This window comes from Pseudomonas sp. ADAK7 (genome assembly GCF_012935675.1).
Classification (GTDB): Bacteria; Pseudomonadota; Gammaproteobacteria; order Pseudomonadales; family Pseudomonadaceae; genus Aquipseudomonas.
Genome location: NZ_CP052861.1, coordinates 6,176,616 through 6,291,098, shown reverse-complemented (window position 1 = coordinate 6,291,098; position 114,483 = coordinate 6,176,616). Strand labels below are relative to the sequence as shown.

The following is a 114,483-nucleotide window of genomic DNA, read 5'->3' as shown; positions in this document are numbered from 1 at the left end:
CGATCAACTCGGCGGCCGTGCGCAGCACTTCTTCACGACCGTGGGCCGTCAGCGCCCGTTCGGAGTCTGGACGCGTGCCGTGTGGCTCGGCTTCACCATGACGTAATACCCAGAGTTTCATAGCTTAGGCTCCTCATCTCGGGCCGGATGCGGCGCAGGCGCTACAACGTGTGGCGCTTCACCTTCCGGTGTACGCGGCGTCGGCCAATCGGCGAACGGCCAAGGCTTCTGGTCGCTGTGGAACGTGCCGAAACGACCGATCTGCGCCAGGAACTGGCTCAGGCTGTCGCCGAAGTTCATCAGGCTGGCGCTCGGGGCGCCATAGATCAAACGATAGATCAACTGCACCAGCACCACCGCGCCGAGGATGAATTGCGCCACTTGCCAGACCAGCAAGAAAACGATCATCCACAATACTCGCAGCAGAATGGATTCGTACTTGGCTTCTGTTTTCGGATCGTTCATGTCCCGCTCCCTGCCCGTAGATAAAGCAATCAGTTGAAACCGCTGGTGGAGATAAAGTCGACGTCGGTCTTCGGCTCGGCCCGCATTAACAGTTCGATCACCTGCTCAAGCGTGCGCCCTTCAAACAAAATCGCATGCAGCCCGGCGACCAGCGGCATGTACACCCCCGCTTCCTGGGACTTGGCCTTAAGCACTTTGAGCGTGTTCACGCCTTCAGCGACTTCGCCCAGGCGCGTCACCGCGTCTTCCAGGCTCAGGCCCTGGCCGAGGGCGAACCCGACCTGGTAGTTGCGGCTTTTCGGCGACGAGCAGGTGACGATCAAGTCGCCGACGCCCGCCAGGCCGAGGAAGGTCATCGGGTTGGCGCCCTGATTCACCGCGAAGCGGGTCATTTCCGCCAGCGCCCGGGTAATCAGCATGCTCTTGGTGTTTTCGCCCATGCCCAGCGCCACGGCCATGCCGGCGATGATGGCGTAGACGTTTTTCAACGCACCGCCCAACTCCACGCCGAAACGGTCGGCACTGGCGTAGACGCGGAAGGTGCGCCCGTGCAGCGCTTCCTGCACCCGCGCGCACAGTTCTTCGTCTTCGCTGGCGACCACCGTGGCCGTCAGGGCGTGTTCGGCGATTTCACGGGCCAGGTTCGGCCCGGACAACACACCGATGCGCGCTTGCGGCGCGATCTCTTCGAGAATCTCGCTCATCAGCTTGAACGTGTGGGCTTCGATGCCTTTGGTCAGGCTGACCAGCAGTTTGCCGCTCAGGCGTTCGGCGTAAGGCACCAGTACCGCGCGCAACGCACTGGACGGCAGTGCGACGAAGCACAAGTCGCAGGCGTCGAGGGTGGCTGGCAGGTCCGTGACCGCCGTAACGCCCGGCAGGATCTTGATGCCTTTGAGGTAACGCGGGTTCTCGCGATTGACGCGAATGGCCTCGGCCTGTTCGGGGTCGCGCATCCACTGCAGGACCTGATGGCCATTCTCGGCCAGCAGATTTGCCACGGCGGTACCAAAACTTCCGCCTCCCAGGACCGCGATTGGGCGCTGTTCAGTCATATGCAATCCGTTAATCCATACCAGTGGCGATGCCGGCATTATACGGAGCGGCCCAGTGGCGGCCAGCCCCCGCGTCAATTACCGACACTTGTAGGAAGAAGACCAACAAAACCGAGGAAAATGCCGACAACGTGAATGGAAAAGTCCTTGTGCTCGGTTAACATGCGCGCCACTTAATCGCTCACAAGGCTGTGTCGTGTCTTTTGGCCCCTCCTCACCTCGCTCGTCGCTGGTCCTGGCGCTGCTTTTCAGCCCGGTTTTGCTGGCCGACGATCTGTTCCTCGACAGCGATCCGCTGCCGCAAGTGCTGACGGCGACGCGACTCAAGCAATCGCCGGCCGCCGTGCCGGGGAGCATGACGGTGATCGACAGCGAATTGATCAACGCCAGCGGCGCGCGGGACATCAGCGAATTGCTGCGCCTGGTGCCGGGGATGATGGTCGGCAACATCAATGGCAATCAGGCGGCAGTGAACTATCACGGCACCAATGCCAGCGAAGCGCGGCGCATGCAGGTGTTGATCGACGGTCGCTCGGTGTACCGCGCCGGCCTCGCCACGGTGGACTGGAGCGATATTCCGGTGGCGATGGAAGACATCGAGCGCATCGAAGTCTTTCGCGGCCCCAACACCGTCAGTTATGGCGCCAACGCGCTGATGGCGGTGGTCAACATCATCACCCGCAACCCGGCGGACAGCCACGGCACGCGGCTGAAAGTCACCCGTGGCCAGCGCGGCATCAATGATTTCTACGCCAGCCAGGGCACCGGCTGGGACGGCGGCGACTTGCGCCTGTCGCTCTCCGGCCAGCAGGACGATGGCTTCGACTCGGACCGCACCGGCGCCGATTACCGTGACAGTCGGCGCCTGAACCGCTTCAACCTCGCAGTCAGCCAGACGCTCAACGAGAACCAAAGCATCGACTGGCAATTGAACGCCAAGGACGGGGCCAACCAGCGGCCGTATACCTACCGCCCGGTGTTTTCGGGGATTACCGCCGCCGGGAACAATTCCGACGTGATCGCCAAGGATTACGCCGGCTCCCTGCGCTGGAACCTGGACATCAATCCCGATCACAGCCTGTATATCCAGGGCTCGGCGCAACACTGGGATCGCCAGCAGACTTGGCGCGCCTGTGATGCCGAAGTGTCGTTCAGCCCTGAGCTGGCCGACCTGTGGCAACTCAACCCGAATTATGCCGAACGCCTGGCGCGCAACATGGAGCGCTACACCGGCCCCGGCGCCCCGGCAGGTACTGCGGCAGAACAAGCGCTGGGCAATCAGGTGCTGGCGCAATGGAAAAACGGCGCGAAGCAAACCCTGTGCGGCGACATCGACCAGAGCGCCCGGGAATCGCGCTACGACCTCGAACTGCAAGACACCTTGAGCCTGTCCGATAGTCTGCGACTGGTCAGCGGCATGAACTATCGTTACGACCGGGCAGACTCCGAGACCTATTTCAATGGCACGCTCGACGACACCACTTGGCGTACGTTCGGCCAACTCGAGTGGCGCGCCAGCGAACACTGGTTGCTCCAGGGCGGTGCCATGTTCGAAGACACGCAGTTGACCGGCAGTTCGCTGACCCCGCGAGTGGCGGTCAATTACCTGATCAACCCGCGCCACGGCTTGCGCGCGGTGTATTCCGAGGCGATCCGCTCGCCGGACATGTTCGAGAACAATGTGAACTGGAGCTATCAGGTGACCAACCTGCGGCCCAGCGCTTATGGCCAGTCCAGCGCTCGCTACTTCGTCAAGACTCGCGGGCCGGGCGACCTCGACAAAGAACGCATGCGCTCCCGGGAACTGGGCTACAACGGCTTCTTCGCCGAGCTCGGGCTGGCGGTGGATGTGAAGCTGTTCTACGACGAAATCACCGGCATGATCAGCGAGCCACTGCGCAATAACCAGTACATCGCCAGCAACGCCAACGGCTCACGCTTCACCGGCACCGAAACCCAGCTCGACTGGCACGTCAGCCGCGCCGATCGCCTGCGCCTGACCTACGCCTACGTCGATGCCAAGGCCAGCAACCCGCTGGACCAGCAGCAGACCGCGCGCAACAGCGGTTCCGCCGGCTGGTTGCGCAACTGGGGCCGAGGCTGGAACAGCGCGCTCTTCTACTATGGGGACGACGCCCTCAACGGCTACCGCTTCGAACGGCTCGACACGCGCATCGCCAAACACATAGGCCTGGGCAAGGCCAGCCTGGAGCTGGCCGGCGTGCTGCAACAACGCCTCGATAACCAGCCCACCACCTTCATCGACAACAATTACGACGAGCGCCGGGTGTTCTACTTCAGCGCGGAGCTGGCGTTTTAGATGCAGCCTCAGTCACGGAAGACGCCAAGCCTTGGCCACTTGTTGGCCGTGGTGTGGCTGGTGCTCGGCGGGCTGTTTTGCAGTCTGCCGGCCCATGCCCTGGAGATTCTGCTGACCGGCGCCGAAGACAGCCCCGGCGTGCAATCTTTCACCCAAGCCCTGAACGAGTTGCGCCCCACCGACAGCGTGCGTTTCCAGCCGCTGGCCAGCCTGCCGGCACCGAGTAAATTGCCCAGTGGCACGCGCTTGATCCTGCTTGACCTGCCGAGTCTCGACTGGCGCCTGCAAGACAGCCAGGGCCCGGCGACGCTGGTGCTGCGCATCAGCCGCCTGCAAGCGCGGCAACGTCTGAGTAATGTGTTGCCCACCCACCTGAGCCTGTTGTGGAGCGATCCGCCCCTGGAGCGGCAATTGCGCCTGACTCGATTGATCCTGCCCCAGGTGCGCCGGGTCGGCGTGCTGTATGACCGGCACAGCGAATTCCTCTTGAAAGAACTGCGTCAGGCCGCCCTGCCCTTGGGCCTGGAGATCGTCGCCGAACCTTGGGACAACACCAACGACAGTCGCCCGTTGCTGACGCTGCTGAAAAACAGCGACGTGCTGCTGGGCCTTGATGACCCCGACCTGTTCAACCCGAAGACCGCGAAAAACCTGCTGCTCAGCAGCTATGCACGACAGATGGCGCTGATTGGCCCCCATGCCGGTTTCGTCAAGGCGGGAAGCCTGGCCAGTACCTACAGCGACCAAAGCGACTGGCTGGCGATTCTCGACGAATTGCTCGACCGGCCACCAGCCACTTGGCCGCGCACGCTCTACCCCAGGCACTTCAAAGTCTTAAGCAATCCACAAGTGGCTCGTTCATTAGGTATTGAACAGATGAATGAAGCATCTGTCGCAACACAGTTGGCTGAAGGAGAACGCCGCCCATGACCTTCCGACGCCGTTGGGACATCAACACCCGGACCCAGATCATCAGCCTCGGCCCTGCCCTGCTGCTGACCTTGCTGCTGATCAGTTTCTTCACCTTCGTACGGATCCAGGACCTGCGCCAGGAGCTCAACCACACCGGTCAACTGATCGCCAACCAACTGGCACCGGCTACCGAGTACGGGGTGATCTCCGGCAACAACGACGTGTTGGAAAGCCTGCTCAAGGCCACGCTCGCCACGCCCAATGTGCGTTTCCTCGAAGTGCAGGACAGCGCCAACCGGATTCTGGTGTACGTCGAACAGCCGTCGGAATCCCACAACCGCTCGCAGCAGGTCGAAGTGTTCCAGGCGCCGGTGCGGCTGCAACGGATTGCGCTGAACAATGACTTCTTCCAGAACACCCGGACCTCGGTCAGTGCGCCGAGCGAGGATTACCTGGGGCGGGTGATCGTCGGCCTGTCCAACGACGCTTTCAGCCAGCGCCAACAAGAGATTCTGTTCAAGGCCGGGATCCTCGCGCTGTTCGCCTTGCTGTTCACCTTCCTGCTGGCCCGACGCCTGGCGGGCAGTCTGTCGCAACCAATCCGCGACATCGGCAACGCGGTCAAGGCAATCCAGAAAGGCGACTACACCACGCCGCTGCCAATCGTCGATGACACTGAGCTGGGGGCTTTATCGCAACACATCAATAACCTTGCCGAGGGTCTCGAAAAAGCCAGCCGCGAACAGCAGCAAGCGATGTCGCAGTTGATCCAGACCCGCGAGGAAGCGGAAAAGGCCAACAACGCCAAATCCGACTTCCTGGCGATGATGAGCCACGAACTGCGCACGCCGATGAATGGCGTGCTGGGCATGCTGCAACTGCTGGAAACTACCGACATGACCGAGGAGCAGGTCGAATACGCGGCGCTGGCCTCGGAGTCCACCGAACACCTGCTCAAGGTGATCAACGACATTCTCGACTTCTCGCGCATCGAGCGTTCGGAACTGGAGCTGGAGCACATTCCGTTTAACCTCGCGGACCTGATCGGCAGTTGCGCCCAGTCCTTCCAGCACAGCGCGGTGCAACGCAAGCTCGACCTTGAGCTACTGATCCCCGACGACATGCGCGCCTTGCAGGTCCAGGGCGATCCGACGCGGATCCGGCAGATCCTGGTCAATCTGATCGGCAACGCGCTGAAGTTCACCGAACAGGGCCGCGTGACCATCGAGCCGCAATGGCAATCCCTGGATCACGAACTGCTGTGGTTCACCTGCACCGTGCGCGACAGCGGCATCGGCATTTCGGCCGAAAGCCTGGAATTGATGTTCAACGCGTTCCAGCAAGCCGACAGTTCCATTTCAAGACGTTACGGCGGCACCGGCCTCGGTTTGCCGATTGCCCGCACCCTGGCCGAGCGCATGGGCGGTACGTTGCGCGCCCAGAGCGAAGAAGGTCGCGGTTCGGTGTTCACCCTGGAAATCCCCCTCGCCCTTTATAAGCAGGCGATGCCAGAACTGCCGGCGCCACGGGTGGCGACCGGCAATGGCAACGGTGAAGGACGCAATGTGTTGCTGGTGGAGGACAACCCGGTCAACCAGACGGTCATCGAAGCCATGTTGCGCAGCCTGGGCTTTACGGTCAGCGTCGCCACCGATGGCGCGCAGGCGGTGCGCAGTGCCGAGAGTCTGATTTTCGAGGCGATTCTGATGGACTGCCGGTTACCAATCATCGACGGCTATGAAGCGACCCGCCAGATTCGCCAATTGCCCGGCTGCCTGGACTTGCCGATCATCGCCCTGACGGCCAACGCCTTGCAGGGTGATCGCGAAGCGTGTCTGTCGGCGGGCATGAACGATTACCTGGCCAAGCCCTTCAAACGGACTGATCTGCAGCAAATTCTGCAGCGTTGGGTGCAGTAGTGCTGTCCTTTCGGCTATCTGCGACTGGCGTGAAAGGCGAAAGTGCGGCAGTCTTAGGCACCCGAACAGGCCCGAAAAGGGGCTTGAATAATAATTTCAGTGCACAAGTGTACATTCATGTCCTTGGTGCTGTGACTTTCACCACAACGCAATAGTCTATGAGTAGGCTGTCGACTCGAGGCATGAACGCTTCGATCGGCCGGGAAGATTTGCCCCACCCTGCCGCACGGGACTATTGAGGAGCTCGCATGACCAAACAAAACGCCTTTACTCGGGAAGACCTGCTGCGCTGCAGTCGCGGTGAGCTGTTCGGCCCAGGTAACGCGCAACTGCCCGCCCCGAACATGCTGATGGTGGATCGCATCACCCATATCAGCGAAGAAGGTGGCAAGTACGGCAAAGGTGAATTGGTCGCCGAGCTGGATATCACTCCAGACCTGTGGTTCTTCGCCTGTCACTTCGAAGGTGATCCGGTGATGCCGGGCTGCCTGGGCCTCGACGCCATGTGGCAACTGGTCGGCTTCTTCCTCGGCTGGCAAGGCCTGCCGGGCCGTGGCCGCGCACTGGGTTCGGGCGAAGTGAAGTTCTTTGGTCAGGTCCTGCCGACTGCCAAGAAAGTTACGTATAACATTCAGATCAAGCGCGTCCTCAAAGGCAAGCTGAACCTCGCTATCGCCGATGGTTCGGTCAGTGTCGACGGCCGCGAAATCTACACCGCCGAAGGCCTCCGGGTCGGCGTGTTCACCTCCACTGAAAACTTCTAAGGGTTATCCGCATGCGCCGCGTCGTTATCACTGGTCTGGGCATCGTTTCGTGCCTGGGCAATGACAAAGAGACCGTCTCCGCTAACCTGCGTGCAAGTCGCCCGGGCATCCGGTTCAACCCGGAATATGCCGAAATGGGTCTGCGTAGCCAGGTTTCCGGCTCCATTGACCTGCCACTCGAAGAGCTGATCGATCGCAAGATCTATCGCTTCGTCGGCCACGCGGCGGCTTACGCCTACCTGGCCATGAAAGACGCCATCACCGACTCCGGTCTGACCGATGAGCAAGTCTCCAACCCGCGTACCGGCCTGATCGCCGGTTCCGGTGGCGCCTCCACGCTGAACCAGATGGAAGCGCTGGACATCCTGCGCGAGAAAGGCGTGAAGCGCGTTGGCCCGTACCGTGTAACGCGGACCATGAGCAGCACCGTTTCCGCTTGCCTGGCCACGCCGTTCAAGATCAAGGGCCTGAACTACTCCATCGCTTCTGCCTGCGCCACCAGTGCTCACTGCATCGGTACCGCCATGGAACAGATCCAGATGGGCAAGCAGGACATCGTGTTTGCCGGCGGCGGCGAAGAAGAACATTGGAGCCAGTCGTTCCTGTTCGACGCCATGGGCGCACTGTCCAGCCAGTACAACGAAACCCCGGAAAAAGCTTCCCGTGCCTACGACGCCAAGCGTGACGGTTTCGTCATTGCTGGCGGTGGCGGCATGGTCGTGGTCGAAGAGCTGGAACACGCTCTGGCCCGCGGCGCGAAGATCTACGCGGAAATCGTTGGCTACGGCGCGACCTCCGACGGCTACGACATGGTCGCTCCAAGCGGCGAAGGCGCCATCCGCTGCATGCAGATGGCCATGTCCACCGTCGACACCCCGATCGACTACCTGAACACCCACGGCACCTCGACTCCGGTCGGCGACGTCGCGGAAATGAAAGGTGTGCGTGAAGTGTTCGGCGCCAACGCTCCGGCCATCAGCTCCACCAAGAGCCTGTCGGGTCACTCCCTGGGCGCCGCGGGCGTTCACGAAGCGATCTACTGCATGCTGATGATGGAAGGCAACTTCATGGCGGGTTCCGCCAACATCGACGAACTGGACCCGGAAGTGGCCGACATGCCGATCCTGACCAAGACCCGCGAAGACGCCACCATCAACACCGTGATGAGCAACAGCTTCGGCTTCGGTGGCACCAACGCCACGCTGGTACTGAAGCGCTGGGCCGGCAAGTAATACCCCGCCGACTCGCAGCACACAAAAACGCCCCGACTGGTTCGGGGCGTTTTTTTTGTGCCTGAGAAAACACCTTCGCTGCAATGCTTTTGTAGCAGCTGCCGAAGCACGAGGCTGCGTTCGGCTGCGGAGCAGTCGTGAATCAACCGACGCGTTTCTTCAGGAAGACCGCGCGCTCAGGTTTTACGACTGCTTCGCAGCCGAACGCAGCCTCGTACCTCGGCAGCTGCTACACGCTGAACGCAGGCTTCGCCAGCGGCTACACATTGTGTGCAGGCATCGCATTGGCGGCGGATTTGTTCGTCGCGAACATGAAACTTTTGTCATCTAACTCAGCCACCTGCGACCGAATGTCGCGTATTTAGCGGGCTCCAGCACTTTTGCAGTTTTCGCAATTATTCGTTGCCGAACGAAAGCATTTACTTAGGAAGCTAACAAAATATATAACGGAGTCCTGCACACGCCTTGCTGCAGATAACAGAGATTGGAGCTAGCAGATGACTGTAAAAGTAACTGAACGCGACGATTCACATAAATCCCACGAAGGCATCGCCGCCGGTATCCGCATTTGGGACGTACATCAACAAGACATGCTGGTAGGGATGTTTCACTCTGAGACCGACGCCCACAGTTACAAGGCCGAACTGGAAACCCAGGAACAGAAACGCGAAGCGTCGGCCAGCTGAGCCTGCGTGATCCGTGAAGCGCCTGCCCGGCCCCTTGCCGGGGCAGGCGACTTCTCATCAGTTCAGGTCCACTACCGCCATATGCAGCGTGTCCTCGATGAGGATCGCAGGCAGTAAATGACTGATCTTGCCCGCTTCAACCTTGGCAAATTCACAACTCCCCGCGCCCATCCCGTCATTCCTGACCGCAAACCGGACACTCTGCGGGTAACGCTCGCCCTCTTCGAATTCCATCCCGCAGGCAATCAGAAAATCGACGCTTGAGTCGATGTCCTCCAACTCGTCATCCCGTTGACCTGGCTCCAGGAAGGCATAGTCCAGGCATAGATTGATGCTGAAAGGACACTCGGGAATTAACGTATTGGAGAATACCGGACCGTAACCACCGGGAGAGTAATGTTCGGCCACTGTCGAGCTGACGTCCTTGACCTTGATCCTTACTTGCTCTGAAAGCTGGAAGAACCAATACCCCTTTTCACTATCGACATAGCTACCAAGATCAATACCGGACACATAACGTTTTGGCCACATCGACAGTGCCGGCAGCCCATCACTTTGCAACTTAAAGTTACTGGACGCCATCAAGTAGTTGATCACATCGAAATAAGCTTCTTGTTCTTCACCCACTTTAATCAAACTGGCACAAGTGCCCGCAAGCAATACAACTTTCCCGTATGGCTCCACCGGTAGCCACTTCATCAGTTTTTCCATGCACTCAGGCATTCTGTCCATGTACGCGGTACTGAGTTCCAACAGCTCCTCTTCGCTCTGTACGCTGCTCCACGGTACATTCCAGAAGAACTCGGGCAAGGTGAAGAACAGGCATTGGCTGTCCGGGCGCAGATCCAGCACCGCTTTGGCGGCGACTTCCAGTCGGTCACTGACGAACTGGGTCCTGCGGTCGAGTTCCTGGCTCACATAGGCCGTCATGGACTGGCCGGGCTTGCGCGGCCAGGAAAACTCGGAATGAAAGGTCGGCTGTTGTAAAGAAGCGATAGTGACAAACATCGAAAACCTCAAGTGCATTTAATAATATGAATCCTTCTCCCCGCTGAACAATTGAATACTTGATGAAATAACAAATACTGCTTGAACGCTATTTAACACCCACGAAAAGAAGAACCCGAAAGAGCGTATCCACACACTCTTTCGGGTTCAAGTTCATTCAAAAGCTTAAGTACTAACGCATGTGTAGTTACACCTGGCTACACCTGCGCACTTACCACATCAGATCATCAGGAATCTGGTAGGCCGCGTACGGATCGTCCTCGGCAACGACTTCTTCGGTCTTGATGTTCATCTGCACGATCCGCTGTGGGTCGCGCTCCTGGATCTTCAGGGCCGCCTCGCGCGGGATCACTTCGTAGCCGCCGGCGTGGTGCACGATCGCCAGGGAGCCATTGCTGAGCTTGTTGCGCATCAAGGTGTTGACGCAAATGCGCTTGACCTTCTTGTCGTCAACGAAGTTGTAGTAGTCCTCGGTGGTCAGCTTCGGCAGGCGCGACACTTCGATCAATTGCTTGACCTGGGCAGCACGGGCCTTGGCCTCGACCTTCTCCTGCTGCTGGCGATTGAGTTCCTGGTCGCGCTTGACCTTCTCGGCCAGCGCTTCCTGAGCCAGTCGCTGCTGGGTATCGTCCTGTTCGATCTGGCCTTTATGGACCAGGCGTTGCTGCTTCTGCTTCTCTTTGCCGACCTGTTTGGCCTGCTTTTGGTTGACCAGCCCTGCTTTGAGCAACTGGTCGCGAAGGGAAATGCTCATGGTGCTTATTTCTCACTTAGGCAACTGCTCAACCGCAGCTGGGCAAATTCTTTTCCTGGCGTTTGGCTTCGCCCCACAGGGCGTCCAACTCTTCGAGGGTGCAATCTTCCATGGGACGATGGGTGTCGCGCAATGCCTGTTCGATAAATCGGAAGCGTCTTTCGAACTTGCTGTTGGCGCCCCGCAGTGCGGTTTCCGGATCGACCTTCAGGTGCCGCGCCAGATTGACCACGGAAAACAGCAGGTCACCGACTTCATCGGCAATCGCTGCCGAGTCGTTGTCGGCCATGGCTTCGAGCACTTCATCAAGTTCTTCGCGAACCTTGTCCAGCACCGGCAACGCATCCGGCCAGTCGAAACCGACCTGCCCGGCACGCTTCTGCAACTTGGCCGAACGGGACAGCGCCGGCAGTGCCGCGGGCACATCATCGAGCAAGGACAGCTGTTCAGGCGCGGCAGCTTTCTCGGCCCGTTCTTCGGCCTTGATCTCTTCCCAGCGCTGTTTGACCTGTTCTTCATTCAGACGCGGAACGTCCAGCGGCGCATACAAATCGCCGGTGGGGAACACGTGGGGATGACGACGGATCAGCTTGCGGGTGATGCTGTCGACAACCCCGGCGAATTCGAAGCGCCCTTCTTCCCGCGCCAGTTGGCTGTAATAAACCACCTGGAACAGCAAATCCCCCAACTCACCCTGCAAGTGATCGAAATCACCGCGCTCGATAGCGTCGGCCACCTCGTAGGCTTCTTCCAGGGTGTGCGGGACGATCGTGGCGTAGGTTTGCTTGATGTCCCACGGGCAGCCGAACTGCGGGTCGCGCAGGCGGTTCATCAGGTGCAGCAAGTCTTCAAGTGAATACATCTTTTTTTAATCTCTACATCGTCAACGCGGTGTGTCGGCCAAACCGTAACTCTGTAGGAGCAAAGCTTGCTCGCGATGGCGGTGTATCAGGTAAATCGCCATCGCGAGCAAGCTTTGCTCCTACAGGGGTTGCGATCACGGCGCACGGTTACGCCGGGTTTCGATGATGTTCGGCAACTGGGAAATCCGCCCCAATAACCGACCCAGTGCATCCAGCCCCGGAATCTCGATGGTCAGGGACATCAACGCGGTGTTGTCCTCTTTGTTCGAGCGGGTGTTGACCGCCAGCACGTTGATCCGCTCGTTGAGCAGCACTTGCGAAACGTCACGCAGCAGACCTGAACGGTCGTAGGCACGGATGATGATGTCCACCGGGTAGGTGAGCACCGGCACCGGGCCCCAGCTCACCTGGATGATCCGCTCCGGCTCGCGCCCACCCAGTTGCAGCACCGAGGCGCAGTCCTGGCGGTGAATGCTCACACCGCGGCCCTGGGTGATGTAACCGACGATCGCATCCCCCGGCAGCGGCTGGCAGCAACCCGCCATCTGGGTCATCAGGTTGCCGACGCCCTGGATCTGGATATCGCCGCGTTTGCCTGGCTTGTAACCGGTGGCTTTGCGCGGAATCAGTTCCAGCTGCTCGTTGCCGCGCTCCGGCTCGACCAATTGCTGCGCCAGATTCACCAGCTGCGCCAGGCGCAAATCGCCGGCACCGAGGGCGGCAAACATGTCCTCGGCGGTCTTCATGTTGGCCTTTTCAGCCAACTTGTCGAAATCCACCGCTGGCAGGCCGAGGCGCGTGAGTTCGCGTTCGAGCAAGGTTTTACCGGCCGCGACGTTCTGGTCGCGCGCCTGCAATTTGAACCAGTGAACAATCTTCGCCCGCGCTCGCGAGGTGGTGACGTAACCCAGGTTCGAGTTCAGCCAGTCGCGACTCGGGGTGCCGTGCTTGCTGGTGATGATCTCGACTTGCTCACCGGTTTGCAGGCTGTAGTTGAGCGGTACGATGCGCCCGTTGATCTTGGCGCCACGGCAGTTGTGACCGATTTCGGTGTGCACGCGGTAGGCGAAGTCCAGCGGTGTCGAGCCTTTCGGCAAGTCGATGGCGTGACCGTCCGGGGTGAAGATGTAGACCCGGTCCGGCTCGATATCGACCCGCAACTGTTCCGCCAGGCCACCGATGTCGCCGAGCTCTTCGTGCCACTCAAGGACCTGACGCAGCCAGGAGATTTTCTCTTCGTAGTGGTTGGAACCGGATTTGACGTCGGTGCCCTTGTACTTCCAGTGCGCGCACACGCCCAACTCGGCTTCTTCATGCATGGCGTGGGTGCGAATCTGCACCTCCAGCACCTTGCCTTCGGGGCCGATCACCGCGGTGTGCAGCGAGCGGTAGCCGTTCTCTTTCGGGTTGGCGATGTAGTCGTCGAATTCTTTCGGGATGTGCCGCCACAAAGTGTGGACGATGCCGAGAGCGGTGTAGCAGTCGCGCATTTCCGGCACCAGCACGCGAACGGCGCGCACGTCGTAGATCTGGCTGAACTCCAGACCCTTGCGCTGCATTTTGCGCCAGATCGAATAGATGTGTTTGGCCCGGCCGCTGATGTCGGCATCGACGCCTGTGGCGGTCAATTCGTTTTTCAGCTGGTTCATCACGTCGGCGATGAAACGCTCGCGATCCAGGCGCCGCTCATGCAGCAACTTGGCGATCTGCTTGTACTGGTCGGGCTCAAGGTAACGGAAGGACAAATCCTCCAGTTCCCACTTGATATGACCGATACCGAGACGGTGGGCGAGCGGCGCGTAGATGTCGAAGACTTCACGGGCGACGCGGTTGCGTTTTTCGTCGTCGGCGGTTTTCACCGCACGAATCGCGCAAGTGCGTTCGGCCAGTTTGATCAGCGCGACGCGAACGTCATCGACCATCGCCACGAGCATCTTGCGCAGGTTTTCCACCTGGCCCTGCGTGCCCAGCACCAGGGATTGACGGGGGCTCAGGCTGGCGCTGATCGCCGCCATGCGCAACACGCCGTCGATGAGTTTGGCGACCACCGGACCGAAGCGCTGGCTGACCGCTGGCAATTCGATCTGGCCTTCGCGCACGCCGCGATACAGGATCGCCGCCACCAGCGAATCCTGATCGAGTTTGAGGTCGGCGAGAATCTCGGCGATCTCAAGGCCCGTGCGGAAACTCGAGGTCCCTTCGGACCAGAGGTTTTTCGCCGCATTGGCTTGCTGTTCAGACGCACGAGCGAACTCGCACGCTTCCTTCAAGGCTTCGCGATCCAGTGCCTGATCGACAGTGACCGCGTGATCGAGCCAAGCCTCGAGATTGATACTGCCGTCGGTGTTGATCGGCTGGTGTGCTCTCACCTGTACCATCTTGCTTTACCTTCCCTACGACGCAGATTCAATGCGTCAAATCGCTGACCTTCATTGCCCGTGAGCCCGCGCCGGGCGAGTGCGCGGCGGCTGCACGGGCGGCCAGTCGGACCAGACGAGCCATCCTAGCTCGCTTCAAATAACGCCATGGCCTCGACATGTGCCGTCTGAGGAAACATATCGAGAATCCCGGCACGTTTTAACCGGTAGCCCTGCTTGATCAATTCGACCGTATCGCGCGCCAGAGTTGCAGGGTTGCACGACACATACACCAACCGTTCGGCGCCCAGGGACTTGAGCTTGCGCACCACCTCGAAAGCACCGTCACGCGGTGGGTCCAAGAGTACCGCACAAAAGCCTTCGCGCGCCCATTCGGCATCAGCCAAAGGCTGGGATAAATCAGCCTGAAAAAACTTGGCATTATGCAGATTGTTGCTAGCGGCATTCGCAGCGGCGCGCTCGACCATCGCCTGCACGCCTTCGACCGCCACCACTTCGCGCACGGTCCTGGCCAGCGGCAAGGCAAAGTTGCCCAGGCCGCAGAACAGATCGAGGACGCGTTGATCAGCTTCAGGTTTCAGCCAATCCAAGGCCTGGGCCACCATCGCTTCGTTGACCCCGGCGTTGACCTGGATGAAATCCCCCGGCCGATACGCCAGGTTCAAATCCCATTGCTCCAGGCGATAACCCAGCGCCTGATCGACATCCACCGGTTGCGGTTCACCGTCGCCATGCAGCCACAACTGGGCTTCATGGAATGCGCAGAAATCCTTGAGGATCGTCAGGTCGGCCTCGGACAACGGCGCCATGTGCCGCAGCAAGACCGCCAGCGACGAACCACTGAACAATTCCACATGGCCCAGCGCCTGAGGTTTGCTCAAGCGACGGAGCATCTCCGGCAGGCGGGTCATGATCGGTTGCAAGGGCTGTACCAGCACCGTGCATTCGCTGATCGCGATGATGTCCTGGCTGCCCGCAGCGCGGAAACCGACTTCGAGTTTTTTCGCCTTCATGTCCCAGCGCACCGCCACGCGGGCGCGACGGCGGTAACCGAATTCCGGACCGCTCAATGGCGCTGCCCACTCTTCGGGTTCGACACCGGCGACCTTGGACAGTTGCTCGGCGAGCATGCGCTGTTTCAGGGCGAGTTGTTCACTGTGGGGCAGGTGCTGCACGCTGCAACCGCCACAGCGACCGGCATGCGGGCACGGTGCCGGGCGACGCAGTTCGCTGGCCTGGAATACGCGTTCGGTACGGGCCTCGACCACTTTGCCGTGGGCATTGAGCACCCGCGCCTCGACCTCTTCACCGGCCAATGCGCCGATGACGAACCAGGTGCGACCTTCGAAAAACGCGATACCGCGACCGTCATTGGCCAGGCGCTCGATGCTCAAGCGCTGCTTTTTGCCGGTCGGAATTTGTGGGGCCTTGCTGCCGCCCGTGGGTTGGAAGCGCAGGCCTCTCTCTTGCTTGGCCATCAGTTGGGCGCGTCGAAAATGCCGGTCGACAAGTAACGGTCGCCACGGTCGCAGATGATCGCGACGATCACCGCGTTTTCAACTTCTTTGGACAGGCGCAGCATCGCTGCCACCGCGCCGCCCGAGGACACGCCACAGAAGATGCCTTCTTCGCGGGCCAGGCGACGGGTCACGTCTTCGGCTTCGCTTTGCGCCATGTCGACGATGCGGTCGACACGATCGGCTTGATAGATCTTCGGCAGGTATTCCTGCGGCCAGCGACGGATGCCCGGAATCGCTGAGCCTTCCATCGGTTGCAGGCCGATGATCTGTACGTTGTCGTTCTGCTCTTTCAAGTAGCGCGACACGCCCATGATGGTGCCGGTGGTGCCCATCGAACTGACGAAGTGAGTGATGGTGCCCTCGGTCTGGCGCCAGATTTCCGGGCCGGTGGTGGTGTAGTGCGCCTCGGGGTTGTCCCCGTTGGCGAACTGATCCAGCACCTTGCCACGGCCTTCGGCTTCCATTCGCTGGGCGAGGTCGCGAGCGCCTTCCATGCCTTCTTCCTGGGTCACCAGGATCAGCTCGGCGCCATAGGCCGTCATCGCAGCCTTGCGTTCGGCGCTGGAATTGTCCGGCATGATCAGGATCATCTTGTAACCCTTGATCGCGGCGGCCATGGCCAGCGCAATCCCGGTGTTACCCGAGGTTGCTTCGATCAGCGTATCGCCGGCGTGGATCTGCCCGCGCAACTCGGCGCGGGTAATCATCGACAGCGCCGGACGGTCCTTGACCGAACCCGCCGGGTTATTCCCTTCGAGCTTGAGCAAAAGGGTATTGCTGGTGGCGCCAGGCAGGCGCTGCAAACGAACCAGCGGAGTGTTGCCGACGCAATCGGCGATGGTTGGGTACTGCAAGGTCATGGCGTAATTCGCAATCCAGACTGCGGGGGCGCCTATCATACCGGCAAACGTTCGCAGGCCATATCACGCAAAGTGTGGTGCTTATGGCTTATGGGAATAAGGGGCGAATGCAGGACTCGTCTTCATTGCCCAGTCCGCTTTGGCAATCAGCGTAAATGGGTGATTTGTGTCAGCACTGCTGACACATTTGCCGGTTGGGAAACATTGCACTCAAACAGCACAGCTTTAGCTTCCATTGCGCCAGGACAAATGTCTCATCAGTGGTGAGACTTTCTCTCAGCTTAGGAGACTGTGGTGGCTGGTAAGGCCTCTTCACGAACAGCCTCGCTCCCATAGGGGTCGGGGATGACTACACAATTTGTGTGCGACACCGCTCCACTGCGGGAGGGGGCTTGCTCGCGAAGGTGTCATCACTGGCGACACCGCTATCCGCCACCAACCGCATATTCAACCGCAACCCCACCTCAGTGTTCTCAGCCCACAGCGTCCCACCCTGGCGCTGCACCGCATTCCTGGCAATGCTCAACCCCAATCCAAACCCGCCATCCCCCGGCCGCGAACCATCGAGGCGGATAAAGGGCGAAAAGATCCGCTCCAGATCGTCTTCAGCCACCCCGCCGCCCTGATCCTCCAGCCACAGATGCCAGAAGCCGCCATCCCGCCGTCCACCCAGACTGACAATGCCTCCGGTTGGCGAATGCCGAATGGCGTTGCGCACAATGTTTTCCAGGGCCTGGGCCAAGGTATTCAGATGCCCACGGACCCAGCACGACGAATCCACCGCGCAGTGCAGCCGGCTCGCCGGCCAGCCACTTTCATAGCAGGCGTTTTCCGTGAGCATGTCCCATAGCGCCTGGATCTGGATCGATTCGTCGGGCAACCGGGTGCGCTCGGTGTCGAGCCAGGCCAGTTGCAGGGTGTCGTCCACCAGTCGCTGCATGCCATCGACTTCGCGGCCAATGCGTTCGCGCAATTGCAACAGGCCCTGCTCGCTTTCGCTGGCCACGCGTAAGCGGCTCAAGGGTGTGCGCAGTTCGTGGGACAGGTCGCGCAGCAATTGTTGTTGCAGGGCGACGGTGCTTTGCAGGCGCTCGGACATGTGGTCGAAGGCGCGGCCCAGTTCACCCAGCTCATCCGAACGATTGGTGGTGTGACTCGACAGGCGCACTCCCAATTGATCGGCACGCCAGGCGTTGGCCTGTTCGCGCAGGCTGTTGAGCGGAACCACCAGCAATCGATACAAACCAACGCACAGCAGCAAGGTGAACAGTCCGGGAATGACCCCATTGGTAATGACCCGCCAGAACACCCGGTACTGCCCGGGCATGAAACGCGATGGCAATTCGATCACCAAATTGCCAGTGCGGGGGTCGCCGGGAAAAGGCACGCGCAACCACGGCAGGTTTTTCTTGTGAATCGGCCAATCCAGGCCACGCAGGAAGGTCAGGCGCTCGATTTCCTTGTCCGTCAGCGGTCGGCTGCTCAACGACTGCAAATCACCCCCCACGACGCCAACCCAACCGGTTTCACGCTGTTGCATGCCTTGCAGCCAGGCATCGATGCCCGCACGCCGCCCCTCCTGCCACGCTTGCTCGGCCTCAGCGGCGTAGCGCGTCAGGGTGCTGCGGGCGGTATCCGACAGGAACTGGTTGCGCTGCTCCATGTAGCGCCCCCAGGACCAGCTCAACCAGATCATCAGCAAACAGAACGCCACCAACAAACACGCCAGTTTCCAGAACAGCGAGTGCCGGCCCGGCAGGTCAGACCATTTCATCGATGGCACTCAATACGTAACCCTTGCCCCACACCGTGCGCACTTCCCGCTCGGTGTAGCCGATGGCCTTGAGCTTGCGACGGATCTGGCTGATGTGCATGTCGAGGCTGCGGTCGTGGGCCGCGTAGCCCCGTTGCAGCACGTGCTGATAAAGGAAGGCTTTGCTCAGCACTTCATCATTATTGCGATGCAGGGTTTCCAGCAGCCGATATTCGCTGCGGGTCAGGCCGGCGGCGTGTTCGCGATAGAAGACTTCGCACTGGTCTTCGTCGAACAGCAGGTTGTGAACGGGACTGATCACCGCGAAAGGCTCAGGCCGACGGTCAAGCGCCACCCGCCGCAGGATGGCTTCGATGCGCACCCGCAACTCGGCCATGCTGAAGGGTTTGGGCAGGTAGTCGTCGGCGCCCAGGCGAAAACCGCTGATGCGATCGGCCTCGGCGCCCAGTGCCGACATCAGTACCACCGGAGTGGAATGGCTCTGGCGCAATTGGGTCAGCACGTTCAGCCCGTCCAGCCCCGGCAGCAAAATGTCCATCAGCACCACATCGAACGGTTGCCCGCGGGCGATGGCCAGGCCTTCCTGGCCGTTCTGGCACCAGGTCACCTGAAAACCGCAACGCCCCAGGTGCTCGTGGACATACGCACCGAGCACGAGGTCGTCTTCTATAGACAGGATACGAGGATGGCCAGCAGTGATGGGAGTCATGAGTATCTGCAAATAATTCTCAGTTGGGGATTATTCAAGATTGCCTTGCCAGGGGCAACCGAAGGTTTGCCCGGTAAGCAAAAGCGCCGACCCAGCCGACGAATGACGACATCAATTTACGAAGATTGCCCGCCAGCAAATCGCTACACTGCGCAGGTGGTGCGTGCTGGATGCACGCGCGGGTCCAATAAACAGCGGGATGCAGGAGAAATGCGTGCTTAAGAAACTGGGAATTAAAGGCCGCGTGCTGTTGCTGACCTTGCTGCCGACCAGCCTGATGGCGTTGGTGCTGGGCGGCTATTTCACCTGGATGCAGCAATCGGACCTGCAAGCCCAACTCCTGCAGCGCGGCGAGATGATCGCTGAACAACTCGCGCCGCTGGTGGCCCCGGCCATGGGCCACAAGAACACCGACCTGCTGGAACGGATCGCCACCCAATCCCTGGAACAAACGGACGTGCGCGCGGTGACCTTCCTCGCCCCCGACCGCACACCCCTGGCCCACGCCGGCCCGACCATGCTCAACGCGGCACCGATCGGCAACAGCTCGCAGATGCTGCGCCGCAGCGGCAATGACGCGACTCGCTACTTGCTGCCAGTGTTCGGCAAGCACCGCAACCTGGCCGGCGACCTGATTCCCGACGAAGCCGACCGCCTGCTCGGTTGGGTCGAACTCGAACTGTCCCACAACGGCATGCTGCTGCGCGGTTACCGCAGCCTGTTCGCCAGTTTGCTGCTAATCGGCGCCGGTCTGGCCGGCGCGGCGCTGCTGGCCCTGCGCATGGGCCGCACCATCAACCGGCCGATCAGCCAGATCAAACTGGCGGTGGCGCAACTCAAGGACGGTCATCTGGAAACCCGCCTGCCGCCCCTCGGCAGCCAGGAACTGGATGAGCTGGCGTCGGGCATCAACCGCATGGCTGGCACCCTGCAAAACGCCCAGGAAGAATTGCAGCACAGCGTCGACCAGGCCACCGAAGACGTGCGCCAGAACCTGGAAACCATCGAGATCCAGAACATCGAGCTGGACCTGGCGCGCAAGGAAGCCCTGGAAGCGAGCCGGATCAAATCCGAATTCCTGGCCAACATGAGCCATGAAATCCGCACGCCGCTCAACGGCATTCTCGGCTTCACCCATTTGCTGCAAAAAAGCGAGTTGACCCCGCGCCAGCTCGATTACCTGGGCACCATCGAAAAATCCGCCGACAGCCTGCTGGGGATCATCAACGAGATCCTCGACTTCTCGAAAATCGAGGCCGGCAAACTGGTGCTCGACAATATTCCGTTCAACCTGCGCGACCTGTTGCAGGACACCTTGACCATCCTCGCCCCGGCCGCCCACGCCAAACAGCTGGAACTGGTGAGCCTGGTGTATCGCGACACGCCGCTGTCACTGGTCGGCGATCCGCTGCGCCTCAAGCAGATCCTCACCAACCTGGTCAGCAACGCGATCAAGTTCACCCGCGAAGGCACCATCGTCGCCCGGGCCATGCTTGAAGAAGAACACGAAGACAGCGTGCAACTGCGCATCAGCATTCAGGACACCGGCATCGGCCTGTCGAACCAGGACGTGCGCGCGCTGTTCCAGGCCTTCAGCCAGGCGGATAACTCGCTGTCGCGCCAACCCGGCGGAACGGGTCTGGGGCTGGTGATTTCCAAGCGCCTGATCGAGCAGATGGGCGGCGAGATCGGCGTCGACAGCACGCCGGGGGAAGGCTCGGAATTCTGGATCAGCCTGAGCCTGCCAAAAACCCGCGACGACGCCGAGGATCTGCCCGGCCCGCCGTTGCTTGGCCGCCGGGTGGCGGTGCTGGAAAACCACGAACTGGCCCGTCAGGCGTTGCAGCATCAACTGGAAGATTGTGGTCTCGAAGTCACGCCGTTCAACACCCTCGAAAGTTTGACCAATGGCGTCACCGGCGCCCATCAGACCGAACAGGCGATTGAACTGGCCGTGCTCGGCATCACCAGCAACGACATGCCGCCGGAGCGCCTCAACCAACACATCTGGGACCTTGAACACCTGGGCTGCAAAGTCCTGGTGTTGTGCCCAACCACCGAGCAGACACTGTTCCATCTCTCGGTGCCCAATCCCCACAGTCAGCTCCAGTCCAAACCGGCGTGCACGCGCAAGTTGCGCCGGGCCCTGTCCGATCTGGTCAACCCGCGCCAGCAGCGCAGCGAGCCCGGCGAACCGGTGTCGAGCCGTGCACCAAAAGTCCTTTGCGTCGACGACAACCCGGCGAACCTGCTGCTGGTACAAACGCTGCTTGAGGACATGGGCGCCAAGGTGCTCGCTGTGGAAAGCGGTTACGCCGCGGTCAAAGCGGTGCAGAACGAAACCTTCGACCTGGTGTTGATGGACGTGCAGATGCCCGGCATGGACGGGCGCCAGAGCACCGAAGCGATTCGCCAATGGGAAAGCGAACGGCATTGCACGCCGCTGCCGATCGTGGCCCTCACCGCCCACGCCATGGCCAACGAAAAACGCGCCTTGCTGCAAAGCGGCATGGACGATTACCTGACCAAGCCCATCAGCGAACGGCAACTGGCCCAGGTGGTGTTGAAGTGGACCGGCCTGGCGCTGCGCAATCAGGTGCCGGAACGCTCCAGCGACAGCCATGGCGGCGGTGAATTGCTGGTGCTCGATCACGAAGAAGGCCTGCGCCTGGCGGCGGGCAAGGCTGATTTGGCGGCAGACATGCTGGCGATGCTGCTGGCTTCGCTGGAAGCTGACCGCGAGGCGATTCGCGTTGCCCGCGAAGCCAACGACCAGAATGCCTTGATCGAACGGGTCCATCGCCTGCACGGCGCCACGCGTTACTGCGGCGTGCCGCAACTGCGCGCTGCCTGCCAGCGCAGTGAAACCCTGCTCAAACAGCAAGACCCGAAAGCGGCGGCGGCACTCGAAGAACTGGAACGCTCGATCAATCGCCTCGCGGCGCAGGCGCGCATCAGCGCCTGATCCAGAGCAATAACACCCGTCGCCCCGAGCGCTACGATATTTGTAGCCGCTGGCGAAGCCTGCGTCCGGCGGCGAAGCCGTCGTCAAACCGGCATACGCGGTTTGCCTGACACACCGAGGTGGCTGATTTTGCGACGACTTCGTCGCCGAACGCAGGCTTCGCCAGCTGCTACAAGGGATCTCAAGGAGGACGAAATGCGCACGATTCTGTTCAGCAGCCAGACCTACGACCGCGACAGTTTTCTCGCGGCGGACTTGCCCGCCGGCATCGAGTTGCAGTTTCAATCGGCGCGCCTGAGCCTCGACACCGTGGCACTCGCCGAGCAGCATGAAGTGGTGTGCGCCTTTATCAATGATGACCTCAGCGCCCCGGTGCTCGAACAGTTGGCCGCCGGCGGCACACGGTTGATCGCCCTGCGTTCGGCCGGTTACAACCATGTCGACCTGGTCGCGGCGAAACGCCTGAACCTGGCCATCGTGCGCGTACCGGCCTATTCGCCCCACGCGGTGGCCGAACACGCGGTGGCGCTGATCCTGGCCCTTAACCGGCGCCTGCATCGCGCCTACAACCGCACCCGCGAGGGCGACTTCAGCCTGCACGGGCTGACCGGTTTCGACCTGGTGGGCAAGACCGTCGGCGTGGTCGGCACCGGGCAGATTGGCGCGACCTTCGCCAACATCATGAACGGTTTTGGCTGTCAGTTACTCGCCTACGATCCCTTCCCCAATCCTCAGGTCGAAGCCCTCGGCGCGCGTTACCTGAGTTTGCCGCAGCTGTTGGCCGAGTCGCAGATCATCAGCCTGCACTGCCCGCTCAATGAACAGAGCAAACATTTGATCAACCGCGAGTCACTGGCGCATATGCAACCGGGGGCGATGTTGATCAATACCGGGCGCGGCGGACTGGTCGACACACCGGCGCTGATCGACGCCTTGAAGGACGGCCAGTTGGGCTATCTGGGGCTGGATGTGTATGAAGAAGAGGCGCAGTTGTTCTTCGAGGACCGCTCGGACCTGCCGTTGCAAGACGATGTGCTGGCGCGGTTGCTGACTTTCCCGAACGTCATCATCACCGCGCACCAGGCGTTCCTGACCCGCGAAGCCCTGGGCGCGATTGCCGCGACCACCTTGCACAACATCGCAACCTGGGCGGCCGGCGCGCCGCAGAATCAGGTCGAAGGCTGATTGAGCTCAGGGCTTGGGGCCGATCGAAGACGCCAGGATCATCAACCCCAGCCAACCGAAGCCGATCAGGCGCTGTTGCAGGGAATGCCCGGGACGCAGCAAAAACCAGACAAAAAATGGTGGCAGTAAAAATGCCATGATTTTCAGCCAACCTTCCACCGGACGTGGCCACGTGGCGGCTGCCGGCGTATTCGGTGTTAGAACGCCCCGGCGGCGGTGCCGCGAAACCGGCGCGGGTGGAATCTCCGGCGTTGGCTCGACCTTCGGTTCCGGTTCGGCAGGGGCAAACGACACCTCGGGCACGTGCGCATCCCGCGGCAACTGCCCGAAGGAGATCGGCGTAGCCCTGGAGGTGTTCGCTGGTTCCGCCACCAAAGGTGCGCCGCAATGAATGCAGGTGTGTGCCGCAGAGCTGATGCTCTTTTTGCATTCAAAACATTCGGTCCAGGCCATTTCCATTCCTTAGGCGTGCAAAAGCGGCAGTGTGCCATGAGTGCAGGGGGAATTTGAACCTGATCGAAGGTCACATGCCCGCGCCATGCTGCGTTGATGCCCGTGCTAGCATACCGCGCATATTTGGAGGACCCATGGTCGAACACGATTTCCGCTATACCCTGATGAACCCGCAGCACACCCTGACCGAATGCCGCGCCCTGGTGCCGGGGCGTTATCAAGTCACCGGTAATGGCGGCTCGATTCGCAATAATGACGTGCTGGTCGTCACCCTCAAAGGGGCCAAGGACTTGTCCATGCGCCTGACCGTCGAAACCGTTCGCCACCTGATCAACCCGCCCGGCCAATGGGTCGCGGTGGCCAGTGGTCCGGTGTTCGGTGAGTTGGCGATCCACACCTGGAAGGTCAACTGCGACAGCTGCGCCAAAGAACTGAGCTTCGAGTTCGCGGTCGACGCCAAGCTGGGCAACAAGGCTGAAAAGCCTGCCGCCACTGCGCGGATTGCCGAGTTGGGCTGGACCACCGTTGGCGAGAAACACCTGTGCCCGACATGCCAGGAGCCTGCGTGATGAAACACCTTGCCCTGGCGGCCATGGTGGGCGCCAGTCTGATGGGCTGCGCCGCCGAACCGGTACAACTGCAACAGAACCGCAGCTACATTCTGGAATGGATCGGCGAACGTCCGCTGATGGATTACAGTCATTTGACCATTACCCTGGGTGACGACGGTCGCGCCTACGGCAATGGCGGCTGCAACCATTGGTTCGCGCCCTACACCCTGGAAGGTGACAAGCTGAGCTTCGGCAAAGTCGGCAGCACCCGCAAGCTGTGCGCTCCGGCGTTGATGGAGCAGGAAAAGCGTTTCCTGCAGGCTCTGGAAAATGTGCAGCGCTGGGACATCTCGCCGATCGACCAGATGCGCTTCTGGCCGGCCGAAGGCAAACCACTGCGTTGGTGGCTTGAAGAGGGTTGATTGACCCGCCGCAGCCCTTGTAGCAGCTGCCGAGGTACGAGGCTGCGTTCGGCTGCGAAGCAGTCGTAAACCCTGAGCATGCGGTCTTTCTGTAAGACCGCATACGCTGATTTCACGACTGCTTCGCAGCCGAACGCAGCCTCGTACCTCGGCAGCTGCTACAGATCGTGTCACGGCCCATCTGCTTAGTTAGTCGCCTTCAATTCTTCCAGCTTCGCCATCACCCCCGCCGCCGTCTGTTCACCCATCAACTGTTCCCGCACCTTGCCCTTGTCATCGATGATGTACGTCACCGGCAGCGCTTCGCTGCGTGGCAAATCGAAAAGCTCCGCCGGGTCCTGGGCCAGCACAGTGAACTTGATCCCCAGTTTTTCACTGGCGCTTTTCAGCTCTTCGCCCTGCACGTTGTCGAAGTTGACCCCGAACACACCGATCTTCTTGCCCTTGAGTTCTTCGGCCAAGGCATTCAACTGCGCAATCTCGGTCCGGCACGGGCCGCACCACTCAGCCCAGTAATTGAGCACCAGCCATTGTTTATCGAGGCGCCCCGCCGCGACTTTGTGACCGTCCTGGTCAAGGCCATAGTCGTTACCGCAGCCCCCCAGCATCAGCGCCCCGATGATCGCCAATGCTGCTGCCAATCGCCTATTCATGTCGTGATCCTTGTTCAAAATTGAATGCGCCTGCGACCCATCGCCTCCCGAGGTTCTGGATTGCGCGCTGCACAGTTAGAATAGCCGTCACCTTACGCAAGATGCGACCCGCACATGACCGATCTGACGCTTTATCACAACCCGCGCTGCTCGAAATCCCGCGGTGCGCTCGAACTCCTTGAAGCCCGTGGCCTGACCCCGACTGTCGTGCGCTACCTCGAAACCCCGCTGGACGCCGCTCAACTTCAGGGCCTGCTGAAAAAGCTCGGCATCAATGCCCGGCAACTGCTGCGCACCGGTGAAGACGAATACAAAACCCTCAACCTGGCCGACGCGACGCTGAGCGAGGCACAATTGATCGCGGCCATCGCCGCGCACCCGAAACTCATGGAGCGGCCGATCCTGGAAGTCGGCGACAAAGCCGTCATCGGCCGTCCGCCGGAGAATGTGCTGGAGCTGTTGCCGTGAGCGCGCCGTACATTCTGGTCCTGTATTACAGCCGCAGCGGCTCGACCAATGAAATGGCCCGGCAGATTGCCCGTGGCGTCGAGCAGTCGGGGATGGAAGCGCGCCTGCGTACCGTGCCGCCGATCTCCACCGAGTGTGAAGCGGTATCACCGGACATTCCCGACGAAGGTGCGCTGTACGCCAGCCTCGACGACCTGAAGAACTGCGCGGGCCTGGCCCTCGGCAGCCCGACCCGCTTCGGCAACATGGCGGCGCCGCTCAAATACTTCCTCGACGGCACCAGCAACCTGTGGCTGACCGGCGCCCTCGTCGGCAAACCGGCCGGGGTGTTCACCTCCACCGCGAGCTTGCACGGCGGCCAGGAAACCACCCTGCTATCGATGATGTTGCCGTTACTGCACCATGGCATGCTGATCACCGGCCTGCCCTATAGCGAGTCGGCGTTGCTGGAAACCCGTGGCGGCGGCACGCCGTACGGCGCCAGCCATCACGCCGGTGCCGACGGCAAACAGGGTTTGAATGAACATGAAGTCGCGCTGTGCCGGGCCTTGGGCCTGCGCTTGGGCAAGACCGCGCAGAAACTGGAGGGCTGACATGGCGAAGAAGCCGAAGATACTGCCCTCGATCGCATGGCTCGAACCGCGTGTGCGGGCGATGCGCGCGGTCAGCCTGCTGTGCTTTTTCGCTCTGGTGGGTTTGCTGTGCGCTTACTACCTATTGGTCGCCGATCTGCATGGCGCGCGGCCATGGGTGATTTTGCTGATCGAACTGGTGCCGCTGCTGTTGCTGGCGCCGGGAATGATTGTCGGCAGCGCCCGCGGGCATTCGTGGATGTGCTTTGTGGTGAACCTGTATTTCATCAAGGGCGCACTGGCCGCGTATGACCCGAACCGGCAGCTGTTCGGGTTGCTGGAGATGGGCGCGAGCCTCGCGGTGTTTTGCTCGGCGCTGTTGTATGTGCGGTGGCGGTTTCAGTTGAATCGCAAGTTGGCGGGGGAAGGCGAGATTTCGGTCGCCTGACTGCCTACAGTGATCGTTCCCACGCAGAGCGTGGGAACGATCATCCGCGTCAATGATTCACGGTGTACGCGAGCATCATCGAAATCTGGCTCATCGCCCGCCCGCCACTCTGTTCATGCCACTGGTTGAACACGTCCTGCACCAACGCCAGGTCCCGTTGGCTGGTCGGCACCTTGTCGACGATCTTCTGCGCATTCAATCCCGCGACCACGTCGTAGCTCGGCACAAACGTGTCCTTGCCGACCATGCGCAAGAAGCGCGGCGCCGACAGCCCGCCCAATTGATGACCGCGCTTTTTCAGGAAGGTCCACAAGCCGACGATATCCGTCACCGGCCACTCGGCGATCAGTTCGCCGAAGCTGCCCTTTTCATGGGCCACGTCGAGGATGAATTGCGCATTGCGCGGCACGCTCTTGAGCTTGCCCAAGTGGCGGATGATCCGCGCGTCCTGCATCAGGCGCTCCAGGTGTTCGGCGCTCATCAGCACGACTTTTTCCGGGTCGAACTTGAAGAACACTTCTTCGAAGGACGGCCACTTGGCGTCCACCAGGCTGTGCTTGAGCCCGGCGCGGAAGACCCGCAGCGCCATGGTCGAGAGGTAACGGTCATCGCTGATCTTGCGCAATTGCGCCGGGGTCTTGGGAACCGGCAGATGGGCTTCCAGTTCAGCCGCCGAACCGAAGCGGTTCAGACAGTACTCGTGCAGCCACTTGTAATCGCGCATGCCCTCTCCTGAGCAATGAAATAAAAACGGCGCCCGCGAGCGCCGTTTGTCTGAGTGGTTCGAACCGTCAGAGGTTCACGACATTGACGAACCGCGAAGCGGCGGTCTCGTCGATGCGCAGGTTGGCGAAGTCGAACAGGTTGCGGTCCGCCAGTTGCGACGGCTGCACATTTTGCAAACTGCGGAAAATGCTTTCGGTGCGCCCCGGGGTCTTGCGTTCCCACTCTTGCAGCATGTCCTTGACCACCTGGCGTTGCAGGTTTTCCTGGGAGCCGCAGAGGTTGCACGGAATGATCGGGAATTGCTTGAAATCCGCGTAGGCCTGGATGTCTTTTTCGTTGCAGTAGGCCAGCGGGCGGATTACCACGTTGCGCCCGTCGTCGGCGCGCAGCTTGGGCGGCATGGCTTTGAGCGTGCCGTTGAAGAACATGTTGAGGAAGAACGTTTCGACGATGTCGTCACGGTGGTGACCGAGGGCCATCTTGGTGGCGCCGATTTCGTCGGCGAAGGTGTACAGCGTGCCACGACGCAGGCGCGAGCACAGCGAGCAGGTGGTCTTGCCCTCCGGGATCAGCTCCTTGACCACCGAGTAGGTGTCTTTTTCGACGATGTGGTACTCGACGCCCAGCGCTTTCAAATACGCCGGCAGTACGTGCTCGGGGAAACCGGGCTGCTTCTGGTCCATGTTCACGGCCACGATCTCGAACCGGATCGGGGCGACCTTCTGAAAGTGCATCAGCACGTCGAGCATCGTGTAGCTGTCCTTGCCACCGGACAGGCAGACCATGACCTTATCGCCGTCTTCAATCATGCTGAAATCGGCAACCGCCTCACCGGCCTGGCGGCGAAGGCGCTTTTGCAGTTTGTTCTGGTTGACCGTGAGAGTGCCCATGACGCGAAATCCGTGAGGTGTGACGAAAGGCCGGCATTTTACGCAAAAATCCATCGTCGGCGAAGAGCCCGGCGCTGCTCAGAATCTCTGCGCCTACGCGCTCTTTGTAGCAGCTGGCGAAGCCTGCGTTCGGCAGCGCAGCAGACGCCAGTCCAGCTTATGCGATTTGCCTGATGCACCAAGGTTGCTGATTTTACGACTGCTGCGCAGCCGAACGCAGGCTTCGCCAGCTGCTACACAGATTGCGTCATGTCTGCACGGCCCATTTCAACAGACCCTACGGCGATTAAGCCCCGTGTTTACAGCGCGATTTGCTCTAAAGCCCTGCAACCTGCGCCGGTAACTCCTTTCTATACTGCGACATAAGGTCGCATACATATTCAGACCTTTACTTACTTGGCCACTTTGGCCCGTAGGCGCTCCGCTGGGGGGCGATGGCAATAACAAGAGGAGTGACTGGCATGATCCATCACGTAGTGGGGCTCTTCACCCACCCCGACCAGGAATGGAAAGAAATTCGTGGCGACCAAGAGGAAAGCATCAGCCACATGTACCTCACTCACACGCTGATTCTGGCGGCGATCCCCGCCGTGTCGGCCTTTATCGGCACCACCCAGGTTGGCTGGGTCATTGGCAGCCGGGCGCCGGTCATGCTCACGACAGAGAGTGCGCTATGGATGACGATCATGTCGTACGTGGCGATGCTCGGTGGTGTGGCGGTCATGGGCGCGTTCGTGCACTGGATGGCCCGTACCTATGACGCCAATCCGAGCCTGGCCCGTTGCGTCGCATTTGCCACCTACACCGCGACACCGCTGTTCGTCGGCGGGTTGGCGGCGCTGTATCCACACATGTGGCTGGGGATGGTCGTTGGTACGGCCGCCATCTGTTACACGGTGTACCTGCTGTATGTGGGGTTGCCGACCTTCATGAACATTCCATCGGACGAGGGATTCCTGTTTTCAAGCTCGGTGTTGGCTGTAGGCCTGGTGGTGCTGGTGGCCATCATGGCGTTTACCGTTATTGTCTGGGGACTCGGCGTGGGGCCGGTCTATACGAACTAGCTTTTCCCTATAACAAGATCTGCCAATACAGGCCGCCGCAAGGCGGCCTTCTAATTGGAAAAGGGGATGACCATTCGGCGCCTCACTGATTCGCAAGTCCTGAGGGTTGCGGCATACTCGACGTCTCTGGAGATCCATCAAGCATGCCCGAGCAACTCAATACCCGCGTCGAAGACTGTTACCAACAAGCCGAAACCTTTTTCAAACGAACCTTCAAACGCCCCGTGGTGAGCCTCAAGCTGCGCGGTCAGAAAGCCGGTGTCGCGCATCTGCACGAGAACCTGCTGCGCTTCAATCCGCAGCTGTACCGGGAAAACACCGAAGACTTCCTCAAGCAGACCGTGGCCCACGAAGTCGCGCACCTGATCGCCCATCAACTGTTCGGCGACCGCATCCAGCCCCATGGCGAAGAGTGGCAACTGATCATGCGCGGCGTGTACGAACTGCCGCCCAATCGCTGCCACACCTACGACGTCAAACGCCGCAGCGTGACCCGCTACATCTACAAATGCCCGTGCCCCGACAGCGATTTCCCGTTTTCGGCGCAACGCCATGGTTTGGTGCGGCAGGGTCGGCGGTATTTGTGCCGCAGATGCCGGAGCACGTTGGTGTTTAGTGGGGAAATGCGGGTCGAATAGCCGCTCGATGATCGTTCCCACGCTCCGCGTGGGAATGCCGCCATGGACGCTCTGCGTCCACTGTGACGCGGAGCGTCACGGGATGCATTCCCACGCGGAGCGTGGGAACGATCAAATGACGACTTTCGCCGCTCGCAGTTCCTCGATCCGCTGTGTACTAAACCCCAACTCCCCCAATACCTGGTCCGTATGCGCCCCGACCGCCGCCCCAATATGCCGCGGCTCTGGCAGCCCCTCGGAAAACTTCAACGGACAGGCCATCTGTTGCTGGCACAATCCATCCCCCCGAGGCACCTCAGTCACCACACCGCGCGCCTGCAACTGCGGATGCCGCACCGCCTCGGCCACACTCAACACCGGTTCGACACACGCATCGACCCCAGCAAACAACGCGCACAACTCGGCGAAGTCATGCTTCTCGAATTCCATCTTCAACTCGTTCTTCAGCGCCTGTTGCTGCGCGGGCTTGGGCGACAAACCCTGAGCTGCCAGTTCCGGGCGCCCCAGCGCCGCACACAGTTGCTGCATGAATGGCGGTTCCAGGCTGCCCACCGATAACCAACGGCCGTCGCGGGAACGGTAATAGTCGTAGAAGCTGCCGCCATTGAGCATCTGCTCTTCGCGCCCCGGCTCCACGCCGCAGGCCAGATACCCGGCGCCGGCCATGGCGTTCAGGCTGAACGCGCAGTCGGTCATGCTCACATCCAGATGCTGCCCCTGCCCCGTCGTCTGCCGGGCGATCACCGCCGCCAGCAAGCCGATCACTCCATGCAGCGAGCCACCGGCAATGTCCGCGGCCTGAATCCCCAAGGGTAGCGGGCCGCTGTCAGCGCGACCGGTGTAGCTCGACAGGCCCGCCAGCGCCAGGTAGTTGATGTCGTGCCCGGCGCGGTCCTTGTAGGGGCCGGTCTGGCCGTAGCCGGTGATCGAGACGTAGATCAGCTTCGGGTTGATCGCCTTCAAGGCTTCATAACCCAGGCCCAACCGTTCCATCACGCCAGGGCGAAACTGCTCCAGCACAATGTCGTGGTCCTGCAACAGTTGCTTGATCACCTCCAGCGCCTCGGGCTGCTTGAGGTCCAGGGCCAGGCTGCGCTTGTTGCGGTTCAGATAAGCATGGCTGGCCGAGACACCCTGGTCGTGGGGCGGCAGCACTCGCAGCAAGTCCATGCGGGTCGGCGATTCGATGCGCAGCACCTCGGCGCCCATGTCCGCCAGCAACAACGAGGCGAACGGCCCCGGCAGCAATGTCGAGAAATCCAGAACCTTCAATGATGCCAATGGACCGAGCATGGGTGATCTCCGTAAACGATGCTTCAGACTAGGCAGCCGAGGGCATTGCTGCAATCACCTGATGGGTCAGCAAAAATGACCGTTTCGCTCAAACCGCAGGCATGAAAAAACCCGCCGAAGCGGGTTTTTCATTTCAGGCAGTCTTACTTGACGTTGCTTGGGGTTGGGCCTTCAGCCACACCCAGGTCGTCTTCTACGCGTTCGTCGGAGATACCGCGACCGCCAGAAGCCAGCTCGGCTTGCATCACGTCGGTGTCCAGTTCCTTGACCCACTTGGCGACCACCAGGGTAGCAACCGCGTTACCCACCAGGTTGGTCAGCGCACGGGCTTCGGACATGAAGCGGTCGATGCCGAGGATCAGCGCCAGACCGGCCACCGGCAAGTGGCCGACAGCGGACAGAGTGGCGGCCAGGACGATGAAGCCCGAACCGGTCACGCCGGCAGCGCCTTTGGAGGACAGCAGCAACACCACCAGCAGGGTGATCTGGTGGGTAATGTCCATGTGGGTGTCGGTCGCCTGAGCGATGAACACGGCCGCCATGGTCAGGTAGATCGCCGTACCGTCGAGGTTGAACGAGTAACCGGTCGGGATTACCAGACCGACGACCGATTTCTGTGCGCCCAGACGCTCCATTTTGATCAGCATGCGTGGCAGTACCGATTCCGAAGAAGAGGTACCCAGCACGATCAGCAGTTCTTCACGGATGTAGCGAATCACTTTCAGCACGCTGAAGCCGTGAGCGCGAGCGATACCGCCCAGCACCACCAGCACGAACAGCAGGCAAGTGATGTAGAAGCAGGCCATCAACTGACCCAGTTGCACCAGCGAGCCGACACCGTAGGCGCCGATGGTGAACGCCATGGCACCGAAGGCACCGATTGGCGCGAGCTTCATGATCATGTTGATGATGTTGAACATCACGTGGGCGAAGCGATCGATGAAGTCGAGGATCGGCTTGCCGTAGGCACCCAGGCGATGCAGGGCGAAACCGAAGATCACCGAAAACATCAGCACTTGCAGGATATCGCCGGTGGCGAAGGCGCCGAAGATGGTGTTCGGGATCACGTTCAGCAGGAAGCCAACGACGCTTTGATCAGCACCCGCGGCGACGTATTGAGCGACTTTGGAGGCATCCAGCGTGGTCACGTCGATGTGCATGCCGGCACCCGGCTGGACGATGTTGACCACCACCAGGCCGACCAGCAGAGCGATGGTCGAAACGATTTCGAAGTACAGCAGCGCGTAACCGCCGGTCTTGCCCACCGATTTCATGCTCTGCATGCCCGCGATACCGCTGACGACGGTGCAGAAGATGATCGGGGCGATGATCATTTTGATCAGTTTGATGAACCCGTCACCCAGCGGCTTGAGGGCCACACCGGTCTGCGGGTAGAAGTGACCGATCAGAATGCCGATGATGATGGCAACGATCACCTGGAAATACAGGGATTTATACAGTGGCTGACGAGTCGTCATTGCAAAGTTCCTCAAGAGTGTCCCATGACAACATCCATCTGTTGCCCAAGACACTTCAATTGCGAACCCTCCTGCACTGGAGGGATTTGTTTTGTCGAGCTGCGCAACGGCAGGCATCTGCCGGTAGTATCGCAAAGCCCGTGCCACCTTCGTCGAATTCCTTGCAAGCCTTTTGACATCAAGGGCTGCAGGGTTTTCTTTGTCACCGCTCGGTTACAGCAATGTGGCGGATTTCCGCCGTTCCTATAAAGCTCGTCCTACAATTTGGCGGATATCCGCCTTGTTCCTCGGCAAGCCCTGCCGCTACCATCGGTCGCTTAATGGATGGACCTGCCTTTCTATGCGTGAACGCACCATCGCCAGTCATTTCGCCCGTGCCGCCCTCGGGGGTGCGCGTCGGCGTGGCTATGATTATTCCGGCCTGTTGTTACAACTGGGGATCAGCCCCGAGTTGCTCGACGAGCCGCGGGCACGCATCGCGCCGGAGCAATTCACCCGGCTGATCCAGGGCCTGTGGCTGGCGCTGGACGACGAATACCTGGGATTCGGGCCGGCGTCGAGCAAACCCGGCAGTTTCGCCATGATGTGCCATGCCCTGATCCACTGCCGCAACCTCGATAAAGCACTGCAGCGCGGCTTATTGTTTTATAGCCTATTCCCCGAGGCTCCGCGCCTGACCCTGAGCGGCGAAGGCGAAATGATCCGCCTGAGCCTCGACGATGCACAGTTATGGGACCCGGACCACTTTCTCAGTGAGAGCCTGCTGGTGATCTGGCATCGCTTGGGCAGTTGGCTGATTGGCCAGCGCATTCGCCTGGAGCAGGCGACGTTCAGTTACCCGAAACCCGAGCACGGGGCGGAATACGATCTGCTGTTTCCCTGCCCGCAGGTGTTTTCGACGCAACAGAGCAGCCTGCTGTTTCACAGTCGCTATCTGAACATGCCGTTGTTGCAGGACGAGCGGACCCTCAAGCATTTTCTCGAACGCTCCCCCGCCGACCTGTTGTCGCGCCCGGACGACGGCGACAGTCTGAGCAGCCAGTTGCGCCGTTTGCTCAGCCGCGACAGTTCACGCTGGCCGGATCTGGAAGCCGTCGCCGCGCACCTGCACATCAGTCCGCAGACCTTGCGCCGGCATTTGCGTGAAGAAGGCAGCAGTTTTCAGGAGTTGAAGGATCAGTTGCGCCGGGACATTGCGATTTATCACCTGGGGCGGGCGGATCTGTCGTTGCAACAGATTGCCGAGCAGTTGGGGTTTTCCGAGCCTTCGGCGTTTCATCGGGCGTTCAAGAAGTGGACCGGATTGACGCCTGGGGCTTATCGCGCGCAGGAAAACTGAAGCCCCCCGATCGTTCCCACGCTCTGCGTGGGAATGCCTCAACGGACGCTCCGCGTTCGGCTTTGGAGGGGACGCGGAGCGTCCCGGGCTGCATTCCCACGGGTCGCGTGGGAACGATCATTAAACCACCGAAAAATGAATCCGGAACGCCGCCCCGCCCAACGCCGAATCGCCCAAGGTCAACTGGGCGCTGTAGCTCTCGATAATGTCCTTGACCACCGCCAACCCGATCCCCTGCCCCGGATGCTGGCGATCCAGTCGTTCACCCCTTTGCAGAATCCGCGCGCGCTGATCCGGCGGCACGCCCGGCCCGTCGTCTTCCACGCACAACTCAATCCCGCTCAAGGTTTCGCGCACGCTGATGCGCACTTCGCTCAAACACAGGCGATAGGCGTTTTCCAGCAGGTTGCCCATCATCTCCAGCAAAGCGCCCTGCTCGATCGGCACATAACACTGTTCCGGCAAATCGAAGGCGACCCGCACGCGCTTGTCGCGGTAGACCTTGTCCAGCGTGTCGCACAGGCTTTGCAGCACTGGGCGCAGGCGCACCTGATGGCGCACCAGGCCGCTTTTGCGCAGGCTGGCGCGCTGCAATTGATAGCTGATCTGCTGGCTCATGCGTTCGATCTGCGATTGCAGGACCCAGGCCTGATCGCGATCCGCCGGGCGCTGGGCCATGTCCTCGCTGACGCTTTGCAACACGGTCAACGGAGTTTTCAGGCTATGGGCCAGGTCGTCGAGGGAATCGCGATAACGGCTGCGTTGTTCACGCTCGCTTTGCAGCAAGCGGTTGAGGGAGCCGGTCAGGCGCAGCAGTTCGCGGGGGTGTTCTTCGCTGAGGCTGCCCCGGGCGCCGCTTTCGATTTCGTCCAGTTCCTGGCTCAAGCGGCGCAACGCCTGCAAGCCCCAGGTCAGACCGATCCACAGCAACGCCAACAACACCAATAACGCCGCGCCGAAACCGAGGTAGAGGTTTTCCCGCAGGCCTTCGACGGTGACTTCGTACTCGCGCACCGGTTGTAGGGCGACGATGCTGAACGCCGCGCTTTTGCCCCCCAGCAACTTGACCTCGACGTCATAGACGAAGAATTCCTGGCCGTTGGCTTCGCGAATCCGCGCAAACTCGTTACCGCGCCCGTCATAGCGCGGTTTGTAGTTGATGTTCTCTTCCTGGGTGGCTTTTGAACGCCAGACCAGATGCCCTTCGCGGTCGTAGATGTAGCCGAGCAAACGGCTGTCGGTGAGGTTGAAACGCTCATCGGGCAACTGCAACGGCATCTGCAAACGGTTGTTTTCCACCCGTGCGGCGGAAATCAACGTGGTGACGTCCGAGGCCAGGCGTTGCTCGATGGAATCCTGCAACGCCAGGCTGAACGCGCCCTGCATCGCCGGCAGCAACGCCAGCATAAACAGCACCGCCAACAGCGTGGCGGCGAGCATCAGGCGGACACGAAGGGAACGAATCAAGTGCAGCGCTCATTGAACAGGTAGCCGAGACCACGCACGGTATCGATCGGCTTGAACCCGGCCGGGCCTTCGAGTTTGCGCCGTAGACGGCCGACCAGCACTTCGATCACGTTCGGATCGCGCTCGTCGTCGTCCGGGTAGAGCTGTTCCATCAAGCGGTCCTTGGCCACCACTTGCTGGTGATGACGCATCAGGTACTCGAGAATCCGATACTCGTAGGCGGTCAGCGCCAACGGCTGTTCGTCGAGGGACGCCTGCTTGCGATTGAGGTCGAGCAGCAGCGGCCCGGCGACAATCGTCGACTGGGTAAAGCCGCTGGAGCGACGCAGCAAGGCATTGAGCCGGGCGTCCAGCTCTTCGAACTGGAACGGCTTGACCACGTAGTCGTCGGCGCCGGCGGCCAGGCCTTCGACCTTGTCCTGCCAGTTGCCGCGCGCGGTGAGGATCAGGATCGGAAAGGTCTTGCCCCGGGAGCGCAGCTGACGAATCAGGTCCAGTCCGCCCATGCCCGGCAGGCCGAGGTCGATCACCGCCAGGTCATGGTTGAACTGCTCGGTCTGGTACAGCGCCTCTTCGGCGTTGGCCACGGACTCGACCACGTGGCCGCTATCCGTCAGGCGGGTTTGCAGGTGATGGCGCAACAGCGCTTCATCTTCGACGACCAGCAATTTCATAACGCTCTCCCGGGCAAAACGACATCTCCAGAGGTACGTGCGCGCACCTCGATGGCTAACATGGCGACGCCGGATCACCCTTTTGGGGTGACCCGGCGCAGGTCTGTCGCGAACTGCTTTTAGAAAGCGTAGTTCGCAGACAGATAGGTCTGGGCGCTGCTGTTCAAGGCCAGCGAACCCTGTTTGCTGCCACCGCGCTCGCTCATTTCAGTGCTGGCATTGCTGCGCAGGTAACGGTAACCCAGCTCGACCGAGGTGTTCTGGGAAACTTGCTGCAGCACGCCAACCTGGCCGCCGAGGGCGTAACCGATGTCGCTGTCGCGGCTGAAGCCCGGAGACTCCTGAGTCATTTTGGTAATACCGGCCGTGGCACCGCCAAACAGTTTAGTGCTGCCGCCTACCGGGTAGAACAGATCGTAGCTGCCCAGCAGGTTTTCCTGCCGCAGTTTAATGCCATTGTGCGAGCCCGACACGTTGTCGTACGTGGCGTAGTACCGGCCCTGGCTGTTTTGCTGGCCCAGACGCACACCCCAGGTGGTGTCCTTGCCGATCACGCCGTCGGCGTTCGGGCTGTTGAGGTTGTCGTTCAGCGCGTGGGATTTATTGACCTTGTCGCTGGTCTGGCCGAGGGTCAGGCCGGCGAAGTTACCGTCGGTGGCGTTGGCTGCCGCACTGGCGCCAAAAACAGTGAAAGCCAGCAGCAGTTTTTTCAATCCAGTCATAGGAAGTTTCCTTATGCGTTATCGCTTTTTGGGTACGGGGCAAGGTTACTCACCCGGCCCTGAACTCCCCCTGAACGCACTCTGAACCTGAGCTGAATCAAATCGACTAGGCTGTTTTGATCACTGTCTTAATAGGAGATCCGACCATGCGCATGTTTCTTGCCCTCGTCTTGCTGGCCTTGAGCGGGTTGACCCAGGCTGCGATCAAGACCGAAGAAATCCCCTACCAAAGCACCGACGGCACAAAAATGATCGGCTATTACGCCTACGACGACGCCATTAAAGGCCCGCGTCCGGGCGTGGTGGTGGTGCATGAATTCTGGGGACTGAACGATTACGCCAAGCGTCGCGCCCGGGATTTGGCGGGTCTGGGTTACAGCGCGCTGGCCATCGACATGTACGGCGGCGGCAAGAACACCGAGCATCCGAAGGACGCCATGGCGTTCATGCAAGAGGCGCTGAAGGACAGCGCAGTGGCCAGCGCCCGCTTCCAGGCCGGGCTCGACCTGCTGAAAAAACAGCCGCAGACCGACCCGAACAAACTCGCCGCCATCGGTTATTGCTTCGGCGGTGGCGTGGTGTTGAATGCGGCGCTTCAGGGTTTGCCGTTGAAGGGCGTGGTGAGTTTCCACGGGGCGCTGGCGACCAATACCCCGGCGACACCGGGCAGCGTCAAGGCGAAAATCCTCGTCGAGCATGGCGCCAAGGACAGCATGATCACCGCGGATAACGTGGCGGCGTTCAAGTCCGAGATGGACAAGGCTGGGGCTGACTACAAGTTCGTCAGCCTGGCGGACGCCAAGCATGGGTTCACCAATCCGGATGCGGATCGGTTGGGTCATGGCGATCATGGCGGGCCGGATATTGGCTACAACAAGGCGGCGGATGACAGTTCCTGGGCGGATATGAAGGCCTTCTTCAAGAAAATCTTTGGCTAACCCTGATCGTTCCCACGGTCCCCGTGGGAATGCAGCCCGGGACGCTCCGCGTCCCTTCGCGGATGTAACGCGGAGCGTCACTGGATGCATTCCCACGCAGAACGTGGGAACGATCGGCGTAGGGCTACCCACCGTCAACCCAACCCGGCAAAATGCCCGACATGAATCCCGCCCCCGCCCTACCCGCCTGCTGCACCCCACTCGACGCCCATTGGCCGCTGCCGTTGATGCTGCCCAATACGGTGTTGCTGAGCACGCACTTCGACACCTCGCAATTGGTCTTCGATGATTTCCAGCGCAGCGCCATCGCGCCGCCGGCGAGTATTCAGCGTTCGGTGGCCAAGCGTCAGGCGGAGTTTCTCGCCGGACGGGTCTGCGCCCGGGCGGCGTTGCAGCAACTGGAAGGGCTGAGCTTTATCCCGGCGATAGGCGAAGACCGCGCGCCGGTGTGGCCAGCGCACATCACCGGCTCGATCACCCACAGCACCGGCCGGGCCGCAGCGATTGTCGCGAACAAGGCGCACTGGCGCGGCTTGGGCATGGACCTGGAAAACCTGCTCAACCACGAAAGGGCCGAACGCCTGGCCGGGGAAATCCTCACGCCGCCGGAATTGCAGCGCATGGCTGCCGGCGGGCGCGAGCATTTGGCCCTGCTGGTCACCCTGACGTTTTCGGTGAAGGAAAGCCTGTTCAAGGCGCTGTACCCGATCGTGCAGCAGCGCTTTTATTTCGAACATGCGGAAGTGCTGGAATGGACGATGGACGGTCAGGTGCGGCTGCGGTTGCTCACTGATTTGTCCAGTGAGTGGCGTAACGGGACGGAGCTGGAGGCGCAGTTTGGGATGCAGGATGGGCAGTTGTTGAGTCTGGTCAGTCTCAAAGCCTGAAGTTCGCCGCCTGTAGCAGCTGGCGAAGCCTGCGTTCGGCTGCGAAGCAGTCGCCAAACAAGACACCGCCGTATTCCAGGTAAACCGCGTGCGCAGGATTTACGACTGCTTCGCAGCCGAACGCAGGCTTCGCCAGCTGCTACAGGTACTTGCTAAGCCTCACCGCTTCTCCTGATTGCGCGGCCAACTCAAACTGAAACACGCCCCACCCAGGCTTTTGCTCTTGCTGATCAGCGCCCGCCCGCCATGCCAATGCACGATGCGCCGCACAATCGACAACCCCAACCCATGCCCACCGGACGCACGGGTCCGGCTGTCATCAAGGCGCAAAAACGGCGTGAAGATTTTCTCCCAGGCCACTTCCGGCACGCCCGGCCCGTCATCCTCGACGTCCACCCGACAGCGCAACTGCCCGACCTGATAACTGACGGTCACCCGTGACTGCGCGTGGCGCATGGCGTTGCTGACCAGGTTCTGCAAGGCGCGATGCAGGTAGCGCGGCTCGGCTTCGACCCAGGCATCGTCGCAATCGGCGGCGGACAGGCACAACCCGCGCTGCACCGTGACTTCCGCGCGCAGCGGCGCCAACTCTTCGATCACTTGATTGACCAGCGCATCCAGATCGACCCGCTGGAAATTCAGCGCCGGCGAGCCCTGCTCCAACCGCGCGTAAGTGAGCATCTCGTCCACCAGTTTGTCGAGGTCCTCGATGTCGTGGTCCATGCCTTCGCGGTATTTCTCCAGGGCCTGGGGCGTGGTGGCCGAGCCGATCATTTCCAGGCCAAACCGCAGACGTGCCACCGGGGTGCGCAGTTCGTGGGACACCGCGCGCACCAGTTCACGTTGAATCGCCAACAACTGCTGCAAGTGCTCGGCCATGCCATTGAACGCCGAGGCCAGGCGCCCGACCGAGTCCGCACCGCGCGCCGGTACGCGGGTTTCCAGGCTGCCCTTGGCGATGCGCGTGGCGGCGGCTTCGAGACCGCGCAAACGACGCTCCAGTTGCCGCACCAACAGGTAAACGATCAAACCGATCAGCGTCAGGCTAAACGCGGCAATCAGCACCAGCCACTCCGGCGGATACGGGTTCATCTGAAACAGCGGGCCAATCTCCAGCACCCACGGCGTGCCGACCATGCCGGCAAACACCCGGATCGAATCACCGCCCTTGCCCAGCGCCATCACCGTGTCGCCTTCGGACACCCGGCGACTCTGGTCCTCGTCCATGTCCGCCTGCTCGACCTTGACCAACCGCAGGTCGAAACCAAAGCCTTTGTCTTCCTTCAATTGCGCCAGGCGTGCGGGTTGCTCGGCGACCGGGTAGCGCACCAGTTCATCTGCCAACAGATAAATAGTCGCCCGGGCCAGTTGTTCGCTGATCTGCTGCACTTCGCCGGTCAGCACCAGTTGTTCCTTGTCGCTGACCAAGCGATACACCTTCGCCGCGTGCGGCCCGGTCTGCTCGACCAAGGCCTGGCCGCGCAGCACGCGGGTGCGCTGGGTCAGGTCGAGGTCGGTCTGGGAAAAGGTTTGCAGCGCCAGCGGGATGCCCAGCAAGCGCTCCCACACCAGCAATGCACGGTGACGTTCGGTCTCGTTCATCGGTTGCAGGTTGTCGGCCATCAGCGAGAACGTGCCGTGGGCCAGGCGTTCGCGGTATTGCTCGCTGCGCACCTGGTTCAACAGATGCAGCGCCAGCACCCCGAGCACGGCCACGAGGATCAGCGCCGCGCACATGCCGCCGTAAATGCGCAGGAAAATCGAATTCACAGCGGCAGGTCTACGCAGGCTTCCGGCACGAACAGGTAGCCTTTGCTGCGCACGGTCTTGATCAGGCGTGGATGCTCCGGGTCATCGCCGATTTTCGGGCGGATGCGCGAGATGCGCACGTCGATGGAACGGTCCTGGCCGTCGTAGCCAATGCCACGCAGGGCGGTGAAGATTTCTTCCCGGGAGAGGATGCGCCCGGCGTTGGCCACCAGCAGCCACAGCAGGTCGAACTCGGCGCTGGTCAACTCGATGCCGTTGTCGTTGAGCCAGGCTTCGCGCAGCGCGTTGTCCACCACCAGCGGGCCGAATTGCAGGCGCCGGAGTTTTTCCGGGGCCACTTCCGGCGCTTCGCTGCGGCGCAACAAGGCCTGGATGCGCGCCAGCAGCAAGCGCGGGCGCACCGGTTTGCACACGTAGTCGTCGGCGCCCAGGTCGAGGCCAAGAATCTGATCGGTGTCGTCGGTGCGGGCGGTGAGCATCAGGATCGGGCCGTCGTACTTGTCGCGGACCTTGCGGCAGATGCTCAGGCCGTCTTCGCCGGGCAGCATCAGGTCGAGGATTACCAGGTCAGGCTTTTCCTTAATAATGCGCGCGGCGGCCAGGGCGCCGTTGCCTTCGATCGATACGCGCAGGCCATTGGCTTCCAGATAGTCGCGGGTCAGTTCGGCCAGACGCTGGTCGTCCTCGACAATCAATACCTGCCAGGCTTCTTGCTGCTCCACGGGTGACCTCTGCTTGCCAACAACACTAATAAGGAAGGATCCGCCCGTCTTTTTGTAATGATTGGGGAGGATAAGAATGCGTGTCTACTGGCCGATTGTATAAACGCCGCCCGCCGAGAAAACAAGTCGGCAAATGCGTTCGGACAACCGGGGATTGTGTGATAGGGTTCGCGCCCTTAAAAATCCAAATGGCTGTTTTCAATCATTGAAAACCGTTGAAAAACGGCTCGATCCAGCAGCGTCGCGGCTTACACGCTCATTCCAGGTTTCACCCACAATTTACGCACAGGTTTATCCACAGGTAGTACGTTGCAACACTCCCCAAAACGCACTATCTTGTACCCCGGCGCCAAAAAAACCCTACATGTAGGGTTTTCGGTTAAAAGGCCAACCACATTTCAGACCCGGAACTCAAGCGCTTTATTGCCTGTTTACGGTTGAACCAAGCAAGATTTTCAAAGCCCAAACCGCACAAGTGGATGGCACCGTTTTTTCAGGTCAGAGCGGCCAGAACGGTACGGGTGTTGCAGTCATAACTGGCACCCAGGAAGGAATCCGGTTTCGAGCCCAGGCTCGCCGCCAAAGACTTCGGCAAGGAAGCTGCGACATTAGCCTTTTTCCTACTGCCCAGAAGTCGTTATGCCCGATACCCGTCGGTTGTAGTGCTTCAGGACAGAACGGTGGGCACCGTGATGGTGCCCAAACAAACATAGAGAATGTGGAGACAACCCCCCATGCAAACCGACACAACTCGCGAGAACCCGCAGGGCACCTTGCCGCAGGCTGCTGATTCGTCTTCGGATCTGTCCGCCACCGCGCCTGGCCAACTGCGCGTGATCAAGCGTAACGGCACTGTCGTTCCTTACACCGATGACAAAATCACCGTCGCCATCACCAAAGCGTTTCTCGCAGTTGAGGGCGGCACCGCTGCCGCCTCGTCGCGAATCCATGACACCGTGGCCCGCCTGACCGAACAAGTCACCGCGACCTTCAAGCGTCGCATGCCTTCGGGCGGCACCATCCACATCGAAGAAATCCAGGACCAGGTCGAACTGGCCCTGATGCGTGCCGGCGAGCAGAAAGTCGCTCGCGACTACGTGATCTACCGTGACGGTCGTTCGAAAGAACGCGCGGCCCACGCACCGGTAGAAGAAACCGTCAACGCTCACCCGTCGATCCGCATCACCCGCGCCGATGGCACCTTTGCGCCTCTGGACATGGGTCGCCTGAACACCATCGTCACCGAAGCGTGCGAAGGCCTGGAAGAAGTCGACGGCGACCTGATCCAGCGCGAAACCCTGAAGAACCTGTACGACGGCGTGGCCCTGACCGACGTCAACACCGCCCTGGTGATGACCGCCCGTACCCTGGTCGAGCGTGAGCCGAACTACTCGTTCGTCACCGCCCGCCTGCTGATGGACACCCTGCGTGCCGAAGGCCTGAGCTTCCTGGAAGTCGCTGAAAGCGCGACCCACCACGAAATGGTCGACCTGTACGCCAAGGCCCTGCCTTCGTACATCGCCAAGGGTATCGAATTCGAATTGCTGAACCCGATCCTGGCCACTTTCGACCTGGAAAAACTCGGCAAGGCCATCAACCACGAGCGCGACCAGCAGTTCACGTACCTGGGCCTGCAAACCCTGTACGACCGTTACTTCATCCACAAGGACGGTATCCGCTTCGAACTGCCGCAGATTTTCTTCATGCGCGTGGCCATGGGCCTGGCGATCGAAGAGAAGAACAAGGAAGACCGTGCGATCGAGTTCTACAACCTGTTGTCGTCCTTCGACTACATGTCCTCGACCCCTACCCTGTTCAACGCCGGTACCCTGCGTCCACAGCTGTCGAGCTGCTACCTGACCACCGTGCCGGATGACCTGTCGGGCATCTACCACGCGATCCACGACAACGCCATGTTGTCGAAATTTGCTGGCGGCCTGGGCAACGACTGGACGCCGGTTCGTGCCCTGGGTTCGTACATCAAGGGCACCAACGGCAAATCCCAGGGCGTTGTTCCGTTCCTGAAAGTGGTGAACGACACTGCCGTCGCCGTTAACCAGGGTGGCAAGCGCAAAGGCGCTGTGTGTGCCTACCTGGAAACCTGGCACATGGACATCGAAGAGTTCATCGAGCTGCGCAAGAACACCGGTGATGATCGTCGTCGTACCCACGACATGAACACTGCCAACTGGATCCCTGACCTGTTCATGAAGCGCGTCTTCGATGACGGCCCGTGGACCCTGTTCTCGCCTTCCGAAGTTCCGGATCTGCACGACCTGACCGGCAAGGCCTTCGAAGAGCGTTACGAGTACTACGAAGCCCTGTCCCAGTACCCGGGCAAGATCAAGCTGTTCAAGACCATCCAGGCCAAAGACCTGTGGCGCAAAATGCTGTCCATGCTGTTTGAAACCGGCCACCCATGGCTGACCTTCAAAGACCCGTGCAACCTGCGCAGCCCGCAGCAGCACGTGGGCGTGGTCCACAGCTCGAACCTGTGCACCGAGATCACCTTGAACACCAACAAGGACGAGATTGCCGTTTGCAACCTGGGCTCGATCAACCTGCCGAACCACATCACCAACGGCAAGCTGGACACCGCCAAGCTGGAACGCACCGTGAACACCGCCGTTCGCATGCTCGATAACGTTATCGACATCAACTACTACTCGGTGCCACAAGCGAAGAACTCCAACTTCAAGCACCGTCCGGTCGGCCTGGGCATCATGGGCTTCCAGGATGCGCTGTACCTGCAGCACATTCCTTACGGCTCCGATGCAGCCGTCGAGTTCGCCGACAAATCCATGGAAGCGGTCAGCTACTACGCGATCCAGGCTTCCTGCGACCTGGCCGACGAGCGCGGCGCCTACGAGACGTTCCAGGGTTCGCTGTGGTCCAAAGGCATCCTGCCGCTGGATTCGCAACAGATCCTGATCGAGCAACGTGGCCAGAAGTACATCGACGTTGACCTGAACGAATCCCTGGACTGGGCACCGGTTCGTGCCCGTGTGCAAAAAGGCATTCGTAACTCCAACATCATGGCCATCGCACCGACCGCGACCATCGCCAACATCACTGGCGTCTCGCAGTCGATCGAACCGACCTACCAGAACCTCTACGTGAAATCGAACCTGTCGGGCGAATTCACCGTGATCAACCCGTACCTGGTTCGCGACCTGAAGGCTCGCGGTCTGTGGGACTCGGTCATGATCAACGACCTGAAGTACTACGACGGTTCGGTGCAGCAGATCGAACGCATCCCGCAAGAACTCAAAGAGCTCTACGCGACTGCCTTCGAAGTGGACACCAAGTGGATCGTTGACGCCGCCAGCCGTCGTCAGAAGTGGATCGACCAGGCGCAGTCGCTGAACCTGTACATCGCCGGCGCTTCGGGCAAGAAGCTGGACGTGACCTACCGCATGGCCTGGTACCGTGGCCTGAAAACCACTTACTACCTCCGTGCCCTGGCTGCGACCAGCACCGAGAAGTCGACCATCAACACCGGCAAGCTGAACGCTGTTTCCAGCGGCGGCAACCACGGTGACGATTCGGTCCTGGCCGCTCCGGCCGGTCCAGCTCCAGTGCCGAAGGCTTGCGCCATCGACGAGCCGGATTGCGAAGCTTGCCAATAAGCTGAGCCGGTAGGCGCCGCAAGGCGCTGACCTGAAACCCCCGATCAGTCCTCTGGATTGTCGGGGGTTTTCTTTTGGCCGTAGGAATGTGGTGGTCTCGCTGATGCCTTCGCGGGCAAGCCTCGCTCCTACAGGTTCTACGTCGTCACGTGATCGACACAAAACCTGTAGGAGCGAGGCTTGCCCGCGAAGAGGCCATCACTGCCAACACAAATCACAGCCCGGCCACAAACCCCGGGCATAAAAAAACCCCTCTTGCGAGGGGTTCTTTATGCCGCGCTATCCAGCATCAGGTCATCTGAATGATGGTCTGCATGATAGTGCTCTGGGTGGAGATGGTCTTGGCGTTCGCCTGGTAGTTGCTCTGGCCTTTGATCAAGTCGACCAGTTCATTGGTCAGGTTGACGTTGGACTCTTCCAGGGAGTTGGAGTGGATCTCGCCCAAGGTACCGGTGTTCGGCGCATCGTAGCCCGGGATACCCGACGAATAGGTTTCTTTCCAACTGGTGCCGCCTACCGGCTGCAAGCCTTGTTCGTTGGTGAAGCTGGCGAGCGAGATCTGGCCGATGGGCTTGGTCTGGCTGTTGCTGAAGTTGGCCAGCATGACACCGCTGGCGTCGATGGTCAGGTTGGTGATCTGGCCAGTGGCGTAGCCGTTCTGCGACGGAATCGAACGCGCGGTGTCAGCGTTGTACTGCGTGGTTTTGTCCATGGAGACCGTAACGATGCCGGCGGCCGCGCCGTTGGCTTTCCACGTGCCATTGGTCACGGTACCCGGAACCCAGCCTGTGACTTTCAGGTCAGGGCTGGTTGTCACGGATGGCGGAACGGTCGCTGGAATTACCGGTGTGGTCACCGAAGTCAGGTTGCCGGAGCTGTCGAAGTTCATGGTCGAAGCGACAGGAGGAGTAGCAGCATTGGTAGGGTCGCTGCCATCCGGGTTGCGACCTTCGATCAGGGTGTAGGTCTTCCAGGTGTTGTCACCCGTCTTGACCATGTACTGATCCATGATGTGCTGGTTACCCTGGGCATCGTAAATCGGCGTACTGAACTGCTTGGAGAAGGACCCGTCCTTGGACGGGTCAAACGGATTGGTCGTCTGGTTGACGATGGGATCTGAAGAGTTCAGGTTGATCGTCGACGAAACTGTGCTGGTGGTTTTCGGCGCCAGGTTCGAAGTATCGATGCGCAGGTCAGTCAAAACGCCATTGAGGACCTTGCCATTGGCATCCACGCCATAACCCTGCAGACGCGCAGAACCATCGCTATTGGTGACGTAACCGTCCTTGTCGACCTTGAACGTACCGGCACGGGTATAGGACATCGAACCATTATCGCTCAGCACGAAGAAGCCGGAACCGTTGATGCCCATGTCCAGCACGTTGCCGGTGTTATTGACGTCGCCCTGGGTGAACTGCTGTGAAACGTTGGCCAGGCGCACACCATTACCGATGGTTTTGCTGCCGGAACCCAGCTTGGTAGCCGAGTAAACGTCTTCGAATTCTGCACGGGACGATTTGAAACCGGTGGTCGCGACGTTGGCGATGTTGTTGCCGGTCACGTCCAGTTGTTTGTTGGCTGCATAGAGACCGCTAAGGCCGATATTGAAAGACATATTCCACTCCTTTGTGCCGGTTAGTCGGCTCTATATACCAATGGTTTGAACTTTGGACAGGGCGACCGAGCCCAGGCCTGCGAGGTTGAGCATCAGCTCGCCGCCCGTCTGGCTGAGGGTCACGCTGTTGACCGTGGCCGGCAGGTACACCGCCAGATCCGTCGCCTTGCCGTCGACCGGCGCGCTGGCCTTGACGGTGTAAGTGCCGACAGGAACGACAGCGCCGCTCGAATCCTTGCCATCCCACGTGAAGCTGGCGCTGCCTGCCGCCCGGGAGCCCAGGTCAATGGTCCTGATTGCTTTGCCGTCTTTGTCAGTAATGGTCACGGTGCCGCTGGCGATCGACGAAGTCAGGTTCACCGAACCGGTCACCGGTTTGGTCGGATCATCGACCTTCACAGAGTTGGTCTGCACGATCACGGAACGCCCGACCAGGGACGAAGCCTGCAAGGCTTGCGACGAGCTGTAGTTGCCGGCAATCGAGCTGACCGTGTCGTTAAGCGTGGTGATGCCTTCCAGGCTGCTGAACTGCGCCAACTGCGCCACGAACGCGCTGTTGTCCTGCGGATCAAGCGGGTTCTGGTTTTTGAGCTGGGTCACCAGCAACTGCAGGAATGCATCCTTGCCCAGCTTCTGGCTGCCGGTCGCGCTGTTGGTCGCAGAGGCAATGCCGTCACCGGAGGAACTGCTGGACTTCACCGACGAGTTCGCCAGGATGTCTTTCATGCTGATGGTGCTGGTGGTATCGGAAACACTCATCTGAATCGCCCCTTATCACTGACCGAGGGTCAGGACCTTTTGCATCATGGTTTTGGCGGTGTTCATCATTTCGGCGTTGGTCTGGAACGAACGGCTCGCGGAAATCATGTCGGCCATTTCTTCAACCACGTTGACGTTCGGGTAGTAGACGTAGCCCTTGGCATCGGCGGCCGGATGGCTCGGCTCGTAGCGCGCTTCCAGGTTGCTCTGGTCCTCGACCACGCCCAGCACTTGCACGCCTTGACCGGCGGCGTCCTGGTTCTGGAACAGCGAATCGCTGCCGCCGGCCTGGCCGTCCTGGAACATGGTGGCGAATACCGGGTGACGGGCGCGATAGGTCTGGTCGATGCTCGACGAGACGGTTTCGGCGTTGGCGATGTTCGAGGCAACGGTGTTCAGGCGAGTGGTCTGGGCACTCATGCCGCTACCGGCGATGTTGAAAACACTGGCGAGGGACATGATTTACTCTCCGCGCAGGGCTGAAACCAGCCCTTTGAATTTGCTGTTGAGCAGGGTGAAGCTGGCCTGGAAGCCGACGGCGTTTTCCGCATAGTTCGACTGTTCCAGTTGCGCGTCCACGGTGTTCTGGTCGATCGACGGCTGCATCGGCGTGCGATACAGCAGCGACTCGTCGCCATTGCCCAGGCCTTCGGCTTCGATATGACGGCTGTTGGTCATGTTCAAGGCGAAAGAACCGCTCTTGGTTTTCTCGTTCTGCGCGGCAAGCACTTTGGAGAAGTCCAGATCCCGAGCCTTGTAGTTCGGGGTGTCGGCGTTGGCGATGTTGTTGGCCAGGACTTCGGCACGCTGGGCGCGGAAGCCCAGGGCTTGTTCGTGGATACCGAGCGCTTTATCGAAGCTGATGCTCATGTCGGGAAACCTTCGGGTGACCTGATTTTTCGTAACATGAACATAGCAAGTGGCGTGCCAATTCAAAAAACCCCATAAACCGGGGCTTTGCGGGCATCGGCAAGGCGGCAATGCCAGAAAAGCGGCAACGGGTTTCCGCCGCCTGCCGCTTTTCTGCCGCTTGTCCCCGGGAGGTACGCCTCAGGTACTGGCCGCAAAATCGGCAGGCCTTCCATAAATATGTACCGCTTCTGGCCACGGCCCCCCCGATAGCCTGTGTGGGTAACGCCATTTCCACCCACACAGGTACTGAACATGCATATCCACACCGATGTGTTTACTTCGCTACACACGTTGATCACGTCAATCCACTCGCTGGTGTCGCCGCTGACCGATCCGCAACGGGCTGCCAAAACACGGGGACTGGAGCGGTACCGTCTGCGCGAATACCTGGACGCTGAAAGCGACCTGACGGTCGCGGCCACGGCCGGTGATGCCGAATCACAATATGCCCTGGGCGAAATTTTTCGACGCCGCGAGGGCAACACCAGCGGCACGGCTAAAAAGTGGTACGAACTGGCCGGCGCGCAGGATCACGTCTATTCGTTGATGCGCCTGGGCGATGCCGGCTCTCTGGAGAAAGCCTCGAAACTGGCCCGCGAGCGCGCCGAGATTGGCGACAGCGACGCCATGCTGCAAATGTATGAACTGACCGAGGATATCGTCTGGCTGAAAAAGGCTAACGTGGCAGGCAATGGGGAGGCGATCTACATCCAGACCCTGCTCTACGAAAACGACGAGTCCCTCAGGCCCGCCGATTCGAAGTGGGACAGCCTGCGTGACATCATGCTGAGAAAGTCCGCCCGGGCCGGCTTCCCTCCGGCGATGACCTGGTTGAGCAATCTCAAGCCCATGTACCGGAACATCCCGTATCAGCAGTATTGGTTGTTGAAACGGCTGGAACACAACGATCTCAACGCCGTGCTCACCTATAGCTACGCGCTGATGCACTACTTCGATACCGAAGAGGGTCTCGACCGTTTCAACTTCCGTTTTGACTTCACCAAGGGCTTGGGCCTGCTATGGCTGGTGGTCAACAACACTCGGGAATATTTCAGGCATCGTGAAGCCGCCAACCTGCTGGCCACGCTGACCAGCCGATCCACACCCGAACAAATCGAAGCCGGCAAGGCGTTTGCCAGGGAATGGAAAGACGCCCATCCGCCGCTGTCGGCCTACGCACTGACCTACAGCGACCTGAAATAATCCCGGCTGCCGCCATGAGCGTGGCTTGTGCCCCAAAACAAAAAAATGCCAGTCAGCGCGGCTGACTGGCATTACGTTGAGAGCGAGGGTTTTCTTTACACCGCCGGCCAATCACTTGGCCTGGTAGATGATCCCCGGGCTGCACTGGACCATCTGGTAGTGATCCGGCAAACCGTTCAGCGCCTCGGAAGCACCAAGGAACAAATAACCGCCCGGCTTCAACGTGCTGTGAATGCGCAACAGGATGTCCTTCTTCACCTCGGCGGAGAAGTAGATCAGCACGTTGCGGCAGAACACGATGTCGAACTTGCCCAACGCTGCGTAGCTGTCCAGCAGGTTGAACGAGCGAAACTCCACCCGGCTCTTGATCGGCGCCTTGATCGCCCAACGGCCCGGCCCTTTCGGGTCGAAGAAACGCTGAAGGCGCTCGGGCGACAGACCGCGACCGATCGCCAGGCTGTCGTACTCGCCGGTCTTGCAGTTGGTCAGCATGGTGCCGGACAAGTCGGTGGCAACGATCTGCACCCCCATCTTCAGCTGGCCCATGTTGGTCCGCTCGAACTCGTCGATCGACATCGACAGCGAATACGGTTCCTGGCCCGACGAGCAGGCCGCCGACCAGATGCGCAGGCGTTGACCGGGCGCCGCCTTGATGGCTTCGGGCAGCACCTTGTTCTTCAAGACTTCAAACGGATAGGTGTCACGAAACCACAGGGTTTCGTTAGTCGTCATGGCATCCACCACCATCTCGCGCAAACCACTGCGCGGCTGGGTCTGGATGCGCTGGACCAGCTCACCCAGGGACTTGATGCCCTGCTGTTCCATCAGTTTGTTGAGACGGCTCGAAACCAGGTACTGCTTGTTTTCACCGAGCAAAATGCCACAGGCTTTCTCCAGGAAGACCCGGAACTGTTCGAAATCCAAATTACCTGTAGACAAAGATACCGCCTCTTAAATCGTGTTGACCGCCAGGGGCAAAAGGCCCCTAGCTGATATCTGCTGCTTTGATCCGGTCGACTACCCGGGATGCCAGGTCATCAGGACGGAATTTGGCAAGGAAGTCATCGGCACCGACTTTCTTGACCATCGCCTGATTGAATACACCCGACAACGAAGTATGCAGGATGATATGAAGCTTTTGCATGCGCGGGTCGCTGCGGATCTCGGCCGTCAGGGTGTACCCGTCCATCTCCGGCATCTCGATGTCGGAAATCATCATCAGGAACTCTTCTTCCGGCTTCTTGCCTTCGTCGACCAGCTTGCGCAGGTAATCCAGCGCCTGCCGACCGTCGTTCAACGCCACCACTTCGACGCCGACCGTTTGCAGGCAACGCGAGACCTGCTTGCGCGCCACCGACGAGTCATCGACCGTCAACACCCGCAAGGACAACGCCTTGTGCTGGGTTTCGACATCGACCACACCGACCGAAATCGCTTCCGGCGTCGGCGCCACTTCCGCGAGGATCTTCTCGACGTCGATGATTTCGACTAACTGATTGTCGACCCGAGTCACAGCCGTGAGGTAATGATCGCGTCCAGTGCCCTTCGGTGGCGGATGAATCTCCTCCCAGTTCATGTTGACGATGCGCTCTACCGACCGAACCAGGAAACCCTGGGTCTTGGTGTTGTACTCCGTGATGATCACGAAGGGATTGCTTTGATCGAGCAACCGACCGGAACCGGTGGCCATTGCCAGGTCCAGAATCGGAATGGTCGCCCCACGAATATTTGCCACACCGCACACGACGGGACTGGACTTGGGCATCAAGGTCAGCTTGGGGCATTGCAGCACCTCACGAACCTTGAATACGTTGATGCCGTAAAGCTGCTGACCGTCGAGACGAAACAACAACAGCTCCAGGCGATTCTGCCCTACCAGTTGCGTGCGCTGGTTTACCGAATCCATTACACCAGCCATGCCCAGACTCCTACACCAACAACGCTAAGTTGTGTTGCGACGCACATTCATCACTAAACGGCACGGCGCTTGCTTTTTAACCCGTATGAACGAACAAACGACATTTTTCCGACGCCTGACATCAACCTACCGCAAATGGCTGTGCGTGGTGTCGGCTGTTTGCTTACTACCCGTTGGCAGCCCTGCCGTTGCTGACGCGGTTACCTTGCCTGATATGCTTATCGGCGTGACTCAGGGCTTTCTTGAATTCACCGTAGAAGACTATCTCGCTACCAGTCAAACGGAAGGCCGCTACGAAATCGAGGTCAAGCAGCTCGATCCACGCCTGCGCATGCCCATGTGCGACAAGGAATTGACAGCCACACTGGAGAGCCCGGCGACCCCGATTGGCCGGGTCACGGTCAAGGTTCGCTGTGAGGGCAACTCCCCGTGGACAGTGTTCGTACCCGCTCAAGTGCGCCTGTTTCGAGACGTTGTCACCACCACCCGGCCCCTCAAGCGTGCCGGAATTATCGAACCCGGTGACGTCGCTCTGCGCGAGCGGGATATCAGCCTGATCAACCAGGGCTATTTCACCTCGGTCGACCAGGCCATCGGGCAGAAACTTACCCGACCAACGGTCGGTGATCAGGTGATTACCCTGGTCCATCTGGAACAGGCGGAAGTGGTGCGCAAAGGCGACCAGGTGGTGATTACCGCCCGCAGTGGTACGCTCAGTGTGCGGATGCCCGGCGAAGCACTCTCCAATGGCGGCCTGGCGGAACAGATACGCGTGAAAAACCTCAATTCCATGCGGGTCATCAAGGCGCAAGTCACCGCGCCGGGCCAAGTGGAAGTGTCCATGTAGAGGTCAGGCTATGGCGCTCTGGCAGGCTGTTACCTAAACTGTGCCCATGCAGCGCTGGCGCATGCAGCTCATTGCATAAATGAGCCTAAAGTTTTCGCAGGTAATGCCGAAAACATGGCAAGCGTCCAAATACCCAGAGGTTTTTTATCATGGTCATCGATTTCAGCCGTTTAAACAGCTCCTCGTCACTTACGGGCAGTACACGTACCAGCGTTGCCAAGGAAACCGCCGACGCCGGCAAATCCGCACCGCTGAATACCCCGGCCGAACAGGCCAGTACCGTCAAAAGCGGGGAGTCGGTACATCTCAGCAATGAGGCTCAACAGTTGCAGAAGGTCACTGACAAGCTGCGCGATCAGCCTGCCGTCGACAACGCCCGTGTGGCCGAGTTGAAAGCAGCGATTGCCGATGGCAGCTATAAAGTCGACAGCAGCCGTGTAGCCAGCAAACTGCTCAACTTCGAAGCCCAGCGCTAGGCCCACCGCCTGCGCCAGGCTTTTGGACGCTTAAAACCCAAGGCCAGCCATGCACGACACTAATCTACTGCAACTGATCACCGACGACTTTGCTCCAGCGCAACGCTTGCTGGAGTTACTGCAAACCGAGTCCCTCGCCTTGCACGGTCGCGACATGCCTCTGCTCGAAGAGATTCTGGCGCAGAAACAGGCATTGATCATTTTGCTCGAACAGCATGGCCGCAAGCGCAGCGAAATCCTCGCCAGCCTCAACCTGCCCATCGATCGCAGTGGCCTGGAGCAACTCGCCAGCCATTCAAGCATCGGCGATCAGTTGCTGGCGCAGGGCGATGTGCTGACCGATCTCCTGGCTCAATGCCAGGTGGCCAACGTAAAGAATGGCCAGTCGATCCTGATGCAACAGGCCGCCACGGCCAATCAGCTGAAAATCCTCACCGGTGGCGAACCTCCAGCGCTTTATGACGCCCGCGGCTCAACCGCCAAGATGGCAAAGCCACGCCCGCTCAGTCAGGCGTGAGCCCGTCAATTGAGCACACCCTATCAAGACGCGAAACATGCTGGCAGAATGCCTGCCAGTAGTCATATTTTGTCTGGAGATTGATGAACCGTGTTCAATGCCTCAAGCGCGGAAGACGCTCCGCAACCACCCAAGGTGCTCACCACACCCCTGGAAATCTCCGGCAACCTGCGCCAGCTGCAAGACAGCCATGATCCGCTGATCATCACGTTCCATGAGCGCAGTCAGCGCTTCCAGAGCTATCTGGTGGACATCGACCGTGACAGCAACATGATGGCGCTGGACGAAATGATCCCCCGCGATGGTGAACGCTTCCTGCTGGCCGGTGAACCCTTCCGGGTCGAGGGCTTCCACGATGGCGTGCGCATTGCCTGGGACAGCAATGGTCCGCTGACCATTGACGAGTCCGGTGGTGGTCGTTGCTACCGTGGCGCGTTGCCGTCCGAAGTGGTTTACCACCAGCGTCGCAATGCCTTTCGCGCGGCATTGAAGCTGGCGCAACTGGTCAATGTCGAACTGGGCGGCGAAAAGCTCAAGTCGCCGATCAACGGCAAGTTGCTGGACATCTCCGCCACCGGCTGCAAACTGCGCTTCGAGGGCGACATCACCTCCAGCCTGCAATTGGGCCAGGTCTACGACCGTTTCGTCGCCGCCCTGCCCTTCGGCAGCATGACCGCCCCGGTTGAATTGCGTTATCTGCACTTCGAAGAACGAATCTCCATCACCTTCGCCGGCGTCCGCTTTCACAACATGAGCGGCCTGGTGCAACGGCAGGTCGAGCGCTTCGTCTATCAGCTGCAACGCGAAGCCCGGCGCTTCGACAAAGACGACATGTGATCACGCCTCGTCAATAAAAAACGGGCAGTCCCTTGCGGTGACTGCCCGTTTTTTTATGCCTCGATTTTAAGGCCTGGCCTCGGTGAAGCTTTGTTCGCGACCGGTGTCCGGATCTTCTGGATCTTCTGGATCAGTCGGGTCTTCGGGAGTTGGATCTGGTTCCGGTTCCGGTTCCGGCTCTGGTTCCGGCTCGATCGGATTCTGCATCTGATCCTGTACCACCTGCTCATCCACCCGTGGGTCGAGGGCCGCCACCAGTGGGGAACTCGACATACTGTCGGGCATGGCCACGTGATGCAGCGGTGCATCGTCGACCACATGCAGATTGGTCACCGCTTTTGGGCGGATCCGCCACACCAGCACCAATGCGAAGAAACTGAAGAAGGCATACAACATGTGGCTGCCAAACAGCTTCATCAGCACCCCGGCCACCAACGGCCCGATGCTGGCGCCAACGCCGTAGGTCACCAACAGCATCGCCGTCAGCGACACCCGGCGATCACCCTCGACGTGGTCATTGGAAAACGCCACCGCCAACGGGTACAGGCAGAACTGCACCAGCGAACAGAGGAACCCGGCAATGAACAGCACCTCCAGCGGCACCTGCTGCATGATCGCCAGCGGCAACGCAGCCAGGGCCAGGCAAAAAGCAAACGTGCGGATCAGCAGCGCCCGGTCGTAGCGATCGGACAACCAGCCCAACGGCCACTGCACCACCAGCCCGGCAAAAATGCAGCTACCCATGAACAGACCGACCTGCTCGGTGGACAACCCCTGCTGCGAGGCATACAGCGGTGCCAGGCCGTAGAACGAACCGACGATCAACCCTGCGCCCAACACCGTGCTCAACGACTGCGGCACGCGCTGGATGAAGAACCGTGGCTCCATGGGTGCCGGATGCAACGGCGCCGGGTGAATGCGCCGCGTCAGGGCCACCGGCACCAGGCACAACGCGAAACACAGGGCGACCAGCATCAGCAGTTCCAGACCGAGGGCCGGGTGCAGGACCAGAATCAATTGACCCAACACCAGGCCCAGGTACGAGGCAATCATGTAGCCACTGAACACCAGGCCACGCTGCTTGGCCTCCGCCTGCTCATTGAGCCAGCTTTCGATCACCATGTACTGGCACATCATGCCCAGGCCGACAATGACCCGCAGAAACAACCAGGCGGGCAGCCAGTCAATCAAGCCGTGGCCCAACACGGCCGCGCCGACAATCCCGGCGCACGCCGCGTAGGCACGAATGTGCCCGACCCGGGCAATCAATCGGTGACCGATCTTGCCGCCCAGCACCAGGCCGAAATAGTTGGCCGCCATCAACGCACCGACCCACAGCCCATCCACATGGTCAGCAGCCAGGCGCAGGGCCAGATAAGTACTTAAAAGGCCTGAGCCGATCAACATCATCAGCGAGGCAAAATACAGCGCTCGAAAGGATTTCCAGATTTGGCGCATCGGCGTTCCGAGCGGCTCCTTGCAGTGGAATCGGGCTATCGAAAACGATAGCCCGAAGACGACGGATCGTCAGGCCTGGGCTGCTAAAACACGCCGTTCCCAGGGAGTAATTTCATCAAAGAAGCTGGTCAACTCCATGGACTTCGAAGCGATGTAGCCTTCGATGAACTCCTTGCCAAACAGTTCCTTCGCCAATTGACTACGTTTCAGACGTTCAAGGGCCGCATGCAAGGTACATGGCAACGAAAGATTGTCCGGCACCACGAATTCACCCTGGATCGCCTCGCTCGGCTCCAGTTCGTTTTCGATACCGTACAACCCGGCAGCCAGGCTCGCGGCGATCGCCAGGTACGGATTGGCATCGGCGCCAGGCAAGCGATTCTCCACCCGACGGGCCACCGGCGAACTGGCCGGAATACGCAAACCCGCGGCCCGATTGTCGTGGGACCAGCAGGCATTATTCGGTGACGCAAACGGGTGGCATAAACGCTGGTACGAATTGACGTTCGGCGCAAACAAGGCCGTGAAGTCTGCCATGCCGGCCTGCTGACCGCCGATGAAATGACGGAAGGTCGCCGTCGGGTCCCCGGCCTTGTCGCTGAACACGTTACGCCCGCTGCCGATCTCGACGATGCTCTGGTGAATGTGCATCGAACTGCCCGGCGTGTGGGCCAGCGGCTTGGCCATGCACACCACCGTCAGGCCATGCTTGAGCGCGACTTCCTTGAGCAGGTGCTTGAACAGGAAAGTCTGGTCGGCCAGCAGCAGCGGATCGCCATGCAACAGATTGATCTCGAACTGACTGACGCCCATCTCGTGCATGAAGGTGTCGCGAGGCAAGCCCAGGGCCGCCATGCACTCGTAGACTTCACTGAAGAATGGGCGCAAGCCGTTATTGGAACTGACACTGAACGCCGAATGACCGTCCTCGCGCCGCCCGTCCAGGCCCAAGGGCGGCTGGAACGGTTGCGTCGGGTCGGGATTGGGCGCGAAGACGAAGAACTCAAGCTCGGTTGCCACCACTGGCGCCAGGCCTCGCGCGGCATAACGGGCGATAACGGCTTTGAGCTGACCACGAGTCGATAGTGAGGAACTCTCCCCGGTCAGCTCGTCCGCATCGCAAATGGCGAAGGCCCGGGGTTGCTTGCTCCAGGGCAAGCGGTGGATCTGCGCCGGATCCGGCACCAGCGCCAGGTCGCCATCATCGCTGCCGTAAAAGCGCGCTGGCGGATATCCGCCCATGATGCATTGCAGCAGCACACCCCGCGCCATCTGCAACCGTCGCCCTTCGAGGAAACCCTCGGCGGTCATTACTTTGCCCCGTGGTACGCCGTTCAAATCCGGCGTGACACATTCAATCTCATCAATGCCCGTCAATCGCTGAGCGAGTGAACGCTGGCCATCGGTTGTCATGACGCAATCCTTGTTGTTGTGCGAGCCGCGAACGGCGACCCGTACAAAATAGGCTCCGCCCGTTCGGAATATCAAGCATCGGCGAACAAAAAGCGGGACAACGTCGTAAACCGGTAAAGGCGACCTCAGGGCAGGTAGAGGCTGAAGACGCCGCCACCCAGCGGGCCGCCATTGCTGATTCGTGTGAAGCCACCGACGCCATTGCGTTGATGCAATGCCGCGATCCGCCCGGCGAAGTACAGGCCCAGGCCCGTGCTGCCGGTGCTGTGATTGATACCCTGCACGTAATCAGCCTGGCGCTCGATCATCTCGGGCGGATAACCCTCGCCATCATCGTTGATGGTGATCACCAACTGACCGGCCTCGTCGCTGACCGTGACCAGCAAAGCATCCTTGGCATAGCGAATCGCATTGTTGATGCTGTTGGCCAGCACCGAAGCGATCAGTTCCCGGTCGAAGAAACCCAACGGGCTCAGCGGATCGACTTCGTACGTCGCCATGATGCCGCGACTGGCGAACACCTCTTGATGCGCCGCCAATTGCGCTTCAATAAAGTCGTCCAGTTCGTGATAAGCCGGCTGCAACGGCATCTGGTTGACGCCGAGCTTATACAGCCCCAGCAACTGCACCAGCATGCCGTTGAGGTGGGCAAATTCGAAGTCGATAACACCTTGCTCCCTGGAGTGCTGCTGATCAGGCAACCGCGCCAGCCATTGGCTGTGGGCCTGCATCAACATGGTCAGGGAGTTCTTCATGTCGTGCACGGTAGAGGCAATCACCGTGGAGAAATCGAGTGCCTGTTCGCTGTCGCTCATTCGCCAAACGCCTTGCTTCGCAGCTTCTGATAACGGGAAAAACGCGGGTCGGTATCGGGCATCAGGCCCACCATTTTCAGGCAGGCTCGACACTCTTCAAGTTCCACCGAAGGCGCGCTGGCGTCGGTGCCATGCAGCAGTGACTGCGCCATGTTCAGCGCAATACTGATGTTCTTCGGTTGCAGCGCCAGGGCTTTGCGGAACACGTCCCGCGCTTCCACCAGGTTGCCGGTCTTGTAGACCCGCACGCCTTGACGGTTGAGGTCGGCGGCGGCGTTACCGGCATTGAGGATGGTCGGGTCGTCGGTCAACTTGGCGATGCCTTGCATCACCGTCGGGTCGTCGCCGTAGATCTCGGCACAGTTTTTCAGCATCGAGGCACCGGCACTGGCCTGTCCGAGCATTTGCAGTTGCTTGGCCACCAGCAGCGCCGCTTCGGCACTCATGAATTGCTCCATGCCATCGAGGCGCATCATCGCTTGTTCGGTGAGCTTCTCGGCGGTCTCGGCATCGTTGAGCAGCAGGCTGGTGGCTTTCATCAGCCGCGCACGAATCTGCAGGCCGGGGTCGGAGGGATTCTCCTTGGCCACCGCGCTGAGGGTCGTGTTGATTTCCAGGCGGGTGCGGGTGTCCAGCCCCTTTTCACTGCCTTTGCTGATCAAGGCGTGAGCCAGGCCCAGATTGCTTTCCGCGTCCTTGAAACGGGACTGAGCGCCTTGGGCCACTGCCTGACGATAGGCTTTGGAAGCGGTTTCAAAATCTTCGTTGGTCATTGCCAACTTACCCAGCAATGCTTGCCGGCGCACCGCCAATGGCGACAGGCGAATGGCTTCCTCCAACACACGCTGGGCGCCCTTGGTATCGCCTTCGGCGACCAGCACATCAGCCATGCCATCGTAGAGCGCCGGCATCATCGGGAACACCTTCAGCGCTTTTTCGTAGACGCCTTTGGCTTGGCCGACCTGACCGCGCTTGAACAGCAATTTGCCCAACCCGGCAAACGCCCAGGGCAAAGGCCGATCAGCAATGATGCTGTCGTAGAGTCGCTCCAACGCCTCATTCTGATTCAGGTCGCGCAGGGCATCGGCGCGAAAACGCAGGCACAACGGCGAGTAGCGGATGTCCTGCTTGCACAAGGCGATACAGGCGTTGAGCACCTCCACCGGTTTACCACGGTCAAGCGCCTGCAGGATCGGCTTGAGCAAGGTTTTGCGCTGCACCAGCCGTTCCAGCCGCTGGGCCAGGCCGGAACGATTGAACGGCTTGGTCAGGTAAGCGTCGGGCTCGTGCTCCAGGGCACTGAGCACCATGGCCTGACTGGTCTCGGCGGTGACCATGACAAACACGCTTTCATGGCTGATCAGCTTCTCGATCATCAGGTCTTCGAGCACCTGCTGACCGTTCTTCTTGCCATCGCCAAGATGAAAATCCTGCAGGATGAAATCGTAGGACTTCTGCGCACACATGCGCAGCGCCTGTTCACCGGTATCAGCGGTGTCGACATCCTTGACGCCCAGCTCCCGCAGCATGGACCTGACGGAACTGCGGAAATCCGAGAAATCATCGACGATCAGAAAACTCTTTTGGTGATACGACAGCATCGAAGATTTCCAGGCAATTTAAGAAGAACAACCCAAAGACAGATACACGGCCTCGCTGCCCCTTTCGGCGCGCAGATAATAACTGCAGGCCAAAGGCTATCAAGCGATTTATCCAGTTGTCGCAAGCAAAGAGAACAGCGACCGTTCGGGTTATCGGCCAGTAGTGGCGTTCCCTTGAAGCGGCGGGCGTATAAACATGCATTTGGATGCGCGGATGCGGGCCTTGATGCACACTTGGGGAGCGACGTACTTACTCTATGAACTCAAGGTCTGATTACTGTGTACACCAAAGGACGCTGCATTTTGTCTGCTTGTGCTTTGCTAGCTACCCCGCATGCACTGGCGACTGGAATGGACTGTACAAAAGCGGCAAGCACCGTTGAGAAAACCATCTGTGCGAATCCGGCGTTGTATGAACTGGATACTCAGATGGGTTCGGTTTATCGAGGTGTGATTGATGCCAACCCGCAAGTGAAATCCAACCTGAAGACTGCCCAACGGCTTTGGCTGAAAACCCGGGATCAGTGTGCTGAAAACGTGGATTGCCTTGACCAGCGTTATCGGGAGCGTCTGCAGACGCTGCAAGAGCAACGGAATGAAGCTGCCGCCAATCAGCCAGCGGGAAGCGTCAAGTTGATGTTGGATGACGTGAGGCAAGCGATTCTAACGGCCAGTAAAACCGATGCCGAATTTCCGCTGGAGCGGGCACTTCACACACTGGCGATCAAGACGGGTACCACGTCTTTTTCAAACGAGGCGGATAACGGTAATGCCTTTGAAGAGGCGCACTTTCCGAAGAAGATGCCCGAGGGCGTTACCCAGGATGAATGGCAGGCCCTCACAAACTCTAAAGTCGCGGGCGCGGGTGAGAACGGCAATACCTCATATATGTTGATTGACCTGGATGGAGATGGTCTACGGGATCTCGTCGTCGACACTTACGCAGGTGGTACCGGGCTATTTTCCTTTATAGAAACGTTTCGTCGGACTGGCGACGTATTTGTCAGACGGGTAAGTACGGGGGATGCTGAAAGTTCTCTGTTTTCCCTCAATGATCGCGGTGCCAACCAGTCAGTCAACTGGATAAATATTCGTGGCCAGGTTTATGCCGCTTACCGAAACAGCTACTACGGCATCGATCAGGTTTACTTTCTTGATCCGTTTAAGGTTCCCGGCTCAGTTCCGATTGTGGCCGTCAATTATCGCTATCAACTGTGGGTGCCGAAGATTCAAAAAGATGAGGCCAGTGGCTCCAGCATCAGACTGGACGGTGCGCTGCATAAAGCACTGACTCAGGCATTGGGCAAAGTCAGCAAAATTGAGGCGAAAGATGTTGGGGATCAAAGCAGCCCTCTGTGCCCAATCCCGTCGACAGGGGAAGGTGATGGCGCTTACTACAGCTATGGCACGGGGCATTACACCTTTGAAATCGTCGGTGACATGTCTGTCGTGATTGGTGAGCAGTGCTATATCGGCAGGTTGATGGACTGGTTTGGTGGTTACAGCGAGAAAAATGGGCTGTATGCGGAACTCCACCTGCGAAAACCAGACTTCGAGGGCGATGAGCGCAGTTATCAAGTGAATGGACGACGTCGCATGACCGATGTAACGACTTCGGTTGGTCAGTTCGAAGGGGAAAATGGCGGCTGATAGGCAGCTTGGGTTACAGGCGTAAAAAAGCCCCACCCGTTAATTCTGGTGGGGCTTTTTAATTTGTGTCTTTTTCGGTCACTTTCTCGCGGGCAAAACAAAACCCCTACCTGCATACGCAGATAGGGGTTTCGGAATTTAATCTTGACGATGACCTACTCTCACATGGGGAAACCCCACACTACCATCGGCGATGCATCGTTTCACTGCTGAGTTCGGGATGGGATCAGGTGGTTCCAATGCTCTATGGTCGTCAAGAAATTCGGTAGCCAGGTCGTTTGCCTTTTCAGGTTCACGCTCCAGCGAATGGGTATGCGATAGATTTGTGTGTTTTTTTGCTGCGAACTTTCGGTTCATTGCGTCTTCACACACCGCAATCTGGTCTCTCTCGAGTTCACAAATTGCTTGGGTGTTATATGGTCAAGCCTCACGGGCAATTAGTATTGGTTAGCTCAACGCCTCACAGCGCTTACACACCCAACCTATCAACGTCGTAGTCTTCGACGGCCCTTCAGGGGACTCAAGGTCCCAGTGAGATCTCATCTTGAGGCTAGTTTCCCGCTTAGATGCTTTCAGCGGTTATCTATTCCGAACATAGCTACCCGGCAATGCCACTGGCGTGACAACCGGAACACCAGAGGTTCGTCCACTCCGGTCCTCTCGTACTAGGAGCAGCCCCTCTCAAATCTCAAACGTCCACGGCAGATAGGGACCGAACTGTCTCACGACGTTCTAAACCCAGCTCGCGTACCACTTTAAATGGCGAACAGCCATACCCTTGGGACCGGCTTCAGCCCCAGGATGTGATGAGCCGACATCGAGGTGCCAAACACCGCCGTCGATATGAACTCTTGGGCGGTATCAGCCTGTTATCCCCGGAGTACCTTTTATCCGTTGAGCGATGGCCCTTCCATACAGAACCACCGGATCACTAAGACCTACTTTCGTACCTGCTCGACGTGTCTGTCTCGCAGTCAAGCGCGCTTTTGCCTTTATACTCTACGACCGATTTCCGACCGGTCTGAGCGCACCTTCGTACTCCTCCGTTACTCTTTAGGAGGAGACCGCCCCAGTCAAACTACCCACCATACACTGTCCTCGATCCGGATAACGGACCTGAGTTAGAACCTCAAAGTTGCCAGGGTGGTATTTCAAGGTTGGCTCCACGCGAACTGGCGTCCACGCTTCAAAGCCTCCCACCTATCCTACACAAGCAAATTCAAAGTCCAGTGCAAAGCTATAGTAAAGGTTCACGGGGTCTTTCCGTCTAGCCGCGGATACACTGCATCTTCACAGCGATTTCAATTTCACTGAGTCTCGGGTGGAGACAGCGCCGCCATCGTTACGCCATTCGTGCAGGTCGGAACTTACCCGACAAGGAATTTCGCTACCTTAGGACCGTTATAGTTACGGCCGCCGTTTACCGGGGCTTCGATCAAGAGCTTCGCGTTAGCTAACCCCATCAATTAACCTTCCGGCACCGGGCAGGCGTCACACCCTATACGTCCACTTTCGTGTTTGCAGAGTGCTGTGTTTTTAATAAACAGTCGCAGCGGCCTGGTATCTTCGACCGGCATGGGCTTACGCAGTAAATGCTTCACCCTCACCGGCGCACCTTCTCCCGAAGTTACGGTGCCATTTTGCCTAGTTCCTTCACCCGAGTTCTCTCAAGCGCCTTGGTATTCTCTACCCAACCACCTGTGTCGGTTTGGGGTACGGTTCCTGGTTACCTGAAGCTTAGAAGCTTTTCTTGGAAGCATGGCATCAACCACTTCGTGTTCTAAAAGAACACTCGTCATCAGCTCTCGGCCTTAGAATCCCGGATTTACCTAAGATTCCAGCCTACCACCTTAAACTTGGACAACCAACGCCAAGCTGGCCTAGCCTTCTCCGTCCCTCCATCGCAATAACCAGAAGTACAGGAATATTAACCTGTTTTCCATCGACTACGCTTTTCAGCCTCGCCTTAGGGACCGACTAACCCTGCGTCGATTAACGTTGCGCAGGAAACCTTGGTCTTTCGGCGTGGGTGTTTTTCACACCCATTGTCGTTACTCATGTCAGCATTCGCACTTCTGATACCTCCAGCAAGCTTCTCAACTCACCTTCACAGGCTTACAGAACGCTCCTCTACCGCATCACCTAAGTGATACCCGTAGCTTCGGTGTATGGTTTGAGCCCCGTTACATCTTCCGCGCAGGCCGACTCGACTAGTGAGCTATTACGCTTTCTTTAAAGGGTGGCTGCTTCTAAGCCAACCTCCTAGCTGTCTAAGCCTTCCCACATCGTTTCCCACTTAACCATAACTTTGGGACCTTAGCTGACGGTCTGGGTTGTTTCCCTTTTCACGACGGACGTTAGCACCCGCCGTGTGTCTCCCATGCTCGGCACTTGTAGGTATTCGGAGTTTGCATCGGTTTGGTAAGTCGGGATGACCCCCTAGCCGAAACAGTGCTCTACCCCCTACAGTGATACATGAGGCGCTACCTAAATAGCTTTCGAGGAGAACCAGCTATCTCCGAGCTTGATTAGCCTTTCACTCCGATCCACAGGTCATCCGCTAACTTTTCAACGGTAGTCGGTTCGGTCCTCCAGTTAGTGTTACCCAACCTTCAACCTGCCCATGGATAGATCGCCCGGTTTCGGGTCTATTCCCAGCGACTAGACGCCCTATTAAGACTCGCTTTCGCTACGCCTCCCTATTCGGTTAAGCTCGCCACTGAAAATAAGTCGCTGACCCATTATACAAAAGGTACGCAGTCACCCAACAAAGTGGGCTCCCACTGCTTGTACGCATACGGTTTCAGGATCTATTTCACTCCCCTCTCCGGGGTTCTTTTCGCCTTTCCCTCACGGTACTAGTTCACTATCGGTCAGTCAGTAGTATTTAGCCTTGGAGGATGGTCCCCCCATATTCAGACAAAGTTTCTCGTGCTCCGTCCTACTCGATTTCATGACTAAGAGATTTTCGCGTACAGGGCTATCACCCACTATGGCCGCACTTTCCAGAGCGTTCCGCTAATCTCAAAGCCACTTAAGGGCTAGTCCCCGTTCGCTCGCCACTACTAAGGGAATCTCGGTTGATTTCTTTTCCTCAGGGTACTTAGATGTTTCAGTTCCCCTGGTTCGCTTCTTAAGCCTATGTATTCAGCTTAAGATACCTAACTTATGTTAGGTGGGTTCCCCCATTCAGACATCTCCGGATCAAAGTCTGTTTGCCGACTCCCCGAAGCTTTTCGCAGGCTACCACGTCTTTCATCGCCTCTGACTGCCAAGGCATCCACCGTATGCGCTTCTTCACTTGACCATATAACCCCAAGCAATCTGGTTATACTGTGAAGACGACATTCGCCGAAAATTCGCAATTACTCACAAATTTTACCTTAGCCTGATCCGTTACCAGTGAAAGTAACGTTCAGTCTATCTTTCTATCACATACCCAAATTTTTAAAGAACGATCTAATCAAAGACTAGAAATCAACATTCATCACCGTCTTGGTGGAATGCTCATTTCTAAGCTTTCAACAAACAGAAGCAGTAGTGGTGGAGCCAAACGGGATCGAACCGTTGACCTCCTGCGTGCAAGGCAGGCGCTCTCCCAGCTGAGCTATGGCCCCGTATTTCTACAGGCGTTTCCCACACAAGCAAAATTGGTGGGTCTGGGCAGATTCGAACTGCCGACCTCACCCTTATCAGGGGTGCGCTCTAACCAACTGAGCTACAGACCCAATTTCGGGCTGCTTCTTTATCGTCTTCTTCAATGAATCAAGCAATTCGTGTGGGAACTTATGGAGCAGCTGATGTCGTCGATTAAGGAGGTGATCCAGCCGCAGGTTCCCCTACGGCTACCTTGTTACGACTTCACCCCAGTCATGAATCACACCGTGGTAACCGTCCTCCCGAAGGTTAGACTAGCTACTTCTGGTGCAACCCACTCCCATGGTGTGACGGGCGGTGTGTACAAGGCCCGGGAACGTATTCACCGCGACATTCTGATTCGCGATTACTAGCGATTCCGACTTCACGCAGTCGAGTTGCAGACTGCGATCCGGACTACGATCGGTTTTCTGGGATTAGCTCCACCTCGCGGCTTGGCAACCCTCTGTACCGACCATTGTAGCACGTGTGTAGCCCAGGCCGTAAGGGCCATGATGACTTGACGTCATCCCCACCTTCCTCCGGTTTGTCACCGGCAGTCTCCTTAGAGTGCCCACCATAACGTGCTGGTAACTAAGGACAAGGGTTGCGCTCGTTACGGGACTTAACCCAACATCTCACGACACGAGCTGACGACAGCCATGCAGCACCTGTCTCAATGTTCCCGAAGGCACCAATCCATCTCTGGAAAGTTCATTGGATGTCAAGGCCTGGTAAGGTTCTTCGCGTTGCTTCGAATTAAACCACATGCTCCACCGCTTGTGCGGGCCCCCGTCAATTCATTTGAGTTTTAACCTTGCGGCCGTACTCCCCAGGCGGTCAACTTAATGCGTTAGCTGCGCCACTAAGAGCTCAAGGCTCCCAACGGCTAGTTGACATCGTTTACGGCGTGGACTACCAGGGTATCTAATCCTGTTTGCTCCCCACGCTTTCGCACCTCAGTGTCAGTATCAGTCCAGGTGGTCGCCTTCGCCACTGGTGTTCCTTCCTATATCTACGCATTTCACCGCTACACAGGAAATTCCACCACCCTCTACCATACTCTAGCTCGACAGTTTTGAATGCAGTTCCCAGGTTGAGCCCGGGGATTTCACATCCAACTTAACGAACCACCTACGCGCGCTTTACGCCCAGTAATTCCGATTAACGCTTGCACCCTCTGTATTACCGCGGCTGCTGGCACAGAGTTAGCCGGTGCTTATTCTGTCGGTAACGTCAAAACACTTACGTATTAGGTAAATGCCCTTCCTCCCAACTTAAAGTGCTTTACAATCCGAAGACCTTCTTCACACACGCGGCATGGCTGGATCAGGCTTTCGCCCATTGTCCAATATTCCCCACTGCTGCCTCCCGTAGGAGTCTGGACCGTGTCTCAGTTCCAGTGTGACTGATCATCCTCTCAGACCAGTTACGGATCGTCGCCTTGGTGAGCCATTACCTCACCAACTAGCTAATCCGACCTAGGCTCATCTGATAGCGCAAGGCCCGAAGGTCCCCTGCTTTCTCCCGTAGGACGTATGCGGTATTAGCGTCCGTTTCCGAGCGTTATCCCCCACTACCAGGCAGATTCCTAGGCATTACTCACCCGTCCGCCGCTCGCCACCAGGTACAAGTACCCGTGCTGCCGCTCGACTTGCATGTGTTAGGCCTGCCGCCAGCGTTCAATCTGAGCCATGATCAAACTCTTCAGTTCAAACATCTTTGGGTTTTTAAGAAACCCTAAACTTGGCTCAGCAATCGTTGGTTACATCTTTGATTTCTCGCGGAGTAACTTGTGATGCTGATAATCTTGTTGACTATCAGTCTGACTCCACAAGCACCCACACGAATTGCTTGATTCAGTTGTTAAAGAGCGGCGGGTTAAGATCTTTCGTCTCAACCGAGGCGCGCATTCTACAGCAGCGCCAGTTACTGTCAAGCGGTTATTTTCAGAAGTTTTCAAAGTTTCCTTTGCAACTTCAACCACTTGCGCTTCCGATCTCTCGTTAGCGGGAGGCGAATTCTACAGCGTTACTCGCTGCTGTCAACACCTCTTTTGTTCCGCTTTCGACCGAGAAGATCGAACCGTCAATCGAGCCAAACAACACCGCTCAACCAACTCCTTCTGGGCTTCGATGACCTGAAGCAACTCGCTGTCGAAAACTGCGTAACTCTTTGTTTACCAAAGAGTTTTCCGTTTCGACTGCGCCGGAAGTGGGGCGAATTATAGACTTCCAGAATCTGCCGTCAAGCGATGATTTGGTTTTTCTATCAATAACTTGCAGAAAGCAGGCAAACACTCCGGAGAGCAGAAAGCTTCCTCTATATAGAAGAGAACCTCAAAGCCCCCAACCTCCCGGAAAGCACCCACGAAAAATGCATCCAGACCCAACGCCCGCTTAAGGAAGCGATTGAGAACCAGAAAGAGAATTCAGGGATGAAGAGGCTAAGCTGAAAGGAAAAGTGGTGTCCCAGGGCAGGTTCGAACTGCCAACCTTCCCCTTAGGAGGGGGATGCTCTATCCAATTGAGCTACTGAGACACAAGTCGCCCGCGAGAACCGCAGTACGATGGACGGCGAGCATGTTAACGGGCAGGCCCGCTTTTGTCATGTCGTCCTTCGGCTTTTTAAGTGTAGGCAATCGCCTCACACCCCCAAAGGCATTGCCTGCCGTGCAAATTGCATCACCCCAAAAAGCCATCATTGCAAATTGCACTGACACCTTTTTGCCATTAAACCCCAATCCATTGTTTTTAAAGGATTTAATAGCCGTTAGACTCTTGGCATGCGGACTGCTTTAACTATTCTCCAAGAACAATGGAGGATAACCCCATGCACGGCGCCTTATTACTCTCGAATGCGATCGCCCTGACCGTGCTGCTTGGCTTTCAATTAATCCCCGAGGGTAACGCAGAAGTGGTTGCCCAGCGCATGCCCCACTACCTCCAACTGCAGAAAGCACCTCAATTGGCGGTCATGAGTGACCAGCACATGTTTGTAAATCAGGAAGTGAGTCAAGAGAGCTCTCCGCTACAGACACCATCTTCCGAACGATTGATATTTTGACTTTCCCTACCAGGAGCACCGCATGTCCAAATCAGCCACTGGATTTTTTATCCTGGCCTTGTTGAGTGGCATCCTTCATCTATCCCTGGATCAGGACACAATGCTCACCGTGCCGTTAATTGCCTGCGGCGTCTTTGGGGCATTGTTCGTACTGGCATTGATCGCCGGACGTCGAATCAAATTTGACCCGGTTTTACGCTAAGCCCCAGCAGACGCAGAAGATTGGAAACTGTGCCAGCCAAGTCGCCGGAATTATCGAGTCGCTGGATTGAAGTATCACCGATCGAATCGCCAACTGCGAATAGCCTGTTGCGTCGAAGCCTGGCGTCAATGTCCTCCAGGCTCTCACGCCCCCGCCGCAACAACCGCTCGCGTAACACTCCCTCCTTGACCGTGAGCAGCACTGGCAGAATCGCCGGATAGCGCTCCAGCGCGACCGGTAAATACTCCCGAGAACCATTGACCAGAACGTCGCGCCCATTTTGGAGCCACTGATCGATTTCAACGGGAATACCGTAATCCAAGCCATTGGCGCGCCAAAAGAGCGCGAAGCCACCCTTCTCCTTGCGCCGCTCGAACTCCTCAGGCGTAACCCCTACGGCGTCCTCACCTACAGATTCGGCTGAACGTGTGATGACCCGCCGCACCACTTCGCAACCCAGCGCCTGCAAAGGCTCTCGCGCCGCATCGATGAGACTGTCTTTACCAGCCCCCGACGGCCCCATCAGATAAATCAATCTGCCATCCATCCTGAAATCATCCCGCACGACAGGTTCGCCTCTAGTAAATCGGCCATTTGCCACTATCCTCTATAAGGCAAGGAACGATGATCGAATCCGCACAGCATGCACCTTCAGGCGTCTCAGGACATCACCTGCCGGGCAACAGGACGCGGTCAGAGATATGGGCCAGGGTAAACTTTTCAAACCAGTCCGCATTTCTGATAATTGGTGCTGGCATAACGCCTTTATCCAGTTCAATATTTGTCACAGAATTGACGCCAATGAACTGGCTACTTTGAGGCATGATGCGAGCCTCTATCAATTCAGGTTGAACATTTGGCCAGAGTGCTTGTCCTATCAGACATCCTGCGGCCAATCCCGAGAACCGCTCCCCTGAACTAACCGGTTAAATATATGCGCCCATTGAAACAGGCAATTTATTCCAGCCGTACGGCTGACAAGTTTGTCGTACGTCTGCCAGACGGAATGCGTGAACGCATTGCCGAGGTGGCTCGCAATCATCATCGCAGCATGAACTCCGAAATCATTGCGCGCCTTGAGCAGAGTCTTATTCAGGAAGGTGCACTGGGCGAAGAGCTGAGCATGCGCCTGGACAGCCCGGAGCTGTCGTTGCACGAACGCGAACTGCTGCAGCGCTTCCGCCAACTCTCCCACCGTCAGCAAAACGCTCTTGTTTCGCTGATCGCCCATGACGCTGAAATGGCCGCAGACGCGTCCTGATCCACCCCAAAAAATTCAAGCCAGCATAATCGCTGGCTTTTTTTTGCCTTGAATTTGAGGCACAAAAAAGCCCGCCAATATGGCGGGCTTTCAAGATTCAAGTCAAAGCAGGAAGATGGTCGCCAACCCAAGGAAGATGAAGAACCCACCGCTGTCGGTCATGGCAGTGATCATTACACTGGCACCCATTGCCGGGTCGCGCCCCAGGCGTGCCAGAGTCATGGGAATCAATACCCCCATCAGCGCCGCCAGTAACAAGTTAAGCGTCATCGCTGCAGTCATTACGACACCAAGGGACCAACTTCCATAGAGCAAATAGGCGACGACACCAATTACCCCGCCCCAGACCAGGCCATTGATCAAGCCGACCGCGAGCTCCTTGCGCATCAAGCGCGAGGTATTGCCGGTACTGACCTGGTCCAGCGCCATGGCCCGAACGATCATGGTAATCGTCTGGTTACCTGAGTTGCCACCAATCCCCGCCACGATAGGCATCAATGCTGCGAGCGCCACCAGCTTCTCGATGGAGCCTTCGAACAGGCCAATTACCCGGGAGGCTACAAACGCAGTCACCAGGTTCACCGCCAGCCAGGACCAGCGGTTACGCAGGGATTTCCAGACTGACGCGAAAATGTCTTCTTCTTCGCGCAGACCCGCCATGTTGAGAACTTCGTTTTCGCTCTCTTCACGAATCAGGTCGACCATTTCATCGATGGTCAAACGACCGATCAGCTTGCCGTTTTTGTCGACCACCGGCGCAGAGATCAAGTCGTAACGCTCGAACGCCTGAGCGGCATCGTAGGCGTCTTCGTCCGGGTGAAAACTCACCGGATCGCTGGCCATGACTTCGGAAACCTGTTTATCCGGATCGTTGACCAGCAACCGCTTGATGGGCAGCACACCCTTGAGTACGCCGTCGTAGTCGACCACGAACAACTTGTCGGTGTGCCCCGGCAACTCCTTGAGACGACGCAGGTAACGCAGAACCACTTCGAGACTGACATCCTCACGGATCGTCACCATCTCGAAGTCCATCAGTGCGCCGACCTGCTCCTCGTCATAGGACAACGCGGAGCGAACGCGCTCACGCTGTTGACCATCAAGGGTTTCCATCAGCTCATGGACGACGTCTCGCGGCAGCTCGGAAGCCAGGTCAGCAAGTTCGTCGGCATCCATGTCCTTGGCCGCAGCCAGGAGCTCGTGATCGTCCATGTCGGCGATCAGCGTTTCACGAACCGAATCGGATACTTCGAGAAGGATGTCGCCGTCACGATCAGCCTTGACCAATTGCCAGAGCGTCAGACGATCGTCCAGCGGCAAGGCTTCAAGGATGTAGGCAACGTCGGCGGAGTGCAGATCATCGAGCTTGCGTTGCAGCTCGACGAGATTTTGCCGGTGAACCAGGTTCTCGACCCGGTCGTGATGCGGACCTTCCTGGCGATGAGTCAGGTCTTCGACCACTCGCTGACGCTGCAACAGCTCAACGACTTGAGCGAGGCGGTCCTGCAAGCTTTCCTGCGTTTTCTTTACTTCAACTTCAGACATAGGCGAACTCCACTCCCAGCAGCGGGGCACGCCGGAAGGATCAATCAGTCAATTCATGATTGGAAAAACGGGGTACTGAACAACTACTGGGTAAGTCCATGGAGGTTTTCCATAAGCCCCGGCGGGGCTGACGGGCGCAATGATACACCGCCTGACGGTTTAAAACGTTAAAAAATCGCGGCTGAAACAAGCGCTTGCAAGACAAACCTGAGCCCTGTCTTCAGACATCAATTGCGACGACTTATCCTGAAAAGAAAACACAACGCACTCGAAAAAAGTAACAGCTACCCTTCAGATTGAACGTCATGGAGGACGCCGAATGCCATCGAACACACATCTGCTCTTGCTGACCACCCTGCTCTGCCTGCCAATCATGCTGCTTGCTGCGACCGTTCACCGATGCGAGGCACCTGACGGAGGCATTACCTTTACTACGATGAGCTGCAAGGCCAATGAGAGCCTTTCACTCCAGACCGCTCACCCCTTCATGCCAGGCACCACCTACGCGATCATGCCCGAAGCCACCACTCAGCAAACCCCAGGCGCGAATGCAAATAGAAGAGAGCCAACCGTCGTCGGTCAATCAGAGGACAAATGTGGCAACCTGATCAACGCCAAGCAGCGTCGCGAAGCGATCATCAATCAACGGGTGATTGCCGGCATGACTCAGCAGGACGTCGAAAGCGCCCTCGGCAAACCGGACAAGATCAGTATTCGTAATTCGGCCACGAGCTACCGTTATGACCTCAAGCGAGGTCGCAGCGCACATGTCGAGTTCGATGAGAAAGGATGTGTCAAAGGAAAAGCCAAACCCCAGACGGCAAAAAGCCCGCGTTAAACGCGGGCTTTTTGGTGTTTGGTGCACTCGACAGGATTCGAACCTGTGACCGCTCGGTTCGTAGCCGAGTACTCTATCCAGCTGAGCTACGAGTGCATTTTGTGTTTTTAAACCAGACCACAACTGGCTGAAGCAAAGTCGCTCGCATTACTGCAAACAACTCTTAAATGGTGCACTCGACAGGATTCGAACCTGTGACCGCTCGGTTCGTAGCCGAGTACTCTATCCAGCTGAGCTACGAGTGCATTTGTTGCCGCGCATTATAGGCCGTCTAATCTCTATGTCAAACACTTTTTCTAGTAATTTCAACAACTTACCGAAGAAGCCAGATTACAACGTACTACGCAAATAATGGCGGAGAACGGGGGATTCGAACCCCCGACACCCTTTTGAGGTGTACTCCCTTAGCAGGGGAGCGCCTTCGGCCACTCGGCCAGCTCTCCGCAACACGGGGCGTATCTTAACCAACCTTTTCCCCGTTTGCAAACATAAAAAACGATAAAAATTAATGGCTTGGTTCGTCGTCCTTCTCTTTCTTGATCCGCAGGTAGATTTCCTCGCGGTGAACAGCAACCTCTTTCGGTGCGTTAACACCAATACGCACTTGATTTCCTTTAACGCCGAGCACGGTCACAGTGATTTCGCCATCACCAATAATCAGGCTTTCTGCGCACCGACGAGTCAGAATCAGCATACCTTTCTCCTCACGCATTTCAGTTCAGGGACAACAGTCTGCAAAAAAAAGGCACTCGACCTACAACCGGAACGATCGCAGCCCTACATGCCTGAGTATTGACCAGCGCGAGCAAAAGAACAGAGTCCTGGGTCGCGCCATTCAAAAAAGACGAAGGGCGCGGTCAGACCGCGCCCTTCGGTAAACGCATCACTCGCCCTGACGGGCCGGCGCGTCCAGTTCGAAAGCCGTGTGCAGAGCGCGCACAGCCAGTTCCAGGTACTTCTCTTCGATCACCACGGAGACTTTGATTTCCGAGGTCGAGATCATCTGGATATTGATACTTTCCTTGGCCAGGGATTCGAACATACGGCTGGCCACACCTGCGTGTGAACGCATGCCGACGCCGACAATCGAGACCTTGGCGATCTTGATGTCACCCACGACTTCACGGGCACCGATCTCGCGAGCGGTGTTTTCCAGCACGGTTTGCGCGGCCTGGAAGTCATTGCGGTGCACGGTGAAGGTGAAGTCGGTGGTGTTATCGTGCGCAACGTTCTGCACGATCATGTCGACTTCGATGTTCGCGCCACTGATCGGCCCAAGAATCTTGAACGCCACACCCGGGGTGTCTGGCACGCCACGGATGGTCAGCTTGGCTTCATCGCGATTGAAAGCGATGCCGGAAATGATCGGCTGTTCCATGGTTTCCTCTTCATCAATAGTAATGAGGGTGCCCGGACCCTCCTTGAAGCTGTGCAGTACGCGCAGCGGAACGTTGTACTTGCCGGCGAATTCCACCGCACGGATCTGCAACACCTTGGAACCGAGGCTGGCCATTTCCAGCATCTCTTCGAAGGTAATCTTGTCCAGGCGCTGTGCCACGGACACGACGCGCGGGTCGGTGGTGTAGACGCCGTCCACATCGGTGTAGATCTGGCATTCATCAGCCTTCAGGGCTGCTGCCAGCGCCACGCCGGTGGTGTCGGAACCGCCACGACCCAAGGTGGTGATGTTGCCGTGTTCGTCGACGCCCTGGAAACCGGCGACAACCACCACGCGACCTGCCTTCAAGTCACCACGAATCTTCTGATCGTCAATCTGCAAGATACGCGCTTTATTGTGCGCGCTGTCCGTCAGAATCCGTACCTGATTGCCGGTGTAGGACACCGCTGGCACGCCGCGCTTGATCAGCGCCATGGCCAGCAGGGCAATCGTCACCTGCTCACCGGTGGAAACGATCACATCCAGCTCACGGGGAACTGGCTGATTGTCGCCACTGATTTGCTTGGCCAGATCGATCAGACGGTTGGTCTCGCCGCTCATTGCAGACAGCACAACCACCAGGTCATCGCCGGCATCGCGGAATTTCTTAACCTTGTCGGCAACCTGCTCGATTCTCTCGACGGTGCCGACCGAGGTGCCTCCAAATTTCTGTACGATCAAAGCCATTTCAAAGCCGCCTCTGCCCATGAAGGGCGCCCAATAATCACTCAAACAGTTGCCGGACCCGCCACTAGACCGCGCGTCCGGCCAACCGCCTTATAAACCCTGCTCTACAAATGGAACGGTCAGGGCCAATGCCACGTCCAGCGCGCCGGCGTCTACACCACCGCCCTGCGCCATGTCCGGACGACCACCGCCCTTCCCGCCCACTGCCGCAGCAGCTTGCTTCATCAAATCACCGGCTTTGAGTTGGCCAGTCAGGTCCTTGGTTACGCCTGCAACCAGAACGACCTTTTCCTCATGGACACTGCCGAGCAGGATCACTGCGCGGCCGAGTTTGTTTTTCAATTGATCGACCAGCGCCAGCAGCGCCTTGCCGTCCTGACCGTCCAGACGCACGGCCAGCACTTTCACGCCTTTGACATCCAGTGCGCTAGCCGACAGATCGTCGCCCGCCGCGCTGGCAGCCTTGGCTTGCAACTGCTCGAGTTGCTTCTCCAGCAGACGGTTGCGCTCCAGCACAGCCGACAGCTTGTCGATCAGGTTGTCGCGGCTACCCTTGACCAGGTTGGCCGCTTCCTTGAGTTGTTCTTCGGCAGCGTTCAAGTAAGCCAGCGCTTGCGCACCAGTGACCGCTTCGATACGACGCACGCCGGAAGCCACACCGCCTTCGCTGATGATTTTCAGCAAGCCGATGTCGCCGGTACGGTTGGCGTGGATGCCACCGCACAGCTCGACGGAAAAATCACCGCCCATGCTCAGCACACGCACGTTGTCGCCGTACTTCTCGCCAAACAGCGCCATGGCGCCTTTTTGCTTGGCGGTTTCAATATCGGTTTCTTCGGTTTCAACCGCGGAGTTCTTGCGAATCTCGGCGTTGACGATGTCTTCCAAGGCTTTCAACTGCTCAGGCTTGATGGCTTCGAAGTGGCTGAAGTCAAAGCGCAGGCGCTGACTGTCGACCAACGAACCTTTCTGTTGAACGTGTTCGCCCAACACCTGACGCAATGCCGCGTGCAGCAAGTGCGTCGCCGAGTGGTTCAGCGACGTGGCGTGGCGTACTTCGGCATCGACATGCGTCTCTACCGGCGCGCCGATGGTCAGGCTGCCCAACACCGCCACGCCGTGGTGCAGGAATGCACCGCCAGTCTTGGTGGTGTCGCGCACGTCGAAACGGCTGCTGCCGACTTGCAGATAACCGCAATCGCCAATCTGGCCGCCGGATTCAGCGTAGAACGGCGTCTGGTTGAGAACGATCACGCCCTCTTCACCTTCACTCAAGACGTCGACCGACTGACCTTCTTTATAGATAGCGACAATTTTCGCCGAACCGCTGGTGGCCTTGTAGCCGGTGAATTCGGTCGCCACGTCAACCTTGACCAACGTGTTGTAGTCGAGGCCGAAGGAGCTGGCCGAACGCGCACGCACGCGCTGGGCTTCCATTTCACGCTCGAAACCAACTTCGTCGACGGTCAGGTTGCGTTCGCGGGCGATGTCAGCGGTCAGGTCCATCGGGAAACCGTAGGTGTCATACAGCTTGAACACCACGTCGCCCGGCACCACGGTGCCTTTGAGTTCCAGCAGATCCTGCTCGAGAATCTTCAGGCCGTGCTCCAGGGTCTTGGAGAACTGCTCTTCTTCAGCCTTGAGCACGCGCTCGATGTTGGCTTGTTGCTGCTTGAGTTCCGGGAAGGCTTCGCCCATCTCGGCCACCAGCGCAGCCACGATCTTGTAGAAGAAACTGCCGGTCGCGCCCAGCTTGTTACCGTGACGGCAGGCACGACGAATGATCCGGCGCAGCACGTAACCGCGGCCTTCGTTGGATGGCAGCACGCCGTCGGCAATCAGGAAACCGCAGGAACGGATGTGGTCGGAAACCACTTTCAGCGACGACTGATCGTCATTGCTGCAGCCAATGGCCTGGGCCGAAGCGCTCAACAGGTTCTTGAACAGGTCGATTTCGTAGTTGGAATGAACGTGCTGCATCACCGCACTGATCCGCTCCAGGCCCATGCCGGTGTCTACCGACGGCGCTGGCAACGGATGCAACACGCCATCGGCGGTGCGGTTGAACTGCATGAACACGTTGTTCCAGATCTCGATGTAACGGTCACCGTCTTCTTCCGGCGAGCCCGGTGGGCCGCCCCAGATATGGTCGCCGTGATCGTAGAAAATCTCGGTGCACGGACCGCATGGGCCGGTATCGCCCATGGTCCAGAAATTGTCGGACGCGTACGGCGCGCCTTTGTTGTCGCCGATGCGGATCATGCGCTCGACGGGCACGCCGATCTGCTTGGTCCAGATGTCATAGGCCTCGTCATCCGAGGCGTAGACCGTTACCCAGAGTTTTTCCTTGGGCAGCTTCAGGACGTCGGTCAGGAAGGTCCAGGCGTAGGTGATCGCGTCCTGCTTGAAATAGTCACCGAAGCTGAAGTTACCCAGCATTTCGAAAAATGTGTGGTGACGAGCGGTGTAACCGACGTTTTCGAGGTCACTGTTCTTGCCACCGGCGCGCACGCACTTCTGGCTGCTGGTCGCACGGGTGTACGCACGTTTTTCCTGGCCCAGGAAGCAGTCCTTGAACTGGTTCATCCCCGCGTTAGTGAACAGCAGGGTTGGGTCGTTGCCCGGAATCAAAGAGCTGGAGGCTACACGGGTGTGGCCTTGCTCTTCGAAGAAGCGAAGGAAGGCTTCACGGATTTCTGCGCTTTTCATTAGGTTCTTCCACGGAGGCTGCGGCCAAAGGCCTGTGCAAAACGTCATCAGACGAAGCGACGGCAAAGGGCCGCATTATATCGGCCCTGCGCGCGGGGTACAGCGTGTTTATACGATAGAAACGGTCAATTGGACGGCTAACGCGGTCAGTTGCGCGAAAACTCGACGAATGTAGCGATCACCTGCTCGATTTGCGCGCGGCTGACGTCCATGTGCGTGACCATCCGTAGACGCCCAGCGGCGCTCAACTTGATGCCGCGCTCGCCAGCAAACACCTTGATCGCCTCGGCCTGGTCGCCCATGGCGACGTACACCATGTTGGTCTGCACCGGCTCGACTTCATAACCGGCTTTACGCAGGCCTTCAGCGAGAAATTGCGCATTGGCGTGGTCGTCGGCCAGGCGCTGAACGTTATTGTCCAAAGCGTACAAGCCTGCGGCGGCCAGGAGCCCGGACTGGCGCATACCGCCGCCGACCATTTTCCGCAGGCGCCGCGCCTTGGCGATGAATTCGACCGAACCGCACAACACCGACCCAACGGGCGCGCCCAGCCCCTTGGACAGGCAGACCGAAACCGAATCGAAATGCTGGGTGATTTCCCGGGCATCGACACCCAGCTTGACCGCGGCGTTGTAGAGGCGCGCGCCGTCCAGGTGCAAGGCCAGACCCTGTTCACGGGTGAAGGTCCGCGCCCGAGCCAGATACTCCAGCGGCAGGACCTTGCCCTGCATGGTGTTTTCCAGGGCCAGCAAACGGGTGCGGGCGAAATGGAAGTCGTCCGGCTTGATCGCCGCGGCCACCTGGGCCAGGTCCAGGGAACCGTCAGCCTGCACTTCCAGCGGCTGCGGCTGGATCGAACCGAGCACGGCCGCCCCGCCACCTTCGTACTTATAGGTGTGGGCTTGCTGGCCGACGATGTATTCCTCGCCACGCTCACAGTGCGCCATCAACCCCAGCAGGTTACTCATGGTGCCCGTCGGGACAAACAGCGCCGCGGCGAAACCCAACCGTTTTGCCAGTTCAGCTTCCAGACGATTGACCGTCGGATCTTCGCCATACACGTCGTCACCGGTGGCCGCTGCAGCCATGGCGTCGAGCATTCCCTGGGACGGTTGGGTGACGGTGTCGCTGCGAAGATCGATAACGCTCATGAATCTGGCCTCGGTAAGCAGGGGAAAATCCCTTTCTAGGTTGAGTTACTGCGGTCATGACGACGAATAATCAACCCTTGGGCGGAGAAAAGGCGTTTTGTAGCTTCGGAAAACTCGATATCAATCATCAGAAAGCAGCAATGCGCACGCAGGAAATATGTGTTAAAAACGCTTCGCCGCCAAACAATTCTGGCGGCAAAACGTTCTCAGGGCGGGGTGCAACTCCCCACCGGCGGTAATTGCGCGCAATGCGCATAGCCCGCGAGCGCTTGGCGACAGCACGGCTTCGGCGGTGACTGGCGGCAAGGTCAGCAGACCCGGTGTGATCCCGGGGCCGACGGTCATAGTCCGGATGAAGAGAGAACGGGATTGGCGCCAAAGGGCCGTTTGCACGCATTTTTTGCGAGCCTGCGTACCCTTAAATCCCATTCGATTCATAAGCCCTGTTTTTCACACAAACAGGAACCAGAACATGCAACCCACCGCAATCGACAGCAAAAGCAAAAACCATCAGGGCGAGCGCGTTGCGTTCATCCAGGCCTGCTGGCACAAGGAAATCGTCGACCAGAGCCGTAAAGGCTTCCTCGCCGAAATGATTGCCCAGGGCTATCAGGAGTCGGACATCGATTTCTTCGAAGTCGGCGGCGCCTTTGAAATCCCGTTGCACGCCAAGCTGCTAGCCAAGTCCGGTCGTTATGCCGGCATCGTTGCCGCGGGCCTGGTAGTGGATGGCGGCATCTACCGTCACGAATTCGTCGCCCAATCAGTGATCAGCGGCCTGATGCAGGTGCAGCTGGAAACCGAAGTGCCGGTGTTCTCGGTGGTCCTCACCCCGCATCACTTCCATGCTGGCGAAGAACATCAGAAGTTCTTCTTCGAGCATTTTGTGCATAAGGGCCAGGAAGCGGCGAAGACGTGTGCGGATACGCTGCACAAGACGCGGGCGTTGCGTCGTAGTGAGCCACGCGCAGTAGCGGTCTAGTCAATGATCGTCCCCACGCTCTGCGTGGGGATGCATCCCGTGACGCTCTGCGTCACATCCAGAGCCGAACGCGGAGCGTCCGTGGCGGCATTCCCACGCGGGGCGTGGGAACGATCAGTCAGGCGAGGTTTTCGTCGCTGGTCGGCACAATCAGGATGCCGGCGCGCAGGCCGTTCTTGACCTTGGGGTTGGGGAAGATGATCCGGGCGCCCTTCTCTTCGATGATCCAGCGGGTCTGGGCGATGTCTTCGGCCAGTACGTAACCCACTTCCAATTCCGAAAAGTTCTCAATGTCCGCTGGCAGGTTCAAGCGGAAGCTGTCGCTGTGCTTGATGATTTCCCGCGCCACGCTGAACAGCTGCAAACCGTCCAGCGACGCTTCGGCCACGGGCGGCTCGCTGCCTTCGATGATCTGTTTGAGACGGGTTTCCAGCAGATCGACATTGACCCCGTCGTTCTGCCCGAACGGCCGGGCCTTGCCCAATTCGAGGGTGAAAGCCTCGGCACCGAGTTTGTCGTAGGTGTAGGAACTGAACACGATGGATGGCTTGTTCTGCAACAGCACCGCTTCCATGCCAGCGGCGCGCAGGCGCGCCAGTTCCAGGCGCGAGTGCTGGCGGCCTTCTTTCCACGGGTAGAGCGCGAACTGCTCGATCTTCGAACCACGAATCGCGGTGTGCAGGTCGTAGTGCAGACGGGCGCGGTCAGACAGGCTGAAGAAACTTGCCGCCAGTCGCTCGAGCTCACAGGCACGCAGAGCTTCGGAACCGCTGCTTTGTTCGTGACGGCCATTGAACAGCCGATTGACGTCTTGCTCGATGTAACGCTCGCCGCGACGGATCGCCTCGGGGTTACCGAACAGGAACAGAATACGTGCGCGCGGCTTGAGGTCGCCGCGGGCGATGTCATGCAACAGGCGATCGAGCAATTCGATCGGCGCTGTTTCGTTGCCATGGATACCGGCCGATAGCAGTAGGTCCAGGCCATTGTCGCGCGCTTCGGGTGGCCGGACTTCCAGCGCACCTTCGCTCAACCAGCGCATGCGCACGCCTTCGACAGTCAGTTGAGTCTTCTCCGCCGGTTCGCGGCCGGCGAGGGTCAGTTCAAGCAGTTTGCCGAGGGCGAGCATAGAGCGATTTCCTTAGTGGTCGTGTGCGCAATCCGGGCCGTGCACGTGGTCTTCGTCACCGACTTCGGCCGGTTCCATTTCCAGTTGCAGACTTACCAGATTAGTCGCCAATGGGCGCAGCAGCAGGTTTGCGTATTCGGCGTCGCCTTCTTCGACGTCCACGCCGATCAGCAATTGGCCACGGCCGTCTTGCTGGATCCACAGCTCTTTGCCTTGCCACAGGACCGCGACGCGGGTGCAGGAAGTTTCCAGTTGCGTGCCGTCGGTGTCTTCAAGGATCAGCTGCAGGGTATCGCTCATGTTTTTTACACTCTCGTTTGGAGATAAAAGCGGCGCCAGGTGCGCCAGCCTTTAATTGATCTGGAATGGATAAACCGCGCCCAGTTTAAGGATTTGCGTCAGTTCATCCAGTGCCGTCCGGCATTCAAGCAGCAATTGCGGGTCCGCCAGATCGTTTTCGGTCATGCGGTCGCGGTAGTGCTTGTCGACCCATTCGGTCAGCGTGCCGTACAACGGTGCCGTCATGATAACCCCTGGATTGACCGCCGCCAGTTCGGTTTCGTTGAGGGCCACGCGAAGTCTCAGGCAAGCCGGGCCACCGCCGTTCTGCATGCTCTGTTTGAGGTCGAAGACTTTTACTTCGCGGATCAGCCCGCCAGAGCTGGTCAAACCTTGCAAGTACTGCCAGACGCGCTCGTTGCCACGGCATTCTTCCGGCACGATCAAGAGCATCGAGCCGTCAGGACGCGACAGCAGCTGGCTATTGAACAGGTAGGACCGAACCGCGTCTTCCACGGTGACCGCCGAACGCGGAACACACACAGACTGAAATTTCCCACCGACTTTGGCGAGTTTTCCGGAAAGCTCGGCCAGCATCTGTTCAGTGTCGAGGAACGCGTCCTCGTGATAGAACAAAACCTCGCCATTGCCCACGGCGATCACGTCGTTATGGAACACGCCCTGATCGATCACCGACGGATTCTGCTGCGCATAGACCACGCCGTCATCGCTCAAACCGTGCAAACGCGCAACGGCCTGGGACGCTTCGAGGGTCTGGCGCGCCGGGTATTTCTGCGGTGCCGGGTAACGGTTATCGAAGGCGCTGCGACCGAACACGAAGAACTCGACGCCGGCTTCGCCATAGTCACGGCAGAAACGGGTGTGGTTGGCCGCGCCTTCGTCACCGAACTGCGCCACGGCTGGCAAGGCGGCGTGGTGAGCGAAGTGCTTCTGATCAGCAAACATCGCGCCCAGCACGCGGCTGGTGGTCGGGTGTTCGATGCTGCGGTGGTATTTGCAGTTCAGGTTGGCGGCGGTGAAATGCACGCGGCCATCGGCAGTGTCGGCGCTTGGGCTAACGGTGGCGGCGTTGGCCACCCACATGCTCGAGGCCGAGCAACTGGCGACCAACAGCGGCATCGCTTCTTTGGCTGCCTGCTCAATCACCTGGGCGTCGGTGCCGCTAAAACCCAAGCGGCGCAGTGCGGCGACGTCCGGACGTTCTTGCGGTGCCAGCACGCCTTGCTGAAAGCCCATTTCCATCAGCGCTTTCATTTTCGCCAGGCCCTGCAACGCCGCTTCCTTCGGGTTCGAAGACTGCTGGCTGTTGCTCTGGGACGCGACGTTGCCGTAAGACAGGCCGCCGTAGTTATGGGTCGGCCCCACTAGACCGTCAAAATTGACTTCATAGGATTTCATCAGCGAGGCTCCACGAGAATCTGTTTTTATAGGCATCTGGTAACAATTCAGTAAGACCGCGTCGCGGCGTTCGCGGGCAAGCCTCGCTCCTACGGGATTTGTGGTGTGTGCCGATTATGCGGACGCCACAAAACCTGTAGGAGCGAGGCTTGCCCGCGAATGGCCGTTACGCCATCCGCACGCCGGGCGTCAGCGCAGCAGGCATCACCAGGCTCGGCGTTTCCAGCGAAGCCACCGGGTACGCGCAGTAATCGGCCGCGTAGTAGGCGCTGGCGCGATGGTTGCCCGAGGCGCCGACGCCGCCGAATGGCGCGCTGCTGGCAGCACCGGTCAGCTGCTTGTTCCAGTTGACGATCCCGGCGCGGCTTTCCAGCCAGAACTGCTGATAACGCGCTTCGGAATCCGACAGCAATCCGGCGGCCAAGCCGTAGTCGGTGTCGTTGGCTTCAGCAATCGCCGCTTCAAAATCAGCGTAGCGGATCACTTGCAGCAACGGGCCGAACAGCTCTTCGTCAGGACGATCGGCAACGGCGCTAACGTCCAGAATGCCTGGGGTCAGCAACGCCGCCTGAGCCTGAGGCTGAGTCATTTCCAGCAGCGAAACGGCGCCGTTGGCCAGCAGATGTTCCTGGGCTTCCATCAGCGCTTTCGCCGCGCCAAGGGAAATCACCGAGCCCATGAACGGCGCCGGCGTTTGATCGAACGCGCCGACTTCAATGGTCGAACTGACCGCCACCAGCCGCGCCAGCAACGCATCGCCCCAGGCACCTTGCGGCACCAGCAAGCGACGGGCACAGGTGCAACGCTGACCGGCGGAAATGAACGCCGACTGGATGATCGTGTAGACGGCGGCTTCAACGTCAGCCACTTCGTCGACGACCAATGGGTTATTACCGCCCATTTCCAGCGCAAGGATCTTGTCCGGGCGACCGGCAAATTGTTGGTGCAGATGATTGCCGGTACGGCTGGAACCGGTGAAGAACAACCCGTCGATCCCCGGATTGGCCGCCAGGGCGATCCCGGTTTCGCGAGCGCCTTGCAGCAGGTTCAACACACCCGCCGGCAAACCGGCTTCGATCCAGCACTTGACCGTCAACTCGGCGACTTTCGGCGTCAGCTCGCTCGGCTTGAACAGTACGCTGTTACCCGCCAGCAGCGCCGGCACGATGTGACCGTTGGGCAAGTGCCCCGGGAAGTTGTAAGGGCCGAATACCGCGACCACGCCGTGCGGCTTGTGACGCAACACGGCGGTGGCGTCGCCCAACGGGCCGCTCTTCTCGCCGGTACGCTCACGGTAGCTCTGCACCGAGATGGCAATCTTGTTGATCATGCTGGTGACTTCAGTCGCCGACTCCCACAGGGGTTTGCCGGTTTCTTCACCGATGCAGCGCGCCAGTTCGTCAGCGTGATTTTTCAGCGCGGCGGCAAAGGCTTCGAGCACAGTAATGCGCTCGTCCAGCGTGCGGTGGGCCCAGCCCGGGAACGCCTGACGCGCGGCTTGCACGGCGGATTCGACCTGGGCGGTGGTGGCGCCTTCGCCAGTCCACAAGACTTGTTGGGTTACCGGGTTCAGCGATTGAAACGCTTCCCCCTGGCCAGCCAGCCATTCACCTGCGATGTATAGCGAATTCATTATTTCGACTCCCGAGCAGCGGACAACGGCACGGCGCGCACTTGATCGCCAGCGTTGAGTTGAAGACGTTTGGCGGTCAGCGGATCGACCACCAGCGTACCGGCGGCGAAGCGTGCGGGTGCGGCAGTGATCCGGCAGTCTTCGCGCTTGCGGTTGTGAATCAGGAATGGCGTGGCGTCATCACCTGGCGTACCGATGGCCAGCACCAGTGCCTGGCTGTCGCGGACTGCGCGGATCTTGCCTGTTTCGCATTCCACGGCCGGGCCAGCGTCGAAGATATCGACATAACCCTGATAGCTGAAGCCTTCGCTCTTGAGCATCGACAAGGCCGGTTCGGTGTCCGGGTGAACCTGGCCGATCACGTTGCGCGCGTCTGGCGACAGGAAGCAGGTGTACAGCGGAAACTTCGGCATCAGTTCGGCGATGAACGCCTTGTTGCCCACGCCCGTCAGGTAATCCGCCTGGCTGAATTCCATCTTGAAGAAGTGCCGGCCCAGGCTTTCCCAGAACGGCGAACGCCCGGCCTCATCGGACACACCGCGCATTTCGGCGATGATCTTGTTGCCGAACAGCTGCGGGAATTCAGCGATGAACAGCATCCGCGCCTTGGCCAACATGCGGCCGTTGAGGCCGCTGCGGTAATCGGCGTGGAGGAACAGCGAGCACAACTCGGAATTGCCGGTCAGGTCGTTGGCCAGGAACAGCGTCGGGATTTCGCGGTAGATGTTCAGCTCTTGCGAAGCGCTGACGGTCAGGCCGACCCGGAAGTTGTACCAAGGCTCACGCATGCCGACCGCGCCGGCGATGGCGGAAATGCCCACCACACGACCGTTGTCGTCTTCGAGCACGAACAGGTAATCCGCATCGCCCCGCCCGGCTTCGCCACGGAAGGTTTTCTCGGCCCAGCCGACCCGATGGGCCAAGCGCTCTTCGTTGGCCGGCAAGGTAGTCAGGCCGGTGCCGGTGCTGCGGGCCAGGTCGATCAGAGCGGGTAAATCGCTGCTGCGTACGGGACGAACGATCATGCTATCTCCTCAAACGGGCCGCTTGCGCCACCCGCGAAACTCTCAGCTTTTATAAGCAGGCTTAAACCGCGACCAGGCGCACGCTGGCACCTTCACCGACGCCCAGGGCTTCGGCCGCTTCCAGATCCAGGGTCACGGGTTTGCCCGGCGCGTAATCGAGCTCGAGCAACACGGCGCGGTAATCCTGCAACTGGGCGTTGGCCACCAGGTACTGCCGACCGGCGCCTTTGACCGGCTCGCCGATTTTCACCGGGACCACACGGCTCTGGGCGATCGAACGGATCCCCGAGACGCGGGCATGCAAGGTCGGGCCGCCGTCGAAAATGTCGATGTAGTGATCGGTCTCGAAGCCTTCGCGCATCAGGATGTCGAAGGTGATCTGCGCACGCGGGTGCACCTGGCCCATCGCTTCTTGCGCGGTGTCCGGCAGCAATGGCACGTAGATCGGGTAGTGCGGCATCAGTTCGGCGAGGAAGGTCCGGCTCTTCAGGCCACACAGACGCTCGGCAGCGGCGTAGTTGAGGTCGAAGAAGTTGCGACCGATGGCGTCCCAGAAAGGCGAGTCGCCATTTTCATCGCTGTAACCGACTATTTCGGTCACCACGGAATCGGCAAAGCGTTCCGGATGGCTGGCGACGAACAACAGGCGGCCACGGGAGTTGAGTTCCGCCCATGGCGAACCCACCAGCTCCGGCTTCACGTAGAAACTGGTCAGCAAGCTGTTGCCGGTCAGGTCGTGGCACTGGGAGAGCACGTGGATCTTGTTATGAATCTTCAGCTCGCGGGAAGCGTGCACGAAGGTTTCATTACGGAAGCTGTAGAACGGCTCGGAATAACCGGCCGAGGCGACGATCGCCGAGCAGCCCGCCAGTTTGCCGGTGGCGCTGTCTTCGAGGACGAAGAAATAGCTCTCTTCACCGTTGAAGCTGACTTCAGCGGAAAACGACGCTTCGCTCGCGGCGATCTTGTCGCTCAGGCGTTCAACGTCATCCGGCAAGGAAGTGACACCAATCGGGCTGTCCGCAGCCAGACGCTGTACCTCGCCCAGATCAGCCATTTGCGCGGGGCGCATCACCAGCATGGTGTCACTCCTTTCTCTAACTCTTTTTGGGGGAAATAAGCCGGACCCTTGCAGGAGCGAAGCTTGCTCCTACAGAAAAGCGGGTCCGGCATAAAAATTGGGATCGACGCCTGAATCGTCAGGCGTCGAAGGGTGGATCAGGCTTGCGTCAGTTTGGCCGCAGCGCGCTCGAAGCGGTCCAGGCCGGCATCGATGTCCGCGTCTTCAACCACCAGGCTCGGCGCAAAACGAATCACGTCCGGGCCGGCTTGCAGGATCATCAGGCCTTCACGCTCGGCGGCATTGAAGATGTCCTTGGCCTTGCCTTTCCAGGCATCGCTCAGCACACAGCCGATCAACAGGCCCAGGCCACGTACCTGGGTGAACAGGCCGTACTTCTCGCCGATCTGCTCCAGGCGCGCCTTGAACTTGTCGTGCTTGGCGTTGACGCCGGCCAGCACTTCAGGGGTGTTGATCACGTCGATTACGGCTTCAGCGACAGCGCACGCCAGCGGGTTACCGCCGTAAGTGGTGCCGTGGGTGCCGACGACCAGGTGTTTGGCCAGGTCTTCGGTGGTCAGCATCGCCGCGATCGGGAAACCGCCGCCCAGGCTCTTGGCGCTGGTCAGGATGTCCGGGGTCACGCCGTAATGCTGGTAGGCGAACAGCTTGCCGCTGCGGCCCATGCCGGTTTGCACTTCGTCGAACACCAGCAGCGCGTTGTGCTCGGTGCACAGCTCGCGGGCGCCTTGCAGGTAAGCCAGTTCGGCCGGCATCACGCCGCCCTCGCCCTGGATCGGTTCCAGCACCACGGCGCAGGTCTTGTCGGAAATGGCCGCTTTAAGCGCCGCCAGATCGTTGTAAGGCACGTGGGTGATACCGGTGATTTTCGGACCGAAGCCGTCGGAGTACTTCGACTGGCCACCGACGTTCACGGTGAACAGGGTACGACCGTGGAAGCTGTTCAGCGCGGCGATGATTTCGTACTTCTCGGTACCGAAACGATCGAAAGCGACGCGACGGGCCAGCTTGAAAGCGGCCTCGTTGGCTTCGGCGCCGGAGTTGCAGAAGAACACGCGCTCGGCAAAGGTGGCGTCGATCAGCTTATGGGCCAGGCGCAGGGCCGGCTCATTGGTGAACACGTTGGACACGTGCCACAGCTTGTTCGCCTGTTCGGTCAAGGCACCGACCAGCGCCGGGTGCGCGTGGCCCAATACGTTAACGGCAATCCCGCCGGCGAAGTCGATCAGCTCGCGGCCAGACTGGTCCCAAACGCGGGAACCGGCACCACGCACTGGGATGAATGCGGCAGGCGCGTAGTTGGGAACCATTACCTGGTCGAAATCGGCGCGTTGTACCGCAGCGTGCTCAACGGACATCGGAGTCTCCTGAAGAGGAACACTCGCCTGAAACTGGCGAGCGATGAGGGGATTGTAAGGACAGTTTTCAGCCCGGCCTTGCCGCCAAGCGACAACTTCTTATAGCGCAAACCCCGGTTTCAGCCGGGTTTACGGCAATGCGACATATACCGTCGCAAAGGCGCAGTTTAAACCGATGCGCAGGATTAGCGGCAGCGCGCGCGACATTAGATTTCAGGCCGTCGAGGGAGGTGCGGTAACTATGTACCGCACCCTGGCTTTTTATTTCGGGTCTCCTTGCATCCCCGACATGTTTAAGGACGAACCCGTGGATCCATCGCTTGCTTCACACACTGCGACGCCGCTATGGCCGCAGCACCCGGACAGCCATTACGCGCACCTGGCCACCGCCCTGCCCCAATGGCTGATCAAGGCGTCCGCCAACAGACGCGCGGCCCTGGGCAATGTCCGACCGCACCTGCGGGGCGCGTTTCGCAACGCCTCGACCGGCCAGCATGCGGTGCTGAAAAGGCTCAATGGCGCTTACTGGACCGCACAGAACCAGGTCGACCAACGCCTGGAACACCTCAAGGATGCTCACGCGTTTGGCGAACCCTTGCTGCGCGATGCGCTGAAAAAGCGGTTCGCTCTGGATCTGGACGTGAAGGCCACGTTTTTGCGGCTGTACATTCCGGCGACCATTCCCTGGCTTCCGATCGGTTCAGGCGCCGCCCGCAGCTGGACCGTGTCGTTGCTCGATGCGGCCCTGCATAACTTCGAAGCTTCGGAAACCGCAGGCGACGCCTATGAACCTGACTCGACCTTCATCACTGAGCCGACAACTGTCGGTCAATTCGAAACCCTGGGGCACATCAAGGATCGCCTGACGATTGCAGCGTTTATCCGGTTGTGCCGCGAACTGGATATTGGCGGGCAATACCAGGCCTGGCTCGAAGATAACCTCGGCGTGAACAATGCGGTTGTCGATGCCGTGTTGCGCCCACAGATCAAGGACAGTCAAAAAGCCGCCCTGCGCATGGCCCTGGAACTGGCGCTCATTCACAAGGACACGCTGAGTGAGAACGCCTACCTCTCCATTCTGGGCGTGGTGAATGGCGTGCAAGGCATGCTGCTCGACGGCAAACCCTTGCTCTGTCACGACCTGACGCTGATGTCTGCGCGGCTGACCGGCATCCTGCTGTTCGCCCCGGACCTGGAACTCAATCGCAATGCGGTGCGCGTCGTGGCCTACATCCCCGACGATCCCGAACACCCGATCAAGGAGTACCCGTCCACCGGGCACTTCATGCAGGACCTCAGTCAAAAACTGCGATCGAGCAGCTACCAGCAGTTCTTCAGCCCATTCGTCGCTCACCAGGACCGCGGCTACTTTTTCAGCCAACTGAACGACCGACTGACCCACATCACCTGGCATCAGCACACGCCTGGCGACCCGCTGCCCTCCTGGCGCGAGACAGCCGCCCCGCACACCAACCTGCAATTCGCCGCCACGCTGATCACCGCCGACCTCTGGCAACACCTGCACGACGCCAAGCTGAACAAAATCCTCAATGACGCGCGCACCCTGGCCGTCTCGACCGCCAGTGCCGACCGAAAAGCACGCTGGGAACTGTGGGATTCGTTCAGCAACGTCGCCGCCACGTTGCTACAGATCGCCTCGTTCGTGGTGCTGCCGTTCGTGCCTTTCCTCGGGGAAATGATGATGGCCTACATGGCTTATCAACTGCTCGACGAGACCTTCGAAGGCATTGTCGATTGGAGCGAAGGGCTGACCCGGCAAGCGCTCGAGCACACACTTGGCGTGATCGAATCACTGGCCCAGCTCGGCGTATTCGCAGCAGGCGGTAGCCTCGGTGCTGGAGAGTTTCGCAAAGTGCTGCCAAAGGAATGGATCGATTTTATTGATCGCTTTACCCCCGTGAAGACAGCCAACGGGCCCACCCGTTACTGGAACCGCGACCTGACCCCCTATGAACAGAACATCACCCTCGCGACTGATAGCAAACCCAATGAGCTGGGCCTGCACGCCCACGCAGGGAAAACCATCTTGCCCCTGGAAAACAAACACTATGCCGTGACCTACGACACACAGGTCGGGCAGTATCAAATCGAACACCCGACGCGCCCCGATGCTTATAAGCCGCGGCTGGAACACAACAACAATGGCGCCTGGCACACACAACTCGAAAAACCTCTGACCTGGGACCGTGACACGCTCTTGCAGCGCCTGGGGCATCTCGCCGATTCGCTCTCCACCAGCGAACGCGAGCAAGTGCTGAAGATCAGCGGCCATCACGAAAACGCCTTGCGACGAATGCACGTCAACAACGCGCCCCTGCCACCGCTGGTGGCCGACACGCTCAAACGCTTCAAGATCGACAAGGACATTCAGACGTTTATCGGGCGAATTGGCAGCGAGCATTCACAGATCTGGCAGACGGCGGATCGCCCGACCCAATTGCAACTGCTGACCACACACTTCCCGTGGCCTGAAAACAAAGCGCTGCGATTGATCGACAGCGAAGGCAGGGTAACGTGGCAAAGCGCAAATGCCATGACTCGCGGTGCACGCTTGCACGATATACCCGCCAGCAGCGCTGACGTGCTGACAACAGCACTGCAATGCCTGAGTGACGATGAATTGAAAGGACTGTTCGACGAACCATTTGGCACGCCGGCCCTGGCGCTCGAGGCACGCGCGAACAACCTCAGAAGCCGCCTGGCACAGGTCGCATTCGATCAACAACGCTCGCTGTTCGCCGCGCGCTACCGGGCGATGGAGAGCAAGACCGACCCATTGACCCAACGCCTGATGGACATCTTTTCAGGCTTGCCAAGCAGTGTCGCCGAAGAACTGTTGAACACCGCCAGTGGTAGCGAGCTGGACATGCTGGAAAAGGGCACGATCACCCCCAGACTCCATGAGCTGGCAAGCTGGACACAACAATACGTCCGCGCAGTGCGTGCCCGCGAGGGCCTGGAACTGTCGTCGCAGAACAATCCGGATACCGACCGACTGGCCCTGCACTCGCTGCCGCACCTGCCGGGCTGGTCCGGCACGGTTCGAATTGACGTCAATCGTTATTCATTCAGCGGGGAAACCATCGACACCATCGGCAACCCCGGGGCATCGGTACGCAAAGTGCTGGTCCATCGGGTGGACGGGGATTACCAGGCCTATAACGACATCGGTGAGGAACTGTCCGGCGGCGACGATCTCTACGATGCACTGCTGCGGGCATTGCCCGACAGTGAGCGCAACGCCTTGAACCTGAAAACAGGACAAGGCTCGACGCTGAAACAATTGCTCGGTGAACATGCGCTGGGCCACGAAGAACTGCAAAAGATTCTGTTACAGCACCCGCTGCGCAAACCCCATTACGACCCCAAGGTCATGCGCCTGCCCGGTGGGGCGGATTATCCTTACCGCCACCCCGGCGCCACGTCATTGCAAGACCAGGTCAGGGACCTTTACCCCGCCTTCACCCAGGAAGAAGCGGAGCGTTTCGCCCTGGCATTGCAACGTCATCCCTCTGGGCCGCGAATCGAACTCTCAAGACTCATCGACGAATACACACGATTGCAGAATGGCCTGCGCATCTGGTGCGCCGCCACGCCGCCCTATCACCCCGAAACCGGCGTCCCGTTAACAACCCGGCAACTCACCGCCTCCAGACGCAACCGCGCCCTGCTCGCGGATGAACTGCAACGCTGCTGGCGCCACGAAACCGCACTCAATGACGGCGATCAGGACGCCGGTGATCGTGGCTATATGTTCAGGTTTACCCGTCCCATCATTGGCGAGTTGCCGACCTTGCAAGCGGACTTTAGCCACGTGGCCTACCTGACCCTGGAAGGTGGCGAGGCGACACGCGGCGCCCATGAGTTCCTGCGTCACTTCACGGGAACGCGGCGCATGGAGGTGCGCAATATTCCATTAGGCACGTTGCCGGACGTCCTGCCCTGGTTGCCGAATCTCAACCAACTGATCATGAGCAATTGCGCGATCACACTGACCGCCGAATCCCAGGCGACACTGTCATCCTTGAGCCAGATGCGAACGCTGGAGCTGTACAAAAATCCGTTGGGCCGGGTATTCAGCGTCGAGGCCATGCCACAGCTGGACTACATCGATCTGGGTGAAACCGGTATTTCCAGCCTTCCCCCCGGGCTCCTTACCCGTCCAACCCTCAAAACCGCGATTTTCTCTGACAATCAATTCACCACACTGCCTGCGCAAGTGTTCGAACTGCCCGCGAGCAAGGCCGAGGGTTACGACTTCGGTGACAACCCACTTTCTGCCACCACACGAAACAAGGTGAAAGCCTATTTCCAGATGACCCGTGAAGATTTGGGCGTTTATGCACCGCAAGCCGATATGGAACGCGTTGTTGCCCTGTACCCGACCCTGGACCGCGAACAAGCCAGCTCATTTTTGTATGATTTGCCGGGCACGCTGCAGGCTGGTCGAGCAGAACTCACTCGACTGGAAACCGAATACACCACCCTGAGCGACACCCTGGCCGCCTGGACTGGCGACATACCCGCGCGTCATCCGGTCAGCGGCGTGCCCTTTAGCGCCCAGGAAATACTGATCGAGCACAGCACCCGGGATGAAGTTAAAAACATCATCGAACAAGCCTGGCGCCGGGAAACCGAACTGGATGATTTCAATGAGACCCTGGAGCCGTCCCACGAGCTGGCCCTGGCCGCGATCATTACCGGTGACTTGCCGGCCCTGAGTGCAGACTTCAGCCACATTTCCCACTTGTACCTGCACAGTCATGCTGGCCTGACGTCAGTCGCCGATGGTTTTCTCAGGTGCTTCCCCAAGCTCAAGGGCCTGACCATCCGCCATTACCGCCTGGGCCACCTTCCGCAGACGGTGTTCAATATGGGCGAACTGGAAGCGTTGGTGCTGCCTGAGTGCCAACTCAGTCTGACCGCAGAGACGGTATCGGCGCTGGCCGGGATGGAGCGCTTGAACTTCCTCGACCTGAGCAACAACCCGCTGACCCTGGCTCCCGACATCAGCCAGATGCCGGACCTGGCCACGCTGATCCTTCATCACTCGCAAATTACCGAGCTTCCGCCCGGGCTGCTGACATTGAAGACGCTGGACATTGCCAATCTGCGGCATAACGCGATCCGGGAAATACCCAGCGATATTCTTGAGCTGCCGATGGAAACAGCCGAGTGCATCGACCTGCGGGGCAATCCGTTTTCCGAACAAAGCCTGCAACTGCTGCGGGCCTACTTCAAGCAAAACGGCACCGATTTTGGCATTGATGAGATTATCGAAACCGCCGAGATGGAGGTGTCCGATTCGGACGACTCAGAAGTGGAGCAGTAACGCTGCGGAGTGAAATCAACCGCGTTCCGAGGGCACCGACGACAATTCGAACGGGCTGCTGCTACGCCGCTGGTTGCGATCTTCCCGCGGCGTGGCGCCGAAGAAATTGCGGTAGGCGCTGGAGAAATGCGGCCCCGAAGAGAAGCCACAGGACAGGCCGATCTGGATGATCGACTTGCTGGTTTGCATCAACATCTGCCGCGCCTTGTTCAGGCGCAGTTCCAGGTAGTACTGGCTCGGCACGCGGTTGAGGTATTGCTTGAAGATCCGCTCCAACTGCCGACGGGACACGCACACGTGCTGAGCGATTTCGTCGGTAGTCAGGGGTTCTTCGATGTTGGCTTCCATCAGCAACACCGCCTGGGTGAGCTTCGGATGGCTGGAGCCGAGGCGGTTTTGCAGCGGAATGCGTTGACGTTCGCCACCCTCGCGGATGCGTTCGACCACCAGTTCTTCCGAGACTGCACCGGCCAGTTCGGCGCCGTGGTCGCGGGCCAATACCGCCAGCAGCAAGTCGAGCACCGACAGGCCACCGCATGCGGTCAGGCGATCACGATCCCAGTCGAACAGATGACTGGTGGCGATGACTTTCGGGAAACGTTCGGCGAAATCATCCTGCCAGCGCCAGTGCACGGCAGCGCGATAACCGTCGAGCAAACCCAGTTGCGCCAACGGGTAAACACCGGCGGACAACCCACCGATCACACAACCGGCGCGCACCAGTTGTTTGAGCGAACTGCTGAGGGCCGGCGCGAGTGCGGTCGGCGGCTCATCGGCGAGCAGAAACAGTTTCTGGAAGTTTTCGAGCTTGCCGGCCCACGGCTCACCCGGTAATTGCCAGGCGCCTTCGGTCGGCGGTTCGGCCTGCAAGAACGACAGTTCATAGACAACGTCCGGATGCACACGCTGGGCAACACGCAAGGCCTCCTCAGCCAGCGCAAGCGTCAGAGCTTTAGTGCTGGGCCAAATCAGGAAACCAATTCGATGGGCAGTCATGGGCGGGCGATCCGAAGCGAAAACAGTATTAAAGGCATGGGCCAATGCTAGCCCGAAAATGAACGCAAATCTTGAAACCCTACAAGAGCAGGCTTGTCACCCCCCACTGTAGGAGCTGACGAGTGAAACGAGGCTGCGATCTTTTGATTGTAAAAATCAAGATCAAAAGATCGCAGCCTCGTTTCACTCGTCAGCTCCTACAGGGTGCGCAACGGGAGTTCGGTTTACTTCAGGCTACCCGAGAGGAATTGTTGCAAACGTTCGGACTGTGGATTGACCAGCACTTCACGCGGGTTGCCGCTTTCTTCAACCACACCTTTGTGCAGGAACACCAGTTGGTTCGACACTTCACGGGCGAAGCCCATTTCGTGGGTCACCACCACCATGGTCCGGCCTTCCAGCGCCAGGGCCTGCATGACTTTCAGCACGTCGCCGACCAGTTCCGGGTCCAGAGCCGAAGTCGGTTCGTCGAACAGCATTACCTCGGGTTCCATCGCCAGCGCACGGGCAATCGCTACGCGCTGCTGCTCGCCGCCGGACATGTGGCCCGGGTAAGCATCTTTGCGATGGGCCACGCCAACCTTGTTCAGGTAGTGCTCGGCTTTCTCGCGGGCTTCGGCCTTGGTCATGCCGAGCACGTGGACCGGCGCTTCCATGATGTTTTCCAGCGCGGTCATGTGCGACCACAGGTTGAAATGCTGAAACACCATCGACAGGCGCGAACGCATGCGCTGCAGCTGTTTCGGGTCGGCAGCCTTCAGCGCGCCGTCCTTGTTCGAAACCAGTTTCAGCTCTTCGTTATTGAGCAGGATCTTGCCCGCGTGCGGCTGTTCAAGCAGGTTGATGCAGCGCAGGAAAGTACTTTTGCCGGAGCCACTGGAGCCGATGATGCTGATCACATCGCCAGCCGCCGCTTTCAGGGACACACCCTTGAGCACTTCGTGACTGCCATAGCGTTTATGCAGGTCTTGGACTTCAAGTTTGTACATGCGGTCGGTTCTCACAAAAACAGTCAGTCAGTCGTTGAGCAAGCGCCCGTGACGCAGCGCTTCGCGCCCCGCCACCTTGGCCAGCCAGAAACCGGGTTGGGCATAACGTAGCCGTTCAATGGCAAACAGCACCCCGGACGTACCAGCACACACCGTGCTGACCCGATCGGATAAAGGATCGATCACTTCAAAAATCTCGTCGCCAGCTTCCACCCACTCACCGGGCTTGCGCAAAAAGCTCACCACGCCAGGGTGCGGCGCGAACAGCAATTCGGTGCCTTCGAACGGCACGCCTTCGCAGGCTTCCTGCGCCGGTTTCGGCCATTCGCCGCTGATCAGACCTTGCTCGGCGAGGAACGCCAGAATGCCTTCGGCGTGGAATTCGGCTTGCGGGCGACCGGTGTCGGCCTGCCCGCCCAGCTCGATGGTGGTCGCCAGGCACGCCAGTGGAATCTGCGCGTCCGGGAACAGCCGCGACAGACGCAGCCACGACAGTGAACAGGCTTCATCGAAGGAACTGCCGCCGGAATCTTCCGCCAGCAACCCCACTTTCACATCCAGGTGCGCAGCCAGCGAACGCCATTGCGGCCAATGCTGCGGCAAGGCGTACATGTGCAGCGCGGCCTCGGCATCGCAATGCAAATCCAGCACTACGTCGGCGGTGCAGGCATGGCTGAGCAAGATGCGCTGCATGCCTTGCAACTGGCTGGCAGCCGGAGGCAACGCGGCCAAGGTGTCGCTCATGGCCTGGCGGATCAAATGGATATTGGCGTGAGGATCATCCCCCAGATGCCCGTCCACCGCCGCGGCCACTGGCGCGCTGAGCTCGACGAAATCCCGGTTGAAGTTCTTGCCGCTGCCCGCTTCGAAACGCCCTTGATGATTGCCTTGCAGCAGTTGACCGAGGCCCAGAGGGTTGGCCACTGGCACCAGTTCGATCACGCCGTTGAGCAAGCCTTGGGCTTCGAGTTCGGTCAGGCGCTTTTTCAGCTCCCAGGCGGTACGCATGCCCGGCAGTTCATCGGCGTGCAGGCTGGCCTGGATGTAGGCCTTGCGCTCGCCCTTGCCGAAACGGAACACCGAAATCTGGCGTTCGCTGCCCAGGTGGCTCCACGGCAATGAATGATCGATGCGTTCCATATCAGTGCTTCCGCGGGGCCATGTAGCCCAGCCAGCGGCGCTCGGCCAGTTTGAAGATCTTCACCAGAATGAAGGTCAGGCACAGGTAGAACACGCCGGCGGTGATGTACGCCTCGAACGGCAAGTAATACTGGGCGTTGACCGTGCGCGCGGCACCGGTGATATCGATCAGGGTCACGATGGACGCCAGACTGGTGGTCTGCAGCATCATGATCACTTCGTTGCTGTACTGCGGCAGCGCCCGGCGCAGGGCCGACGGCAGCAGGATGCGCTTGTACATCTTGTAGCGGGACATGCCCATGGCCTTGGCCGCTTCGATCTCGCCGTTCGGCGTCGCACGCAGGCTGCCGGCGATGATTTCGGCGGTGTAGGCGCTGGTGTTGATCGCGAAGGCCAGGCACGCACAGAACGTGGCGCTGGACAGCCACGGCCACATGAAGCTTTCGCGCACCGCTTCGAACTGCGCCAGACCGTAGTAGATCAAAAACAGCTGAACCAGCATCGGCGTGCCGCGGATCACGTAGGTGAACAGCCAGGCACTCATGTTGACGACGGAGTTCTTGGACACGCGCATCAGCCCCAGCGGCAACGCCGCCAACAGACCGAAAAACAGCGACAGCGCGAGCAATTTGAGGGTGGTCACCAGGCCGCCGAGGTACAGCGGCAGGGCCTCCCAAATGACGTTGTAGTCGAAGATCATAGATCAGCCGCCCTTACGCCTACCGAGTAGCGCTTCTCAAGGTGACGCAATGCCAGCAACGAGACACTGGTAATGACCAGGTACATCGCCGCCACTGCGAGGAAGAAGGTGAAAGGTTCGCGGGTGGCATCGGCCGCCTGCTTGGCCTTGAACATCATGTCTTGCAGACCGACCACCGAAATCAGCGCGGTAGCCTTGGTCAGTACCAGCCAGTTGTTGGTGAACCCCGGAATCGCCAGGCGAATCATCTGCGGCACCAACACCCGGAAGAACACCTGGAAACTGCTCATGCCATAAGCCATGCCGGCTTCGGCCTGACCCTTGGGAATCGCCATGAAGGCGCCACGGAAGGTTTCCGACAGGTACGCACCGAAGATGAAGCCCAGGGTGCCGATACCGGCGGCCAATGGGTTCAGGTCGATGTAATCGTCAAAGCCGAGCATCGGTGCGACGCGGTTGAGCAGGTCCTGACCACCGTAGAAAATCAGCAGGATCAGCACCAGGTCGGGAATCCCGCGAATCACCGTGGAATACAGGTCGCCCAGCCAGGCCAGCCAGCGGATCGGGGACAGACGCAGCGAAACGCCGATCAGGCCCAGAACAATGGCCAGGACCATGGACGACAAGGCGAGCTGAAGCGTCAGCCATGCGCCATCGAGGATGACAGCCCCGTAGCCTTTCAACATGATTCAGGTCCTCGAAAGTTGGGATGAAAAAATGGCGCAAACCTCAGAGATCCTGTTGCTTGCGCCATTTCGGACTTGTCGCTCGGACGGGTTACTTGCCGTAGATATCGAAGGCGAAGTACTTGTCCTGGATTTGCTTGTATTTGCCGTTCTCGCGAATGGCAGTGATCGCGGTGTTGATCTTGTCTTTCAGCGCGTCACCCTTGCGAACGGCAATACCCACGCCGTCGCCGAAGTATTTGACGTCGGTGAAGGCCGGGCCTACGAAGGCGAAACCTTTGCCAGCGTCGGTTTTCAGGAAACCGTCATCCAGCAGCGTAGCGTCTGCCACGGTGCCGTCGAGGCGGCCGGCGGCCACGTCGAGGTAGATTTCGTTCTGCGAACCGTACGGCTTGATCTCGGCACCCAGCGGGGCCAGGACTTCGCGGGCGAAACGCTCGTGGATCGAACCACGTTGTACGCCGATGTTCTTGCCCTTGAGCTCAGCCAGGCCTTCGCTGACTTGAGTGCCGGCCTTCATGACCAGGCGCGCCGGGGTGTTGTAGTACTTGTTGGTGAAGTCCACGGACTTCTTGCGATCTTCGGTGATCGACATGGACGACAGGATCGCGTCGATCTTGCGCACTTTAAGTGCCGGGATCAGACCGTCGAACTCTTGCTCGACCCAGACGCACTTGACCTGCATCTGTTCGCACAGGGCGTTGCCGATGTCGTAGTCGAAACCAACGATGCTGCCGTCCGGTGCCTTGGAGGCGAACGGAGGGTACGCCGCTTCGATACCGATCTTCAGAGGCTTTTCATCGGCGAAGGTCGGCAGGGACAGCACGGACAGTGCCAGGGCGCCAAGCAGCACAAGTTTCTTCATCTTGGGACTCCATCGGTAAAGGGCAAAAACGGCAGAGTGAGCGACAGCCCAATATGCGAATGGGTTAAACGTAAAAGCGGTGCTGCGTCCTGGAAAACCCGCGCTGATTTCAACGCGAGCAACGACGAGCGAGTGATCGGCATTCTAACGACAGGCCCGAAGCCGATATTTCTTCAATGCGACAACTAATTACAGATGCACTGAGAAAGCCGCTTGGGCACGTTGACAGCCTTGCAAATTCATGCAAGAGCAAAAGATTGTGAACCGATCTATGCTGCAAATTGCGGGCCTATTATTGGCAAAGCCTTCTAATCCGGCAAGCGCAGCGTTGTGTCTTATTTTTCATGGGTGTTTGAAAGGCCCTGAAATGGGGCTTTGCGTTTCCCTACGCCCCGAATCGGTGGGGGCGGTTACACATTCAGACACATTCATGGGTGTGGGTAACAGTGGGAAATGGCCTACAGGCGAAGCCGATAATTATTGGCCCACCTGCTGATCGTTCCCACGCTCCGCGTGGGAATGCCGCCATGGACGCTCCGCGTCCGCCGTTGACGCTGTGACGCAGAGCGTCACGGGATGCATTCCCACGCGGAGCATGGGAACGATCAACACTAGTGACGCGGAGCGTGGGAACGATCAACACGGAGTGTGGGAACGATCAGGTCTTCAACAATAAAAAACCCCACCAGGCTCAACACCTGGCAGGGCTTCAATGTCGCTGAACGCGGCTTACGCGACGTTCATCGTCTTATGCGTATCAATCAAATGCTGCACCACACTCGGATCCGCCAGGGTCGAAATATCCCCCAACCCGTCGTATTCGGCAGTGGCAATCTTGCGCAGGATCCGGCGCATGATCTTGCCCGAACGCGTCTTCGGCAGCCCCGGCGCCCACTGGATAACATCCGGCGAAGCAATCGGGCCGATCTCTTTACGCACCCAGTTTTTCAGTTCCAGACGCAATTGCTCGGTCGGCTCTTCGCCATTTTTAAGGGTGACGTACACATAGATGCCCTGCCCCTTGATGTCGTGCGGGACGCCAACCACGGCAGCCTCGGCGACTTTCGGGTGCGCAACCATCGCGCTCTCGATCTCGGCCGTGCCCATGCGGTGACCGGAAACGTTGAGCACGTCATCCACGCGACCGGTGATCCAGTAGTAACCGTCTTCGTCACGACGAGCGCCGTCGCCGGTGAAGTACATGCCACGGAAGGTCTTGAAGTAGGTGTCGACGAAGCGGTCATGGTCGCCATACAGCGTGCGCGCCTGGCCTGGCCACGAATCGAGAATCACCAGGTTGCCCTCAGCGACGCCTTCGATGATGTTGCCCAGGTTGTCGACCAACGCCGGCACCACACCGAAGAACGGACGCGCTGCAGAACCTGGCTTGAGGGCGTGAGCGCCCGGCAGCGGGCTCATCATGTTGCCGCCGGTTTCGGTCTGCCACCAGGTATCGACGATCGGGCAACGGGACTTGCCCACATTCTTGTAATACCAGTCCCACGCTTCCGGGTTGATCGGCTCACCCACAGAACCGAGCAGGCGCAAACTGCTGCCATCAGCGCCTTCAACAGCGGCTTGGCCCGACGCCATCATCGCGCGGATCGCGGTTGGCGCGGTGTAGAGGATGTTGACCTTGTGCTTGTCGATGATCTTCGCCACCCGGGTGATGTCCGGATAGTTCGGCACGCCTTCGAACAGCAACGTGGTCGCGCCGTTGGCCAATGGACCGTAGACGATATAGCTGTGGCCAGTGACCCAGCCGACGTCGGCGGTGCACCAGTAGACTTCACCCGGGCGATAGTCGAACACGCGCTCGTGGGTCATCGCCGCATACAGCAAGTAACCGGCGGTGGTGTGTTGCACGCCCTTCGGCTTGCCAGTGGAACCGGAGGTATAAAGGATGAACAGCGCTTCTTCGGCGCCCATTTCTTTTGGCGCGCAAACACTGCCCGCCACTTTCATCAGGTCTTCGTACCAGATGTCGCGATGCTGGTTCCACTTGATGTTGCCACCGGTGCGCTTGCACACGATGACTTTCTGAATGCTGCTGGTTTCCGGGTTGGTCAGCGCGTCGTCGACGTTGGTCTTGAGCGGGACCTTCTTGCCGGCACGGACGCCTTCATCGGCCGTGATCACCACTTTGGATTTGCAGTCGATGATGCGACCGGCCAGGGCTTCCGGCGAGAAGCCGCCGAACACCACCGAGTGAATCGCGCCGATCCGGGTGCAGGCCAGCATGGCGACCACGGCTTCGGGGATCATCGGCATATAGATAGTCACCACGTCGCCACGGTGTACATCCTGGCCGCGCAGGGCGTTGGCGAACTTGCAGACTTGTTCGTGCAGGTCGCGGTAGGTGATGTTGCGGCTCTCGGCCGGGTCATCCCCTTCCCAGATAATCGCGATTTGATCGCCGCGCTCGGCCAGGTGACGGTCGAGGCAGTTGTAGGAAACGTTCAGGGTGCCGTCGGCGAACCACTTGATGTCGACATGGTGATCGTCGAAGGAAGTCTGTTTCACCGTGGTGAAAGGCTTGATCCAGTCGAGGCGCTTGGCCTGTTCGCGCCAGAAGCCGTCCGGATTGACGACCGACTGCTGGTACATGGCCTTATAGGTGGCCTCGTCAGTCAGCGTATTGGCTGCTACCTCGGGACGAACGGGATACAAAGAAGCCGCACTCATCTTTCTTACCTCGGTGGAATAGTTGTTTTTGTATGGCTCTGTTGTAGCCGGGCCGGGCCTATAGAACCATTCGACGATGGTAGTAACAAGCCCCTACAAAACGTCGTGGTTACCCCCGTTTGTGGGTCAAACCCGCGCAATCCGGGCCTCCCCGCCCCCGCAGGAGCTGGCGCAGCCTGCGATCTTTTGATCTTCCAAGGGATTGTTACGGAATTCGCGAAAGGTGTTTATCAAAACCACGGGTATATGAATCCACCCCCCACGCCTAAAATCAGCCTCGCCAACAAGGCAACCCTGATTAACAAGTTGCAGCCCCCACGAAGGCAGTTAATCAAACAACCCAGTACTGAAGTTCCACACGCAATCCCAAAAAGATTGCGTGACCCCTCACGACTTTAGAAAGGTAAAACTGAAATGAAAGCTTTATTAGTTCTGGCCCTCAGCAGCCTGTGCGCAACCGCCATGGCAGACGAGGTCCCGACTGATGTCGCGCAGCAACAACCGGCAGTCGAGGAATACACTTACTCCACCCACCTGGACATCGCCAACGTAGTGTCCATGAGCGAAATCCCCAACGTGTGCGAAGTTGTTCCGATGAAAATGGAATACGACGACTCCAAAGGCCAACGCCACATCCTGCGTTATAGCGTCATGGGTAACGGCTGCTCTAACGGCTGATCTTCCCGCACTCCCCTTAACGGTTCGACCCACCCGCCCGCTCTTTCAGGCAGATGAAGCGCCGGACCGTAATACATCGATATATACGATTGTTTAGTGCGGTTATTTGCGCTTTTTAATCAAATTCACTGGCGTAGTATGAATTCCACACCCAAGGCACAAAACGCCAACGAACCTGGAGCCACCACCATGAAAACCAAACTGATCCTCGCCCTGACCCTCTCCGTACTGGCCGGTAGCGCATTCGCTGCTGATGGTTTTGACCGTACCGGCTCCGCTGTTGCCGCTGACGGTTACGATCGCACCGGTTCTGCCGCTGTTGCTGCTGATGGCTACGACCGCACCGGTTCCGCCACCGTTGCTGAAGACGGCTACGACAAAACCGGTTCGGCGACCTTCGCTGCCGACGGTTTCGAACGCACCAACTCGGCGACTTTCAGCTGACATTTGGCTGAATCATCACTGCCCGACTTCGGTCGGGCTCAGTTGTGTCTGGAGCCGTCGAAAAGCGCTTCAAAACACAACATGTAGTGAAAAACCGGTTTTTTGGCTATTTTTTGAGCAAAAAAACCAACGCGCTAAAATTAATGAAAAAAAATCTGCCCCGCGATACCCAGCCCAAAGCCCTGTAAACCCTCGCTCCGACCAAAAAACCTCCCCCGCCGTCCGATATCAGTGCCATTTCGTCGCACCACAGCCCTGTTTTTTTCCCTATAATGCGGCCTTAAACGGGCCTGCAATATTCCCTTACAGGGATAAGCAGCCAGTCTGAAGCCCCACGCAGAAGCGATTCACTCCTCTGCGCCCATCAGTGGCTTCGGAACCCGGACAAAATTCTGTTTGATGCCTGCGTATAGCTGCTGCAAAAAACGATTCCTTTAGATCCAACGCGGTCAGTACGACCGTGTGAAAAACCATCACACGGGCAACTGGCCCTCACGCAGGAGACGACACGTCATGCTGAGCTGGGACGAATTCGACAAAGAAGACACGGGCGAAGTAGCCGTAAAAGGCGCCAACGCCGGCCACGCGACTGAAGCCAACATGGACCGCCTCGACACCGCCGGTGGCGTTGCCGCCCAAGAAGCGCGCGCCGTGACCGCCTCCGACTCCGCCGCCATCGCCCGTGCCAAGGCTGCCCTGGACAACCTCGACGTTGCCGAAGGCCTGGCCGAACTCGAAGGCGCCTCCGCCCGTGTTGCCGTCGACGAAAAGCGCATGATCAACTGCCGCGCCGACCTCAACCAACTCGTACCTTTCAAGTACGACTGGGCCTGGCAGAAATACCTGGACGGTTGCGCAAACCACTGGATGCCGCAAGAAGTCAACATGACCGCCGACATCGCCCTCTGGAGAGACCCGGAAGGCCTGACCGACGACGAACGCCGCATCGTCATGCGCAACCTCGGCTTCTTCTCCACCGCCGACTCCCTGGTTGCCAACAACCTGGTCCTGGCCGTGTACCGCCTGATCACCAACCCGGAATGCCGCCAGTACATCCTGCGCCAGGCGTTCGAAGAAGCGATCCACACCCACGCCTACCAGTACTGCATCGAATCGCTGGCCATGGATGAAGGCGAGATCTTCAACATGTACCACGAGATCCCATCGGTCGCGAAAAAAGCCACCTGGGGCCTCAAATACACCCGCTCGATCTCCGATCCGAAGTTCGAAACCGGCACCGTCGAAACCGACAAAGAACTGCTGCGCAACCTGATCGCCTACTACTGCGTTCTGGAAGGCATCTTCTTCTACTGCGGCTTCACCCAAATCCTCTCCATGGGCCGCCGCAACAAAATGACCGGCGTCGCCGAGCAGTTCCAATACATCCTGCGCGACGAATCCATGCACCTGAACTTCGGCATCGACGTGATCAACCAGATCAAAATCGAAAACCCGCACTTGTGGGATGCTGAGATGAAGGAAGAGGCTTCGCAGATGATTCTGCAGGGCACTCAACTTGAGATCGAATACGCTCGCGACACCATGCCTCGCGGCGTACTCGGCATGAACGCGGCGATGATGGAGGACTACCTGAAGTTCATCGCTAACCGGCGTTTGTCGCAGATTGGGTTGAAGGAAGAGTATCCAGGGACGACTAACCCGTTCCCTTGGATGAGCGAGATTATGGACTTGAAGAAAGAGAAGAATTTCTTTGAGACGCGGGTTATTGAATACCAAACCGGTGGTGCGCTTAGCTGGGATTAACTCCTGAGGCTAATCGAAAACCTGAAAGCCCCGATCTGATCGGGGCTTTTTATTGCCGAAAAGAAAGCCTTATTCGTCCCTACATCACTTCGCTAAATCTCCTACAACACTTCCAGCTCTTTCCCGATTGATGCCAAGTCAATGCACCTCTAAGCTCAATCCAGGTGCCTAAGAAACGCCCAACGTAGAAGCTGACTTATTCACACAGAACCGCGTGTTGTCTTGAAGACATAAACACGGACTTGTGTGGAAAAGACCGCCTGTTGGGACTTCTTACATCCTCTACGTTGGGTCTGGCTCTATCCAATTCATTCGTAGAGGTAATGGATATGCCCACACAAAAACCCACCTGCTTCCCGACTTCTTTGGTGAACGGTCATGTCTGATCCGTTTATCCCCATGGTTTTCATCCGCCAAAATCTCAACCTTCACGCCCTCCTCCTGGAAAACCAACCATGGTTCTGCGCTCGCGATCTCGGTCGTTTGATGGGGTTTCATCTGAATGATCGAGTGGTCAGCAAACTGGATGAGGATCAGCGGCAGACGCTGCTAATTGACTATCACGGCCAACCTGAGAAAAGGCTGATGCTGAGCGAGTCCGGCGTCTATGCGTTGTTGGTCTATCACTACGCGCCGGGAAATCGGTTGTTGCGTGAATGGTTGACTCATCAAGTGGTGCCGGCCTTGCGTGATGCCCTGCCATCGAAGAACGCTGATCGACCGATGTTGAGTTTGTTGGATTGGCCGGAGATGTCGTTGAGTCTGTTGCATTGGCAGGATGAGGGCTGGATTCGGCTGCGGGACATGCCTTATCTGTTGCTGAATCGCACGCGGCGACGGGTACCAGTGGTTAAGCCTTGGTGGCGGAAGGTTTTGGAGGTGTTTCAGTCTTCGAAGCAATCGGTGGGTTAGTGCGGCGGTGTCTTCGTAGGATCGCTTGAACGATACGTCAGTCTTTTCTGTAGGAATTTTCGTAGACAGTCGTAATGGCCACTCAGTATCGTCCGAGGGTTTTTAACCCTCGGCGATTGTATGGATACGGAAAAGAGCAAAGGTGATTGGAGTGACGCGGAGATTCAGGCTGCGGTCGATTCCTATCTCAGCATGTGGTCCCGTGAGCAGAACGGCCAGCCATTCAATAAGGCCCATGAAAATCGTGTTCTACGCGAAGGCGTCTTAGCAGGCCGCACTAAGAGCTCAGTAGAGTTTCGAATGCAGAACATTTCTACGATCATGGCCGAGTTGGGTCGAGAGCCTATTAAGGGCTACAAACCCGCACAGAATGTCGGCGCGAATGTTGCGCGTAGCATTCGCGAAGCGCTCAACGCTCCAAGCCCTTTGACGCCCGAAGATTTTGCCCCGACGGCAGACGAGGCAACGCTGGAGCAACGAGCGTCCAAACTTGAGCGACACCCCCTTAAAGATGAGCCGAAAGGGATTGAGCGACCCGAGCAAACTCAGTCCAGCGGAAAGTCTTATGTTCGCGATCCTGAAGTGAGAGCGTGGGTTCGCCAGCAGGCTGAAGGTAAATGCGAGGGCTGTGGAGAACCTGCTCCGTTTGAGAAGGATGGTCGCCCATTTCTTGAGGTCCATCACGTTAAGCATTTGGCGCAGGAAGGCTCGGATCGACCGAGGAATGCTGTGGCACTGTGCCCGAATTGTCATCGTCGTTGTCACCATTCGAGCGACCGGGATGAATTCACTGCTTCGCTTTATAAGAAGGTGAAACGGTTGAAAGTCGAATAACTGAGCCTGGTGAAATCTGTGGCGAGGGGGTTTGTGCCAGGCTTGGCCAATGCGTTGATGCAGGCATTCGCGAGCAAGCGCGCTCCCACAGGTTTAGTGGTTTGCCACAGATTTTGCGGCGTTTTGAAAACAGTCAGTGCAACCCTCCGCACCTCCCGCTATTAATACCCTCCCCCACTCAAGGACCCGAGCCCACCATGAAATTCGACCTCGCCTACTGCCTCAGCCTCGACGACAAGCTGTCGATCTATGACGTGCGGGATTTGAATTTTGACGAGACGATGGAGTTCGATTCCGCCAAGGAACACTTCCAATGTCCCAATGACGCCTGCAGAGCGGCCTTCGATGCGGCAAATGTGCTGACGACGTTCAACGCCAAAAACGTGAATTACGTTCGCACCCCGCACTTCAAGAACACGCCCAGCACGCGGCATGTGGCGGATTGTCCTTATGTCAGTTTGAGGACGCCGGCGTCGGGGCTTGAGGTGGACGGTGCGGAAACGGATGACAGCCGCGAGGAGCATTTCCCGTCGGAATTGTTACTGACTCGGCGTGAGTATGTGCGCAAGCCGTCGAGCCCGGCGGTGGCGGCGGATGTATTAAGGGATGACGTAAGCCCCATTACCGCGGACAGCCATACGGAACACCCAACCCGCGAGTCGGCGCCGGACAAGACCAGTGTGTTCGCCCATCCGGTGGAGTGTTTTGTGTCGAACTTCGAGGACAAGGAGTTGCTCAAGCGCATGCCGCTGAAGATTGGCGAGCATACGGCGCCTTATGGCTCGTTCTTCAAGAAGATTGAATACCTGACGGACAACAAGGGGCTGATTTACTGGGGCAAGATCAAGGAGATCAAGGATTACACCCAGAGCTTTCGCATCGATTTCGAGCAGAAGGTCTGGTTCAAGCAGGCGGATGAGGCGAAGAAGAAGCCGTATTCGGTGAATGTTTATTTGAGCAAGAAGTTGATCGACACCTACCGCAAGCGCAAGGCGTTTCTGGAAGAGATCAAGCACGCCATTGAAAGCGGGAAGGAGTTGTTTTGTTTCTTCTATGGCGTGACGCCGGAGTTGAAGCAGGTGCCGAGCAAGAAAAACCCCGAACAGACGTTCGGGGTGTTCAGTGCGAATATTGAGAATCTGGATCACTTCATTGTTCGGGAAGCGCCGGGGTTGGAGTAGCGATTAACCTTTGGGCAACTCCAGTTTTATCGCGCCAGGGTGCTGTTTGACCAGCGAGTAAGGCAGTACCGGCCACTCCGGGCCGTCGCAGTTTCTTTGGGCTCGCGCGAAGTACGGCCCCAGATATAAGCCCTTCGCGGTGAAGTGCCAGTTGGAGTAACCCCAGACACTTTCGTCGGTGAAGTCGCAATTGTCTTCATCGCCTTCAACCGGCTTTTTCATTTCATCCGGGTAGAGCGCGGAGAACTGCTGAATCAGCCAAGGCACCAGGACGTCGCGTTGAGCGCTGGCTTGTGCGTCACTGATGGTTGCCGTCGCAGGTTTATCCGCCTCGCCAATCCAGAGCACGTCGGTCAGCGATAAGACTTGGCCGGTATGAACGTCGAAATTAAGCGGTGAATCGCCAAAGTCCGGATGCGCACCACCGCAATCGTAGCCGATGGAGATGCTCACGCTGACCACGTCCGGCGACAGGAATGTCGGGGTGGCGCCTTGTTCGAACTCGGCACTCTCCCCGCCCCGCAGCTGGCAGCCGTAATAGTCGATGGCCTCGCTCCAGAGTCGCCCCAGCAGCTGTTGATTGACGCGATCCTGATCAGCCTTCGGGTAGCCGGATTCGACGCTGAACAGCGAAACCCTGGACTCGGGCTCGCTCCACCATTGCAAACCGTAGCCCATGAACGTTTCTTTCTTGCCAGGCTTGAGCTTCAACCCTTGCAGGCGCAGGTACTCATAAGGATCGCTTTTCGGTAGCGCTGCAATGAAGGGCAACGCGTCCGCCGCCGTGGTCGGGAGTTTGGCCTCGGTCAACTGCACTGGCAGGGTTTTACCCTTGGAACTTTTCCATTCGCCCTGCCAGCCGTTGGCGGTTTGTTTCAGCTTCAGGGTGGGCAGGGGCTTGTTCTCGCCGTAGCGATTGTTGCCCTCGTTGAGCGTCAGGGTTTTGGCCTGTAGCGTTCCGCTTAGCTCCAGGTCGCGATGGAATTTCTCGTAGAAATAGCGACCACTCACTTCGCTCGCGTCGCGGGTGTTCAGTTCCAGGACAATCGGCATCTTGCCCAGGGTGCCGGTGAACACCTGCCCGCCGAATTCGGCATGGGCGGTTGAGACAACCGTAAGAAACAAAGCGGCGCAGGGTATGAGGCACGAGAGTCCTTTGAACATCGAATCATCCTTTGGAAAAGTCAGCGGGAACTGGTGGGTTGCAGTTTAAGGCAGTTGCAGCGTTACGCCGCCGGGGTGTTGTTTGATGAGGTTGTAAGGCAGAACGCTCCAGTCAATGTCTCGGCACGCAGCCGCCGCGTGAACAAAAACGGGCTCCAACTTGAGGCCTTTTTCGGTGAAGTACCAGAGAGGGGAATTCCAAAGGTTATCGTCGTTGTAGACGCAATCGTTCTCCTCCACTTCGGGCTTTGCCGTCATTTCGCTGGGGTTGAGTTTGAGCAATTGTGCCACCAGCCACGGCGCCAGTTCTTTATTACGATATTCATAATGAGCTTTGAACGCCGGGGATGAGTAATCAAAGCCCTCTTCGAAATGCACGGGTTTGCCCTGCCCCACCCACAGCACATCATCAAGCGTCAGGACATTGCCGGTCCTGGTATCAAAGTTGAGCGATTCGTTGTCCAGATTCGGATGAAGACCACCGCAATAGAAGTCGGTGGCGGTAATGACGCTCATCACCGAAGGCGACATCCATACGGGATGACTTGTTTGAAAATAGGACCCCGGGGCACCATCTACAGTGCACTCCAAAGTCCCCCCGACGCCCTGCCACAAACGCGCCATCAGTCGCTGATTGATGCGTTGAAGCACTTCAGCGGGATAACCCGAAACGACTTCGAACAGTTGCACTTGGGATTGCGGCTCGCTCCACCATTGCAGGGTGTAGCCCATGAAGTTTTCGGTCTGGCCTTGTTTGAGTTTCAGGCCTAGCAAGCGCAGGTATTCGTAGGGCAACTTGTCATGAAGTTGGACGAGATAGGGCAAGGTATCGGCGGGCACTGGCGCAAGTTTGGCTTGCTGCAGCTCCATCTTCATCACTTTGCCCTTGGCACTGGCCCACTCGCCAGACCAGCCATCCGGCGTGGGTTTCAGGCGCATGGTCGGGTGAGGCTGACTTTCGCCCCCTTCCTCCAGTACAAGTATTTCCCCTTCTTTTGTAAGGCTGAGAATCAAGTCCTTACGGTACTTTTGGTAGAAGTAACGACCATCGCCAGAGTCGGGATTCATTTCCAGCACAATCGGCATTTTACCCAAGGTCCCGGTGTAGAGCTGAGTGCTGGCGTCAGCCCAAATCACAGACGAAAACGTTAAGCATGCCGTTACGACAACCCCGGCCAACCAGCGCAATCCTTTGAACATCAGATCTTCCTTGGATAAGTGGCCGAATCCAGCCTTAAGGCAATTGCAGCGCGACACCGCCGGGGTGTTGTTTGATGAGGCTATAGGGCAAAACACTCCACTCCACATACCCACACGGCGCTTGCGCGTGAGAGAAGTAAGGCTCTAACTTGATGCCTTTTTCAGTGAAATACCAAGTAGGGAGGATCCAACGGTCTGCTTCACCGTAAGCACAGTTCTCGTCGCTGCCTGGTATCTGATCGGGATGAAGCTTATGCAACTGTTCGACTAGCCAAGGTGCAAGTTTTTTAGCGCGGTACTCGGAATAAACTTCGCGCGCGTCCGGGGTTTGTTCGTCATTCAACTCTTCGTAATGCAGCGGTTTACCCTGCCCGACCCAGAGGACGTCTTCTAACGTCAGGGACTTACCGGTTTTGGCATCCAGGTTAATGGGAGCCTCGCTGTAATCCGGGTGCTGGCCGCCACAACGCCCCTCGGTCTCAACGTTCACGCTGATAACCGATGAGGTGATCAGCAGCGGTGTCATCGTTTGGATAAGCGACGTATCTCTACCGCCAGCGAGACACCCGTAGTACCCCACCACTTCCCGCCACAATCGATCCATCAACTGCCGATTAATGCGATCGCGCGCTTCAGGGGTATAGCCGGAAACCACTTCAAATATCGTCAACTTCGTCTGCGGCTCACTCCACCATTGCAGCGAATAGCCGTTGAACGTCTCGGTCTTGCCTTGTTTGAGTTTCAGACCATGCAGACGCAGATACTCATAAGGTTCCTGATCATGGAGCCTGGTTAGATAGGGCAAAGTATTGGCGGGTAGTGGTGGGCGCTTGGCATGCTCCAACTCAATCTTCAGCACTTTACCTTCAGGGCTGATCCATTCGCCGGCCCAGCCTTCAGGTGTGGGCTGCAAGCGAATTGTCGGGCGCGGCTTGTCCTCGCCGTAAGGTTCTTCACCCTCCTTGAGAACAAGGGCGTTCCCTTCCTTTGTGCCGCTGAGCACCAGATCCTTGCGGTACTTCTGGTAGAAGTAGCGGCCGGTCCCCGAATCGGGATACATCTCCAGCACAATCGGCGTTTTGCCCAAGGTTCCGGTGTACACCTGAGCGCTGTTTTCAGCCCACAGCGGCGTAGAAAACGTTGAGCACGCCAGCGCGATAACGCCAGTCAGACGACACAATCCGTTGAACATCAAATCATCCTTGAAGGAAGTGAGCGTTTGCCCGCTTGTAATGGGCGCGGATTATGGCGAATAGCCGTCAAACAATCGATGCCGCAATGTCGATCATTGCTGCGCCAGTTGCGACTGCAACTGCCCAATCTCGCGCTTCACTGCATTAAGCCGATCACGTGCAGCCTGAACGCCTTGTTCATTCTGGCCGGAGTAAGTGCGTAACCAGTGCGCAATCATTTCTTCATCGGGCCAGTAATAGTCCTTATGGCCTTTACTCAGTCGCGGGGTGTCATTCCTCCGTGCGTCGAAGCGGCCAGCTTCGTATTCGTCAGCCGGTAGTGAGCCCCATTCGGCGGCGTAACTCTGGAAAATCCAGGAAATTTCGTCGATGTGCTTTTGCGCACCGCGATGCCGGCGTTTATAGAAAACATACTCGCTACAGGCCTGCTCATAACGCTGCTCCATGAGACCGCCGTCGATCCATTGAAACAAGTCATTCTGCGTCGCATGGCGCATCAAACCGTAGAGCCAGCGCTCAGAGAAGCGTTGAATAAATCCGGCAACGTCAGCCTTTTTCGCGTCCGCGAAAATCATGCAGTAACGGGTTTTGATGTGCATGACTAACAGCACATGTTTGCGCTGAACCGTAATGGCGTGAACCAGCCATTGTTCTGTCAGATCACTGAGTTCATCTTCTTCAGGAGTGGGCGATGGCGGATTGAAGTCCACGGGCGTGATTGTTCTACCCTTTTGGACACGACTGAAAAACTGGCTGGCTGCTTCGGTGCAGTTAAAGATCAACATCAATGGCCCTCAAGTTTTAGGTGCACTTAATTAACCCACATACCAAGCATCACTAAAAGCAGCAAACCAATGTAGACCCACGCATGCACGCGATCCGGTATCCGCCCGATCCAAGGCGTAGCCAGCCTCATGCCGATGATCGATCCCGCCGCCAATATCGCAAACGCCAACACATCCACATACCCGATAAACCACGGGCCCAAATCAAACTCGGTGAACCCGGCCATCGCCATGTACGTCAGCGTCCCGGCCAGGGCCACGGGCAAACTCAGCGGATTGGCCATGGACGTGGCTTGCGACATGCTCAGGCCACAACGCCGCAGTAACGGCACGGTCATGACACTGCCGCCCACGCCGAGAAAGGTTGCGATAGCGCCGATTCCTACACCCGATACCTCTACCCTTCCCAATCGGCGTGGGACTCCGTTATCCGAGTGTGTGAGAAAACCACGCCGGAACAGGCAGTCCAGAATCGTAATCCCCAGGTACACGATGAAGGCATAGCGAATCACTTCACCATTGGCCCATATCGCCGCAACGGCGCCGACAATTGCGCCTAATCCGATGTATCCACCCAACGGCCACAGGTAATGGCGAATCAGACTACCGGCGCGGTGATGTTTTCCGGTGGCGATCAGCGCGTTGACGATCATCACGCAGGTCGAAGTGGCCACGGCAATGTGCATCGCCGATTGACCGACAGGGTCGTCGGCGCCATGGCTCGCCATGAGCATGCGGTACAGCAGCGGCACCACGACGAAGCCGCCGCCGAAGCCGAACAGCACGGCGGTGATGCCGGTCATGCAGCCGAAGAGAGTCAGTAAGAGATAGAACATCGCGCGTCGTCCAGTGGTTGGGAGCGGTCGACGATAGAGCGATGCCGCTTGGCCTGCTTCAGCAAGCCGGCCAATAATGTTTGCGTTTACGCCAATCGCTGGGTACCGCTTGATGCGCAATGTTTCGATCAATTTGCTGGACGATACGCCACGGCCAGTGGTGGCGATCGGTACGGATTATTCCCACGGACATGTGCTGCCCCTTCATACACACCGACGGGCACAACTCCTATACGGTGCCACCGGGGTGATGCAGGTCAGCACCCACGACGGCAATTGGGTGGTGCCGCCGCAACGGGCGGTGTGGATCCCGGCGGGGGTGGCCCATGAAGTGTTGATGCTGGGGGTGAGTACGCGGAGTTTGTACATCGAGCCGACTGCAGTCGATCTGGGGAGTCGTTGCCAGGTACTCAATGTTTCACCGTTGATGCGGCATTTATTGATGGAGGCGGTGGAGGTGCCGCTGGCCTACGACGAAGCCGGACGCGACGGTGTGCTGATGGATTTGCTGCTGCACGAACTGGCCCGCAGTGCGCCTCTGCCGTTGCACATTCCGTTGCCTGTTGAAGGGCGACTGCTCGGGTTGTGTCAGACGTTTCTTCAGCAGCCCAATATCCATCAAGCGCCGCAGCACTGGGCCGATCAATTGCACATCAGCCTGCGCACCTTTAATCGCCTGTTCCGCCAACAGACCGGCCTGAGTTTCAGCCAATGGCGGCAACAAGCGTGCGTAGTGCTGGCCCTGGCGCGGCTGGCGGAGGGGACGCCGGTGACGCGGATCGCCATCGACTTCGGCTACGACAGCCCGGCGGCGTTCTCGACGATGTTTCGCCGGGTGCTGGGGCAGGCACCGTCCGTCTGGATGGATGCGGCGAAATAGCACAAATCAAAAAATGCGTTTGATCCGGGCCCGAAACAACTGTACAAAAACACAGTACATTTTAAATCAGCACTCTCGAGCCCGGAGAACACCATGGCCTCTCTTGCGATGAAAATCACCCTGGAACGTATCGCCCTCTTCCAATTCACCCCGGCCCACAGCGCCCAGGCCCGAGCGATGCTGGGTTGGAGCGTGGAAGAACTGTCGCGCGAATCCGGGGTTTCCGTGGACGCCATCGAGCGATTCGAGGCCGAGCGCGATGTGCTGGATGTCACGCGGCTGGCGTTGGCATATCGGTTTGAATCGGAAGGCCTGGTGTTCTTCCCCGGGTTTGCACCGGGTAGAGGGATGAATGTGAAAGGGTCGACGCCGGATCCGGTGGCGCGACCGGATTATGCGATGGTTGAGTGAGGTGTCAGCAGATGAGTGATATCGATGCAGGTGTCGCGCGGGGCAAAGCCGAATACGTCATGAGGATCGGCATGCTCCTCGATAACGGTGATCTGAGTAAGACCGAGGCGGCGCAAAAACTCGGATTGTCCGAGGAAGAGCTGGATGAAATGCTTCAAGGACGACTGGACGATTTGACCGTGACGAAGATCCTGGACCATCTGGACCTTCTGAAGGGTGAAACGCAGCGCTTGTAGAGGTAGATCCCGGGCCACTCCCATGGCGGAGGGCCCGCAAGGGCAACGCTCTACGCCGTTACCTGATCGCTTACGTCTTCCACGCCTGACCACCACGCGTTGCCACGTTGCGGATACATCACGTTGAACGCCTCGCCCATTTGCGGCGTACTGATCGACACATTCCGCTCCCAGGCCAGCGCCAGGATGCGATCGAAGGGTTCGTACCAGGCGTGCATCGACAGGTCGAAGGTGCCGTTGTGAATCGGCAGCAGCCAGCGCCCTTTGAGGTCGATGTGGGCTTGCAGGGTTTGTTCGGGTTGCATGTGCACGTGTGGCCATTCGACGTTGTAGGCACCGGTTTCCATCAGCGTCAGGTCGAACGGGCCGTACTGTTCGCCGATGCGTTTGAAGCCGTCGAAGTAGCCGGTATCGCCACTGAAGAAGATGCGGGTGTTGCCATCGATCATCACCCACGAGGCCCACAGCGTACTGTTGCCATCGAACAGGCCGCGGCCGGAAAAATGCTGCGACGGTGTAGCGACGAATTGAATGCCATCGACTTCGGTGCCCTGCCACCAATCCAGTTGGCGGACTTTGCTGGCGTCGATGCCCCACTTGATCAGGGTATCGCCGACGCCCAACGGCGTGAGGAAATACTTAGTTTTGTCCGCCAGTTTAAGCACCGCGTTGTAGTCGAGGTGGTCATAGTGGTCGTGGGACAGGATCACCGCTTCAATTGGCGGCAATTCTTCCAGGCTGATCGGCGGCTGGTGGAAACGCTTGGGTCCGGCCCATTGCACCGGGGAGGCACGCTCGGCGAACACCGGGTCGGTGATCCAGAATTTGTCCCGCAACTTGAGCAGTACGGTGGAGTGGCCGAGGCGGTAGACGCTGTGATTAGGTGCAGCGATCAACGCGGCCTGGGTCAACGTTTGCACCGGGATGGCAGCGCTTGGGCGGGTGCTGCGCGGTTTGTGGAAGATCATGTTCCACATGATGCGCAGCATTTTGCGAAAGCCTTCGCGCTGGACCGGTTGGTGATTGTGGAAGTGCCCTTCTACCTGACGGGAAGCTTCAGGCTGGGTGGCTTTGTTCATTGGGGAAGTCGTAATGGCCATGACTGAATGACTCCAGAAAAACCGCGCAACTCACGGTTTTCCGCTTTGGGACGATAAATGGCCAAGGCACGCACGCATCAGCCGGAGATCTATTGTTCACGGTGCAGGATTAACCAAGCATTACACTGCACAGTGTAGTTTCTAGGTTGCATCAATCCCGGCGACAAGTAAACTGCTGAGTGTAATTCCAACTTTTCCCTGCCGAAGCGTACTTATGACAGCTCCACAGCGCCTGACCGACCGAAAACGCGAAGCCATCATCCAGGCGGCGATTACCGAATTCCGTAGCAACGGTTTCGAGATCACCAGCATGGACAAGATCGCCGCCACGGCGGGCGTGTCGAAGCGCACGGTGTACAACCACTTCCCGAGCAAAGAAGAGCTGTTCGCCGAAATTCTCAACCAGTTGTGGGCGCGGGTGACGGAAGAACAGGACACCTCGTACCGCCCTGAGCTGCCCCTGCGCGATCAGCTTCGTCAGCTCCTGCTGGCGAAAATGCAGATGATGGGCGATAACAACTTTCTCGACCTCGCGCGGGTGGCCATTGCCGCGACCATTCATTCGCCCGAACGTGCGCAAAACATGATCACCCGCATGGGCGAACGCGAAGAGGGTCTGACCCTGTGGATTCGGGCGGCCCAGGCCGATGGCCGACTGAAACCGGTCGCCCCGGAGTTTGCCGCGCAGCAGGTCCAGGGCTTGCTCAAGTCCTTCGGGTTCTGGCCGCAGATTTCCATGGGCCAGACCGGCCTTTCGCCCGAGGTACAAAGCACGGTCGTCGAATCCGCCATGGACATGTTCCTGGCCTGTTATCAGC

The 114,483-nt window shown here is 58.7% G+C and carries 101 protein-coding genes, 6 tRNA genes, 3 rRNA genes and 1 riboswitch (2 of these 111 running past the window's edge); of the genes, 42 read left to right on the top strand and 68 right to left on the bottom strand.

Annotated elements, in window-relative coordinates; genetic code table 11:
* The 3 genes in view from sixA to HKK53_RS28910 are tightly spaced (at most 29 nt apart) and all read right to left on the bottom strand, a layout consistent with a single transcriptional unit that may run on beyond the window.
* Nucleotides 1-121, bottom strand: the 5' end (the start) of a protein-coding gene (sixA, locus tag HKK53_RS28920) for a phosphohistidine phosphatase SixA (protein ID WP_133840463.1). The gene continues 332 nt to the left of window position 1, outside the view; only the first 121 of its 453 coding nucleotides appear in the window; its start codon is at nt 119-121; the stop codon falls past the left edge of the window.
* On the bottom strand, nt 118-465 hold the full coding sequence (locus HKK53_RS28915; RefSeq protein WP_123510001.1) for a DUF4389 domain-containing protein: 348 nt from the start codon (nt 463-465) through the stop codon (nt 118-120). The genes sixA and HKK53_RS28915 overlap by 4 nt, the downstream gene beginning before the upstream one ends.
* Nucleotides 466-494: 29 nt before the next feature.
* Nucleotides 495-1,520 carry an NAD(P)H-dependent glycerol-3-phosphate dehydrogenase gene (locus HKK53_RS28910; protein WP_149662114.1) on the bottom strand — a complete coding sequence of 342 codons (1,026 nt, stop codon included), beginning with the start codon at nt 1,518-1,520 and terminating at the stop codon, nt 495-497.
* Between the two features lie 196 nt (nt 1,521-1,716).
* On the opposite strand from HKK53_RS28910, the gene HKK53_RS28905 reads away from it, so the two are divergent.
* The 7 genes from HKK53_RS28905 (at nt 1,717) to HKK53_RS28875 (ending at nt 9,353) form a co-directional block, all read left to right on the top strand.
* The gene (locus HKK53_RS28905) at nt 1,717-3,840 is read left to right on the top strand and encodes a TonB-dependent receptor plug domain-containing protein (protein WP_169373574.1); all 2,124 of its coding nucleotides are present in this window, start codon (nt 1,717-1,719) and stop codon (nt 3,838-3,840) included.
* On the top strand, nt 3,841-4,770 hold the full coding sequence (locus HKK53_RS28900; RefSeq protein WP_169373573.1) for an ABC transporter substrate-binding protein: 930 nt from the start codon (nt 3,841-3,843) through the stop codon (nt 4,768-4,770). It abuts the gene before it with no gap.
* Nucleotides 4,767-6,671, top strand: a complete 1,905-nt coding sequence (locus HKK53_RS28895) for an ATP-binding protein (RefSeq protein WP_169373572.1) — start codon at nt 4,767-4,769, stop codon at nt 6,669-6,671. Before HKK53_RS28900 ends, HKK53_RS28895 begins: the two co-directional genes overlap by 4 nt.
* 248 nt (nt 6,672-6,919) lie before the next feature.
* Entirely contained in the window at nt 6,920-7,435 is a 516-nt protein-coding gene (gene fabA, locus HKK53_RS28890) for a 3-hydroxyacyl-[acyl-carrier-protein] dehydratase FabA (protein WP_042560484.1), read from the top strand.
* 11 nt (nt 7,436-7,446) lie between these two features.
* Nucleotides 7,447-8,667 (top strand): beta-ketoacyl-ACP synthase I, encoded by a 1,221-nt coding sequence (fabB, locus tag HKK53_RS28885; protein ID WP_054054895.1) that lies wholly within the window; start codon nt 7,447-7,449, stop codon nt 8,665-8,667.
* Nucleotides 8,668-8,804: 137 nt separating this feature from the next.
* Nucleotides 8,805-9,032: a hypothetical protein gene (locus tag HKK53_RS28880; protein ID WP_169373571.1), complete on the top strand. Its 228-nt coding sequence runs from the start codon at nt 8,805-8,807 to the stop codon at nt 9,030-9,032.
* A 132-nt stretch (nt 9,033-9,164) separates the two neighbouring features.
* Nucleotides 9,165-9,353, top strand: a complete 189-nt coding sequence (locus tag HKK53_RS28875) for a hypothetical protein (protein WP_169373570.1) — start codon at nt 9,165-9,167, stop codon at nt 9,351-9,353.
* Between the two features lie 57 nt (nt 9,354-9,410).
* Here the strand turns inward: HKK53_RS28875 and HKK53_RS28870 are convergent, their stop codons facing one another.
* From HKK53_RS28870 to HKK53_RS28835, 8 genes are all read right to left on the bottom strand, one after another.
* On the bottom strand, nt 9,411-10,361 hold the full coding sequence (locus HKK53_RS28870; RefSeq protein WP_169373569.1) for a hypothetical protein: 951 nt from the start codon (nt 10,359-10,361) through the stop codon (nt 9,411-9,413).
* Nucleotides 10,362-10,572: 211 nt separating this feature from the next.
* Entirely contained in the window at nt 10,573-11,115 is a 543-nt protein-coding gene (locus HKK53_RS28865) for a DUF2058 domain-containing protein (RefSeq protein WP_169373568.1), read from the bottom strand.
* A gap of 28 nt (nt 11,116-11,143) precedes the next feature.
* Nucleotides 11,144-11,977 carry a nucleoside triphosphate pyrophosphohydrolase gene (mazG, locus tag HKK53_RS28860; protein WP_169373567.1) on the bottom strand — a complete coding sequence of 278 codons (834 nt, stop codon included), beginning with the start codon at nt 11,975-11,977 and terminating at the stop codon, nt 11,144-11,146.
* Nucleotides 11,978-12,112: 135 nt separating this feature from the next.
* Nucleotides 12,113-14,356, bottom strand: coding sequence for a GTP diphosphokinase (relA, locus tag HKK53_RS28855; protein ID WP_169373566.1), 2,244 nt, complete (start codon nt 14,354-14,356; stop codon nt 12,113-12,115).
* Nucleotides 14,357-14,481: 125 nt separating this feature from the next.
* Nucleotides 14,482-15,834 carry a 23S rRNA (uracil(1939)-C(5))-methyltransferase RlmD gene (rlmD, locus tag HKK53_RS28850; protein WP_169373565.1) on the bottom strand — a complete coding sequence of 451 codons (1,353 nt, stop codon included), beginning with the start codon at nt 15,832-15,834 and terminating at the stop codon, nt 14,482-14,484.
* A complete protein-coding gene (cysM, locus tag HKK53_RS28845; RefSeq protein WP_169374307.1) occupies nt 15,834-16,736 on the bottom strand; it encodes a cysteine synthase CysM in 903 nt (300 codons plus the stop codon). Before cysM ends, rlmD begins: the two co-directional genes overlap by 1 nt.
* Nucleotides 16,737-17,085: 349 nt before the next feature.
* Entirely contained in the window at nt 17,086-18,510 is a 1,425-nt protein-coding gene (locus HKK53_RS28840; protein ID WP_169373564.1) for a sensor histidine kinase, read from the bottom strand.
* Complete coding sequence (locus HKK53_RS28835; protein WP_169373563.1) at nt 18,497-19,219, bottom strand: response regulator transcription factor; 723 nt, start codon at nt 19,217-19,219, stop codon at nt 18,497-18,499. Before HKK53_RS28835 ends, HKK53_RS28840 begins: the two co-directional genes overlap by 14 nt.
* A gap of 214 nt (nt 19,220-19,433) precedes the next feature.
* On the opposite strand from HKK53_RS28835, the gene HKK53_RS28830 reads away from it, so the two are divergent.
* Both HKK53_RS28830 and HKK53_RS28825 read left to right on the top strand, forming a co-directional pair.
* A complete protein-coding gene (locus HKK53_RS28830) occupies nt 19,434-22,184 on the top strand; it encodes a response regulator (protein ID WP_169373562.1) in 2,751 nt (916 codons plus the stop codon).
* Nucleotides 22,185-22,379: 195 nt separating this feature from the next.
* Nucleotides 22,380-23,369, top strand: coding sequence for a 2-hydroxyacid dehydrogenase (locus tag HKK53_RS28825; RefSeq protein WP_169373561.1), 990 nt, complete (start codon nt 22,380-22,382; stop codon nt 23,367-23,369).
* Between the two features lie 6 nt (nt 23,370-23,375).
* Here the strand turns inward: HKK53_RS28825 and HKK53_RS28820 are convergent, their stop codons facing one another.
* The gene (locus HKK53_RS28820) at nt 23,376-23,822 is read right to left on the bottom strand and encodes a hypothetical protein (protein ID WP_169373560.1); all 447 of its coding nucleotides are present in this window, start codon (nt 23,820-23,822) and stop codon (nt 23,376-23,378) included.
* 134 nt (nt 23,823-23,956) lie between these two features.
* On the opposite strand from HKK53_RS28820, the gene HKK53_RS28815 reads away from it, so the two are divergent.
* Together HKK53_RS28815 and HKK53_RS28810 are read left to right on the top strand one after the other, a co-directional pair.
* Complete coding sequence (locus HKK53_RS28815) at nt 23,957-24,391, top strand: hypothetical protein (protein WP_169373559.1); 435 nt, start codon at nt 23,957-23,959, stop codon at nt 24,389-24,391.
* Nucleotides 24,391-24,795, top strand: coding sequence for an META domain-containing protein (locus tag HKK53_RS28810; RefSeq protein WP_169373558.1), 405 nt, complete (start codon nt 24,391-24,393; stop codon nt 24,793-24,795). The genes HKK53_RS28815 and HKK53_RS28810 overlap by 1 nt, the downstream gene beginning before the upstream one ends.
* A gap of 185 nt (nt 24,796-24,980) precedes the next feature.
* Here the strand turns inward: HKK53_RS28810 and HKK53_RS28805 are convergent, their stop codons facing one another.
* A complete protein-coding gene (locus HKK53_RS28805) occupies nt 24,981-25,448 on the bottom strand; it encodes a TlpA disulfide reductase family protein (RefSeq protein WP_169373557.1) in 468 nt (155 codons plus the stop codon).
* 114 nt (nt 25,449-25,562) lie between these two features.
* Between HKK53_RS28805 and arsC the strand changes: the two genes are divergently transcribed.
* The 3 genes from arsC to HKK53_RS28790 are packed head-to-tail and all read left to right on the top strand — an operon-like array spanning nt 25,563 to nt 26,936.
* Complete coding sequence (arsC, locus tag HKK53_RS28800) at nt 25,563-25,916, top strand: arsenate reductase (glutaredoxin) (RefSeq protein WP_169373556.1); 354 nt, start codon at nt 25,563-25,565, stop codon at nt 25,914-25,916.
* Nucleotides 25,913-26,509 carry an NAD(P)H:quinone oxidoreductase gene (gene wrbA / locus HKK53_RS28795; RefSeq protein ID WP_133840441.1) on the top strand — a complete coding sequence of 199 codons (597 nt, stop codon included), beginning with the start codon at nt 25,913-25,915 and terminating at the stop codon, nt 26,507-26,509. Before arsC ends, wrbA begins: the two co-directional genes overlap by 4 nt.
* 1 nt (nt 26,510) lies before the next feature.
* Nucleotides 26,511-26,936, top strand: coding sequence for a DUF2069 domain-containing protein (locus tag HKK53_RS28790; protein WP_169373555.1), 426 nt, complete (start codon nt 26,511-26,513; stop codon nt 26,934-26,936).
* A gap of 49 nt (nt 26,937-26,985) precedes the next feature.
* On the opposite strand, the gene HKK53_RS28785 is transcribed toward HKK53_RS28790, so the two are convergent.
* On the bottom strand, nt 26,986-27,660 hold the full coding sequence (locus HKK53_RS28785) for a DNA-3-methyladenine glycosylase I (RefSeq protein ID WP_054054851.1): 675 nt from the start codon (nt 27,658-27,660) through the stop codon (nt 26,986-26,988).
* 67 nt (nt 27,661-27,727) lie between these two features.
* Nucleotides 27,728-28,552 carry a tRNA 2-thiocytidine(32) synthetase TtcA gene (gene ttcA / locus HKK53_RS28780; RefSeq protein ID WP_169373554.1) on the bottom strand — a complete coding sequence of 275 codons (825 nt, stop codon included), beginning with the start codon at nt 28,550-28,552 and terminating at the stop codon, nt 27,728-27,730.
* 461 nt (nt 28,553-29,013) lie between these two features.
* Between ttcA and HKK53_RS28775 the strand changes: the two genes are divergently transcribed.
* Nucleotides 29,014-29,616, top strand: coding sequence for a Yip1 family protein (locus HKK53_RS28775; RefSeq protein WP_133840438.1), 603 nt, complete (start codon nt 29,014-29,016; stop codon nt 29,614-29,616).
* A gap of 143 nt (nt 29,617-29,759) precedes the next feature.
* Nucleotides 29,760-30,254, top strand: coding sequence for a SprT family zinc-dependent metalloprotease (locus HKK53_RS28770; protein WP_169373553.1), 495 nt, complete (start codon nt 29,760-29,762; stop codon nt 30,252-30,254).
* Nucleotides 30,255-30,365: 111 nt separating this feature from the next.
* On the opposite strand, the gene HKK53_RS28765 is transcribed toward HKK53_RS28770, so the two are convergent.
* Nucleotides 30,366-31,547, bottom strand: a complete 1,182-nt coding sequence (locus HKK53_RS28765) for a CaiB/BaiF CoA transferase family protein (protein ID WP_169373552.1) — start codon at nt 31,545-31,547, stop codon at nt 30,366-30,368.
* A gap of 143 nt (nt 31,548-31,690) precedes the next feature.
* Nucleotides 31,691-33,025 (bottom strand): dicarboxylate/amino acid:cation symporter, encoded by a 1,335-nt coding sequence (locus HKK53_RS28760; protein ID WP_169373551.1) that lies wholly within the window; start codon nt 33,023-33,025, stop codon nt 31,691-31,693.
* A gap of 340 nt (nt 33,026-33,365) precedes the next feature.
* Between HKK53_RS28760 and HKK53_RS28755 the strand changes: the two genes are divergently transcribed.
* A complete protein-coding gene (locus HKK53_RS28755; RefSeq protein ID WP_169373550.1) occupies nt 33,366-34,364 on the top strand; it encodes an AraC family transcriptional regulator in 999 nt (332 codons plus the stop codon).
* Between the two features lie 120 nt (nt 34,365-34,484).
* Here the strand turns inward: HKK53_RS28755 and HKK53_RS28750 are convergent, their stop codons facing one another.
* The 3 genes from HKK53_RS28750 to HKK53_RS28740 form a co-directional block, all read right to left on the bottom strand.
* Complete coding sequence (locus HKK53_RS28750) at nt 34,485-35,831, bottom strand: ATP-binding protein (protein ID WP_169373549.1); 1,347 nt, start codon at nt 35,829-35,831, stop codon at nt 34,485-34,487.
* Complete coding sequence (locus HKK53_RS28745; protein ID WP_008029360.1) at nt 35,828-36,505, bottom strand: response regulator; 678 nt, start codon at nt 36,503-36,505, stop codon at nt 35,828-35,830. The genes HKK53_RS28750 and HKK53_RS28745 overlap by 4 nt, the downstream gene beginning before the upstream one ends.
* Before the next feature lie 119 nt (nt 36,506-36,624).
* Nucleotides 36,625-37,227 carry an outer membrane beta-barrel protein gene (locus HKK53_RS28740; protein WP_169373548.1) on the bottom strand — a complete coding sequence of 201 codons (603 nt, stop codon included), beginning with the start codon at nt 37,225-37,227 and terminating at the stop codon, nt 36,625-36,627.
* 146 nt (nt 37,228-37,373) lie between these two features.
* Here HKK53_RS28740 and HKK53_RS28735 point away from each other — a divergent pair, with 146 nt between their 5' ends.
* Both HKK53_RS28735 and HKK53_RS28730 read left to right on the top strand, forming a co-directional pair.
* A complete protein-coding gene (locus tag HKK53_RS28735; RefSeq protein ID WP_169373547.1) occupies nt 37,374-38,165 on the top strand; it encodes a dienelactone hydrolase family protein in 792 nt (263 codons plus the stop codon).
* A gap of 161 nt (nt 38,166-38,326) precedes the next feature.
* On the top strand, nt 38,327-39,052 hold the full coding sequence (locus HKK53_RS28730; protein WP_202027612.1) for a 4'-phosphopantetheinyl transferase family protein: 726 nt from the start codon (nt 38,327-38,329) through the stop codon (nt 39,050-39,052).
* Nucleotides 39,053-39,211: 159 nt separating this feature from the next.
* On the opposite strand, the gene HKK53_RS28725 is transcribed toward HKK53_RS28730, so the two are convergent.
* Nucleotides 39,212-40,822 carry an ATP-binding protein gene (locus tag HKK53_RS28725; protein ID WP_169373545.1) on the bottom strand — a complete coding sequence of 537 codons (1,611 nt, stop codon included), beginning with the start codon at nt 40,820-40,822 and terminating at the stop codon, nt 39,212-39,214.
* Nucleotides 40,819-41,544 (bottom strand): response regulator, encoded by a 726-nt coding sequence (locus HKK53_RS28720; protein WP_169373544.1) that lies wholly within the window; start codon nt 41,542-41,544, stop codon nt 40,819-40,821. Before HKK53_RS28720 ends, HKK53_RS28725 begins: the two co-directional genes overlap by 4 nt.
* Before the next feature lie 734 nt (nt 41,545-42,278).
* Between HKK53_RS28720 and HKK53_RS28715 the strand changes: the two genes are divergently transcribed.
* Entirely contained in the window at nt 42,279-45,173 is a 2,895-nt protein-coding gene (locus tag HKK53_RS28715; protein WP_169373543.1) for a ribonucleoside-diphosphate reductase subunit alpha, read from the top strand.
* A 289-nt stretch (nt 45,174-45,462) separates the two neighbouring features.
* Here HKK53_RS28715 and flgE read toward each other — a convergent pair whose 3' ends face one another.
* The 4 genes from flgE to flgB are packed head-to-tail and all read right to left on the bottom strand — an operon-like array spanning nt 45,463 to nt 48,417.
* The gene (gene flgE / locus HKK53_RS28710) at nt 45,463-46,788 is read right to left on the bottom strand and encodes a flagellar hook protein FlgE (protein WP_169373542.1); all 1,326 of its coding nucleotides are present in this window, start codon (nt 46,786-46,788) and stop codon (nt 45,463-45,465) included.
* A 30-nt stretch (nt 46,789-46,818) separates the two neighbouring features.
* Nucleotides 46,819-47,547: a flagellar hook assembly protein FlgD gene (flgD, locus tag HKK53_RS28705; protein WP_169373541.1), complete on the bottom strand. Its 729-nt coding sequence runs from the start codon at nt 47,545-47,547 to the stop codon at nt 46,819-46,821.
* A gap of 15 nt (nt 47,548-47,562) precedes the next feature.
* Nucleotides 47,563-48,006: a flagellar basal body rod protein FlgC gene (gene flgC, locus HKK53_RS28700; protein WP_169373540.1), complete on the bottom strand. Its 444-nt coding sequence runs from the start codon at nt 48,004-48,006 to the stop codon at nt 47,563-47,565.
* Nucleotides 48,007-48,009: 3 nt separating this feature from the next.
* Complete coding sequence (flgB, locus tag HKK53_RS28695; protein ID WP_169373539.1) at nt 48,010-48,417, bottom strand: flagellar basal body rod protein FlgB; 408 nt, start codon at nt 48,415-48,417, stop codon at nt 48,010-48,012.
* Between the two features lie 294 nt (nt 48,418-48,711).
* Here flgB and HKK53_RS28690 point away from each other — a divergent pair, with 294 nt between their 5' ends.
* Nucleotides 48,712-49,662: a tetratricopeptide repeat protein gene (locus HKK53_RS28690; RefSeq protein WP_169373538.1), complete on the top strand. Its 951-nt coding sequence runs from the start codon at nt 48,712-48,714 to the stop codon at nt 49,660-49,662.
* A gap of 111 nt (nt 49,663-49,773) precedes the next feature.
* Here the strand turns inward: HKK53_RS28690 and cheR are convergent, their stop codons facing one another.
* A complete protein-coding gene (gene cheR / locus HKK53_RS28685; protein ID WP_054054816.1) occupies nt 49,774-50,601 on the bottom strand; it encodes a protein-glutamate O-methyltransferase CheR in 828 nt (275 codons plus the stop codon).
* Nucleotides 50,602-50,647: 46 nt separating this feature from the next.
* Entirely contained in the window at nt 50,648-51,580 is a 933-nt protein-coding gene (locus HKK53_RS28680) for a chemotaxis protein CheV (RefSeq protein WP_123516618.1), read from the bottom strand.
* A gap of 85 nt (nt 51,581-51,665) precedes the next feature.
* On the opposite strand from HKK53_RS28680, the gene flgA reads away from it, so the two are divergent.
* The 4 genes from flgA to HKK53_RS28660 all read left to right on the top strand — a co-directional run bounded on the left by flgA (nt 51,666) and on the right by HKK53_RS28660 (nt 54,257).
* Nucleotides 51,666-52,427 carry a flagellar basal body P-ring formation chaperone FlgA gene (flgA, locus tag HKK53_RS28675; protein ID WP_169373537.1) on the top strand — a complete coding sequence of 254 codons (762 nt, stop codon included), beginning with the start codon at nt 51,666-51,668 and terminating at the stop codon, nt 52,425-52,427.
* Between the two features lie 149 nt (nt 52,428-52,576).
* On the top strand, nt 52,577-52,903 hold the full coding sequence (gene flgM, locus HKK53_RS28670; RefSeq protein ID WP_123407131.1) for a flagellar biosynthesis anti-sigma factor FlgM: 327 nt from the start codon (nt 52,577-52,579) through the stop codon (nt 52,901-52,903).
* A gap of 49 nt (nt 52,904-52,952) precedes the next feature.
* Nucleotides 52,953-53,420, top strand: coding sequence for a flagella synthesis protein FlgN (locus tag HKK53_RS28665; RefSeq protein WP_169373536.1), 468 nt, complete (start codon nt 52,953-52,955; stop codon nt 53,418-53,420).
* A gap of 90 nt (nt 53,421-53,510) precedes the next feature.
* Nucleotides 53,511-54,257 carry a flagellar brake protein gene (locus tag HKK53_RS28660; RefSeq protein WP_169373535.1) on the top strand — a complete coding sequence of 249 codons (747 nt, stop codon included), beginning with the start codon at nt 53,511-53,513 and terminating at the stop codon, nt 54,255-54,257.
* 66 nt (nt 54,258-54,323) lie between these two features.
* Here HKK53_RS28660 and HKK53_RS28655 read toward each other — a convergent pair whose 3' ends face one another.
* The 4 genes from HKK53_RS28655 to HKK53_RS28640 form a co-directional block, all read right to left on the bottom strand.
* Nucleotides 54,324-55,715, bottom strand: a complete 1,392-nt coding sequence (locus HKK53_RS28655; protein ID WP_169373534.1) for an MFS transporter — start codon at nt 55,713-55,715, stop codon at nt 54,324-54,326.
* Between the two features lie 69 nt (nt 55,716-55,784).
* Entirely contained in the window at nt 55,785-57,026 is a 1,242-nt protein-coding gene (locus tag HKK53_RS28650; RefSeq protein ID WP_178117507.1) for a glutamine synthetase family protein, read from the bottom strand.
* A 227-nt stretch (nt 57,027-57,253) separates the two neighbouring features.
* Nucleotides 57,254-57,943 carry a sensor histidine kinase gene (locus HKK53_RS28645; protein WP_169373532.1) on the bottom strand — a complete coding sequence of 230 codons (690 nt, stop codon included), beginning with the start codon at nt 57,941-57,943 and terminating at the stop codon, nt 57,254-57,256.
* A complete protein-coding gene (locus HKK53_RS28640; RefSeq protein WP_169373531.1) occupies nt 57,940-59,544 on the bottom strand; it encodes a tetratricopeptide repeat-containing response regulator in 1,605 nt (534 codons plus the stop codon). Before HKK53_RS28640 ends, HKK53_RS28645 begins: the two co-directional genes overlap by 4 nt.
* Nucleotides 59,545-59,823: 279 nt before the next feature.
* Between HKK53_RS28640 and HKK53_RS28635 the strand changes: the two genes are divergently transcribed.
* Nucleotides 59,824-61,194, top strand: coding sequence for a lysozyme inhibitor LprI family protein (locus HKK53_RS28635; RefSeq protein WP_169373530.1), 1,371 nt, complete (start codon nt 59,824-59,826; stop codon nt 61,192-61,194).
* Nucleotides 61,195-61,336: 142 nt separating this feature from the next.
* On the opposite strand, the gene rrf is transcribed toward HKK53_RS28635, so the two are convergent.
* From rrf to HKK53_RS28605, 6 genes are all read right to left on the bottom strand, one after another.
* A 5S ribosomal RNA gene (rrf, locus tag HKK53_RS28630) occupies nt 61,337-61,452 on the bottom strand.
* Between the two features lie 158 nt (nt 61,453-61,610).
* Nucleotides 61,611-64,501: ribosomal RNA gene (locus tag HKK53_RS28625) — 23S ribosomal RNA — on the bottom strand.
* A gap of 234 nt (nt 64,502-64,735) precedes the next feature.
* Nucleotides 64,736-64,811 (bottom strand) — tRNA-Ala (locus tag HKK53_RS28620).
* A gap of 34 nt (nt 64,812-64,845) precedes the next feature.
* A tRNA-Ile gene (locus HKK53_RS28615) sits at nt 64,846-64,922 on the bottom strand.
* A gap of 83 nt (nt 64,923-65,005) precedes the next feature.
* A 16S ribosomal RNA gene (locus HKK53_RS28610) occupies nt 65,006-66,544 on the bottom strand.
* The 16S, 23S and 5S rRNA genes sit together here with 2 tRNA genes alongside, the layout of an rRNA operon.
* Before the next feature lie 750 nt (nt 66,545-67,294).
* Nucleotides 67,295-67,371: transfer RNA gene (locus HKK53_RS28605), tRNA-Arg, on the bottom strand.
* A 291-nt stretch (nt 67,372-67,662) separates the two neighbouring features.
* Between HKK53_RS28605 and HKK53_RS28600 the strand changes: the two genes are divergently transcribed.
* On the top strand, nt 67,663-67,896 hold the full coding sequence (locus HKK53_RS28600; protein ID WP_169373529.1) for a hypothetical protein: 234 nt from the start codon (nt 67,663-67,665) through the stop codon (nt 67,894-67,896).
* A gap of 22 nt (nt 67,897-67,918) precedes the next feature.
* Complete coding sequence (locus tag HKK53_RS28595; RefSeq protein WP_169373528.1) at nt 67,919-68,098, top strand: PA3371 family protein; 180 nt, start codon at nt 67,919-67,921, stop codon at nt 68,096-68,098.
* Here the strand turns inward: HKK53_RS28595 and phnN are convergent.
* Nucleotides 68,073-68,645 carry a phosphonate metabolism protein/1,5-bisphosphokinase (PRPP-forming) PhnN gene (gene phnN / locus HKK53_RS28590; RefSeq protein ID WP_169373527.1) on the bottom strand — a complete coding sequence of 191 codons (573 nt, stop codon included), beginning with the start codon at nt 68,643-68,645 and terminating at the stop codon, nt 68,073-68,075. The two genes, HKK53_RS28595 and phnN, sit on opposite strands and share 26 nt — an antisense overlap.
* Before the next feature lie 121 nt (nt 68,646-68,766).
* Nucleotides 68,767-68,922, bottom strand: coding sequence for a hypothetical protein (locus tag HKK53_RS28585; RefSeq protein WP_169373526.1), 156 nt, complete (start codon nt 68,920-68,922; stop codon nt 68,767-68,769).
* Between the two features lie 110 nt (nt 68,923-69,032).
* On the opposite strand from HKK53_RS28585, the gene HKK53_RS28580 reads away from it, so the two are divergent.
* A complete protein-coding gene (locus HKK53_RS28580; protein WP_003178899.1) occupies nt 69,033-69,359 on the top strand; it encodes an Arc family DNA-binding protein in 327 nt (108 codons plus the stop codon).
* A gap of 102 nt (nt 69,360-69,461) precedes the next feature.
* Here HKK53_RS28580 and mgtE read toward each other — a convergent pair whose 3' ends face one another.
* Nucleotides 69,462-70,904: a magnesium transporter gene (mgtE, locus tag HKK53_RS28575; RefSeq protein WP_149657762.1), complete on the bottom strand. Its 1,443-nt coding sequence runs from the start codon at nt 70,902-70,904 to the stop codon at nt 69,462-69,464.
* A gap of 319 nt (nt 70,905-71,223) precedes the next feature.
* Between mgtE and HKK53_RS28570 the strand changes: the two genes are divergently transcribed.
* Nucleotides 71,224-71,742, top strand: a complete 519-nt coding sequence (locus HKK53_RS28570) for a cell envelope protein SmpA (protein WP_169373525.1) — start codon at nt 71,224-71,226, stop codon at nt 71,740-71,742.
* 19 nt (nt 71,743-71,761) lie between these two features.
* On the opposite strand, the gene HKK53_RS28565 is transcribed toward HKK53_RS28570, so the two are convergent.
* From HKK53_RS28565 to ltaE, 7 genes are all read right to left on the bottom strand, one after another.
* A tRNA-Arg gene (locus HKK53_RS28565) sits at nt 71,762-71,838 on the bottom strand.
* A gap of 72 nt (nt 71,839-71,910) precedes the next feature.
* A tRNA-Arg gene (locus tag HKK53_RS28560) sits at nt 71,911-71,987 on the bottom strand.
* Nucleotides 71,988-72,094: 107 nt separating this feature from the next.
* Nucleotides 72,095-72,185: transfer RNA gene (locus HKK53_RS28555), tRNA-Ser, on the bottom strand.
* A gap of 62 nt (nt 72,186-72,247) precedes the next feature.
* Nucleotides 72,248-72,436 (bottom strand): carbon storage regulator CsrA, encoded by a 189-nt coding sequence (csrA, locus tag HKK53_RS28550; protein ID WP_003178872.1) that lies wholly within the window; start codon nt 72,434-72,436, stop codon nt 72,248-72,250.
* A gap of 189 nt (nt 72,437-72,625) precedes the next feature.
* Nucleotides 72,626-73,867, bottom strand: coding sequence for an aspartate kinase (locus tag HKK53_RS28545; protein ID WP_123407338.1), 1,242 nt, complete (start codon nt 73,865-73,867; stop codon nt 72,626-72,628).
* A 90-nt stretch (nt 73,868-73,957) separates the two neighbouring features.
* Nucleotides 73,958-76,576, bottom strand: a complete 2,619-nt coding sequence (alaS, locus tag HKK53_RS28540) for an alanine--tRNA ligase (protein WP_169373524.1) — start codon at nt 76,574-76,576, stop codon at nt 73,958-73,960.
* A 146-nt stretch (nt 76,577-76,722) separates the two neighbouring features.
* On the bottom strand, nt 76,723-77,727 hold the full coding sequence (gene ltaE / locus HKK53_RS28535; protein ID WP_169373523.1) for a low-specificity L-threonine aldolase: 1,005 nt from the start codon (nt 77,725-77,727) through the stop codon (nt 76,723-76,725).
* Between the two features lie 198 nt (nt 77,728-77,925).
* A riboswitch (FMN riboswitch) is annotated at nt 77,926-78,096 on the top strand.
* Between the two features lie 103 nt (nt 78,097-78,199).
* Between ltaE and HKK53_RS28530 the strand changes: the two genes are divergently transcribed.
* The gene (locus HKK53_RS28530; protein ID WP_123514347.1) at nt 78,200-78,709 is read left to right on the top strand and encodes a 6,7-dimethyl-8-ribityllumazine synthase; all 510 of its coding nucleotides are present in this window, start codon (nt 78,200-78,202) and stop codon (nt 78,707-78,709) included.
* Nucleotides 78,710-78,827: 118 nt separating this feature from the next.
* Here HKK53_RS28530 and astE read toward each other — a convergent pair whose 3' ends face one another.
* The 7 genes from astE to HKK53_RS28495 all read right to left on the bottom strand — a co-directional run bounded on the left by astE (nt 78,828) and on the right by HKK53_RS28495 (nt 86,633).
* Nucleotides 78,828-79,838, bottom strand: a complete 1,011-nt coding sequence (astE, locus tag HKK53_RS28525) for a succinylglutamate desuccinylase (RefSeq protein ID WP_169373522.1) — start codon at nt 79,836-79,838, stop codon at nt 78,828-78,830.
* Nucleotides 79,839-79,850: 12 nt separating this feature from the next.
* Nucleotides 79,851-80,138, bottom strand: a complete 288-nt coding sequence (locus HKK53_RS28520) for a hypothetical protein (protein ID WP_010457234.1) — start codon at nt 80,136-80,138, stop codon at nt 79,851-79,853.
* Nucleotides 80,139-80,189: 51 nt separating this feature from the next.
* On the bottom strand, nt 80,190-81,536 hold the full coding sequence (gene astB, locus HKK53_RS28515; RefSeq protein WP_169373521.1) for an N-succinylarginine dihydrolase: 1,347 nt from the start codon (nt 81,534-81,536) through the stop codon (nt 80,190-80,192).
* A 166-nt stretch (nt 81,537-81,702) separates the two neighbouring features.
* A complete protein-coding gene (gene astD / locus HKK53_RS28510) occupies nt 81,703-83,172 on the bottom strand; it encodes a succinylglutamate-semialdehyde dehydrogenase (RefSeq protein WP_169374306.1) in 1,470 nt (489 codons plus the stop codon).
* A complete protein-coding gene (astA, locus tag HKK53_RS28505; protein WP_133837982.1) occupies nt 83,169-84,194 on the bottom strand; it encodes an arginine N-succinyltransferase in 1,026 nt (341 codons plus the stop codon). The genes astD and astA overlap by 4 nt, the downstream gene beginning before the upstream one ends.
* A 61-nt stretch (nt 84,195-84,255) precedes the next feature.
* Complete coding sequence (gene aruF, locus HKK53_RS28500; RefSeq protein ID WP_169373520.1) at nt 84,256-85,275, bottom strand: arginine/ornithine succinyltransferase subunit alpha; 1,020 nt, start codon at nt 85,273-85,275, stop codon at nt 84,256-84,258.
* Between the two features lie 137 nt (nt 85,276-85,412).
* Nucleotides 85,413-86,633, bottom strand: coding sequence for an aspartate aminotransferase family protein (locus HKK53_RS28495; protein ID WP_123514338.1), 1,221 nt, complete (start codon nt 86,631-86,633; stop codon nt 85,413-85,415).
* Nucleotides 86,634-86,940: 307 nt separating this feature from the next.
* On the opposite strand from HKK53_RS28495, the gene HKK53_RS28490 reads away from it, so the two are divergent.
* Complete coding sequence (locus HKK53_RS28490) at nt 86,941-91,986, top strand: leucine-rich repeat domain-containing protein (protein WP_169373519.1); 5,046 nt, start codon at nt 86,941-86,943, stop codon at nt 91,984-91,986.
* 15 nt (nt 91,987-92,001) lie between these two features.
* Here HKK53_RS28490 and argR read toward each other — a convergent pair whose 3' ends face one another.
* The 7 genes from argR to acs all read right to left on the bottom strand — a co-directional run bounded on the left by argR (nt 92,002) and on the right by acs (nt 100,047).
* Complete coding sequence (argR, locus tag HKK53_RS28485; RefSeq protein WP_054044763.1) at nt 92,002-92,982, bottom strand: transcriptional regulator ArgR; 981 nt, start codon at nt 92,980-92,982, stop codon at nt 92,002-92,004.
* Between the two features lie 224 nt (nt 92,983-93,206).
* Nucleotides 93,207-93,971, bottom strand: coding sequence for an ABC transporter ATP-binding protein (locus tag HKK53_RS28480; RefSeq protein ID WP_123407318.1), 765 nt, complete (start codon nt 93,969-93,971; stop codon nt 93,207-93,209).
* Nucleotides 93,972-93,998: 27 nt separating this feature from the next.
* Nucleotides 93,999-95,111 (bottom strand): M14 family metallopeptidase, encoded by a 1,113-nt coding sequence (locus HKK53_RS28475; RefSeq protein WP_169373518.1) that lies wholly within the window; start codon nt 95,109-95,111, stop codon nt 93,999-94,001.
* Nucleotide 95,112: 1 nt separating this feature from the next.
* A complete protein-coding gene (locus HKK53_RS28470; protein ID WP_169373517.1) occupies nt 95,113-95,811 on the bottom strand; it encodes an ABC transporter permease in 699 nt (232 codons plus the stop codon).
* The gene (locus HKK53_RS28465; protein WP_123407311.1) at nt 95,808-96,497 is read right to left on the bottom strand and encodes an ABC transporter permease; all 690 of its coding nucleotides are present in this window, start codon (nt 96,495-96,497) and stop codon (nt 95,808-95,810) included. Before HKK53_RS28465 ends, HKK53_RS28470 begins: the two co-directional genes overlap by 4 nt.
* Nucleotides 96,498-96,588: 91 nt before the next feature.
* Nucleotides 96,589-97,362 (bottom strand): ABC transporter substrate-binding protein, encoded by a 774-nt coding sequence (locus tag HKK53_RS28460; protein ID WP_109519960.1) that lies wholly within the window; start codon nt 97,360-97,362, stop codon nt 96,589-96,591.
* A 729-nt stretch (nt 97,363-98,091) separates the two neighbouring features.
* Complete coding sequence (gene acs / locus HKK53_RS28455) at nt 98,092-100,047, bottom strand: acetate--CoA ligase (RefSeq protein WP_169373516.1); 1,956 nt, start codon at nt 100,045-100,047, stop codon at nt 98,092-98,094.
* Between the two features lie 414 nt (nt 100,048-100,461).
* On the opposite strand from acs, the gene HKK53_RS28450 reads away from it, so the two are divergent.
* From HKK53_RS28450 to HKK53_RS28425, 6 genes are all read left to right on the top strand, one after another.
* Nucleotides 100,462-100,725 carry a DUF2790 domain-containing protein gene (locus tag HKK53_RS28450; protein WP_169373515.1) on the top strand — a complete coding sequence of 88 codons (264 nt, stop codon included), beginning with the start codon at nt 100,462-100,464 and terminating at the stop codon, nt 100,723-100,725.
* Between the two features lie 189 nt (nt 100,726-100,914).
* Nucleotides 100,915-101,169: a hypothetical protein gene (locus HKK53_RS28445; protein ID WP_169373514.1), complete on the top strand. Its 255-nt coding sequence runs from the start codon at nt 100,915-100,917 to the stop codon at nt 101,167-101,169.
* Between the two features lie 513 nt (nt 101,170-101,682).
* Complete coding sequence (locus HKK53_RS28440; RefSeq protein WP_169373513.1) at nt 101,683-102,933, top strand: ribonucleotide-diphosphate reductase subunit beta; 1,251 nt, start codon at nt 101,683-101,685, stop codon at nt 102,931-102,933.
* 378 nt (nt 102,934-103,311) lie between these two features.
* Entirely contained in the window at nt 103,312-103,845 is a 534-nt protein-coding gene (locus HKK53_RS28435; RefSeq protein ID WP_169373512.1) for a BRO-N domain-containing protein, read from the top strand.
* Nucleotides 103,846-103,965: 120 nt separating this feature from the next.
* Nucleotides 103,966-104,679: an HNH endonuclease gene (locus HKK53_RS28430; RefSeq protein WP_169373511.1), complete on the top strand. Its 714-nt coding sequence runs from the start codon at nt 103,966-103,968 to the stop codon at nt 104,677-104,679.
* A 197-nt stretch (nt 104,680-104,876) separates the two neighbouring features.
* A complete protein-coding gene (locus HKK53_RS28425) occupies nt 104,877-105,860 on the top strand; it encodes a hypothetical protein (protein ID WP_169373510.1) in 984 nt (327 codons plus the stop codon).
* Between the two features lie 3 nt (nt 105,861-105,863).
* Here HKK53_RS28425 and HKK53_RS28420 read toward each other — a convergent pair whose 3' ends face one another.
* The 5 genes from HKK53_RS28420 to HKK53_RS28400 form a co-directional block, all read right to left on the bottom strand.
* Entirely contained in the window at nt 105,864-107,024 is a 1,161-nt protein-coding gene (locus HKK53_RS28420) for a hypothetical protein (protein ID WP_169373509.1), read from the bottom strand.
* Between the two features lie 45 nt (nt 107,025-107,069).
* Nucleotides 107,070-108,224: a hypothetical protein gene (locus tag HKK53_RS28415; RefSeq protein ID WP_169373508.1), complete on the bottom strand. Its 1,155-nt coding sequence runs from the start codon at nt 108,222-108,224 to the stop codon at nt 107,070-107,072.
* Nucleotides 108,225-108,258: 34 nt separating this feature from the next.
* Complete coding sequence (locus HKK53_RS28410; protein WP_169373507.1) at nt 108,259-109,416, bottom strand: hypothetical protein; 1,158 nt, start codon at nt 109,414-109,416, stop codon at nt 108,259-108,261.
* A 93-nt stretch (nt 109,417-109,509) separates the two neighbouring features.
* Nucleotides 109,510-110,202 carry a DUF6933 domain-containing protein gene (locus tag HKK53_RS28405; RefSeq protein ID WP_169373506.1) on the bottom strand — a complete coding sequence of 231 codons (693 nt, stop codon included), beginning with the start codon at nt 110,200-110,202 and terminating at the stop codon, nt 109,510-109,512.
* 26 nt (nt 110,203-110,228) lie between these two features.
* Complete coding sequence (locus HKK53_RS28400; protein ID WP_169373505.1) at nt 110,229-111,038, bottom strand: sulfite exporter TauE/SafE family protein; 810 nt, start codon at nt 111,036-111,038, stop codon at nt 110,229-110,231.
* A 112-nt stretch (nt 111,039-111,150) separates the two neighbouring features.
* On the opposite strand from HKK53_RS28400, the gene HKK53_RS28395 reads away from it, so the two are divergent.
* From HKK53_RS28395 to HKK53_RS28385, 3 genes are all read left to right on the top strand, one after another.
* Nucleotides 111,151-111,918 (top strand): AraC family transcriptional regulator, encoded by a 768-nt coding sequence (locus tag HKK53_RS28395; RefSeq protein WP_169373504.1) that lies wholly within the window; start codon nt 111,151-111,153, stop codon nt 111,916-111,918.
* Between the two features lie 93 nt (nt 111,919-112,011).
* Nucleotides 112,012-112,329 carry a helix-turn-helix domain-containing protein gene (locus HKK53_RS28390; protein WP_169373503.1) on the top strand — a complete coding sequence of 106 codons (318 nt, stop codon included), beginning with the start codon at nt 112,012-112,014 and terminating at the stop codon, nt 112,327-112,329.
* An 11-nt stretch (nt 112,330-112,340) separates the two neighbouring features.
* A complete protein-coding gene (locus tag HKK53_RS28385; RefSeq protein ID WP_169373502.1) occupies nt 112,341-112,565 on the top strand; it encodes an XRE family transcriptional regulator in 225 nt (74 codons plus the stop codon).
* 50 nt (nt 112,566-112,615) lie between these two features.
* On the opposite strand, the gene HKK53_RS28380 is transcribed toward HKK53_RS28385, so the two are convergent.
* Nucleotides 112,616-113,665: an MBL fold metallo-hydrolase gene (locus HKK53_RS28380; RefSeq protein WP_169373501.1), complete on the bottom strand. Its 1,050-nt coding sequence runs from the start codon at nt 113,663-113,665 to the stop codon at nt 112,616-112,618.
* 214 nt (nt 113,666-113,879) lie between these two features.
* Between HKK53_RS28380 and HKK53_RS28375 the strand changes: the two genes are divergently transcribed.
* On the top strand, nt 113,880-114,483 hold the 5' portion of the coding sequence (locus HKK53_RS28375; RefSeq protein ID WP_169373500.1) for a TetR/AcrR family transcriptional regulator. The gene runs 5 nt beyond the window's last position; 604 of the gene's 609 nt are visible here — the first part of the coding sequence; it begins with the start codon at nt 113,880-113,882; its stop codon lies beyond the right edge, outside the window.

What these genes read in the sequence shown, in the direction of transcription:
- HKK53_RS28665 (WP_169373536.1), top strand. Translation starts at nt 52,953, where the DNA reads ATGCACGACACTAATCTACTGCAACTGATCACCGACGACTTTGCTCCA.
- HKK53_RS28435 (WP_169373512.1), top strand. Translation starts at nt 103,312, where the DNA reads ATGTCTGATCCGTTTATCCCCATGGTTTTCATCCGCCAAAATCTCAAC.
- astB (WP_169373521.1), bottom strand. Translation starts at nt 81,536, where the DNA reads ATGAAATCCTATGAAGTCAATTTTGACGGTCTAGTGGGGCCGACCCAT.
- argR (WP_054044763.1), bottom strand. Translation starts at nt 92,982, where the DNA reads ATGACTGCCCATCGAATTGGTTTCCTGATTTGGCCCAGCACTAAAGCT.
- flgB (WP_169373539.1), bottom strand. Translation starts at nt 48,417, where the DNA reads ATGAGCATCAGCTTCGATAAAGCGCTCGGTATCCACGAACAAGCCCTG.
- HKK53_RS28390 (WP_169373503.1), top strand. Translation starts at nt 112,012, where the DNA reads ATGGCCTCTCTTGCGATGAAAATCACCCTGGAACGTATCGCCCTCTTC.
- fabB (WP_054054895.1), top strand. Translation starts at nt 7,447, where the DNA reads ATGCGCCGCGTCGTTATCACTGGTCTGGGCATCGTTTCGTGCCTGGGC.
- HKK53_RS28415 (WP_169373508.1), bottom strand. Translation starts at nt 108,224, where the DNA reads ATGTTCAAAGGATTGCGCTGGTTGGCCGGGGTTGTCGTAACGGCATGC.
- HKK53_RS28690 (WP_169373538.1), top strand. Translation starts at nt 48,712, where the DNA reads ATGCATATCCACACCGATGTGTTTACTTCGCTACACACGTTGATCACG.
- HKK53_RS28805 (WP_169373557.1), bottom strand. Translation starts at nt 25,448, where the DNA reads ATGAATAGGCGATTGGCAGCAGCATTGGCGATCATCGGGGCGCTGATG.
- HKK53_RS28740 (WP_169373548.1), bottom strand. Translation starts at nt 37,227, where the DNA reads ATGACTGGATTGAAAAAACTGCTGCTGGCTTTCACTGTTTTTGGCGCC.
- fabA (WP_042560484.1), top strand. Translation starts at nt 6,920, where the DNA reads ATGACCAAACAAAACGCCTTTACTCGGGAAGACCTGCTGCGCTGCAGT.
- ltaE (WP_169373523.1), bottom strand. Translation starts at nt 77,727, where the DNA reads ATGAGCGTTATCGATCTTCGCAGCGACACCGTCACCCAACCGTCCCAG.
- HKK53_RS28715 (WP_169373543.1), top strand. Translation starts at nt 42,279, where the DNA reads ATGCAAACCGACACAACTCGCGAGAACCCGCAGGGCACCTTGCCGCAG.
- relA (WP_169373566.1), bottom strand. Translation starts at nt 14,356, where the DNA reads ATGGTACAGGTGAGAGCACACCAGCCGATCAACACCGACGGCAGTATC.
- astE (WP_169373522.1), bottom strand. Translation starts at nt 79,838, where the DNA reads ATGCTCGCCCTCGGCAAACTGCTTGAACTGACCCTCGCCGGCCGCGAA.
- HKK53_RS28380 (WP_169373501.1), bottom strand. Translation starts at nt 113,665, where the DNA reads ATGGCCATTACGACTTCCCCAATGAACAAAGCCACCCAGCCTGAAGCT.
- HKK53_RS28840 (WP_169373564.1), bottom strand. Translation starts at nt 18,510, where the DNA reads ATGAAATGGTCTGACCTGCCGGGCCGGCACTCGCTGTTCTGGAAACTG.
- HKK53_RS28680 (WP_123516618.1), bottom strand. Translation starts at nt 51,580, where the DNA reads ATGGCTGGTGTAATGGATTCGGTAAACCAGCGCACGCAACTGGTAGGG.
- HKK53_RS28530 (WP_123514347.1), top strand. Translation starts at nt 78,200, where the DNA reads ATGCAACCCACCGCAATCGACAGCAAAAGCAAAAACCATCAGGGCGAG.
- acs (WP_169373516.1), bottom strand. Translation starts at nt 100,047, where the DNA reads ATGAGTGCGGCTTCTTTGTATCCCGTTCGTCCCGAGGTAGCAGCCAAT.
- mgtE (WP_149657762.1), bottom strand. Translation starts at nt 70,904, where the DNA reads ATGTCTGAAGTTGAAGTAAAGAAAACGCAGGAAAGCTTGCAGGACCGC.
- HKK53_RS28820 (WP_169373560.1), bottom strand. Translation starts at nt 23,822, where the DNA reads ATGGCCTGGACCGAATGTTTTGAATGCAAAAAGAGCATCAGCTCTGCG.
- HKK53_RS28775 (WP_133840438.1), top strand. Translation starts at nt 29,014, where the DNA reads ATGATCCATCACGTAGTGGGGCTCTTCACCCACCCCGACCAGGAATGG.
- rlmD (WP_169373565.1), bottom strand. Translation starts at nt 15,834, where the DNA reads ATGGCCAAGCAAGAGAGAGGCCTGCGCTTCCAACCCACGGGCGGCAGC.
- HKK53_RS28520 (WP_010457234.1), bottom strand. Translation starts at nt 80,138, where the DNA reads ATGAGCGATACCCTGCAGCTGATCCTTGAAGACACCGACGGCACGCAA.
- HKK53_RS28765 (WP_169373552.1), bottom strand. Translation starts at nt 31,547, where the DNA reads ATGCTCGGTCCATTGGCATCATTGAAGGTTCTGGATTTCTCGACATTG.
- HKK53_RS28425 (WP_169373510.1), top strand. Translation starts at nt 104,877, where the DNA reads ATGAAATTCGACCTCGCCTACTGCCTCAGCCTCGACGACAAGCTGTCG.
- HKK53_RS28465 (WP_123407311.1), bottom strand. Translation starts at nt 96,497, where the DNA reads ATGTTGAAAGGCTACGGGGCTGTCATCCTCGATGGCGCATGGCTGACG.
- cysM (WP_169374307.1), bottom strand. Translation starts at nt 16,736, where the DNA reads ATGACCTTGCAGTACCCAACCATCGCCGATTGCGTCGGCAACACTCCG.
- HKK53_RS28420 (WP_169373509.1), bottom strand. Translation starts at nt 107,024, where the DNA reads ATGTTCAAAGGACTCTCGTGCCTCATACCCTGCGCCGCTTTGTTTCTT.
- mazG (WP_169373567.1), bottom strand. Translation starts at nt 11,977, where the DNA reads ATGTATTCACTTGAAGACTTGCTGCACCTGATGAACCGCCTGCGCGAC.
- HKK53_RS28585 (WP_169373526.1), bottom strand. Translation starts at nt 68,922, where the DNA reads ATGCCTCAAAGTAGCCAGTTCATTGGCGTCAATTCTGTGACAAATATT.
- flgA (WP_169373537.1), top strand. Translation starts at nt 51,666, where the DNA reads ATGAACGAACAAACGACATTTTTCCGACGCCTGACATCAACCTACCGC.
- arsC (WP_169373556.1), top strand. Translation starts at nt 25,563, where the DNA reads ATGACCGATCTGACGCTTTATCACAACCCGCGCTGCTCGAAATCCCGC.
- HKK53_RS28460 (WP_109519960.1), bottom strand. Translation starts at nt 97,362, where the DNA reads ATGAAGAAACTTGTGCTGCTTGGCGCCCTGGCACTGTCCGTGCTGTCC.
- ttcA (WP_169373554.1), bottom strand. Translation starts at nt 28,552, where the DNA reads ATGGGCACTCTCACGGTCAACCAGAACAAACTGCAAAAGCGCCTTCGC.
- HKK53_RS28405 (WP_169373506.1), bottom strand. Translation starts at nt 110,202, where the DNA reads ATGTTGATCTTTAACTGCACCGAAGCAGCCAGCCAGTTTTTCAGTCGT.
- HKK53_RS28815 (WP_169373559.1), top strand. Translation starts at nt 23,957, where the DNA reads ATGGTCGAACACGATTTCCGCTATACCCTGATGAACCCGCAGCACACC.
- HKK53_RS28825 (WP_169373561.1), top strand. Translation starts at nt 22,380, where the DNA reads ATGCGCACGATTCTGTTCAGCAGCCAGACCTACGACCGCGACAGTTTT.
- HKK53_RS28770 (WP_169373553.1), top strand. Translation starts at nt 29,760, where the DNA reads ATGCCCGAGCAACTCAATACCCGCGTCGAAGACTGTTACCAACAAGCC.
- HKK53_RS28810 (WP_169373558.1), top strand. Translation starts at nt 24,391, where the DNA reads ATGAAACACCTTGCCCTGGCGGCCATGGTGGGCGCCAGTCTGATGGGC.
- HKK53_RS28595 (WP_169373528.1), top strand. Translation starts at nt 67,919, where the DNA reads ATGTCCAAATCAGCCACTGGATTTTTTATCCTGGCCTTGTTGAGTGGC.
- HKK53_RS28655 (WP_169373534.1), bottom strand. Translation starts at nt 55,715, where the DNA reads ATGCGCCAAATCTGGAAATCCTTTCGAGCGCTGTATTTTGCCTCGCTG.
- HKK53_RS28600 (WP_169373529.1), top strand. Translation starts at nt 67,663, where the DNA reads ATGCACGGCGCCTTATTACTCTCGAATGCGATCGCCCTGACCGTGCTG.
- HKK53_RS28835 (WP_169373563.1), bottom strand. Translation starts at nt 19,219, where the DNA reads ATGACTCCCATCACTGCTGGCCATCCTCGTATCCTGTCTATAGAAGAC.
- HKK53_RS28640 (WP_169373531.1), bottom strand. Translation starts at nt 59,544, where the DNA reads ATGCTGTCGTATCACCAAAAGAGTTTTCTGATCGTCGATGATTTCTCG.
- HKK53_RS28790 (WP_169373555.1), top strand. Translation starts at nt 26,511, where the DNA reads ATGGCGAAGAAGCCGAAGATACTGCCCTCGATCGCATGGCTCGAACCG.
- flgE (WP_169373542.1), bottom strand. Translation starts at nt 46,788, where the DNA reads ATGTCTTTCAATATCGGCCTTAGCGGTCTCTATGCAGCCAACAAACAA.
- HKK53_RS28430 (WP_169373511.1), top strand. Translation starts at nt 103,966, where the DNA reads ATGGATACGGAAAAGAGCAAAGGTGATTGGAGTGACGCGGAGATTCAG.
- HKK53_RS28395 (WP_169373504.1), top strand. Translation starts at nt 111,151, where the DNA reads ATGCGCAATGTTTCGATCAATTTGCTGGACGATACGCCACGGCCAGTG.
- HKK53_RS28445 (WP_169373514.1), top strand. Translation starts at nt 100,915, where the DNA reads ATGAAAACCAAACTGATCCTCGCCCTGACCCTCTCCGTACTGGCCGGT.
- HKK53_RS28650 (WP_178117507.1), bottom strand. Translation starts at nt 57,026, where the DNA reads ATGACCGCCGAGGGTTTCCTCGAAGGGCGACGGTTGCAGATGGCGCGG.
- HKK53_RS28475 (WP_169373518.1), bottom strand. Translation starts at nt 95,111, where the DNA reads ATGGAACGCATCGATCATTCATTGCCGTGGAGCCACCTGGGCAGCGAA.
- aruF (WP_169373520.1), bottom strand. Translation starts at nt 85,275, where the DNA reads ATGCTGGTGATGCGCCCCGCGCAAATGGCTGATCTGGGCGAGGTACAG.
- csrA (WP_003178872.1), bottom strand. Translation starts at nt 72,436, where the DNA reads ATGCTGATTCTGACTCGTCGGTGCGCAGAAAGCCTGATTATTGGTGAT.
- HKK53_RS28410 (WP_169373507.1), bottom strand. Translation starts at nt 109,416, where the DNA reads ATGTTCAACGGATTGTGTCGTCTGACTGGCGTTATCGCGCTGGCGTGC.
- HKK53_RS28745 (WP_008029360.1), bottom strand. Translation starts at nt 36,505, where the DNA reads ATGAAATTGCTGGTCGTCGAAGATGAAGCGCTGTTGCGCCATCACCTG.
- astA (WP_133837982.1), bottom strand. Translation starts at nt 84,194, where the DNA reads ATGATCGTTCGTCCCGTACGCAGCAGCGATTTACCCGCTCTGATCGAC.
- HKK53_RS28545 (WP_123407338.1), bottom strand. Translation starts at nt 73,867, where the DNA reads ATGGCTTTGATCGTACAGAAATTTGGAGGCACCTCGGTCGGCACCGTC.
- flgC (WP_169373540.1), bottom strand. Translation starts at nt 48,006, where the DNA reads ATGTCCCTCGCCAGTGTTTTCAACATCGCCGGTAGCGGCATGAGTGCC.
- flgM (WP_123407131.1), top strand. Translation starts at nt 52,577, where the DNA reads ATGGTCATCGATTTCAGCCGTTTAAACAGCTCCTCGTCACTTACGGGC.
- HKK53_RS28470 (WP_169373517.1), bottom strand. Translation starts at nt 95,811, where the DNA reads ATGATCTTCGACTACAACGTCATTTGGGAGGCCCTGCCGCTGTACCTC.
- HKK53_RS28480 (WP_123407318.1), bottom strand. Translation starts at nt 93,971, where the DNA reads ATGTACAAACTTGAAGTCCAAGACCTGCATAAACGCTATGGCAGTCAC.
- HKK53_RS28570 (WP_169373525.1), top strand. Translation starts at nt 71,224, where the DNA reads ATGCCATCGAACACACATCTGCTCTTGCTGACCACCCTGCTCTGCCTG.
- HKK53_RS28875 (WP_169373570.1), top strand. Translation starts at nt 9,165, where the DNA reads ATGACTGTAAAAGTAACTGAACGCGACGATTCACATAAATCCCACGAA.
- HKK53_RS28895 (WP_169373572.1), top strand. Translation starts at nt 4,767, where the DNA reads ATGACCTTCCGACGCCGTTGGGACATCAACACCCGGACCCAGATCATC.
- HKK53_RS28645 (WP_169373532.1), bottom strand. Translation starts at nt 57,943, where the DNA reads ATGAGCGACAGCGAACAGGCACTCGATTTCTCCACGGTGATTGCCTCT.
- HKK53_RS28755 (WP_169373550.1), top strand. Translation starts at nt 33,366, where the DNA reads ATGCGTGAACGCACCATCGCCAGTCATTTCGCCCGTGCCGCCCTCGGG.
- HKK53_RS28785 (WP_054054851.1), bottom strand. Translation starts at nt 27,660, where the DNA reads ATGCGCGATTACAAGTGGCTGCACGAGTACTGTCTGAACCGCTTCGGT.
- HKK53_RS28870 (WP_169373569.1), bottom strand. Translation starts at nt 10,361, where the DNA reads ATGTTTGTCACTATCGCTTCTTTACAACAGCCGACCTTTCATTCCGAG.
- alaS (WP_169373524.1), bottom strand. Translation starts at nt 76,576, where the DNA reads ATGAAAAGCGCAGAAATCCGTGAAGCCTTCCTTCGCTTCTTCGAAGAG.
- HKK53_RS28910 (WP_149662114.1), bottom strand. Translation starts at nt 1,520, where the DNA reads ATGACTGAACAGCGCCCAATCGCGGTCCTGGGAGGCGGAAGTTTTGGT.
- HKK53_RS28385 (WP_169373502.1), top strand. Translation starts at nt 112,341, where the DNA reads ATGAGTGATATCGATGCAGGTGTCGCGCGGGGCAAAGCCGAATACGTC.
- HKK53_RS28730 (WP_202027612.1), top strand. Translation starts at nt 38,327, where the DNA reads ATGAATCCCGCCCCCGCCCTACCCGCCTGCTGCACCCCACTCGACGCC.
- HKK53_RS28400 (WP_169373505.1), bottom strand. Translation starts at nt 111,038, where the DNA reads ATGTTCTATCTCTTACTGACTCTCTTCGGCTGCATGACCGGCATCACC.
- HKK53_RS28760 (WP_169373551.1), bottom strand. Translation starts at nt 33,025, where the DNA reads ATGACGACTCGTCAGCCACTGTATAAATCCCTGTATTTCCAGGTGATC.
- HKK53_RS28580 (WP_003178899.1), top strand. Translation starts at nt 69,033, where the DNA reads ATGCGCCCATTGAAACAGGCAATTTATTCCAGCCGTACGGCTGACAAG.
- HKK53_RS28900 (WP_169373573.1), top strand. Translation starts at nt 3,841, where the DNA reads ATGCAGCCTCAGTCACGGAAGACGCCAAGCCTTGGCCACTTGTTGGCC.
- HKK53_RS28440 (WP_169373513.1), top strand. Translation starts at nt 101,683, where the DNA reads ATGCTGAGCTGGGACGAATTCGACAAAGAAGACACGGGCGAAGTAGCC.
- HKK53_RS28735 (WP_169373547.1), top strand. Translation starts at nt 37,374, where the DNA reads ATGCGCATGTTTCTTGCCCTCGTCTTGCTGGCCTTGAGCGGGTTGACC.
- HKK53_RS28495 (WP_123514338.1), bottom strand. Translation starts at nt 86,633, where the DNA reads ATGTCCGTTGAGCACGCTGCGGTACAACGCGCCGATTTCGACCAGGTA.
- HKK53_RS28915 (WP_123510001.1), bottom strand. Translation starts at nt 465, where the DNA reads ATGAACGATCCGAAAACAGAAGCCAAGTACGAATCCATTCTGCTGCGA.
- flgD (WP_169373541.1), bottom strand. Translation starts at nt 47,547, where the DNA reads ATGAGTGTTTCCGATACCACCAGCACCATCAGCATGAAAGACATCCTG.
- HKK53_RS28865 (WP_169373568.1), bottom strand. Translation starts at nt 11,115, where the DNA reads ATGAGCATTTCCCTTCGCGACCAGTTGCTCAAAGCAGGGCTGGTCAAC.
- phnN (WP_169373527.1), bottom strand. Translation starts at nt 68,645, where the DNA reads ATGGATGGCAGATTGATTTATCTGATGGGGCCGTCGGGGGCTGGTAAA.
- HKK53_RS28450 (WP_169373515.1), top strand. Translation starts at nt 100,462, where the DNA reads ATGAAAGCTTTATTAGTTCTGGCCCTCAGCAGCCTGTGCGCAACCGCC.